The sequence below is a fragment of the Pseudomonas sp. B392_1p genome (genome assembly GCF_052245235.1).
Lineage (GTDB): Bacteria > Pseudomonadota > Gammaproteobacteria > Pseudomonadales > Pseudomonadaceae > Serpens > Serpens gallinarum.
This window is the reverse complement of sequence record NZ_JBQPXM010000002.1, coordinates 168,859-284,201: the sequence shown is the minus strand read 5'-3', so window position 1 is coordinate 284,201 and position 115,343 is coordinate 168,859. Positions and strand designations below refer to the sequence as shown.

Here is a 115,343-nt window from a genome sequence, read left to right as displayed (position 1 = left end):
CGGCATCGCCCATTACCTCATTCATACCTACGACTACGCCAGCCTGGCCGAAAAGGGACTGCCTTTCGCTCGGACTTATGCCCAGATCGCGCCCTCGGTGCCCCATGCCTTGCACATGCCTTCCCACGTGTTCAGCCGTGTCGGCCTGTGGCCGGAGATGGTGGAAAGTAATCACGCCTCCTACCTGGCTGCGCAGGCTGAACTGAGCCAGACCACACTGGACATCGGCACTTACGACGCACTGCATGCCATGGATTACATGGTGTTCGGACACTTGCAGCGGGCCCAGGACAAGGCGGCCAAGCAGTGGGTGGACGAAGCGGCCTCGATTCGCAAGGTGAACGTTGAAAACTTCGTGGCCGCCTATGCCTTCGCGGCGATCCCGGCGCGCTATGCGCTGGAACGTGGTGACTGGCAACAGGCGGCGGCGCTGCAGCTGACTCCACCCGATCTGGCCTGGAATAAATTTCCGCAGGCCGAAGCCATTCTGGTGTTCGCCCGTGGCCTGGGCGCGGCGCGCAGCGGTGACGTGGCAGCAGCGGGCCGCGATGTGCAGCGTTTGCAGGCGCTGCAGGCGGCGATGCAACAGGCCAATATCGACTACTGGGCCGGCCAGGCGGAATTCCAGATCAAGGCCGTAAACGCCTGGATCGCCTATGCCGAGCAGAAACCGGATGAAGCGCTACGTCTGATGCGCGAGGCGGCCGAGCTCGAAGAAGCCAGCGACAAGCACCCAGTCACGCCCGGCAATGTGGTGCCGTGCCGCGAGTTGCTGGGTGAAATGCTCGCCGCACTCGGCCAGCCTGCCGAGGCGCTGGGTGAATTCGAGCGCTCCCTGCAACGTGACCCGAAGCGCTTGCGGGCTTTGCAGGGCGCCGCCCGTTCCGCAAAAGCCGCAGGTAATGCAGAGGCAGCCACGCGCTATGAGGAGAAGGTTCGCGCCCAGACGGCGCAGGCGGACAGCGAGCGAGTCAGCGCTGGCTGAAGGTCGCAGCTTGTAGATACAAGGGTGGACATCGTTTTCCCTTGTCCACCAAGGCGGGGGCCATGGTGGATGTGAAAAGCGACATCCACCCTACGACGCGGGAGGGGCCTGCAAGCCGCAAGGTGAAGCGCTGCCCTGCGCCGCCAGTGCCGCAGCATGTAGGGTGGACATCGTTTTCCCTTGTCCACCAAGGCGGGGCCATGGTGGATGTAAAAGAAGCGACATGCACCCTACGACGCAGTTGGAGGCCTGCAAGCCTCAGGGTGGAGCGCTCAACGCCTTGGAATCAGCAAGCTAGCCCATCGCTAGGCCATCACGCCAGGTAACTGCTCATCAAAAATGGACAGCACCCGCAAAAACTCCGCGTCGGGCGCCGCGCGCAGGTGCAGAGGCTCACCCGTGACCGGGTGGGTAAAGCGCAAGTCTGTGGCGGCCAACATCAGGCGACTCTGACCGAAGCGCTCGGCAAAATACTGGTTGTGACGGGTGCGGCCGTAATTGGTGTCGCCAATGATGGGGTGGCTGATGTGTTGCATATGCCGGCGCAACTGATGCTTACGACCGGTTTCCGGGTACAGCGCCACCAGGCTGTAACGACTGCTCGGATAGCCTTCGATTTCCACCGGAAGCTGCGTGGTCGCCAGCCGTTGATAGCGGGTCAGCGCCTCGCGCACCGGTAGGGGCTCATGCTTCAGGCGGCGGTCCACCGCATGCTCCTTCAGCGCGTGATCGATCACGCCTTCCTCGGGCGTCCAGCCGCGCACCATGGCCAGATAAGTCTTCCGCACCGCGTTCGCCATCATCGCCTGGCCCAATCGGCTCGCGGTCTCTGCGTCGCGGGCGAAGACCAACAGACCCGACGTGGGCCGGTCCAACCGGTGCACCGGATACACATGCGCCCCGCCATTCAGCGCCCGCGCGTACTGCAGGGCGAACTCGGTTTCATGCTTGTCGATGGGGCTGCGATGCACCAGCAAACCGGCCGGTTTGTGCACGGCCAGCAGCCACTTATCCCGGTACAACTCGGTAAGCGGGTTGGCCGGTGAGTCTGGAGTGGTTTCTGCGGGTACGGCGTTTGCGGTCATACCGGTGCGGTCCGGGCAGCTGCGGGGTGGCGATGATAATGCAGCTGTGAGGTGGGTGTGTGACAGAAGCGTTTACCGAAAGGCTAGCGCAGCGGCCTAGGAGCCGTTAGCCTTTGCTCCATACTCCACCTGCCCGTTTGCAATTAGCCGGCAACGTGGCCAGGTCGCTTGCAGAGCGGGCGTAGTAATAGGCGTCTCGCGGGGTGCCCAGAAGACCTTTGCATATCCCTTGCGAGGGCTCAGGGCACTGGGCGAAGTAGTCAATTTTGCCGGGCTTGCCGCCCATTTTGAGCGGATGCATTTGCCAGGGCCTGGCACGACGCCTTGAAGGTAGCCTCATCCTCTTCAGGATCTGAGGTCTGCATGCAATCTTTGGAATAGATGCTTTGGCCCATGAACTCGAACGTGCCCTCGATCAGGCATGCGCGGTCTGCGGCGGCTGAAACCGCCGGCAGCGCGAGGAGCAGTGCAGTGACAAGAGCGGGTACATAAGACATGGAGGGTCTCTTCTGAGAAGCGAGCCTAGGCTGCGGATGCGTCATAGGAAAGTTCGCCCTCTCTGTTCAGGCGATGTTTCAAACGCTCTACTCGATACGGAAACATCACGCTCGGAGTTAAACGCCTCACCTCATTAGCCTCGTGCTCCCAAACGCTTGGAACGAGGGCACTGGATACAGGGTCGCAAACCGGGCGTCGGGTCTCGCTCTATTAAGCCGTTTTGGAGGCGTCGTCATCCCGAATCAGTTGCACGTGCTTGTTGACGGTAATTAAAAAGGTCAGGCCGATGGCCGCCGGCGCCAGCTGCAACAATACACCTAAAACCGTCACGTGCGTGGCGTAAAAAATGGATAGAAGGCCTAGTGAGCTTGTGAGCAGCAGCAGGGTCAACCAGATTTTGATCAGTGCCCTAATGTATCTGTGACTCGTAAATATCATAAATAGGATGACGCCCTGCACTGTCAGGGGAAGCAAGGCAATAAGATGGCCGGTTAGTAATGTAAGCGCGTTCGTGAGGAAGAATACCGCAAGCACGGCAACTAACGACCATTTATATCCGGCGTTTGTGAACGAGACCCGAATCACTCGCCCCATGTATGCTTCGGGGTATTGATATCCGCCTTTGGCGATATATTCGCGGATGACTTTTGCTTCTTCCGGGTTTTTCGCTTCGTCGATCTGATCAAGTTCTTTGTGTAATTCATCTAAATGATAAATTCTGTAATTTTTGTCCATATGTATGATTCGCTAAAGGTAAACGAAGGTTAGTCAGCTTTGTGGCTGGGCTGCGGTCAGTAGGTTGTATCGCAGTGCTAATTAAACTTTAAAGCTGTCGCAGAATGCTGGGTTCAGCAGGATTTTTGTTATTTTCTTTCCGTTCTGGTCCAGATAGAGGTGAGAGTGAGTTATTCCCATGCTCAGCGCGTGCTGTATCTCTTCATTTTTGCATTGTGTGTATATGAAGTTGGCTTTCAGGTAGTTGATGATAGACGTCGGATCGGTTTCAGTTGCTCGAAAGTTCACAAGCGTGTAGGTAAAGATGATTTCATGGGATTTTGAATAGACGCTGTTGAGTCGGGTTTCAGAGTCCAGCATTGTGGGCAGGTTTTTATTGACCTGTTGTACCTGGAGGGCGATCTGCTTTTCTAGATTGGGTTGAGAAGGAATCATCGCGTATAGACTAAACGCCAGCATGGCTGCCCCAGCGATGACATTCATCCGAGCCAGGTGTGCCCAAAAGGGTGTGCCAATATAGCTTGAAGCGCTTCGCCAGATTGCTGTTAGGATAAAAACTGTATAGATGATGTATACGATGAGCAGCGTTATTAATAATGCTGCTATTCCCATGGTTGGGTTGTGGACATTATGTTCGATTAATTTAAATAATAAGGCGAATGCCAGGTTTGCCGTAAAGCCGAATATCCAAAAGGTTACGACAAGGGGGATTTCCCCCCTGAAAAGCCGGGCCAGGAAACAGGTTCTGAGCGTGGATGCTGCGCTTGCTTGGTGCGCGTTCATCTTAGGTATCCGGGTGATCTGACTGGTGAGGCTACTAATTTGCCATCATGGTGTCTATTCCGTGAGTTTCAGTGGGTGCATCCGCCCGGTGTAGACGAGGCGAAGCCGAGAACGTGTGAGCATGCGTAGCAGTCTGCCAGCCTGTTAGCGGAGCTGCCCTGCGCCCATTTTTACCTCGGCTAATTGGGTTAGCCTGTCCACGCAGGAGGGCAGGGCTCGATAAATGTCCCGCGTTCGGCGACCCAAACGTGCGTGAGCAAGCGGGCGACGCGCTAACGTTATCAACGAGCCTGTTAGAATTCGTCGTCTATCACCGGGTCTTCGCCCGGTTTTTCCGTTTCCGAGGCATGCATGCACACATCTTCCGGACGCTGGCTCTACGGTCTGTCGCTCACCCTGGTTACCGCGGTGCTCTGGGGCATTTTGCCCATCAAACTCAAGGTTGTGCTGGAGGGGATGGACCCGATTACCGTTACTTGGTATCGCCTGTTGGTGTCGGGGCTGATTCTGTTTGCCTGGTTGGCATCCCGGCGTGGCCTGCCCGCGTTTCGCCCGCTGGGGCGTAGGGGCGGCGGGCTGGTGGTGCTGGCGGTGCTCGGCCTGGTCAGCAACTACGTGCTCTATCTCTTCGGCCTGCGCATGCTCAGCCCCGGTACCACGCAATTGGTGATTCAGATCGCGCCGATCCTGCTGATGATCAGCAGTGTGTTCGTGTTTCGCGAGCGCTTCAGTCTCGGCCAGACGTTGGGCCTGCTAGTTCTGATTGTCGGTTTCGGGCTGTTCTTCAATCAGCGTCTGGGCGAGCTGTTGACCTCGCTGACCACCTATACCGCTGGCGTGTTGACGGTGGTGCTGGCGGCAGTGGTCTGGGTGGCCTATGGACTGGCGCAAAAGCAGCTGCTCACCCAGTGGAATTCCTTCCAGGTGATGATGGTGATTTACCTGGCCTGCGCGGTGTTGCTCACGCCTTGGGCGCACCCATTGCAGGCTCTGCAGCTGAGCCCCCTGCAGGGCTGGCTGTTGTTCGCGTGTTGCCTGAACACGCTGGTGGCCTATGGCGCGTTTGCCGAGGCGCTGGCGCATTGGGAGGCCTCGCGGGTCAGCGCGGCGTTGTCGATCACGCCGTTGATCACCTTTGCAGCGGTGGCGCTGGCCGCCTTCCTGTGGCCCTTGTACGTGGTGCCTGAAGAGTTGAACTGGATTGCCTACGCTGGCGCGCTGGTGGTGGTCGCCGGCTCGGCGTTGGTCGCGCTTGGCGCGTCGTTATGGGTCGGGCGCAGCACAGTCGCTGCGGCAAAAGAGTAAGCGCAGGCACGATTCTGCCCGTCGCCGAGGTTTACGCCGCTGCCCTTCAAGCGGCGTCTCCTATGACAATTTGCACCCTGTGCGTACCTCCATCCAGGGGCAGGCGCACTTGGCCTTCGCAACACTCCAGGGGGGCGTCGTCGAGGCTGGCCTGGGTAATGCCCCGGCAGCGTTGCGTGGGAGCGTCGACGCGGATCCTGTAGTGGGTTTTTTGCACGGTGAGGGTGATGTCGAAGCCCGGCCAGGCCGCGGGAATGCAAGGGTCGATGATCAGCTGCGTTGCTTCGCGGCGGATGCCGAGGATGCCTTCGAGGCCGGCGCGGTACATCCAGCCGGCTGAGCCGGTGTACCAGGTCCAGCCGCCGCGTCCGGTGTGCGGGGCGACCGAGTAAACGTCGGCGGCGATCACATAGGGCTCCACCTTGTAGCGCTCCGTCGCGTCCGGCGTGAGGGCATGATTGATCGGGTTGAGCAGGGCGAAGAGTTCGCCGGCCTTGTCGCCGTTGCCGAGTTGGGTGAAGGCCAAGAGAGCCCAGAGGGCGGCATGGGTATATTGCCCGCCGTTTTCCCGCAGGCCGGGCGGGTAACCCTTGATATAGCCGGGGTCGTGCAGAGTCTTGTCGAACGGGGGGGTGAACAGCAGGGCCAGGCCGTCGTCTCGGCGAATCAGCTGTTCTTCCAGCGAGGCCATCGCCGTGGCGGCGCGCTGTGGATCGGCGGCGCCAGAAAGTGCCGCCCAGGATTGCGCGATGGAGTCGATGCGGCATTCCTCGCTGTCCCGCGAGCCCAGCCAGGTACCGTCATCGTAGGTGGCCCGGCGGTACCACTGGCCATCCCAGGCCTGCCGCTCCATGGCCTCGCGCAGCGCGGCGGCATGCGAGTCCCAGCGTTGCGCGCGCGGGGCATCGCGGGATTGCGCCAGCGGTATGAACAGCGCCAGGGTACGCAGCAACAGCCAGCCGAGCCACACGCTTTCGCCCTGGCCGCCTTCGCCGACCCGACTCATACCATCGTTCCAGTCGCCGGTGCCGATCAGCGGCAGGCCGAGACGGCCGCTGAGTTCCAGGCACTGGTCGAGGCCCCGGGCGCAATGCTCGAACAGTGAGGCGCTCTGTTCGGCGACCATTGGTTGAAAGAATGCATCGTGCTGGCCGGGGGCAAGCGGCGGGCCTTCCAGGAACGTCAGGGGCTCGTCGAGGATCGCTTCGTCGCCCGTGGCAAGCACATAACTGGCGGTGGCGAAGGCCAGCCACACGCGGTCATCGGAAATCCGGGTGCGCACGCCCTGCCCGGAATGCGGCAGCCACCAGTGCTGCATGTCACCTTCGACGAACTGGCGGCTGGCAGCCCGCAACAGATGATGGCGGGGGATGTCCGGCTGGGTCAGCAGCAGCGCCAGGCTGTCCTGTAACTGATCGCGAAAACCGTAGGCGCCACTGGCTTGGTAGAACGCCGAACGCGCCCACAGTCGGCAGGCGAGGGTTTGATACAGAAGCCAGCCATTGAGCAGGATGTCCATGGCCCGGTCGGGCGTCTGCACCTGGACCGCACCGAGGGCGCCTTGCCAATGCTCGGTCACCGTGGTCAATACGCCATCGAGGTCCTGGGTGCGATAGCGCTCTATCAGCGTGCGCGTCTCGTCGACAGACGCGCCCTGGCCCAGCAGCCAGACCACTTCGACGCGCGCGTCGATGCCCAGTTCTAGGCTGCATTGCAACACAGCGCAAGGGTCGAAGCCGGCGCCGACGGTACCCGCCAGTGGCGTATTACCGAGCAGCGCGGCGGGTGCCGAGGTGCCGCCGTTGCGGCCGAGGAATTCGCTGCGGTCGGCTGTCCACGCGGTTTGCTTGCCGGCCAGGTCGGCGAAGGCGACGCGTCCGGCAAATGCCAGGCTCCAGGGATTGCGCGCCAGCAGTGCGCCGCTGGCATCGCGTTCGGTGATCAGGTAGGGCGCCGAGGCGCTGCGCGAGGTGCCGAGCACCCATTCGGCATAGGCGGTCACCGACAGTCGGCGTGGTTGGCCCGAGCGGTTATGCAGGGTCAGACGGGAAATTTTTACCGGGTCGTCCAGGGGCACGTATTGCAGCAGGTCCAGGGCAATGCCGTGGGCCTCATGTTCGAAACGGCTGTAGCCGAAGCCATGCCGAGCCACATAGCGGCCATTGTCGCGCAGGGGCTGGGCGGTGGGGCCGAACACTGCGCCGCTGGCTTCGTCGCGCACATAGAGCACCTCAACGGCCGGGTCGAGCACCGGGTCGTTGGTCCATGGCGTGAGCTGGTTCTCGCGGCTGTTTTGCGCCCAGGTGTAGCCGCTGCCATGGGCCGAGACCTGGAAGCCGAACGCCGGGTTGGCGATCACGTTGACCCACGGCATCGGGGTGACCTGGCCTGCGTCGAGTACAGTGACGTATTCACGTCCGTTCTGCGCAAAACCGCCCAAACCGTTGAAGAACTCCAGCGCGTCGCTCAGGCGCGATACGGGCGCGGCCGGCTGCGGCGCAGGCGGTGTGAGCGGCGGAGGAACCAAGGCATTTGCCTTCAGTTCCGGCAAGCGGGCGAGTTGATCGGCAATCGGGCCTCGGCGTGCAATCAGTGCAACGCGGGCCACTGATTGCAACAGCGCCCGTGTTTCCTGGCTCATCAGATCGGCGCGCAGGGTGAAGACCGAGCCGAGGTTGCATTCCTCGCCGATGGCCGGGCGCGACTGGCTGCTGCGCACGGTGGCCTCGATGGCACCCTGCAGGTCTTGCACATAGGAGGAGCTGCGCTCGTTGATGATCACCAGATCCACGCACAACCCCTTCATCCGCCAATACTCATGGGCGCGCAGCAGTTGGCGTACGCGGGGCAGGTCTTCCAGCTCGTCGATACGCAGGAGAATGATCGCCAGATCACCGGAAATCGACTGCGACCACAACCCCGACTGCGGACCGGCGCCGCGTATGATCAAAGGCGAGGGGGCGCGAAAGCGCGGGTCCGAATACAGCAACGGCGCCGCCAGGCGCTGGAAGTCAGCTGCTTCGTCAGCCTTCATGTCCAGGTAGCGCAGCTGCACCTGGGCCAAGGTCCAGGACAGGGTTTTTGCCCGCTCGAAGGCGCTGTAGTCGTGGTGGGTGTCGATCAGGTCGAGCAGGGCATCGCGTGTCGGGGCAATCACTGTCCAGAAGGCGATGCGCGCGACCGCGTCGGGCTCGATGCGCACCCGCTGGCGCAGGGCGAAAATCGGGTCGAGCACGGTGCCGATGGTGTTCGACAGGGGGCGGTCCTCGACAATGGCCACGGCCGCACCAATGCGGCGTCCGCGGCCGAGGAAGCGGGCACGGTCGGATTCGTATTGCGGGTCGGCGGCAATCTCGCCTTCGACCACGGCAAAATGTGCGGCCCAAACCTCGGGCTCGTCGGGCGAACGGCGCCGCCGGGTGGCGGCCAGCGCGGCAAACTCGGCCAAGTATTCAGTCTGCACGAACATCTTGGCGAATGCCGGATGGGCATTGTCGGTGGCCGGTGTGGTCAGGACCAGTTCGGCGTAGGAGGTCAGTTCGATCTCGCGGGCGTGCCGGCCGCTATTGGTCAGGGTCACGCGGCGCACTTCGCCATCGTCTTCACCCGAGACCACCACGTCGAGGGTGGTGGTCAGGCGTCCATCGTGGCGGGTGTATTCGGCGTGGTCTTCGCTGAACAGCACTTCCTGCGAGTCGCCGGTGCTGCCGACCGGTTGTGCGGTGGCCGACCAGATGGCGCCGCTGTGGACATCGCGCAGGAAGATGAAAATGCCGCACTCGTCGCGGGTCATGTCCTCGCGCCAGCGGGTGACGGCGATGTTGCGCCAGCGGCTGTACCCCGCGCCTGTGGCGCTGAGCATGACCGTATAACGTCCGTTGGAGAGCAGGTGCGTCGTCGGTGCGCCACCGGTGGCCGGGTTGATGCGCCGCACGGCGGCGACCTCGGCCTGTGTCTCGACGGGGGACACTTTTACTTCCTCGGCGCGCGGGTGAGCGATGGCTACGTCGGGAGGCATGCGCTCCTGCAGCAGCAGCTCGGTGGCCTGGATGATCGGTTCGCTATGGAAGCGTCGTCGCATCACCCCTTCGAGCAAGGCATTGGTAATGGCCACGATGGTCATGCCCTGGTGGTGGGCCATGTAGCTGCGCACGATAGCGACCTTCTGGTCGTCCGGTACGCGACTTCGGGTGTAGTCCAACGCCTCATAAAAACCGTAGCGGCCCAGCGCGCCCAGTTCGGCCAGCGCATCGAAATTGCGCCTAGCGCGGGACGGGTCGATCATCGCCGCCAGCCCGGTAGCATAGGGAGCAATTACTTGGTTTTCGGCCAGACCGCGCTTGAGGCCCAGGCCGGGCACACCGAAATTGGAGTACTGGTAGGTGAATTCCAGGTCGCGGGCGTTATAGGCCGATTCGGAGATGCCCCAGGGAATGCCCAGGGAGTTGCCATAGGCTTCCTGGCGCGCCACCACCAGGCGATTGGTCTGGTCCAGCAAGCTGCCGGCCGGGGCGCGCATCACCAGCGATGGCATCAAGTATTCGAACATCGAGCCGGACCAGGAAATCAGCGCCGAGCCGTTGCCCAGTGGCGTTGCGGTACGGCCGAGGCGGAACCAGTGGCGGGTCGGCAGATCGCCTTTGGCAATCGCAAACAGGCTGGCTAGCCGCGCCTCGGAGGCGAGCAAGTCATAGCAGTTGGCGTCGCGGTGGTTGTCGGCAGCGCTGTAGCCAATCGACAGCAGCTTGCGGTCGTGGTCGAACAGGAAGGCGAAATCCATTGCCATGGCCAACTCCCGCGCCTGCTTGGCAACGGCCTGCAGGCGAGCCGTGAGGTCTTGCGGGCGGGTGCTGCGGTCACGCTCATGATCGGTCAGCGACTGGTTCAGCGCCGCGATCCAGGACAGCAGGTTCAACGCACCACCATCGGCTTCAGGGAGCAGGTCGCGCGTCAGTGAGGCGGCTTTATCGGTCCGACGGCGGAGCATGGGTGTCAGGGTTTCCAGCCGTTGCGCGCTTTTGAGTTGGGCGTCGATTTCATCCAGGAGCGTGGTCAGGCGTCGGCCGGCTTCGCTGGAAGCGACGGGCAGGGCGACCAGTGCTTCGCGGGCCAGGTTGCACGTGTCCTGCAACCCCTGGCGGATTTGACTGGATACCAATGTGGTCTGCCATTTCTCGCAGGCATTGGCGAGCACCAGCAGATGCCCGGCGAGGTTGCCGCTGTCCACTGACGAGACGTAGGGCGGCGCGAGGGTGCGCAGATCATCGGTTGTGTACCAGTTGTAGAAATGCCCATGCAAGCGCGGCAATCGATGCAGCGTTGCGAACGTGGCTTCCAGGCGTTCGAGGGTGTGCAGGGTGCCAGCCCAGCCGAAGTCGCGGGCGGCCACCGCCGAGAGCAGATAGAGGCCGATGTTGGTCGGCGAAGTGCGGTGCGCGGCGGCGGGTAACGGGGTCTCCTGGTAATTATCCGGCGGCAGCCAGTTGTCGGTTTCCGTCACGAAGGTTTCGAAGTAGCGCCAGGTGCGCCGGGCGATCAGGCGCAAGGCATGTCGATCCTCTTCGCTGAACGCCAGCTGCCGAATCGACAGGGTTGACCAACTACTCCACAGCGCCAGTGCCGGCGCGGCCAGCCAAAGCAGGGCAAAGGGCAGCACCAGCGGCCATGAGGCCGGTGCGGCGAGCAGCGCCACAGCGGCAAGTGCCAGGCCGAGTGCGGTGCCACCGGCCATCTGCCGGTAAAAACCGCGCAGATCCAGGGTCGGGCTGCTGCTGGACTGCGCCGCAGTGGTCCATTCCAGCAGTTGGCGGTGGGTCACCCACAGGCGCGTCAGGGTGCGCACAATGGCATCCAGGTTGCGCCAGGCGTGATCGGGCAGGAACACCGCCGCGAAAAAAATTCGCATCGCGGCCAGCTGCAGTTCGCCGCCCAGCATGCGCAGATGACTGCCCACTTGAATGCCGCTGTGCTGCGGCACCACGGCAAACAGCAGAGGCAGCAGGGCGGGAATCGCCAGGCTGGCGAGCACCAGCAGCACGCCGGCCAGCGCTGCGGGCATGGGCAGCAGCCAGCACAGGAACAGCAGGGCCAGGGTAAACGGCTGTAGCAGCGAACGACGCAGGTTGTCGAGCATCTTGCCCAGGCCGATCGGGCTCAGTGCCTGTTTGCCGGTACGCGGGCCAAAGATCCACGGCAGCAGTTGCCAGTCGCCGCGCGTCCAGCGGTGGAAGCGCTTGGCGTCGACGTCGTAGCGGGAGGGATATTCCTCGACCACCTCAAGGTCGGACGCCAGTCCCGAGCGGGCAAATTCACCTTCGAACAGGTCATGGCTGAGCAGGGTGTTGTCCGGCACCCGACCGCGCAGTGCGGCCTCGAAGGCATCGACATCGTAAATGCCCTTGCCGGTGTAGGAGCCTTGGCCGAAAAGGTCCTGATAGACATCGGAAACGGCTGCCACATAAGGGTCCAGTCCGCCTGGCGAGGAGTAGAGGCGTTGATACCAGGAGCCTTCGCGGCCGACCGGCAGGGAGGGGGTGACGCGCGGCTGCAGGATGGCATAGCCGTCTACCACGCGCTGGCGCTCGACGTTGAAACGCGGTCGATTCAACGGATGGGCCATCTTGCCAATCAGCCGCAGCACGGTATCGCGCGGCAGGCGCGTATCCATATCCAGGGTGATGACGAAGCGCACATTGGCGGGCACTTGGGGCGGCTGCCCGTTCAGGCTCATGAACGTGGTGTCGGTGGCGCCGCGCAGCAATCGGTTGAACTCGTGCAATTTGCCGCGCTTGCGTTCCCAGCCCATCCATGTGCCCTGGCTGGGATTGAACAGGCGGCGTCGATGCAACAGGTAAAAGCGTGGTTCGCCATCCGAGCCGGGACCGTGGCGTTGGTTCAGTTGCTCGAAGGCCTGCCCGGCGGTGGCCAGCAGTTGCGCTTCATGGGGGAGGGTTTCTTCATCGGCATCCAGACCGTCACTGAGCAGCGCGAAGCTCAGCGCCCCCTCGGCGCTGGATAGGAAGTGCACTTCCAGTCGCTCGATCTGCTCCAGCAGCTCGGCTTCGGTGCTCAGCAGCGTCGGGACTACCACCATCGTGCGCAGCGATTCGGGAATACCGTCGCGAAGCTCTAAGGCCGGCAGGCAGACCGCGCCGATAAAGCGACTGATGGCGCGGTTGGTCAATGCGGTTGCCACCTCGGTGGCCGGCAACACGCCGACCAGTGCCAGGAGTCCGAGCCAGCCGAGTGTGAGGCCGGAAGCGGCCAGTACCCAGCAAGAAAGCGCCAGCAACATCAGGGCAATCAGTGCGATGGTGCCGACATAGCCGCCCATGCCCAGCGCAACATATTTGCGGCGTAGGCGCTCATAGCGCGACGGGTGAAAATCGACGCTGTTTTCCAATGCACGACGACCTTCGCCGAGCAGGTGATAACCGGGATCACCGGTGCGTTCCGCTTGCGCCTCGACGGACGCGCTGGCCGCCGCCAGCCGCGCTTGTTGCACTACTCGATCAGTCAGTTCCAGTTCAGTGCAGGAGGAATTCCGGGCGATCGTTTCGATGGCCTGGCGGTACAGATTGCGGCTGGGGAAATCCATGTCGGCGAAGTCGCTGGCCGCGCGCAGGCGTGCATCCACCAGGCTGACACTCTCGAACAGCTCGGCCCAGTCGATGTCGGAAATCAGCCGCATGCTGGTGATTACGTTGCGCACGCTGACATTGGACGCGCCCTGGCGTTGATGAGCGTTGTGCACCACGTCTTCGATCGAACTTCCCTGGGCCGGCAATTGCTGTTCCAGCCAGACCAGCGCTGGCGTGGTGTGCGGGTCCTGGTCGCGCAGGCGCTTGGCCAGCTGCGAGGCGAAGAGTTCGGACAACGGTCCCCTGGCGAGCCGGGCCAAGTTGCTGTCCAGCTCAGCCGGGGTACAGCCTTTGGCCAGGCACTGATTGGCCAGCGTGTCGGCATCGGCGCGAGCCTGTTGGGCGGCGATAATCTGTTCGGCCAGGCGGCGCAGGTTTTCGATCAGGACGATGCGCAGGGTGATCGCCACCGCCCATAGCTCACCGATGGTCAGCGGCTGAACCTGCTGATAGGCGACGATGAAGCGGCGCACGATAACCAGGTCGATGTGGCTGTCGGTGTGCGCGATGTAGGCCCAGGCCAGGCCGAAGACGCGCGGATAACCGGCAAACGGACCCTCCGCCAGTTTGGGAAGCTGGCGGTAGTAGCCGACTGGCAGATCGTCGCGAATCTGGAGAATTTGTGCCTCGACCACATGGTAATTGTCGAGCAGCCATTCGGCGGCGGGTACTACGGCGTGCCCGCTTTCCAGCTCCGCGGCGCTCGACCGGTAGGCCTTGAGCAGCAGCGAGGCGTTGTCGTCCAGACGTCTGCGCAGGGAGCTGACCCTGGGCGGACGGTCGCTGATCGTCTGGGCGGCGGCCAGGCTCTGGGCATGTTGTTCGAGGCGTTCAACGCTGAACAGGTCCTGGCGCACCGGGGCTGTGTCGTTCCAGGGCGAGTCCGGCCTGCGTGCTGTGAACCAGCGTTCACGGAGCAGAGTGGCGAGTACTCCGTTCATGAGCGTGGTCTGAAGGTCGCGCCGGTTGAAGGCGGCACGCAGTGGAGAGGTGTCGTCGCCATGTCGACCTCTTTTGGGCTTAACCTGTGGCTCCGCTCGGCCCCACGCTCAGCAGCTACACCATGCTCAAGCCTTCGCGCCCAATTGCTCGGCGCGGCGCAGCCAGTCCTGGCGGCGCTCTTCACTGGAGCCGCGGATCGGGGTGAATTCATGCACGCGGCGGGTGCGGATGCCGCAGAACCGCAACGTGCTGCGGATCATCTGGCGATGCGCCGGGGCGCCTTGCAGCCAGCGAAAGTGCCAGCTCGGGGTGTCCAGGGTGACCAGCAGTTCAGCGCTGCGCCCACTGAGCAATTGCTCCGCGATGCGCGTCTGGCCCCGTAGACGAAACGCAAAGCCGGGCAGGAACACCCGGTCGATAAACCCCTTGAGCAGCGCCGGCAGGCCACCCCACCAGACCGGGTAGACGAATACCAGATGCTCGGCCCAATGGATCTGTCGCTGGGCATCGAGCAGGTCGACTTCCAGGCGCTGGTCGTGTTCGTAGCCGCCGCGCAGCACCGGATCGAAGCGCAGATCTGCAAGGCGCAACTGGCGCACCACGTGCCCTTGGCTGCGTGCGCCGATTACATAAGTTTCGCCCAGGGCACGGCAAAAGCCCTGGCCTTGCGGACTGCCATCAATCACCAGGATGCGTTTGCCCGTGCCGACGACCGGCGTGGCGCCGCTTTTGGCCGGCTCATTCATGTTGCCCGGCCTCAAGCATCTGTTCCGGCCGCACCCAGGCGTCGAATTCTTCGCTGCTCAGATAACCCAGCGCGAGAGCCGCCTCGCGCAGCGTGCTGCCTTCCGCATAGGCTTTTTTGGCAATTTCCGCAGCCTTGTCGTAGCCGATGTGCGGGTTCAGCGCAGTGACCAGCATCAGCCCGCGCTCCAGATGCTGGGCCATTTGCTGGGCGTCCGGCTCCAGGCCAGCAATGCAGTGCAGATTGAAGTTGCGGCAGCCATCGGCGAGCAGGCGGATGGATTGCAGCAGGTTGTGGATGATTACCGGTTTGAACACATTGAGCTGCAGGTGACCTTGGCTCGCGGCGAAGCCGATGGTGACATCGTTGCCCAGTACCTGGCAGGCGAGCATCGACAGTGCTTCGCACTGCGTCGGATTGACCTTGCCGGGCATGATTGAACTGCCCGGTTCGTTGGCCGGCAGGCGCACTTCGGCGAAACCGGCGCGCGGCCCGGAGCCGAGCAGGCGCAAGTCGTTGGCGATCTTCATCAGCGCCACGGCAAGGGTTTTCAGCGTGCCGGCCAGGGTGACCAGCGGTTCGTGGCCGGCCAAGGCGGCGAATTTGTTGGACGCGCTGACGAAGGGCAGGCCGGAGAGGGCTGCCAGCTCGGCGGCGATGGCCTCGGCAAACCCCTGCGGGGCATTCAGGCCGGTGCCCACGGCCGTGCCGCCCTGGGCCAGTTCGCACACTGCAGGCAGGGCGTGGCGAATGGCTTGTTCGGCATAGTCGAGCTGGGCGACAAACGCGGACAGCTCCTGGCCAAAGGTGACCGGCGTGGCATCCATCAGGTGGGTACGGCCGGTTTTCACCAGATCGAAATGGCGGGCGGCCTGTTCGGCCAAGCCGCCAGAAAGCTCGGCCAGCGCCGGTAACAACTCGCGGTGCACGGCGCTCACGGTGGCAAGGTGCATGGCGGTGGGGAAGCAGTCGTTGGAGCTTTGCGCGCGGTTGACGTGATCGTTGGGGTGCACCGGGCTTTTGCCCCCGCGTTGGCCTCCGGCCAATTCGTTGGCGCGTCCGGCGATCACCTCGTTGACGTTCATGTTGCTCTGCGTGCCGCTGCCGGTCTGCCAGACCATTAATGGGAACTGATCGTCGTGCTGGCCGGCCAGCACTTCATCGGCAGCCTGTTCGATCAGTCGGGCCACCTCGGCGGGCAGTTCGCCGATGCGGTCATTGACCCGCGCAGCGGCTTTCTTGATCAGTGCCAGGGCGTGCAGCACCGGTAGCGGCATGCGCTCCTGGCCGATGGCGAAATTGATCAGTGAGCGCTGGGTCTGCGCGCCCCAGTAAGCATCGTCCGGGACTTCCACCTCGCCCAGGCTGTCGGTTTCGATACGGCTCATGGCGTTCCCTCTTGTAGGGTTGCGGGACGTTAGGCCGTGGACCAGGCGCACGGTTCCATAGGCTTGAGTCGGGCCGCGCCCAGCCGTTGGCTTGAGTTGGAGCGTGAGCTGGGAGCAAAATGGCCCGTTCTATGCTCTTTACTCTCCAGTTTCTTTTTCAAGGACAGAATGAATGGTGCGTTTACACGTTTTAATGGCAACAGTTGTACTGACTCTAGCGGCTGCTCCGGTTGTAGCGGATACCGCCAGTCATGCGGCGCAGGTCGAACAGTTTCTCAAGCTGGCGCGGGCCGATCGCATGAGCGTTCCGGTGCATGCCCAGGTACAACAAATGTTTGCTCAGCGTTTCGCACAGGCCAAGGCGCCGGCCGATAAACAGGCCGTGCTGGAGCGTTACCAGGCCAAAGCCGATGCGCTGCTGGAGGGAGCGGTGGGCTGGGAGACGCTCAAGCCGGATATGATCAAGCTCTACGGCCAGCACTTCAGCGAACGCGAACTGAAGGAGCTGAATGCCTTCTATCAGTCGGCGCTGGGTCGCAAAGTGCTGGACACAATGCCGGAGCTGACCGCGCAATCGGCCCAGATGGCGCAGGCCAGGCTGGAAAGCGTGGTGCCGGAAGTCAATAAACTGCTCGAAGAAATGGGCAAGGAATTAAAGTAGGTGATTCATGAGCATGCGTGACCGTATCAACACCGCCTTGTTGGTGCTCGACCCGCAGCATCTGGAGGTTCTCGATGAGAGCCACATGCACAGTCGCGGACAGGAAACTCACTACAAAGTGGTGGTTGTCAGCGAGCAGTTCGCCGGACTGAACAGCGTCAAGCGTCACCAGAAAGTCTATGGCGTGCTGGGCGAGCTGATGAGCCAGTTCCATGCCCTGGCCATGCATGTGTATACCCCTGAAGAATGGGCGGCTCAGGGCGTGGCGCCCGCCTCGCCAACCTGCCGGGGCGGTCACTGACACGCTGCGGACAAGCGGATATTCGAGTGCCTTGGCGTGCTTTGTTATAATCCGCGCCCCCACGCCGGCTTTAGCCGGCGTTTTCTTTATTACAGGCCGTTGAAAAGCTACCTGCGTTGGCAATACTTCGTTAAAAACAGTCTCAGAATGCTCATTTAGAACACCTAAACTGCGCTTCTTCGGCTGTTTTTGCCTCGTCTTGCCCGCCTCGCCTACGCTTTTCAGCGGCCTGATAACCCCGGTCCACCCTTTACGCGGGTGACCACTGAGGATCTGTGATGGCCGCGAACATCGTTGTGGCAGCCTTGTACAAGTTCGTCTCCCTGCCGGACTACGTCGAGCTGCGCGAACCCCTGCTCAACACCCTGTTGGATAACGGCGTGAAGGGCACCCTGCTGCTCGCCGAAGAAGGTATCAACGGCACGGTTGCCGGCTCCCGCGAAGGCATCGATGCCCTGCTGGCCTGGTTCGGCCAGGATGCGCGCCTGGCGGATATCGATCACAAGGAGTCCTTCTGCGACGAGCCGCCGTTCTACCGCACCAAGGTCAAGCTCAAGCAGGAAATCGTTACCCTCGGCGTGCCCGGCGTGGACCCTAATCAGCAGGTAGGCACTTACGTCGAGCCTCAGGACTGGAACGCGTTGATCAGCGATCCCGAAGTGCTGCTGATCGATACCCGCAATGATTACGAAGTGGCAATCGGTACCTTCGAAGGCGCCGTGGATCCGCAAACCCAGTCGTTTCGCGAATTCCCCGATTACATAAAAGCCAATTTCAATCCGGCACGGCACAAGAAAGTGGCCATGTTCTGCACTGGCGGCATCCGTTGCGAGAAGGCCTCCAGTTTTATGCTTGGCGCCGGCTTCGAAGACGTATTTCATCTCAAGGGCGGCATTCTCAAGTACCTTGAGGAGGTGCCTGAGGCGCAGAGCAAATGGCGCGGCGACTGTTTCGTGTTCGACAATCGCGTAACCGTGCGCCATGACTTGTCAGAAGGCGATTACGCTCTTTGTCATGCGTGTCGCATGCCGGTGTCGGTCGAGGAGCGGCAGTCGGAACAGTACGTGGCGGGCATCAGTTGCCCGCACTGCCATGACTCGCTGTCGGAGAAAACCCGCGCCAGTGCCCGCGAGCGTCAGAAGCAGATCGAGTTGGCCCAGGCGCGCAATCTGCCCCATCCGATTGGCCGCGATCCGCGGCAGAACTGAGGAAAGTCCATGGCGGACCGTCTGATTTATGTGATGGACCCGATGTGTTCCTGGTGCTGGGGCTTTGCCCCAGTGGTCGAGGCGTTGGCCGAGCAGGCGCGCCAGGCCCAGGTGCCGACCCATGTGGTGCTCGGTGGGCTACGCAGTGAGCAGGTGGTCATGGATGACGCCGGACGCGCCCGCACCCTGTGTTATTGGCAGGCGGTACACGAGGCCACTGGCCAGGCATTCCATCTGGAGGGCGGCTTGCCCGAAGGGCTTATCTATGACACGGAGCCGGCGTGCCGCGCATTGGTAACCGCCCGCCTGCTGGCGCCGCAGACGGTCAGCGCATTGCTGGGCCTGATTCAACGAGCGTTTTACGTAGAGCGTCGCGATGTGACCCAGGCCTGTGTGCTGGCTGAGCTGGCCGTGGAGGCCGGTCTCGACCGCAAGACGTTCGCCACCGGGTTCGACAGCCTCGAACACCGCCAGGCCACCCGTGAGGATTTCGCCTGGGCACAAGGCCTGGGCATTGCCGGTTTTCCAACTCTGCTGGCCGAGCACAACGGACAGCTGGCGCTGCTAACCAACGGCTATCAACCGCTGGAACGCCTGGCGCCCTTGCTTGATCGCTGGCTGGGGCGCATTGCCTGTGACTGACCGGCTGAGTTGGGCGGAAATCCGCCGCCTGGCCTTGCGTCATCGCAAGGCCTTGGTGGCGGCCAATCTGCTCGCCGTGCTGGCCACCCTGTGCAGCGTGCCGATTCCGCTCCTGCTGCCGTTGCTGGTGGATGAAGTATTGCTTGGCCAGGGCGATGCCGCCCTCAGGTTCATGGACAATTTCCTGCCCGCCGGCTGGCAGACTGCCGCCGGGTATATCGGCCTGATGCTGTTGCTGAGTCTGGCCCTGCGCGCCGCCTCGCTGATTTTCAACGTGCTGCAGGCTCGTCTGTTCGCGCGATTGTCCAAGGACATCATCTACCGTATCCGCACCCGCCTGATCGAACGCCTCAAGCGCATCTCCATGGCCGAATACGAAAGCCTCGGCGGTGGCGCGGTCACCACCAACCTGGTCACGGATCTGGATACGGTCGACAAGTTCGTGGGAGAAACCCTCAGCCGCTTTCTGGTAGCGCTGCTGACCCTGGTGGGCACCTCGGCAATTTTGCTGTGGATGCACTGGCAGTTGGCGCTGCTGATCCTGCTGTTCAATCCGCTGGTGATCTACGCCACCGTGCAGCTGGGTAAGCGGGTCAAACACCTGAAGAAGCTGGAAAACGACAGCACTGCGTATTTCACCCAGGCGTTGACCGAAACCCTGGAAGCGATCCAGGAAATTCGCGCCAGCAACCGTCAGGGTTATTTCTTCGGCCGCCTCGGCTTGCGCGCCCGGGATGTGCGTGACCGCGCCATGGCCACCCAATGGAAGACCGATGCGTCCAACCGCACTAGCGGCCTGCTGTTCCAGTTCGGCATCGATATCTTCCGCGCCGCCGCCATGCTGACGGTGCTGTTGTCCGATCTGTCCATCGGCCAGATGCTCGCGGTGTTCAGCTACCTGTGGTTCATGATCGGTCCGGTGGAGCAGTTGCTGAGCCTGCAATACGCCTTTTATGCGGCCGGCGGTGCGTTGAAACGCATCAATGAACTGCTGGGACGTGACGATGAGCCGCGCCATGCCAGCCTGATCGATCCGTTCAGCGAGCGTCGCACAGTCGGTATCGACGTGCGGGGCGTGCGGTTCGCGTATCAGGATGAGCCAATCCTGGAAAACCTCGACCTGACCATTGCACCGGGCGAAAAGGTGGCCATCGTCGGCGCCTCGGGCGGCGGCAAGAGCACCCTGGTGCAGCTGCTGCTCGGGCTGTATACGCCGCAAGCCGGGCGCATCTGTTTTGGGGGCGCACGTCTGGAAGAGATCGGCCTGGAAACCGTGCGTGAGCATGTCGCCGTGGTGCTGCAGCATCCGGCGCTGTTCAACGATACGGTACGCGCCAACCTGTGCATGGGCCGTTCACGCACGGATGATGAATGCTGGCGCGCGCTGGAAATCGCCCAACTGGCCAGCACGATCAGGCAACTGCCGGCGGGATTGGACAGCGTGGTCGGTCGTTCCGGTGTGCGACTGTCCGGCGGCCAGCGCCAGCGCCTGGCAATCGCCCGCATGGTACTTGCCGACCCCAAGGTGGTGATTCTCGATGAAGCCACTTCGGCGCTGGATGCCGCTACCGAATATGCCCTGCACCAGGCACTGGGCAACTTTCTCAGCGGACGCACCACGCTGATCATCGCCCACCGGCTTTCCGCCGTGAAACAGGCCGACCGCGTGCTGGTGTTCGACGGCGGCAGCATTGCCGAACAAGGCGGCCATCAGCAACTGATTGCCGAAGGCGGGCTATACGCCAAGCTTTACGGGCATTTGCAGCATTAGGGGCGAAATAGTTTCGTCCGCGAGCCTCATCCCTACCGAAACAAACGATGGTGCATCGTCGCAGCCCTCAACCCATCCTACGTATCGTGGCTGGAGGTAATTCCAGTAGGGGCGAATTCATTCGCTTGGCACCGGGCCTGCAGGCTGCGCCGGTGCGGCGACACACACGGTGGTGGGAGTTCAGCCGAGCTCACGGCGGTGGTCGCAGCCCATTCGACGGCGGATGATTCGTACAGCAGCGAACAATTCGCCCTACAGGGTGCGTTTGTCCGGGGAGGGGGAATGAGCCGCAGCTGAGCAAACGACCTAAATGCCATTCGCTTGATTGTGGTCATTAAGAATCAAGGCGTTATGCACTAAAAAGACGGGGCGACACATGCTGCGCATAAAGTCTTGAGAATGAGGGCATTCTTTTCGACTAAAGCAGGACTGTGAGGGCCCATCCTGCATGTCAGTATTGTTTCATCCCTGCTAGTTCATGCTTCACAAGAGCGCCGAACGCCTTAACCATAAAACCAATAATTGAAGTGGGCCGCGCGGACGCGTGGTCCGACTTCTCGACAAGATTCAGGAAGCCTCATGTCCGTCCGCAATATTCTCGTGATCAACTGCGGTAGCTCATCAATCAAGTTTGCTTTGGTTAACGAAAAACAATCGACATTTCCGCTGCAAGGATTGGCTGAATGCCTCGGCAGCCCGGAAGCCGTTATCCAATGGCAGATCGGTGAAGCGAAGGAAACGCTGAGCCTTCCGGGAGCCGATCATGCGGCAGCGCTGGCGAAAATTCTGCCGCTGGCCCAGGAAATGGCCGGTGGCAGGCTTGATGGCATCGGCCATCGCGTGGTGCACGGCGGCGAACATTTCACCGGTTCCAGCCTGATCGATGCGTCGGTGCTTGACGCTATCAACACCAATGCCCAACTGGCCCCACTGCACAACCCGGCCAACTTGATCGGCATCGAAGCCGCCATGTCACTGTTTCCAGGGCTGCCCCAAGTCAGCGTATTCGACACCGCGTTTCACCAGAGCATGCCGGAGTACGCCTACCGCTACGCCGTGCCGGAGTTTCTCTACACGGAGCACGGCGTCCGTCGCTACGGTTTCCATGGCACCAGTCATCGCTTCGTCAGTCAGCGCGCCGCCGAAATGGTCGGGGTGCCGGTGGATGACAGCAGCTGGCTGGTCGCCCACTTGGGCAATGGCTGCTCCACCTGCGCGGTGGTCAATGGCGAAAGCCGCGACACCAGCATGGGCCTGACGCCGCTGGAAGGCGTGGTGATGGGCACGCGCAGCGGCGATGTCGATCCCGCCCTGCACATGTATCTGGCGCGCACCCTGGGCTGGAGCATTGAGCAGATCGACTCCATGCTGACCCGCGACAGTGGCCTGAAGGGCTTGTCCGGCTTGTCCAACGACATGCGTACCCTGCATGAAGCGTATGAAGCCGGCCATTCGGGAGCAACGCTGGCCTTCGAGGTGTTCTGCTATCGCCTGGCCAAGTCCCTGGCCAGCATGGCCTGCGCGCTGCCGCGTGTGAACGGCCTGATCTTCACCGGCGGTATTGGTGAAAACTCTTCGGCGGTGCGCGCCCGGACTGTCGAGCATCTCAAAGTGTTCAACTTCCAGGTAGACGCACAGGCCAATGCCCGCTGCACTCGTGGCACGGCTGGCCAGATCCAGACCGAAGGCAGCCCGCGTATTCTGGTGGTACCGACCAACGAAGAGCGGCAGATCGCCCTGGAAACCTTGGCGTTGCTGGACGCCTGAGAAATCTGCCACACCCGGATGAAACCCGATGACCACGCCGGCGTCGGGTTTTGTCTTGTAGGCTTCTTTCATGCCATGCCTCTTGCAGGCTGATCCCTTTGCTCCCACAAGGAGAACCCATGCATACCCTGTTTCTTGCTCCTACCGGCTTTGGTGGCGGACTCAACTCCGTCAGCCTCGGTCTGATTCGTGCGCTCGAACAGTCCGGCCTGAAGGTCGGCTTCTTTAAACCGATCTCCCAGCCGTTTCCTGTCGATCAGGGCCGTGAGCGCTCCTGCCTGCTGGTCGAGCGCACGCTGAACAAAACCGCGCCCGAGCCGATTGCCCTGGAGCAGCTGGAACGCCAGATGGCCAGCGGCGACTTGGACCTGACCCTGGAAGACGTGGTCAGCCGTTTCGAGCAGGCTGCTGCCGGCATGGATGTGGTGATTGTCGAAGGCATGGTGCCGACCCGCGAAACGGACTACACCGCGCGCATCAATGCGCAGTTGGCCAAGAGCCTGGATGCCGAAGTCATCTTGATTGCCGCCCAAGGCAGCGACAGCCTCAAGCAGATGGCTGAGCGCATCGAGATCCAGGCCCAGCTGTTTGGCGGCGCCAAGGACGCAAAGATGTTGGGCGTCATTCTCAACAAGGTGCACAGCGAGGACGGTCTGCCGGCCTTCATCGAGCGTCTCAAGGCGCAGTTGCCACTCCTTGGCAGTAACGATTTCCAATTGCTGGGTGTCATCCCGCTGGCCGACGAGCTCAATGCCCTGCGCACCAGCGACATTGCCGAGCTGCTCGCAGCCAAGGTGCTTAATGTCGGCGACGCCGAGCAGCGCCGGGTGCACCAGATCATCCTCAGCGCACGTACCGTGCCCAATACCGTGGCGCTGTTGCAGTCCGGCGTGCTGGTGGTGACGCCGGGCGATCGCGACGACATCATCCTGGCCGCCAGCCTGGCCTCGCTGAACGGCGTGAAGCTGGCCGGTCTGCTGCTGACGGGTGACTATGCGCCGGATCCGCGCATTCTTGAGCTGTGCAAAGCGGCGCTGGATAGCGGCTTGCCGGTGCTGAGCGTGGCTACGGGCTCCTACGACACAGCCACCAATCTGTTTGCCCTGAACCGCGAAACCCCGTCGGACGATATCGAACGGGCCACCCGCGTCACCGATTTCATTGCTCGCCACCTGCAGGCCGATGTTCTGCAGGCGCGTTTGAGCCTGCCCCGTGGCGAAATTCGCCTGTCGCCACCCGCGTTCCGTTACCAGTTGGTCAAGCGTGCCCAGGACGCCGACAAGCGTATCGTTTTGCCGGAAGGCAGCGAGCCGCGCACCATTCGTGCCGCAGCGATCTGCCAGGAACGCGGCATTGCCCGTTGCGTGCTGCTGGCCCGGCCCGAAGAAGTCCGCGCGGTCGCCAAGTCGCAGGGCATCAACCTGCCGGCGGGGCTGGAAATTCTCGATCCTGACAGCATTCGCGCCCGGTACGTGCCGGCCATGGTCGAGATGCGCAAGAGCAAGGGCCTGACGCCGGAAATGGCCGACGAGCAGCTGCGCGATACCGTAGTGCTGGGCACCATGATGCTCGCCCTGGATGAGGTGGATGGCCTGGTTTCCGGGGCCATCCACACCACCGCCAATACCATTCGCCCGGCCCTGCAACTGATCAAGACCGCGCCGGGCTATAACCTGGTGTCCTCGGTGTTCTTCATGCTGCTTCCCGAACAGGTGCTGGTCTACGGCGACTGCGCGGTGAACCCCAACCCGAATGCCACGGAGCTGGCGGAAATTGCTCTGCAGAGCGCCGAGTCGGCCGTGGCCCTGGGTGTGCAGCCGCGTGTGGCGATGATCAGTTACTCCACCGGCGACTCCGGCAGCGGCGCGGAAGTGGACAAGGTGCGCGAAGCCACGCGCATCGCCCGTGAGCGTGCGCCAGAACTGCCGATCGACGGCCCGCTGCAGTACGACGCTGCCTCGGTACTCAGCGTCGGCAAGTCCAAGGCGCCGAACAGCCCGGTGGCTGGGCAGGCCACTGTGTTCATCTTCCCTGACCTGAACACCGGCAACACCACGTACAAGGCGGTGCAGCGCAGCGCCTCGGTGATCAGTGTCGGCCCGATGCTGCAAGGCTTGGCCAAGCCGGTGAACGACTTGTCCCGTGGTGCGCTGGTGGACGACATTGTCTTCACCATCGCTCTGACTGCTCTACAGGCCGCCAGCCTGGAAGCGCAGAAGGTCAAGGAAAACGGTGAGCTGATCGAGGCCTGATCTTGCGCTGATGAAAAATCCCCGGTGAAGGCATCCTTTCCGGGGATTTTTTTATGTCAGCAGCCTATGTCTAAGGCGTAATGCGTATAGCGCGTCGTCCGCCTGCCGCTGCGCAACAAAAAAAAACGCCGCACCCCAAAGGGAAACGGCGTTTCTTGGTGCGGTCATGGGTTGGCCGTGACCGTGATGCGGACTTTAGAACGACTTGGAAACCGAGACGGCAAAATTGTCATCCGTGCCGTCCAGGTCGTTAGTGGCGTAGGTCAGCGCGAAATCAAGACTGGCGATGGATTTGCCCAGGCTCAAGCTCCAGTCGGTGTAGTCTTCCCCGTTATTTACTTCATCATCGATGTCAGTGAAACCCACCGATGCGGACAAGGTTACTGCACCCGGCAGGGCATAGGAGTAGCCGAGGTAGGTATAAAGCTGCTTGACGTCTTCGGTACGGTATTTGAGACCGACGGTACCGCCATAGGCGCTGATGCTGCCCAGGTATTCGATATCGCTTTCCGCGTCTTCACCGCCCCAAGTGGTACCTGAATAGATATAGGTAGCCACAGCCAGGTCATAGGTGATTTCTTCAGTGATGGAGCCACCGTAGCCGACGTAATAGTCGAACTCAGAGCCGGCGGTTTTTTCATCGCCCGCCATGCTGCCGCCCCAGATGCCAGCGTAAAAGCCGCTTTCGTGTACAACGTCCAAACTGCCTTGCACGGTGGGATTACCACCGTTCAGCGAAGAACCACGGTTCAGCCAGTCGCTCGCCAGGGTAGCGGTCATGCTGACATCGAGTTTACCAATCGGACTTTCTACGGTTTCCGAGACTGCCATGCTGCTGAAGGCAACCGAAGAGGCTACTGCGATTGCCACAGGGAGTTTCTTAAGCATGCTCATGCTCCATTTCCTTGGTGTCGGTGAGGGGTTTCCCCTCATTTATTAGAACTGTTGGCTATTAACCTTACGCCAACAGCAACTAAGCATATCCCTTGCCAACTTGGCATGACCACCGGAATAGAGCGGTAATCGTATTTTTACTGATAGATATCAAAGGGGGAGTGGCGCCGCGTTGCCTTGATTCGGAGCATTAACTTCAACGTTGCAATAAAACGAGGCGCAGGAATACGTGGCAATTCATTGCCACCCACTGGCAGGATTTATTTACAGGTTTGTGCAGGAATTGGAGCAGCTTGGTGCTTCGTCAACTTATTGTGCCGAGACGCGACGCCGCCGGCTGCCCGGAAGGTGAGTTTCACATTGCGTAAAGGGCGTTCGGCAGCTGTGCTTAGGTCATTCGCATGTAACCGGAGGGCTTAACATGGACGCTGTCATAAGCCGAATCGCCCCGCATAACCCCATCGGAACCGATGGTTTCGAGTTCGTCGAATTCACCGCACCGACCACCGAAGGTCTCGAACAACTACGCCAGTTGTTCATCGCCATGGGTTTTACCGAAACCGCCCGGCATCGCTCCAAACCGGTGTTCCTCTTCCAACAGCACGGCATCAATTTTGTACTCAACGGCAGTCCCAGCGGTGAGGTGCATGCCTTTGCCCAGGCTCATGGGCCGAGCGCCTGTGCCATGGCCTTCCGGGTCAAGAATGCCGCTCAGGCCGCTGCCTATGTGCAAGCGCAGGGCGCCACGTTACTGGGCAGTCACGCCAATTTCGGCGAGTTGAATATCCCCTGCGTGGCCGGTATCGGCGGTTCGGTGCTTTATCTGGTGGACCGCTACGGCGCACACAGCATCTATGACGTTGATTTTGAGTTCCATCCGGGCCGCAGCGCCAATGACCGTGCGGTGGGGTTGCTGGAGATCGATCATCTGACCCATAACGTCAAGCGCGGGCAGATGGATGTCTGGTCCAGCTTTTATGAGCGCATCGCCGGGTTTCGTGAAATCCGCTACTTCGATATCGAGGGCAAGCTCAGCGGGCTGTTGTCCAGGGCGATGACCGCTCCCTGCGGCAAGATCCGCATCCCGATCAACGAATCCGCAGATGCTCATTCACAGATCGAAGAATTCATTCGCGAATATCATGGCGAGGGCATCCAGCACATCGCCCTGTCCACCGACGATATTTACGCCACGGTGCGGCAGCTGCGCGCCAACGGGGTGCGCTTCATGTCAACCCCGGACACCTATTATGAAAAAATCGACAGTCGCGTGCCCGGGCACGGCGAGCCCCTCGCTGAGCTGCGCGAACTGCGCATACTGGTTGACGGCGCGCCCCAGGATGACGGCATCCTGCTGCAGATTTTCACGGACACGCTGATCGGGCCGATTTTCTTTGAAATCATCCAGCGCAAGGGCAACCAGGGCTTTGGCGAGGGCAACTTCAAGGCCCTGTTCGAGTCCATCGAAGAAGATCAGATCCGCCGTGGTGTGCTCAAGGCGGAATAGACCCGGAACGGGCTTGAGTTCGCCAGTCACGTGACCATTTCGGTGGGTCGACGCCCACCTGTGAGGAGCCTTGTCATGAGCCGCAAATGGATCAGCTTCCCCATCCGCGAAGGGGAATGTTCGTTGCAGGCGCACTGCAACATGCCGCCGGGTACGTTCGAGCGGGAGATGGGCCGCGAAGGGTTTTATGGGCCGGCCAGTCACTTGCATCATCGCCATCCGCCGACCGGCTGGGTGGACTGGGAAGGCCCGTTGCGGCCCCATGCGTTCAATTTGGCAAAGCTCGATGTGCAGGGGGGCTGCCCCTGGCAAGCGGCACTGGTGCTGCACAACAACGATGTGCAGCTGCGGGTCTGGAAAACCGCTACGGCCATGCGCCATTTGGTGCGCAACGGTGATGGCGATGAGCTGTTGTTTATCCATGAAGGGGCCGGCGATTTCTACTGCGATTTCGGCCATTTGCCCTACCGTGACGGCGATTACCTGCTGATCCCGCGCGGTACGGCCTGGCGCATCGAGCCCAGTTCGCCGACCTTCATGCTGATGATTGAGAGCACCGACGGCGCCTATCAGTTGCCGGACAAAGGCTTGCTCGGCCCCCATGCAATTTTCGATTCCGCCGTTTTCGCCCGTCCGCACCTGAACGACACCTTCAAGGCCCAGCAGGACGAAAATCGCTGGCAGATTCGCATCAAGCGACGCGGGCAGATCAGCACCGTCACCTATCCCTATAACCCGCTGGATGTGGTCGGCTGGCATGGTGATAACTGTGTGGTGCGTCTTAACTGGCGCGATATTCGTCCGGTGATGAGCCATCGTTACCACTTGCCGCCATCGGCTCACACCACTTTCGTGGCCAATGGCTTTGTGATCTGCACCTTTACGCCGCGCCCGGTGGAGTCTGACCCGGACGTGCTCAAGGTACCGTTCTTCCACAATAACGATGACTTCGACGAAGTGCTGTTCTATCACCGCGGCAATTTCTTCAGCCGCGACAATATCGAGGCCGGCATGCTCACTCTACATCCCTGCGGCTTCCCCCACGGCCCACACCCCAAGGCATTGAAGAAGAGCCAGGAAAACCCGGCGAGCTTTGTCGAGGAAGTGGCAGTGATGATCGACGCTCGCCATGCGCTGGAAATCGATGCGGCAGCCACAAGCGTGGAAGTGGCGGAGTATGTGAACTCCTGGAAATCCCCGGGCGCCTGAGGTCGCCGCGTGTTTTGGCGAGCTCGCCCCGGATGTCACCACGTAGGGTGGATCACGCTTTATCGATCCACCGGGTGGCGCCCCACCGAAGAGATGGTGGATGTGAAAATCGACATCCACCCTACGGGTTAGAGCCTTGAAGCCAGCTTGCTGGCGATTCTGGAAGGAATTGAAAGCTTGCGCCTAGGTAACGCGTCCAGAAAAAGGAGCCTCAATGAAACTCGCTTCACTCAATCAGGGCCGTGACGGCGTGCTGGTGGTGGTGTCCCGTGATTTGTCCCGAGCGGTTAAAGTGCCGGACATCGCGGCGACCTTGCAGGCAGCGCTGGACGACTGGGCAAAGACCCGGCCACTGCTGGACGCTGTTTATCAGCGCCTCAATAAGGGAAACGAGCCCGACGCTTTCGCTTTCAATCAGGCCGCCTGCCACAGTCCCTTGCCGCGCGCGTACCACTGGGCCGATGGCAGTGCCTACGTCAATCACGTCGAGCTGGTGCGCAAGGCGCGCGGCGCCGAGCTGCCAGAATCCTTCTGGCACGACCCCCTTATTTATCAGGGCGGCAGCGATACGTTTCTGCCGCCTCATGCACCGATCCGTCTTGCCGATGAGGCATGGGGCATCGACCTGGAGGCAGAAGTCGCGGTGATCACCGACGATGTGCCGATGGGCATCGCCGGGCAGCAAGCAGCCGAGCACATCCAGTTGCTGATGCTGGTCAACGATGTATCGCTGCGCAATCTGATTCCCGGCGAGCTGGCCAAGGGGTTCGGCTTCTTTCATAGCAAGCCTTCGTCGAGTTTTTCCCCTGTGGCGGTCACCCCGGACGAACTGGGCGCTGCCTGGCGGGACGGCAAGGTGCATCTGCCGCTGGAATCACGCATCAACGGCGAGCTGCTCGGCCGTCCGAATGCAGGCGTGGATATGACCTTCGACTTTCCCACGCTACTGGCCCATGCCGCCAGAACGCGCCCGCTGGGTGCTGGCAGCATTATCGGATCGGGGACGGTGTCCAATCACGACCGCAGCGTCGGCTCGTCCTGCCTTGCCGAGCGGCGCATGTTGGAAATGATCGAGAGCGGAGCACCCAAAACCCCGTTTCTGCATTTCGGTGACCGGGTGCGTATCGAGATGTTCGATGCCGAAGGGCAGTCGATTTTCGGTGCGATTGACCAGGCAGTGGAGCCCTATTCCTCGTAATCGCATGCCGCCGGCAAGAGAGGGCACCATGCTGACGCTCTATTCCTATTGGCGCTCGAGCGCCGCCTATCGAGTGCGCATCGCCTTGAATCTCAAAGGGCTGGCGTATCGGCAGGTGCCGGTGCATTTGCTCAAGAACGGTGGCGAGCAGCATGGCGAGGCGTATCGGGCGCTGAATCCGCAACAGTTGGTGCCGCTGTTGCGCGACGGCGAACGCAGCATTGCCCAGTCCCTGGCGATTCTCGAATACCTGGAAGATACCCATCCGCAGCCGGCCCTACTGCCAAGCGAGCCCGTTGCGCGGGCGCGTATCCGCGCCTTGGCTCTGCATATTGCGTGCGACCTGCATCCACTGAACAACTTGCGCGTGCTGCAGTATCTGGAGCATCAGTTGGGTCTTGATGAAGCTACGCGCCTGCGTTGGCTGCGACACTGGGTCGCGACTGGCCTGGAGGCAGTGGAGCAGGGCCTCGCCGAACTGCCCGATGGTCTGTCGCTGGGCGCAAAGCCCGGCTATCTGGAAGCCTGCCTGGTGCCACAGGTGTACAATGCCCGCCGTTTTGCCTGTGAGCTGCATGCGTACCCACGCATTCTCGCCCTGGTGACTGCCTGCGAACCCCTCGATGCTTTCCGTCAGGCGGTTCCGGAAAAGCAGCCGGACGCGCCGGTCTAAGCCTGGATTTTCCCCAGCGCGCGGCCAGATATTCCAAGGAAATTTATGAGTGAAGTTCTGCACACCGGCCCGCTCAAGCGGGGCCTGAAGAATCGCCATATCCAGTTGATTGCGTTGGGGGGCGCCATCGGCACCGGGTTGTTCCTCGGCTCGGCCGGGGTGATGAAAAGCGCCGGCCCGTCAATGATCCTCGGTTATGCCATTGGTGGCTTCATTGCCTTTCTGATCATGCGCCAACTGGGCGAGATGATTGTCCAGGAACCGGTGGCTGGGTCGTTCAGCCATTTCGCCCACAAATACTGGGGCGGCTACCCGGGTTTCCTGGCCGGCTGGAACTACTGGGTGCTGTATGTCCTGGTGGGCATGGCTGAGCTGACGGCGGTGGGCAAGTACGTGCAGTTCTGGTGGCCGGAAATACCCACCTGGGTCACGGCGGCGGCCTTCTTCGTATTGATCAATCTGATCAACCTGAGCAACGTGAAGGCCTTCGGCGAGACCGAGTTCTGGTTTGCGATCATCAAGGTCGTGGCCATTCTGGGCATGATTGCCCTCGGGCTGTATCTGCTGGTAACCGGCCTGGGGGGGGAGCAGGCGAGCATCACCAATCTGTGGAGCCGTGGCGGCTTTTTCCCCAATGGCCTGGAAGGTCTGGTGATGGTGCTCGCGATTATCATGTTCTCGTTCGGTGGTCTGGAACTGGTGGGTATCACCGCCGCCGAAGCCAGCGAGCCGCAGAACGTGATTCCTAAGGCCATCAACCAGGTGGTCTATCGCATCCTGATTTTTTATATCGGCGCGTTGACGGTGCTGCTGGCGCTGTACCCATGGGACAGCCTGGTGGAAAACCTCAACCATGCCGGCGATCCCTATAGTGCCAGCCCCTTCGTGCAGATCTTCTCGTTGATCGGCAGCGACACGGCCGCGCATATCCTCAACTTCGTGGTGCTGACCGCGGCGCTGTCGGTCTACAACAGTGGTGTGTATTGCAATAGCCGCATGCTCTACGGCCTGGCCGAGCAGGGCGATGCGCCCAAGGCGCTGATGAAGGTCAACCGTCGCGGCGTACCGGTGCTCGCCATTGGTGTTTCGGCGCTGATGACGATGCTGTGCGTGGTGGTCAATTACGTGGTGCCGCAAAATGCCCTGGAGATGCTTATGTCCCTGGTGGTTGCCGCCCTGGTAATCAATTGGGCGATGATCAGCCTGGCGCATCTGAAGTTTCGCAAGGCCATGGGCCAACAGGGTGTAGTTACCCGCTTCAAGGCGTTGTGGTCACCGTTCAGCAATTACCTGTGCCTGGCCTTCGTGGTCTTCATTCTGGGCATTTTGCTGATGATTCCAGGCATCCGCGTGTCGGTGTTCATGATCCCGTTCTGGCTCTTGCTCATGTGGGGCATCTACCGCGTGCGTCTGCGTTTACGGAGCGGCACGGCCGGCCCGCAGCCCAACGAAGCGCCGCTGGGCTGAACCGCATTAGGGCAGTCGCAGTACTGCCCGCTGCGGCGACCTTTTTCAGCGTGTGTTGTCGGCGCTTTAAAACACAGCGCCCTTTCGGTCCGATCATGAGGGGATGGCGTATTTCTGTTGCCGAACAGCGGCTGACGACGAATGTCCGAGCGCTCTAGTAGGATCTTTTTCGTCATTTCCCTAAAGTTGTCGCTCTTTTGGACGAAAGCCCTTACGTAAGTCGAAATCTGGGCGTTGGTATCCTGACGTTCACAGAAAAGGACGTTCATACGAGAGAGATTTTAATGTTCAAGGGCATGTTGGCGTTGGTTCAGAACCAACGAGTAGGCCGCAAGCTGTTGTTGGGCTTCGGACTGGTATTGCTGCTCACGGTGATGATGGCAGGTACCGGTTTCTATGCCGTGCAGAGCCTTTACGTGCGAGCCCAGCAGATGAACCACATGGCTGGGATCCAAGAACATGTTTTGCAGGCGCGCGGCTTGCAGCGTGAATTTGCCTTGAGTCGCGATCCCGACGTCGCTCGGGGTGTGCATGATCAACTGAAGCAGCTGATCGAGCGCGCCGATGCACTGACTCGAACGCTTGTCGAGCCCGGTGCGCTCGAGCGCATTGGACAGGTTCGCTCCGGGGCGCAGGCGTATGGCGAGCAGTTCGAGTCGACCGTGGGACACCTGCGCAACGCGGACGCTCAGCGCGAACACATGGACGAAGCGGCGCTCCTGGCGCGTGAAGCGTTCGAAATGATCGAACTGCACATGTATGACGCCGTTCGCGAGCTGCGTTTGCGAGGGGATCGCCTGAAGGGTAGCGACCCGCTTACCTTGGCCGAGACCGCTTCAGGGCTCAGCAAACGAATGCTGGACTTGCGCCTGGTGGAGAGTCGTTTCACTCAACTCAATGATGCCGAGGCTCGGCAGGAGTGGAATGGCCTCTATGATGAGCAGCGTCGCATCGCCAACAATCTGATGCAGTGGCTTGAGGATGAGCAGAAGGCCTCGCTTCAGGAAAGTCTGGCTGCCCTGGATAACTATCGCGAGGCATTCCTGCAGTTCCAGCGCGCACGCACGATGCGTGAAGAAAGCGATGCTCTGATGGTTGATCTGGCCGGCCAGGCAGAACAGATAGTCGATCAGTCGGTCGAAAGAGCTCAGAACGCCATGACAGCGCAGACAAGCCGAAGCGAGCTGCTGCTGGGCGTCTTCGCTGTGATTGCCATCGCTCTCGGTGTCGCGGCTTCGCTGCTTATCGGGCAATCCATCGTGGGGCCGCTGCGCCAAACCGTGGCCATTGCCCAGCGGGTCGCCGCGGGCGATCTACGTGATAGCGGGCATGGACCGAGTAACCGTAGCGATGAGCTTGGCCAATTGCAGAACGCCATGCAAAGCATGATCGACAGCTTGCGCCAGCTGGTAGGCCGAATCGGCGGTGGGGTCAGTCAGATTGCCAGCGCGGCGGACCAATTGGCGGCGATCACCTCGCAAACCAGCAGTGGCATGGAAATCCAGAAAATCGAAACCGAGCAAGCGGCAACCGCCACCAACCAGATGGCGGCGACGGTGCAGGAAGTGGCACGCAACGCTGCCCAGGCTTCGCAGGCCGCTCGACAGGCCGATGACGAGGCCAGCCAGGGTAATAAGGTGGTACAGCTGGCCGTGGGGCAGATCGGAAGCCTGGCCAGTGAAGTGGAAGAAACCGCTCAGTCGATCCAGGCACTGAATGAGGAAAGCGCGCGCATCGGCAGCGTGCTCGAAGTGATCCGGCTCGTCGCCGAGCAGACCAACTTGCTCGCCCTCAACGCGGCCATCGAGGCGGCCCGAGCGGGTGAGCAAGGGCGTGGTTTTGCGGTAGTCGCCGATGAAGTGCGGGCGCTGGCCTTGCGCACCCATGACTCCACCGAGGAGATCGAGGTGTTGATCGGCAGTCTGCAGGGCATGGCCCAGCGCTCCGTGGAACAGATGAACAGCAGTCGTACGCTGACCCAGCGCACGGTGGAGCTGGCCAGCGAGGCTGGCAGCGCGTTGCAGCGCATCACTCAGTCGGTCTCCACCATCGAGCAGATGAACCAGCAGATCGCCGCAGCTGCCGAAGAGCAAAGCGCAGTGGCCGAAACCATTAGCCAGAACGTGACCCGGGTGCGTGATATCGGCGAGCAGACGGCCACGGCCAGTGCGCAGACCGTGGCGGCCAGTGCTGAGCTGGCGCGACTGGGGCTGGAACTGAAAGAGCTGGTCGGACAGTTCCGTACCTGATTCATGCGTAGCAGCCGCTGGCCGACATCTCGGTCAGCGGCTTTATTGCGGTCAGCCTGCTCTGACTATGTAAGCCGTAGTCCGATAAATGGGACATCCTTCCCACGCGCAATGGGGCTTGTGCGGTTTTCACGTGGTCGCTGGGCTGGAACAATACGCGCTGATCCAAAACTGTTACTAGGAGCCTCTGTGCACATCAACGGCTATTTCGACCTGCAATTCGAGGCAGTCCGGGAGGCTTTTGCCGACCTGTTCAACAACCCGCAGGAACGCGGGGCCGCGCTCTGTGTGCAGGTCGCCGGAGAAACCGTTGTGGACTTATGGGCGGGCCATGCCGACAAGGATGGCAACGAGCCTTGGCACAGCGACACGCTGGCGAATCTGTTTTCCTGTACCAAGACGTTCACGGCCGTCACTGCATTGCAGTTGGTGGGAGAGGGCAAGCTCGACCTGGACGTGCCAGTGGCACGCTATTGGCCCGAGTTTGCCGCAGCAGGGAAAGAGCGCATCACCCTGCGACAGTTGCTCAGCCACCAGGCCGGGTTGCCGGCGATCCACGCCAGTCTGCCTGGCGAGGCGCTGTACGACTGGCAGGCCATGACGGCCGCTTTGGCTGCTGAAGAGCCTTGGTGGACGCCAGGGCAGGGGCATGGCTATGCACCTATCACGTACGGCTGGCTGGTGGGCGAGCTGCTGCGCCGCGTCGATGGACGGGGGGCAGGAGAGTCCATCGTGGCGCGGACTGCACGGCCCCTCGGGCTGGATTTCCATGTCGGCCTGGCTGACGAGGAATTCCACCGGGTCGCGCACATTGCCCGAGGCAAGGGCAGCATGGGCGATGCGGCAGCGCAGCGTTTGCTGCGTTGCATGATGAGCGAACCGAATGCCCTGAGCACCCGCGCGTTCACCAATCCTCCCTCGGTGATGACCAGCACCAACAAGCCGGAATGGCGACGGATGCAACAGCCAGCGGCCAATGGCCACGGCACGGCTCGTTCGCTGGCCGGTTTTTATTCGGGCCTGCTCGATGGACGACTGCTGGAGCCAGACTTGCTGGCCGAACTGACCCGCGAACATTGTCGCGGCGAAGACCGCACCTTGTTGACCAGTACGCGCTTCGGATTGGGTTGCATGCTCGACCAACCGGGGGTGGCCAATGCCACCTATGGGCTGGGTGAAAAGGCATTCGGGCATCCGGGGGCGGGCGGTTCGATCGGCTTTGCCGGCCCGGAGCGGGAACTCGGCTTCGGTTTTGTGACCAACACACTGGGACCTTATGTCTTGATGGACCCCCGTGCGCAGGGATTAGCGCAGGTCGTCGGATCCTGCCTTTGAGGTCTGTTGAAAACCGGCTGCTGGCCGATACAGGACAGGTAAAGCGTAATGCCCGTTCTAGAGCGGAATGATGTTTTTACCGGCACGTTAACGCGTGTCGTGCAGGGTCCGGCGGAATGCCGTCCGTCAGACGACGTCCATGATTCCTTGCGAAACGAATGGATAGTGTCAAAATGCCACCTGCAACCTGAACCGACTTTCAGTCAATTTCTTGACCCTTTTTTGGCGAGCTGAATATGAAACTTTTCCACTCTTCGATTCTGATGTTTTGCCTGGCCGTGGTCGGCTGCAGCAGCACGGGCACCCAGCAGGCTCCGCAAATTTCCAAAACCTGGCTGGATGGCTATGAGGCCAACCTGCGTGACGCGTTGGCAGGCAGCACCTTCGAAGTTGACCGCACCGACAATGCCGTCGTGGTGACCGCTCCGGTGGACAGCTCGTTCAATCCGAAGCGTCCTGAAATGCTCCTACCTTCCTCCCTAGCACCGATCACCAAAGTCGCCAAGCTGGTGGAGAAAGACACCTCGGCCGGCGTGCTGATCGTCGGTCACGGCGACAACAGTCTCAGCCAGGAAGCCGCCATCAAGCAGAGCCAGGGACGTGCCCGCGCAGTGGGTTCGATCTTCCGTCTCAGTGGCCTGAAGCATGACCGTCTGCAAACTCAAGGCATGGGCGCCGCCATGCCGCTGGCCAGTAATGGTAGCGAAGCCGGCCGAGCGCAGAATCGCCGCGTGCTGATTCTGGTCACCCAGCAGGCTGCCCTGAGTACCGTCAGCGCCGAGTATGCCAAGCAAGCGGCGACTAAGCTTGCTGCCAACTAAGTAAGGCGCCAGACAAAAAGCGCACGCTCCTGGCGTGCGCTTTCTCGTTATTTCTCCTGGGTCTGCAGGCATTTTAAACAGCCTGGCAGGCCTTGTTCGGTTAAGCTGTAGCTCCATCCACCGGGGAGCGAAATCATGTCTCACAGCTTGGCCGATATGCGACGAGAGTACACGCGTGACGGGCTTACCGAAGAGCAGGCACCGGCTGAGCCGCTGACTCTTTTTCGTCAATGGTTCTCCGATGCGCTGGCAACCGAGCGCTTGCCGGTCGAGCCCAACGCCATGACCTTGGCCACCGTGGATGCGCAAGGTCGACCCCATTGCCGAGTGCTGTTGCTCAAGGGATTGGATGAACGAGGTTTCACCTTCTTCACCAATTACGAGAGTGCCAAGAGTGAGCAACTCAAGGCCCGCCCTTATGCCGCGATGACCTTTTTCTGGCCCGCACTGGAGCGTCAGGTGCGTATCGAAGGCCGCATCGAGCGAGTAAGTGCTGCCGAGTCAGATGCTTACTATCAGGTCCGCCCGTTGGGCAGCCGGATTGGTGCGTGGGCCTCGCCACAAAGCCGGCAGATCAGTGGTCGCGAAGAGCTGTTCGATCGGTTGGCGCAGGCCGAACAACGTTTCAAGGACCAGGCGCCGCCCTGTCCCGAGCATTGGGGGGGCTTTCGCCTGCTGCCCGAGCGCATCGAGTTCTGGCAGGGGCGTCCGAGCCGTCTCCATGACCGGCTGAATTATTGCCTGCAGGATGATGGTCAATGGCTGCGCGAGCGTCTGGCCCCCTGATGCCAGTGCGTTGTGTCTGTGAACTCAGGCGCGTTGGTCACTCTGCATAGGTGGCAGCTGCACGTTGTAACCAGCTTTCCAGGTCAGTGCGCTTAATTCGCTCGGCGCGTGCTTGCTCGAATTTCTGCAGCATGAAGGCGCGCTTGCGCGGATCGCCATCGGCCATCGACAAGGCCAGGTCGCGATCGGCCCAGCGCTTGATGCGCACATACAGCCACCAGTGGAAATACAACCCGCTCGCCGTGGCAATGAAGATGATGAAGTAGTCCATAGCTGCTCTTTTGGCCCGAAAAGTGGCTACCCTAACGGAAGCGGTGGACCCTTGGAAGCGTATCGATTTCGCACCTCCGGGAGTCGATGGCGCGCGCCAAGGGTCCTAAGCGAAACATCAACCGGGAGTTTCCATCATGCGTACATCTGTAGTACTGATTGCATCCCTTTCCCTTGCGGGTGCGCTGGGCGGCTGTGCTTCGAACCTGTCTGGGGATACGTACTCGCGCGCTGAAGCGCGCACCGTGCAAACCGTGCGCATGGGCACCATCGAGGCGTTGCGGCCGGTGCAAATCGAAGGCACCAAGACGCCGATCGGTTCAGGTGCGGGCGCCATTGTGGGTGGTATCGCGGGCAGTGGTGTCGGCGGCGGACGTGGCAGCGCAGTCGCGGCGGTGATTGGGGCTGTGGCGGGTGGCATGCTCGGTGGGGCGGCAGAGGAAGGCATTACTCGTACACAGGGCGTTGAAATCACCGTGCGTGAAGACGACGGCAGCGTACGTGCCTACGTTCAGGCCGTTGAGCCGAACCAGGTGTTTCGTGTGGGTCAACGCGTGCGCATCCTGACCGTCAGCGGCACCAGCCGTGTCTCTCCCTGATGGTCACTGCAACGCTGGAGTGAAGCGCGCTCTTTTTCTCTGCAGGCTTGATGCCGGCTGGCCCGAACACAAATGTCGGGCTTGTGTGTGATTTTTTGGCGTCAGCGTCCTTCTCATATGAATCTGTTTCTTGTAATACAGATTTGCATGACTTTTAGTAATAATTAAAAACATGACAGCCGCCCCCGCGCTGTGCATAAATTCTTGGCCGAAAAAGCCGTCTGGACAAAGGCTTACGCCGGCGATCAATTCTGGATGAGCATTTGCTGTCCTGCGCAACGTTTGATGAGAGGTTTTTGATTCATGGTACTAGCGCTGATCATTGCCCTGCCGTTTATCGGGGTCATTCTCCCGATTTTTACGGAGCGGTTGGGGCGTTTGACCTGCGCGTTGACTACGGCATTAGGGCCCTTGTTGGCATTGGTGCTGCTGTTGGGAGAGCGGGGACGCGTATTCGCTGGCGAAACCCTGGTGTTCAACCAGCCCTGGTTGAGTGAGTTGGGCTTCAACCTGAGCCTGCGCCTCGATGGCCTCGGGTTTCTGTTTGCGCTGCTGATTCTGGGCATAGGCCTGTTGGTCATCCTGTATGCCCACTATTACCTGAGTACGCGGGAGGCAGCTGGGCGTTTCTATGCGTTCTTGCTGCTGTTCATGGGCGCGATGCTTGGCGTGGTGCTGGCGGAAAACCTGTTGTTAATGATGGTTTTCTGGGAGCTCACCAGCCTGTCTTCATTCCTGCTGATCGGTTTCTGGAGTCACCGCAGCGATGCTCGCAAGGGCGCGCGCATGTCCCTGGTGATCACGGGTGGCGGTGGCCTGGCATTACTGGCCGGCATTCTTCTGATTGGACATATAGTCGGCAGCTTCGAACTCACCGATGTACTGGCCAGCGGTGAGCTGATCCGTGCACATGCGTTGTATCCGCTGGCATTGATTCTGGTGCTGCTGGGCGTGTTCACCAAGTCGGCACAGTTTCCGTTCCATTTCTGGTTGCCCCAGGCGATGGCTGCCCCAACGCCCGTGTCGGCCTATTTGCACTCGGCGACCATGGTCAAGGCCGGTGTGTTTCTGTTGGCCCGCCTGTATCCGGCGCTGGCCGATTCGGATTGGTGGTTCTATCTGGTCAGCCTGACCGGGCTGACCACCTTGCTGGTGGGTGCCATATTGGCGCTGTTCCAGAATGACCTGAAGGGCCTGCTGGCCTATTCAACCATCAGCCATCTGGGTTTGATCACGCTGCTGTTCGGCCTTGACTCGCCGCTGTCCAACGTCGCGGCGGTGTTCCACATCATCAACCATGCGACCTTCAAGGCGTCGCTGTTCATGGCCGCCGGCATTATTGACCATGAGACCGGTACACGGGATATGCGGCGCATAAACGGCCTGTGGAGGTACATGCCGCACACCGCCGTGCTGGCCATGGTGGCTTCCCTGGCGATGGCCGGCGTGCCGCTGCTCAATGGTTTCCTGAGCAAGGAAATGTTCTTCGGCGAAACCTTGCAGCAAAGCCTGTATGGCAGCTTCAACTGGATGGTGCCGGCCTTGGCGGTGCTGGCCAGTGTGTTCTCGGTGGCGTATTCATTGCGCTTCGTTCACGACGTTTTTTTCAATGGCGCACCCATCGATGTGCCTAAATATCCGCCCCATGAACCACCGCGCTACATGAAAATCCCGGTGGAGATTCTGGTGCTGCTGTGCTTGCTGGTAGGCATGCTGCCGGCTTATACCGTGGCGCCGCTGCTGGCGAGTGCGGCGTCAGCGAGTCTCAATGGCGTGCTGCCCGCTTACAGCCTGGCTATCTGGCATGGCTTCAACGTGCCCTTGGGGATGAGTTTCATAGCGCTGCTCGGCGGTATCCTGGTGTATGTGTTTCGCAAGCCCTTGTTTGCCTGGTATGCGGACATGCCGGAGCTGGATGCCAAGTTGATTTTCGATCGGGCCATGGTGCGCCTGGTCGAAGGCGCCAAATGGCTCACCGGCCACTTGGAAAATGGCTCGCTGCAACGCTACCTGACCTGGATGCTGAGTATGGCATTGCTGATGGCTGTGATCGCCTTGCATCCGCTGGTTGCGCTGCGCGGCACGTTGGCATTGACGCCGCTAGATGGGTTCACCGTGCTGGGTCTGGTGATCCTGGGCTTTTCTGCAGTGATGACTGCGGCGTTCCATCGTCGCCGTCTGGTGGCGCTGATGATCCTCGGTGTGGTTGGCTTAATGGTCGCGCTGGCCTTCGCCCGTTACTCCGCCCCGGATCTGGCGCTGACTCAGCTGTCGGTGGAAGTAGTCAGCATCATCCTGCTGATTCTGGGATTGTTCTTCATGCCCGATGTCACTCCGTCCGAGTCCGGCAGTTTGCGTCGCCTGCGCGACCTGCTGTTGGCCGGCGGCGTCGGTATTCTGGTGGCCATGCTCGCCTTCGCAGTAATGACCCGTCCGTATGACACCATTGCCGGCTTCTTCCTTGAGAACAGCCTCTCAGGAGGTGGCGGAACTAACGTGGTCAATGTCATTCTGGTGGATTTCCGTGGCTTCGATACCTTGGGCGAAATCACTGTGCTGGCGATTGCCGCAGTGGGCATTTATGGCTTGTTGCAAGGCCTGTATCTGCCCCATCAAGAGCGGGACTACGCAGGCCGGCTGTGGTCCACCGACAGCCACCCGATGATTCTCGACAACCTGTCGCGAGCCATCCTGCCGTTGGCCTTACTGGTTTCGGTGTTCATCTTTTTGCGCGGCCACAACTTGCCGGGCGGCGGGTTCATCGCCGGGTTGGTGACCGCCGTGGCGTTGGCGTTGCAATACATTTCCCATGGGGTGATATGGACTCAGGCTCGTCAGCCGATCAGTTATCACCTCCTGGCCGGTCTCGGGATCCTGACTGCTGGATTGACCGGGTTGGGCAGTTGGTTCTTTGGCTACCCGTTCCTGACGTCGGCGTTTGGCCATCCACAGATTCCATTGATCGGCGAGGTGGAGCTGGCAACGGCCTTGCTGTTCGATCTGGGGGTGTATCTGACGGTGGTCGGTTCGACCTTGTTGATCCTGTCCAATATCGGCCATGTCAGTCAGGCCGATTGTGAGGAAGTGCTCTGATGGAAGCGGTTTTCGCTATCACGCTTGGTTTTTTAACGGCCAGCGGGGTTTATCTCTTGCTGCGTGCTCGAGTATTTCCCGTGGTCATGGGCCTGACGCTTATTTCCTATGCGGTCAACCTGTTCCTATTTGGCATGGGCCGCCTGGGCACGGGTGTGCCGGCGGTGTTGGGCGCCGCAACCAAGGATTATGCCGATCCGCTGCCCCAGGCCCTGGTGTTGACCGCCATTGTCATCGGCTTCGCGATGACCGCATTCGTGCTGGTGCTGGCCCTGCGCGGCATGGGTGAATTGCGCACCGATCATGTCGACGGCGAGGAGCCGCGTCCATGACTCATGCGCTAATCCTGCCGCTAATCCTGCCTTTGCTGTTCGGTAGCCTGCTGCTGGTCACCCATGGTATCAACCGCTCATTCAAGCGCTGCGTATCAATGCTGGCCACTTGGGCACAGATTCCGCTGGCGATATGGCTTGTGTATATGGCGGGCGATGGCCAGTTGCGTATTTATGCCCTGGGCAACTGGGAGCCGCCATTTGGCATCATTCTGCTGCTGGATCGGTTAAGTGCATTGATGCTACTGCTGTCTGCCGTGCTGGCCAGCTTCGCGCTGCTGTACGCCTGTCGGGGTGATGACCAGCGCGGGCCGAATTTCCACGCGTTGTTCCAGTTTCAGCTGCTGGGCATCAATGGCGCCTTCATGACAGGCGATCTGTTCAACCTGTTCGTATTTTTTGAGATCCTGTTGATCGCCTCGTATGCGTTGCTGATGCATGGCAATGGGGCGGCGCGCGTGCGTGCCGGTATGCATTATGTGGTGCTCAACCTGGTGGGCTCGTCGTTTTTCCTGATCGGCGTGGGCACTTTGTACGGCCTGCTGGGCACACTGAATATGGCGGATCTGGCCCAGCGCGTCGCCAACGCCGATGCCGAGTTGGCACCGCTGCTCTCGGTGGCGGGGCTGTTGCTGCTGGTCGTGTTCGGCCTTAAGGCCGCCATTTTGCCGCTGTACTTCTGGTTGCCGCGAGCGTACGCCGCAGCCACCGCGCCGGTGGCGGCACTGTTTGCGATCATGACCAAGGTAGGTATCTACGTGATCCTGCGCGTTTATACCTTGATCTTTGGCAATGAGGCCGGTGCGGTCGCCGGCCTGGCCAACGATTGGTTGTGGCCGCTGGCGCTGCTGACTCTGGCTGCTGGAGCCTGTGGTGCTCTGGCGGCCCGTTCGTTGCAGGGCGTGGTGGCGTACCTGGTGGTTGTCTCGGTGGGCACCCTGCTGGCCGTCATCACCTTGGGGACGCCTGAAAGCTACGCTGCCGCGCTGTATTACCTGCTGCACAGCACCCTGATATGCGGCGGGCTGTTTTTGCTGGCCGATCTGGTGGCGCGCCAGCGCGGCGAATTTGCCGGTGCGTTGCAGCAAGGGCCCACCCTATACAACGCTGCTGTGCTGGGGGGACTGTTTTTTGCCGGCGCGATTTCCGTGGCTGGGTTGCCGCCATTTGCAGGCTTCTTGGGCAAGGTCATGCTGCTGCGCTCGGCTGGCACCGGTATGGCGGCGCTCCAGTTGTGGTCAGTGGTGCTGGTTGGCAGCCTCGTGACCATCATTGCCCTGAGCCGTGCGGGCAGTACGGTGTTCTGGCGCGGCAGCGGTGAGCCCGCCAGTACCACGCGCTACGATGCGGGGCGCCTGGTGGCCACCCTGGGCTTGATGTTGGCCAGCGTGGCACTGGTGCTAGCGGCCGGGCCACTGCAGCACTATCTGAATGCCACGGCTGCGCAATTGCTGGACTTGGCGCCCTATATGCAGTTGATCGGCGGAGGTACGCCATGACTCGTCACCGCTGGTTGCCCCGTCCGGGGCTGGTGATTTTTCTTGCCCTGATCTGGCTGATGCTGGTCAATTCCGTATCCCTGGGCCAGGTCGTACTCGGCCTGTTTCTGGGCTGGGCGATCGCAGTCCTGTGCAAGGATTTCCTGATTCACATCCCACGGGTGCGCAAACCGCTGAAGTTGTGTTGGTTCACACTGTTTGTGCTGTGGGAAATCGTTGTCGCCAATCTGAATGTGGCTCGGCTGGTGCTTGGCCCGCAGCGTAAGTTGAATCCCGCTTTCGTCGAAGTGCCCATGGCCATCGAAGACGAGTTCCTGCTCTCGGTACTGGCCAGCATCATCTCCTTGACGCCTGGCACGGTGTCGGCTGGCCTGACGCCGGACCACAAAATCATCCTGCTGCACGGCATCGATGTTCGCGACAGTCAGACGCTGATTGCCGAAATCAAGGAGCGCTATGAGGCCCCGTTGATGGAGATTTTCGAATGCTCGCCTACATAATTCCGTTGTGTCTGGCGCTGATCGGCGTGGCACTGGTACTCAACTTGCTGCGCCTGATCATCGGGCCGGACATGCCCGATCGCGTGTTGGCGCTGGATACGTTGTATATCAACGGTTTGGCGCTGCTGGTGCTATTCGGCATCTGGCTGAAGTCGGACGTGTTCTTCGAGGCTGCGCTCTTGATAGCAGTGGTCGGGTTTGTCAGTACCGTGGCGGTAGGCAAGCATTTATTGCACGGCGACATCATCGACTGAGGCTAATGACATGTCCTTCTGGTTGGAACTTATCGTCTGTTTTTTTCTGATTCTCGGCAGCCTATTCGCTCTGGTAGGCGCGATCGGTCTGTATCGCCTACCGGATTTCTTCACCCGCCTGCACGCGCCCACCAAGGCCACTACGCTGGGCGTGGGTGGCATCATCATCGCCTCGGCGATCTTCTTCAGTGGCCAGCGTGAAGGCTTGAGCCTGCATGAGCTGCTGATTGCCTTGTTCTTGTTTATCACCGCGCCGGTCAGCGCGCACATGCTGTCCAAGGCGGCCTTGCAGCAGAAGCTGCTGGTGATTCAACGGACCCGCGGCAAGCGTTGGGAAGATGACGGATACTGATTTCCGTTGAAGCGCGCTTCAGCGACAACGACGCTGCATTCAGCAGACCAGCGTCAGTCCTCGTATGCGCCGCCATGGTAGGCACAGCCGGTAAAGCGTTGCTCTCCCAAGCGTAACTCAGCGCTCAAATGGCGAACGGCGCCGCTCATGTCGTCAACGCAGCGCTGTGGCGTGAGCCACAGGGAAAGCCGCAGGTCATTGGCCTCGCTGGACAGGTGCAAGCGTCCTTCCGGCAGTCGCTCTTCCAGGTAGGGCAGGGCCAGCGGGGCATGATCGGGCCATGTCAGCACAAGGCCGTGCGGGCTGACATCCAGGCTCCAGAACGGCTCGTTGCCACTGGCGCGCACGCTCAGCATTGGGAAGTTCACGTCATTGCAGCCGTGCCCCTCTATCTGCAACCGATAGATCTGGCTGGCCAGGAATTGGCCTGCGCCACCTTGAGGGTCAGCGCCGAGTTGCCCTTTCAGGTCGGCAAATACTGGGCTGCCACTGGCACCGCCCAGCTGGTCAACTTCCTGGGCCAGATCGCCCGCGCCCGCATCGATCAAGCGAAAGCGTCGCTGTTCGTCGCAGGGCTTGAGGAATAGCTGACCCTGTTCGACACTGAGTTCACCCTGCAAGCGCACATCTACGGGCGGGTTGGCCGGTTGGCCGGTGTAAACCTGGCAGCCAACCAAGAGTAGAAGCAGCAGGGCGGCTGAACACGTGCGAAGGAAGGGCATGGCGGCGGGCTCGGGGGCAAGGACTCGCGCCACGGTACTCAGCCGACAGGTCTCATACAAGGGGATAGCCCATGATTCAGTGCAAGCGAGTCTACGCAGCGGCGGCCGAAACCGATGGATATCGAGTACTGGTCGATCGCCTGTGGCCACGGGGCATCAAAAAAGAAGCGCTGCGGTTAGATGCCTGGCTTAAGGACGTAGCGCCAAGCACCTCGCTGCGCCAGGGGTTCGACCACGACCCGGCACAGTTTCCCGAGTTCGAGCGCCGATACCGGGCAGAGCTTGCTGCCCACCCGGAACACTGGTGGACGTTGTTGGAGCAAGCCCGTTCAGGGCACCTGACACTGCTCTTCGCAGCCAAGGACGAGGCGCACAACAATGCGCAGGTATTAGCCGGGTTTCTCGAAGATGAACTGGAGCGCCAGGGGCCGAGCAGCTCGCCACCCTGCTATGCCCACGAAGAAACACGCTGATCACGACGTTGTGGTTCGCAACGACGCTAATCGGCAATCAGTCCGCAGTGTGCGGCAGACTGTGCAGGAACTCACCCAGATCGGGCGCGCCGGCCAATCGCAAACCTTCGCCCAGGGCATTGGACAGGGCATTGTCGCGGGGCAGCAACAGGGTTTCGGGAGCAGTGGCCGTGCGTTGCAACGACAGCCGCGAGTAAGGAAGTCGGCTGTTCAGTAGTAAGCCCATGAAGGCGGGATCGCTCCAGCTCTGCACGGGCATCACCACCATGTGGAACCTAGCCTGCAAATCGGCAAGAGCTGCGCCATTCAAGCGGTAACGGGCCACCTCGGCGGGCAGAGTAATCTGTAAACCGCGCAGGCGGGCATAGGCGACGGCGCTGGCAAACGCTTCGCTGTGCAGCTCACCCGCCCAGAACAGGCGCGGACCCAGCCAGTCGGCCTGGCGCAGGGCCAACGGTTTGCCGCGCTCGAAGTCAGGAAGGGCCAGGCCGATGACCTTGAGGAAATCCTTGTAGCTGATGATGCGCAGGCTGCGGCAATCCGGTGTGTTGGCCAGATCATCCAGATGCAGATGCGCAGTCTGCTCGCCGGGGGCGCTGATCAAGCCGTCAACTTGACGCAGATCGAGTGCGTCGAGCTGATCGAGTTCAATCTCCACCAGGCGTGCCAAGACCGCATGTGCCGCAGCTTTATCTTCCTGGACCGGACCGGAAAGCGCGCTGCGCGGCAAGTCCACCAGGCGATCCAGGGGTGGCCCGAGTTGCCACCAGATGCTGGCAGACGGCGGCTGCAAGGGCTGAAAAGGCAGCCTGAGATGGCTGGCGTGCTCGCGCAACTGCCGGGCTTCTCGCCTGCCCAGCCCCCATTGCCCCGCCAGAGTAGTCAGGCGAGTGGCGAGGCTGGAGGGTGGCAGGGAGGAAGACATGAACAACAGGCTCCAGGGCAATCAGGGCAGAGTCGTAAAATGTGACATTGGACAGGATCATCTGTCGACTGCAACAAAAGATATCGACGCGTCTGTCGGCCGTCACTGACGAAGGCCGTAACGCGGAGACCGATCGGCAAGGTGCTGGCTGCACGGCGGATTATGGCAAACTTGCTTGCTTTTATTGCCAAGGAGCGCTCCATGCCCAGTCTGGTGCTCGATATCCGTTTAACGGCCGAACAGTTTCTGGCGTACTACCAAGGGCACGTCAAACGGGTTCTCGCCACCAGCCGCGACGGCCGCAAGGTAAGCCTGCCGGCCCATCATTTGCGACCTTTTCTGACTCACAGCGGGGTGGAAGGTTCCTTTGTGCTGGAGTTCAGCGTCAAGGGCGAATTGTTAAGCCTGCGCCGTCTGGCTTGACCGGGTTATACTCGCCGTCCCATTTTTCATCGAAGTTCCCCCCATGTACACCCTGGCCCGCGATCTTTTATTCAAGCTGTCTCCGGAAACCTCCCATGAGTTATCCCTTGACCTGATCGGTGCTGGCGGACGCCTGGGCCTCAATCGCCTGGTGTGCAAGCAGCCCAGCGCGTTGCCAGTGAAGATCATGGGGCTGGAATTTGCCAATCCAGTTGGCCTGGCTGCAGGCCTGGACAAAAATGGCGACGCCATTGATGGCTTGAGCCAGTTGGGCTTTGGCTTTATCGAGATCGGCACCGTGACGCCGCGTCCCCAACCTGGCAATCCCAAGCCGCGCCTGTTCCGCTTGCCGGAAGCCGAAGCAATCATCAATCGCATGGGTTTCAACAACCATGGCGTTGATCATTTGCTGGCGCGGGTCGAAGCAATGCGTTACCGGGGCGTGCTGGGCATCAACATCGGCAAGAATTTCGATACTCCGGTGGAACGCGCCGTGGATGATTACCTGATCTGTCTGGCCAAGGTCTACCCACACGCCAGCTATGTCACGGTCAACGTCAGTTCGCCGAATACGCCCGGCCTGCGCAGCCTGCAGTTCGGCGATTCGCTCAAGCAACTGCTCGAGGCCCTGCGCTTGCGTCAGGAAGACCTTGCGCAGCTGTATGGCAAGCGTGTGCCGCTGGCCATCAAGATCGCTCCAGATATGAGCGATGAAGAAACCGTGCAAGTAGCGCACGCGTTGGTCGACGCGGGTATGGATGCGGTTATTGCCACCAACACCACCCTTGGCCGCGCTGGAGTGGAAGGGTTGCAGTTTGGCGATGAAGCGGGCGGCCTGTCCGGTGCACCCGTGCGCGACAAGAGCACGCACACCGTCAAGGTGTTGGCGAGCGAACTGGCTGGTCGTCTGCCGATCATTGCCGTGGGGGGCATCACCGAGGGGCGCGATGCAGCGGAAAAAATCGCTGCCGGGGCAAGCCTTGTGCAACTTTATTCAGGCTTCATCTACAAGGGGCCGGCGCTTATCCGCGAGGCGGTGGATGCCATCGCGGCATTGCCCAAGGGCGCCCGCTAACAGCGGATCAGGATGGGAAGGGGCTCCCGAAGGAGCCCCAGGGCTTGCGCCCAGCGCCCGGGTGGGGCGCTCTGGAAAAATCAATTGGGCTGGGGTGTCAGCCGACCGCGTTAAGTTGATTCAAGCGGTGAATACCGGCGGTGCCGGTGAATCCGTCCCATTGGTCGCCACGACCTTCGCGCCAGCCATTGATCCAGGCTTGACGTGTGGAGGGAAGGGTAAAAGGACACAGGTCGCGGGATTTGCCATGTATGCCATGCTGATAACCGCGCAGAAAGGCTCGTTCCATCGGATCACGTTTAAGTCGTCTCATCGGGTATTGCCCTCACTCGTTGACTGTGATGTCCATACGCCTCATGGCGAGGCTGTGCAGCTTTTTAGCTGCGTCGAGGTCCGTTGCCGGCGTAACCGACCTCAAGGCAAGCGACATTGCATCGTTGCCTTGGTTGATGTTTTAACCAAAGCCTTGAGGCCTGTGAATGATCGATTAGGCATAACGACCCATTGATTTGCTGGATGCGCACATAAGCCGGGTTCGCTTGCGGCCGATCCTTTCAGGCAAAGCTGCGTGGCTGACGGCCAAGGAGCGGCACGGCTCATGACAATGTAGCTCTCAGGCCCCGACACGTTTTCCGACGTAGGGAGGGCTGAATAATTGTTTCAATTTCTTACAGCCTCGAAAGCGAGGCTTTTCGCGCCTTAAGGCCTTGGATAGTCGACATGTCGGACCGCTACGAACTATATCTCACCTGCCCAAAGAGCCTCGAAGGCTTGCTCCTGGATGAAGCGCGCGGGCTTGGCCTGGAGGAGGCGCGTGAGCACACCGCCGCTGTGCACGGGGTGGCGGAGCTGGAAACCGCTTACCGCCTGTGCTTGTGGTCGCGCCTGGCCAACCGCGTTTTGCTGGTACTGGCGCGTTTTCCCGTGCAGAACGCCGAGGAAATGTACCAAGGCGTGCATGCCGTGGACTGGAGTGAGCATTTATCGCCTACCGGCAGCCTGGCCGTTGAATTCAGCGGCCGTGGCGCCGGCATCGACAACACCCATTTCGGTGCCCTGAAGGTCAAGGATGCGATTGTCGACCGTCTGCGCACCGCCACTGGCGAGCGTCCCTCGGTGGACAAGTTCAGCCCTGACATTCGAGTGCACCTGCGGCTGGACAAGGGCGAGGCGATCCTCTCCTTGGACCTGTCCGGGCACAGCCTGCATCAGCGCGGCTACCGCCTGCAGCAGGGTGCCGCGCCGCTCAAGGAAAACCTTGCCGCCGCGATTCTGATCCGTGCCGGCTGGCCGCGCATCGCCGCCGCCGGCGGGGCACTGGCCGACCCGATGTGCGGGGTTGGTACGTTCCTGGTCGAGGCCGGCATGATGGCCGCCGATCTTGCGCCGAACCTCAAGCGCGAACACTGGGGCTTCTCCAATTGGCTGGGCCATGTGCCGGCGCTGTGGAACCGCTTGCACGCCGAGGCCGAGGAGCGTGCACGCATCGGCCTGAGCAAGCCGCCGTTGTGGATTCGTGGCTATGAAGCCGATCCGCGGCTGATCCAGCCGGGGCGCAACAACATCGAGCGCGCGGGGCTGGGTAACTGGATTCGTATTTACCAGGGCGAACTCGCCACTTTCGAGCCGCGCCCGGACCAGAACCAGACCGGCCTGGTGGTGTGCAACCCGCCCTATGGCGAGCGCCTGGGCGACGAAGCGAGCCTGTTGTACCTCTACCAGAATCTTGGCGAGCGCCTGCGTCAGGCGTGCCTGAACTGGGACGCGGCGATTTTCACCGGCGCGCCCGAGCTGGGCAAGCGCATGGGCATTCGCAGCCACAAACAGTACGCCTTCTGGAACGGTGCGCTGCCCTGCAAGCTATTGCTGATCAACGTCAAGCCGGACCAGTTCGTCACGGGCGAGCGACGCAGCCGTGCCGAGCGGGCTGAACGAGCAGAGCGCATCGAAGCGGGCGAAGCAGCCCCTGTGACCCATGAAGCGGCGCGCCTCTCCGAAGGCGGGCAGATGTTCGCCAACCGCTTGCAGAAAAACCTCAAACAGCTCGGCAAATGGGCCAAGAAAGCCGGCGTCGAGTGCTATCGCTTGTACGACGCTGACATGCCGGAATATGCCCTGGCCGTGGACCTGTATGGCGACTGGGTGCATGTGCAGGAATACGCCCCGCCCCGCTCCATTGACCCGGACAAGGCGCAGGCCCGCCTGCTCGACGCCCTGGCCGCAATTCCGGTAGCGCTAGGCATTGCCGCCGACAAGGTGATGATCAAGCGCCGCGAGCGGCAGACCGGCACGCGTCAGTACGAGCGGCACGCGACCCAGGGCGAGTTTTTGCAGGTCAACGAGGGCGGCGTCAAGCTGCTGGTCAACCTCACGGATTATTTGGACACGGGGTTGTTTCTCGATCATCGCCCGCTGCGCCTGCGTCTGCAGAAGGAGGCCGCCGGCAAGCGTTTCCTCAACCTGTTCTGCTACACCGCCACGGCCACCGTGCACGCCGCCAAGGGCGGTGCGCGCAGCACCACCAGCGTGGACCTGTCCAAAACCTACCTGGATTGGGCACGGCGCAACCTGTCGCTGAACGGTTATTCGGACAAGCACCGCCTGGAGCAGGGCGATGTGATGGCCTGGCTGGCCGAGGATCGCGGCGAGTACGAACTGATTTTCATCGACCCGCCGACCTTCTCCAACTCCAAGCGCATGGAAGGCGTGTTCGATGTACAGCGCGACCACGTGCAATTGATCGACCTGGCCATGGCCCGTCTGGCGCCTGGCGGCGTGCTGTATTTCTCCAATAACTTCCGCAAGTTTCAGCTCGACGAAAGCCTGCCGGCGCGGTATCAGGTGGAGGACATCAGCACCGACACAATCGATCCGGACTTCGCCCGCAATCCACGAATCCACAAGGCATGGCGGATTACGTTGCGCTGATTCCGACTCAGGCGTAAGCCGCCTTTGCGGTGGCTTGGCCGGAGCACGCGGTTGTGTCTGCAAACACAACTTCGGCTCAAGCTCGGCCCCCACGCGGGGATGGACTTCGGGCCGGTTTCTGTATGGGAACCGTACCTCATAGCCAATGTAGGGTTCTGTGATTCGATGGCGCAATGCCATCTTGATCGCTATCAAGGGCAAAGCCAGGCCCGGCGCGTACCTTGCCTCGCAATTCTGAATATTGTTAGCGTGCTTGCTTTCCCTTGGCCGGCAGTTGGCAATTCATTGTGAGCCTGCGCTATGAAAAGACTGTTTTGGCCTGCCGAAGCATTAATGAATCGTTTGAACTATCCACTCAAGTTCGGGGTGGTTGGCTTGCTGGTGCTGATGGCCTTCGCAGCCCTGATGCTGACCATCACCGAGCAGTTCACGGCCACCATCAATCGTTCGCAGAGCGAATTGATCGCCTTGGATTTGTCTCGACCACTGTCCACTGTGGTGGAACTGACACAACAACATCGTGGGCTTTCCGCTCGGGTGCTGGGCGGCGACGATGGGGTAGTGCAACAGCGCCGCACGCGTGAAAAAGAAGTGGACGCCGCGCTGGAAACACTCACTGCCGCGCTGGATGACTATCTGCTTGGACAGCATCAGTGGCAGAGCCTCAAAACGGCTTGGCTGACAATCAAGCGCGAAGGGTCAGGCTGGAGCAGAGAGCGAAATTACGAAGCCCATACCACGCTGATCGACAACCTGCTGCGCTTTCAAACGCTATTTGCCGATGCGTACGGATTGACCTTCGATCCCGAGCCGGAAACCTACTACCTGATGACGGTGGCGGTGAATCGCCTACCGTATCTTTTGGAGCGCCTGGGGCGGTTGCGCGCCCTTGGTTCGGGAGTCCTGGCGCAGAGGCAGATAGAGGATCGCGAGCGCAGCGCACTGATTGTTCTGTCCGAAGAAATCAAGGCGGCCATGCGCAGCATGGAAGACAGCATTGCCAAGGTGGTTAGCCTGCATCCAGAGCTGAAAGAGCAGCTGGAGCGGGCCATGGCGATCCTGCAGGCAAGAAATGATGCTATCGGGGCTGTGGTCGAGGAGGTGGTGTACGAGGGGGATTTTGAAGGTGCCTCGGCTGATCGCTTCTTTGCAATGACCACCGAGGCAATCGGCATCGGCTATGAGCAGATGTACAGCGTGTTCTTGCCCGAACTCGACGCGCTGCTCAAGCAGCGTATCGCCGACGCCGAGCTTGAGTATTACCTGAACCTGACGATATTCCTCTTACTCCTGTCGATTGTTGGTTACCTGTCGGTGGGTGCCTGGTTGGCGGTGCTGGGCAGTATCCACGCGCTGCGACTGGGCAGTACGCAGTTGGCCTCTGGGGATCTCACGGCGCGCATCGACCTGAAGGCGCGGGATGAGTTGCGTGTTGTGGCCGGCAGTTTCAACGAAATGGCCGAGACCATGGGTAACCTGATCGCTCGCATCAAGGGTAACTCCGACCAGGTGGCGGATTCCGCCCACACGCTGGCCGCTGCCACCGGGCAGATCCGCGTTGCCTCGCAGAACCAGAGTGATGCCGCCTCGAGCATGGCGGCGGCGGTCGAGCAGATGACCGTGGGCATTGAACAGATTGCCCACAATGCCGGAAAAGCCGATTCGTTGGCCAATCGCTCCGGTGAGCTGTCGCGCGAAGGGGGCAGGCTGGTCGGCGCGGTGGTCGAGGACATCAGCGAGATCGCCCAGTCGGTGGCCAACTCGGCGCGCAGTGTCGAAGAGCTGGGTGAGCGTTCGGAACAGATTGGCACCATCGTGGCGGTGATCAGCGGTATTGCGGCGCAGACCAATCTGCTCGCTTTGAACGCTGCCATCGAGGCCGCGCGGGCTGGTGAGCAGGGGCGTGGGTTTGCCGTGGTGGCGGATGAGGTGCGCAAGCTGGCCGAGCGCACGGCCAACTCCACCGAGGAGATCGGTGCCATGGTCAAGGCTATTCAGGAAGGCACTCAAGTGGCTGTGAAAGGTATGGAGCAAGGCGTGCTGCGGGTCAATGAAGGTGTGATGCGGGCACGGCAAACCGGCGAGGCGATGGATGAGATCTACACCGCCGCCAATCAGGTGATGTCCACGGTCGTGGAGATTTCCAGCGCTTTGCGCGAACAAAGCGCCGCTTCGGCCGAAATTGCCGAGCAGGTCAGCATGATTGCGCGCATGGCCGAGGAGAACGATGAGGCGGTTGGCAGCAATCACCAGACCGCCAGTCGATTGGGCGAACTGGCCGATACGCTGCGGCAGAATGTCAGCCGCTTCAAGGCAAGCTAACAGGCGAAGGGGAGTCGACGTCGTGGCTCAGGCCACGTCGACCAGGATCACCTCGCTGTCTTCCAGAGCGCGCACGTCGATCAGCGCTTCGTCCTTGATCGCCACGCCGTCACCGGCTGCGGCGGCTATGCCGTTGATCTGCAAGGCGCCATGGGCGGCGACCAGATAGCCCTTGCGACCTTCGGCGAAACGGTACTCGGCGCTCTGCCCGGCATTCAGCGTGGCCGCGACCAGACGAGCCGACGTGCGGATCGGCAAGGCATCGTCATCGCCGGGCAAACCGCTGGCCAGCGTGACGAAAGTCCCGGCGCGCTCGCCCTTGGGAAACGGCTTGGTGCCCCAGCCCGGTTCGGCGCCACGGCTCTCGGGCATAATCCATATCTGGAAAATCTTGGTGGCGACATCTTCAAGGTTGTACTCGCTGTGGGCGATTCCGGTGCCGGCGCTCATTACCTGCACATCGCCCGCTACGGTACGGCCTTGGTTGCCAAGGTTGTCCTGGTGGGTAATGGCCCCTTCGCGCACATAGGTGATGATTTCCATGTCGCGGTGCGGGTGCGCCGGGAAGCCACTGTGAGGCGCGATGGTGTCGTCGTTCCACACCCTCAGCAGACCCCAGTGCATGCGTGCGGGGTCGTAATAGTCCGCGAAGGAAAAGTGATGCTTGGTATCCAGCCAGCCGTGGTGTGCGCCGCCGAGTTGCTGGAAGGGACGTACTTCGATCATGGGAGAGTCCTCATTGGGTTTGCCACGGCATGGTGCCGGGAATGAGGCCATGATCTATCGGAATCGAACTGATGATAAGCTCAAAATACGCCCTGATTTAATCAGGAAAGTTGATCTGTTTCGTTGCGAATAGCAGAGCTGGAACCATGCCGCTTCCCATTCAGGAAAGCGGCACCCAGGTGGGATCAACCAATGCTGATGGGCGGCAACTGAGGCAGCGTGACGGTTTGCTGACTGCGCGGCGCGAGGATTTCCGCTTCGCCGTCGACCACGATGTCATCGTTCTGATTCACTACCTGAGTTGCGATACGCACGCGAAACTTCGGCAGCTTTTCGAGAATTTCCAGGCGTACGGTCAGGGTGTCGCCGAACTTCACTGGGCGGGTGAATTTCATCGTCTGGCCGAGGTAGATGGTGCCCGGGCCGGGCAGGGTGCAGGCCACGGCGGCGCTGATCAGCGCTCCGCTGAACATGCCATGGGCGATACGCTCCTTGAAGATCGTGCCGGCAGCGAACTCGGCGTCCAGGTGCACGGGATTGTGGTCTCCGGACATGGCGGCGAACAGCTGGATGTCGCGTTCGCCCACTGTCTTGCTATAGGTGGCCTTTTGACCAACTTCGAGAGATTCATAAGGCGTATTGGTGAGTTGGGTCATGCGGTCTCCTTGGTTGGGTGGGAACGGCTGGCGGCCAGGGTCTGGTTCAGCCAGTCGATCAAAAAGAACGTGACGTTCGCGCGATTGGCTTCATGGAGCAACTCGTGGCGGGCGTCTGGATACAAATTCAGCTGTACGTGCCGCAGGCCGGCATGGCGCAATGCACAGGCAAGATCCTTCTGACGCTTGCCGGCACTGACCGGATCACATTCACCGCCGATGACCAGGATGGGTAGCCGGGCATCGATGCGGGCCAGCTGTGAAATGGGCGTGATTTCTTGCAGACCGCCGAGCAGGTCAATCCACAGCTGATTGGTGCAGCGGAAGCCGCACAGCGGGTCGGCAATATAAGCGTCCACCTGCGCTGCGTCACGGCTCAGCCAGTCGAAGGGTGTGCGGTTGGGTTTGAATGCCTTGTTGAACGAGCCGAACGACAGCCACTCGATCAAGGCGCTGCGCCCGAGCGGCCCCTGGCGCCAGCCTTCGAAGCGCGCAATGAGTCGGGCTGCGCGGTACAGCGATACGGGCTGATAATTGGAACCGGACAGGACGACCCCGTGCAGGCCGGCACTGTGGGTAAGCAAGTAGGCCTGAGCGATATAGCTGCCCATGCTGTGCCCGAACAGGAAAAGTGGGGTGTGGTGATGCTGGTGGTGTATCAGCTGTCGCAGTTGGTGCAAGTCATCTTGTACCCGCTGCCAGCCGCCATGGTGGGCGAAGTGGCCGACGATGCCGTGTTGGGCTGTCAGCCCATGGCCGCGTTGATCGAGGGCGTAAAGATCGATGCCATTCTCAGCCAATGCTTGGCCAAAGTCGGTATAGCGTCCACTGTGTTCGCCCATGCCGTGGGCCAGCATGACCACGGCGCGGGGCGTTGCGCCACTGCTCCAGTGATTCACATGCACCGGGACGTTGTCATGGGTGGTCAACGTGAAGGTCTGATGGTGCATGACGAATCCTTTGAAATAATGGCTGCATTGTAGAGCTGCCCAAGGGATGTTCCCAGCCGAGGTGCCGAATGCGAACCAACGCAGTTCTCTCTCTGCGGGTTTGCATGCCGGCAGGCAGTATGCCGAACGGCTGGCGCCAGGTTAGACGATAGATTAGTGTTAACACTCTAAACGTGACCGTAGGTCAATTTTTCGTCTTGTAGGTGACTGGAATTGCCATATTTGCTGTGGATGGCGCTTGGCAAAACTGCTAATCTCGGCCCGCTTTGTGGCCCTTGAAGGGCTCTGGACATATACAACAAGACCAACCGACAACCGTCATCAAGACGGTGAAGATAAGCTGAGCTTAGGAGTGGGCTTCCATGACCGAAAATTTCTGGAAGGACAAATATCCAGTAGGTATTCCTGCTGATATCAATGCCGATGAATACCCGAATATTCAGGCGGTATTGCAACAGTCCTGCCAACGCTTTGCCGACAAGCCCGCTTTCAGCAACCTGGGCAAGACCCTTACTTATGGCGAGTTGTATGAGCTCTCCGGTCACTTCGCCGCCTGGCTGCAGCAGCATACCGACCTGCAGCCGGGTGATCGTATCGCCGTGCAATTGCCCAACGTCCTGCAGTACCCGGTGGTGGTGTTCGGCGCCATGCGCGCCGGGCTGATCGTTGTGAATACCAACCCGCTGTACACCGCCCGCGAGATGGAGCATCAGTTCAACGATTCGGGTGCCAAGGCGCTGGTCTGCCTGGCCAACATGGCCCACCTGGCGGAGGTCGTGCTGCCCAAAACCGGCGTCAAGCACGTCATCGTCACCGAGGTGGGTGACATGCTGCCGCCGCTCAAGCGCCTCTTGGTCAACAGCGTGGTCAAGTACGTCAAGAAGATGGTGCCGGCCTACAGCCTCCCCCAGGCCATCAAACTGAACGATGCCCTGGCCAAGGGACGCGGCAAGTCGGTCAACGAAGCCTCGCCGGCCGCCAACGATGTTGCCGTATTGCAGTACACCGGCGGCACCACGGGCGTGGCCAAGGGCGCAATGCTGACCCATCGCAACCTGATCGCCAACATGCTCCAGTGCAAGGCGCTGATGGGGGCCACGCTCAATGAAGGCAGTGAAATTCTCATCGCCCCGTTGCCGCTCTACCATATCTACGCCTTTACCGTGCACTGCATGATGATGATGCTGACCGGTAACCATAACGTGCTGATCACCAACCCGCGCGACTTGCCGGCGATGATCAAGGACTTGGGCAACTTCAAGTTCACCGCCTTTGTGGGTCTCAATACCCTGTTTGTCGCCCTGTGCAACAACGAGGCATTCCGCCGACTGGATTTTTCCGGTTTGAAGCTGACCCTTTCCGGTGGCATGGCCCTGCAATTGGCAGCGGCTGAGCGGTGGAAGGAGGTTACTGGCTGCGCCATCTGTGAAGGTTACGGCATGACCGAAACCAGCCCAGTAGTCACGGTTAATCCGATTCAAAATATCCAGGTCGGCACCATCGGCATCCCGGTTCCCTCCACCAGCTGCAAGGTGATCGACGAAGAAGGCAACGACCTGCCGTTTGGCGAGCGGGGCGAGCTCTGTGCCAAAGGCCCGCAGGTAATGAAAGGCTACTGGCAGCGCCAGGAAGCCACCGATGAAGTGCTCAGCGCCGATGGCTGGCTGCAGACCGGTGATATAGCTGTCATCCAGCCGGACGGTTTCATCCGCATCGTCGACCGCAAGAAGGACATGATCCTGGTGTCCGGCTTCAACGTGTATCCGAACGAACTGGAAGATGTGCTGGCCACCTTGCCGGGTGTGCTGCAGTGCGCCGCGATTGGCGTGCCGGATGAGCGTACCGGCGAGGCGATCAAGGTCTTCGTGGTGGTCAAGCCGGGTGCCAGCCTGACCAAGGAGCAAGTCATGCAGCACATGCACGACAACCTCACCGGTTACAAGCGGCCCAAACAGGTCGAGTTCCGCGACAGCCTGCCGATGACCAACGTCGGTAAGATCCTGCGCCGCGAGCTGCGTGATGAAGAGCTGAAAAAAGTCGCCATGGCGTAACTCCCGGCGAAGACAACAAAACCCCGCTCCGGCGGGGTTTTGCCGTTTAGGCGGGTCCAGATTTCACGCGGTTACAGCCTGAAGGTGCGCGAGCAAATTTTGGTCGAGTTTTAGCAAATCTGACCGATAACCAAGAGAGGCTTAAATTCGCCGCGGAGCGGCGAGAAAACAACATTGCACTCCTAGGAATGAAACATGCTGTCAATGCTGCGATTGAGATCAAAACTACTGCTTCTGGCCCTGGGGCCGATTTTACTGTTGGCCATTATGTTGAGCGCTGTTTCCGTCGTGATGCTGCAGCAACTGGCAGACCAGCAGGAAGCCCAAACCCGCGAAAACCTGCAAAAAGACCGCCGTGTTGAACTCCAGCATTACGTGGAGATGGCCTATGTGATGATCGAACCGATCTATCAGGCCTCCGCAGCCAACGACATGGATGCTCGGGCCGAAGCGGTCAACCAGCTGAAGAAGCTGAACTACGGCAAGGAGGGGTATTTCTGGGGCTACGATAGCAAGACCCTTCGCCTGTTCCAGGGCAGCACCGAAGACAAGATTGGCGAGAGTTTCTACAACTTTCAGGATGCCACGGGTGGCTATCCGATCCGCGAACTGGTCAGGGCAGGGATGGATGGCAGCCACTATGTGAATTACTCCTTCGTGCTGGGTGCCGAGCGGGTGCTGGTCCCCAAGATCGGTTACTCGATGTATTTGCCGAAGTGGGACATGGTGTTCGGTACCGCATTGAACCTCGACGGCCTTGAGCTGGATGTCGCCAATGCCCGCGCCGTGTTCGAGCAGCGTATCGATCACCTGCTGCTGGTCATGATGGCCTCGGCCATTGGATTGCTGGTGTTGATTGCAGCCATCACGGTTCCGCTGACCCGTTCGATCCTGCGGCCGCTGATGCTGATCAAGCAGAATCTCGACGACATGGCCGCAGGCGATGGCGATCTCACCCATCGGCTACCTGTTTCCGGTCAGGACGAACTGGGTGAGCTGGCGCGTTCATTCAACGCGTTCGTCGAGAAAATCCACACCCTGGTGAAGCAGGTAATGACGACCACTGGCCAACTGACGGGGTTGGTGGGCGAGGTGGCGAATCAGGCGCAGCGTTCCGAGCAAGCAATGACCGGTCAACGTCATGAGACCGATCAGGTGGCCACTGCCATCAACGAAATGTCAGCCGCCGCACAGGAAGTTGCCCAGAGTGCCCAGCGTGCCGCCGAAGCCGCACGGCAAACAGACGAGCAAGGCCAGTCGGCTCAGAAGGTCGTTAGCCTGAGCATTTCCCATATCCATGACCTGGTCACCGAAGTGAGCAGTAGCAGCGAATCCCTGGAAAGCTTGCGCGTGGATGTGCAGGGCATTGTCGGTGTGCTGGAGGTCATTCGTGCCATTGCCGAGCAGACCAACTTGCTGGCGCTCAACGCCGCCATCGAGGCAGCGCGGGCCGGTGAAGCGGGGCGTGGTTTTGCGGTGGTGGCCGACGAAGTACGTGCGCTGGCCAGTCGTACTCAGCAAAGCACCGGTGAGATCCAAAGCATGATCGACCGCCTGCAAAACACCACGGCCCAGTCCGTCAGCACCATGCAGCGGGTGACCTCGCGAGGCGAAAGCACCCGCGAGCAATCCAACCTGGCCGGCGAAGCGCTCAATACCATCTCGACGCTGATCGGCACCATCAACTCGATGAACGCGCAGATCGCCAGCGCTGCCGAAGAGCAGACCGCGGTAGCCGAGGAGATCAACCGCAGCGTCCACCAGATTGCCGGGATCGTGGACGGTGTGGCGGATGACGCCGTTCAAGGCGCCCAGACGGCACGGGAACTGAACACCCTGGCTGAGCGCCTCAAGCGCCTGGTCGGACAATTCCGCGTCTGAGGCAGCGATGCGGGAGCCAGGACGGACTCCCGCAGCAGTAATTGAAGCCGTTCCAAACGGCTTCGATCACTCCAGATACAGATCCGGCATCAGCGATCCGCCGTTGCGGTCGTAGCGGTAGGGCTCGAAATCCTCGACGCCTCGTTCACGCAGGATATCTTCATCGATCAGCAATCGGCCCGTCAGGCTGCGCCCCTGGCTGCTCAGGATGGCATGAGCAGCATCGGCCATGATGGCTGGCGTACGAGCCTGCTTGAAGACCTGCTGGCCGCCCAGTTCATATTCGATGGCTGCGGTGGCGATCACCGTGCGTGGCCACAGCGCGTTGACGCTGATGCCGTACTTCTTGAATTCCTCGCTCATGCCCAGAGTCAGCATGCTCATGCCGTACTTGGTGGTGGTGTACGGGCCGTATTGGGCAAACCACTTGGGGTCGAGGTTGAGCGGCGGGGACAGGCTGAGAATGTGCCCGTTCGCGCTCTGCTTCAAGTAGGGCAGGGCAGCCTGGCTGCAGACCATCACCGCGCGGGTGTTGATCTGGAACATCAGGTCGTAGCGCTTGGGTTCCAGCTGCTCGACGCCTTGCAGGCGAATGGCCCCGGCGTTATTGACTAGCGCGTCGATGCCACCGAAACGTTCAGCCGCTTGGGCCATGGCGACCTTGACGGCGTTTTCGTCGCGTACATCCAGTTGCAGGGCCAACGCTTGACCACCGGCCGCTTCGACCTCCGCGGCCACGGAATGGATGGTCCCGGCCAGCTTGGGGTGGGGCTGGTCGCTCTTGGCGCCGATCACGATATTGGCGCCGTCTCGCGCGGCACGCAGGGCAATCTCGCGGCCAATGCCACGGCTGGCGCCAGTGATGAACAGGGTCTTGTCATGCAGGGTCATGGGATAGTCCTTTTTGACGGGCCATGAAAAAGGGAAGATCGCCGTGCGGTCCTCCCTTCGTTCTTTCACCAGCCTAGATCAGGCTCCAGGTCGTATTTCGGCAATCGTAGGGTGGATCGCGCTTCACCGATCCACCAGCGCGCCGTGCGCGCGATGGTGGACAAGGAAAGCGTTGTCCACCCTACGGTTCGCAAGCTCAGGCTTCGTCGGCTTCGATCTCCACCAGAATCTGGCGGTTCTTCACCTGGTCGCCCTTGCTGGCCTGCACCTTGCGCACGATGCCGTCGACGCCGGCTTTGAGCGGGTGCTCCATCTTCATGGCTTCCAGCACTACCAGCAATTGCCCCTTGCTGACCTTGGCGCCTTCTTCCACCAACACGTCGACAATCGCGCCATCCATGGGCGCCTTGACCGTACCGGAGCTGGCGGCGCTCAGGCCACCGGCCGGTTCATGGGTGACGTCGACCAGTTCCAGGTTGCCGTACTGACCGTACAGGTGCAGCGTATCGCCGTCCTGATGGTAGGCGACGCGGCGGCGAATGCCATCCTGTTCCAGGGTCAGCCAGCGGCCATCACTGGCCAGCAGCTTGAGTTCCACGCGGCCTTCGCCAACGGTGGCCCGCAGGCGCGGCTGACTGCCGGCTTCGAGGACGTCCAGCGCCACGCTGTAGCGGTTTTCGCCCTGCTTGAGCAGGAAGCGCCAGGGCGCACTGCCGGCACTGCGCCAGCCAGCCAGTTCGCCCTGGTGGGCGCGGCTGTTGGCCGAAGCCTGGTAGAGCAGGGCGGCGGCGGTGGCCAGTTCGGCCGCGGACGGCGCTTGCGGGCTCAGGCTGGGGTCTTCGTTGAAATGCTCGGCGATGAACGCGGTGGTCGCGTTGCCGGCGGCGAATTCGGCGTTGCTCAGCAGGTTGGCAAGGAAGCGCTGGTTGCCGTTGACGCCCAGCAGCACGCAGTTCTCTACCGCGCGCAACAGCTTGCGCCGTGCTTCTTCGCGGGTGGCGCCATAGGCGATCACCTTGGCCAGCATCGGGTCGTAGAACGGCGAGACGAGCTGGCCTTCCACCAGGCCGTGGTCGATGCGTACGCCGTCGCGCAGTTCCGGCTCCCAGCGCAGCACGGTACCGGTCTGCGGCAGGAAGTTCTTCGCCGCGTCCTCGGCGTACAGGCGCACTTCCATGGCGTGGCCGGTCAGGGTGATCTCGTCCTGCTTGAGGGGCAGCGGGTGGCCGGCAGCCGCCTGGATCTGCCAGGCGACCAGGTCCTGGCCGGTGATCAGTTCGGTCACCGGGTGCTCCACCTGCAGGCGGGTGTTCATTTCCAGGAAGAAGAACTCGCCGCTGGCATCCAGCAGGAATTCCACGGTGCCCGCGCCGACATAGTTCACCGAGGCGGCAGCCTTCACGGCGGCTTCACCCATGGCCTTGCGCAGGTCCGGGGTCATCACCGGGCAAGGGGCTTCCTCGACCACTTTCTGGTGACGGCGCTGCACGGAGCAGTCGCGTTCGCCCAGGTACACGATATTGCCGTGCTGGTCGCCAAACACCTGGATTTCAACGTGGCGCGGCCGAACCACGGCGCGCTCGATGATCAGCTCACCGGAGCCGAAGGCGTTTTGCGCTTCGGAGCGAGCGGTGCGGATCTGTGCGCTCAGTTCGCTGGCGTCGTGCACCAGGCGCATGCCGCGACCGCCGCCGCCGGCGCTGGCCTTGATCATCAGCGGGTAGCCGACGCGCTCGGCTTCGCGGATCAGGGTCTCGTCGTCCTGCGCGGCGCCTTCGTAACCCGGAATGCAGGGTACGCCGGCTTCGAGCATGGCGATCTTCGACAGGCGCTTGCTGCCCATCAGGTGGATGGCGTCCACGGTGGGGCCGATGAACACGATGCCGGCGGCTTCACAGGCGCGGGCGAAATCGGCGTTTTCGGAGAGGAAGCCGTAACCGGGGTGGATCGCATCGGCACCGGTTTTCTTCGCCGCGGCGATGATGTTGTCGATCACCAGGTAGGACTGGTTGACCTGCGCCGGGCCGATGCACACGGCTTCGTCAGCGACCTGGACGTGGCGTGCGCCGGCGTCGGCTTCGGAAAACACCGCGACGGTGCGGTAGCCGAGGTCCTGGGCGGTGCGCATCACCCGGCAGGCGATTTCGCCACGGTTGGCGATGAGGATCTTGTGGAATGCGGGCATGTTGTTTTTCTACTCCTGCCGTTAACTGTTGAGGTTGCCGTAACGCTGGGCCCGCTCGGCGGATCGCGCTTCATTGACCGCGCCGAGCGGTGTTCTGGTGGATGTGGAAAGCGACATCCACCCTACAAATGCATAGCCCGAGCGCCAGATAGGCAAGGTCGGTATTGCCAATGTGTTCGATCCGTTACAGCGCCCACTTCGGCGCGCGTTTCTGCACGAACGCCATGGTGCCTTCGATGCCCTCGGCACCGGTCACTGCGGCGGCGAACTGCTCGGCGGCGCTGTCCAGCAGCGAGCTCAGCGCCTGGGTTTCGGTTGCCAGCAGCAGTGCCTTGGTCTGGGCGTTGGCGCCGGGGGCGCATTTGCGTACCTGATCGAGGACTTCGGCCAGCCGTACATCCAGGTTTTCGCTGGACTCGCAGTAATGCACCAGGCCCAGATGCAAGGCTTCCAGACCATCGAAACGCGCAGCGGTCAAGGCCAGGCGACGGGCCTGGGTGAGGCCCACGCGCTTGACCACGAAGGGCGCGATCTGCGCCGGCAGAATGCCCAGGGTGGTTTCCGGCAGGCCGAATTTGCAGCTTTCGGCGGCGATGGCGATGTCGGAAATGCAGGCCAGGCCAAAACCGCCACCCAGCACGGCGCCTTCCAGCACGGCAATAACCACCTGGGGCGCAGTCTGGAATTCCTCCAGCATGGCGCCGAAGGCGCGGTTCAGTTCGCGGTAGGCGTTCGGGCCTTTGGCGCGGGCGCCGGCCATGTCCTTGATGTCGCCGCCGGCGCAGAAATGGCCGGCCGCGCCGCGCAGCACCAGCGCACGCACGTTGGCGTCATGGCGTACGCCTTCCAGCACCGCACGCAGTTCATGCACCATGGCCAGGCTCATGGCGTTGCGGCTGTCCGGGCGATTGAGGGTGACGTTCAGTACGCCAGCCTCCAGATTCAGTAGCAGCGTTTCGCAGTTGGGTAGATCGGCCATCACAGGCTCCTTGATGTATTCGCAAGGGGAGGGCAATCGTAGGGTGGATCACGCTTCATCGATCCACCAAGCGGGGCCGTGGTGGATGTAAAAACGACATCCACCCTACGGTGCTTCCGCTCTTAACCTTTCTTCTTGCCAGGCAGGGTGCCCATCATTTTGCAGATGATGCCGAGCATGATTTCGTCGGCACCGCCGCCGATGGACACCAGGCGCACGTCGCGGTAAGCGCGCGAGACCGGGTTGTCCCAGGTGAAGCCCATGCCGCCCCAGAACTGCAGGCAGCTGTCGGTGACTTCACGGCCCAGGCGGCCAGCTTTGAGCTTGGCCATGGAGGCCAGCTTGGTCACGTCGCGCCCCTTGATGTACTGCTCGGTGGCCTGGTAGACGAGGGCGCGCAGGGCTTCGATTTCGGTTTGCAGCTCAGCCAGGCGGAAGTGCACCGCCTGGTTGTTGATGACCGGCTGGCCGAAGGTGTGGCGCTGGCGGGTGTATTCGATGGTCTGGTCAACGCACAGCTCGAGACCCTTGATGATGTTGGCCGCGCCGAACAGGCGCTCTTCCTGGAACTGCAGCATCTGCATCATGAAGCCGGCGCCTTCGTGGCCAATGCGGTAGCGCTGCGGCACGCGCACGTCATCGAAGAACACCTGGGCAGTTTCCGAGGAACGCATGCCGAGCTTCTCGATGTGCGGGCTCAGGGTGATGCCGGGGGTGTTCATCGGCACCACAATCAGCGACTTGTTGACGTGGGGCTTGTCGTCGCTGGTGTTGGCCAGCAGGCAGATGAAGTCGGCTTGCGGGCTGTTGGTGATCCACATCTTGGCGCCGTTGATGACGTAGTCATCACCATCCTTGCGCGCGGTGGTCTTCAGCCCGGCCACGTCGGAACCGGCGCCGACCTCGGACACGCCGATGCAGCCGATCATGTCGCCGGCAATGGCCGGGGTCAGGAACTCTTCGCGCAGGGCATCGGAGCCGAAGCGCGCCAGTGCCGGGGTGCACATGTCGGTCTGCACGCCGATGGCCAGCGGTACGCCGCCGCAATGGGCGGTACCGAACTCTTCCGCGGCGACCACGGAGTAGCTGTAATCGAGGCCCATGCCTCCGAATTTCTCCGGCTTGGAGATGCCCAGCAGGCCCAGATCACCGGCCTTCTTGAACAGCTCGCGCATCGGGAAGCGCCCGTCTTTTTCCCACTCCTCGACGTGCGGGTTGATTTCCTTGTCGACGAAATTCTTGACTGTGCGGCGCAGTTCTTCGTGCTCTTGGGTGAAGTTCATTGTTGTTGTCCTTCTTGCGGAGTTCTGGGAGGAAGGGCGCGCTTACAGGCGCGCCACTCCGAATGTGTTGGATTTGAGCGGACGGACTTCGGCTTCGGCGCAAATATCCAGCAGGAAGCCCAGCAGCTTGCGGGTATCGCGCGGGTCGATCAGGCCGTCATCCCACAGGCTGGCGGTGCCGTACAGCGCGGTGGACTGGCTGTCCAGTTTCTGCGCGGTGACGGTTTCCAGCATGTCGAGCATCTTCGGGTCCGCGGTCATGCCCTGTTTGGTGTGCTTGTCCTCGGTGACGATGCGCAGCACCTTGCCGGCCTGGGCGCCGCCCATCACGGCGGTCTTGCTGTTGGGCCAGGCGAAGATGAAGCGCGGGTCCAGACCACGGCCGCACATGGCGTAGTTGCCGGCGCCGTAGGAGCCGCCGACCACGATGGTCAGCTTGGGCACGCGGGCGTTGGCCACGGCTTGCAGCATCTTCGAGCCGTGCTTGATCACGCCATTCTGCTCGGACTCGGTGCCGACCATGAAGCCGGTGGTGTTGTGGAAGAACAGGATCGGGGTGTTGCTCTGGTCGCACAGCTGGATGAACTGTGCAGCCTTGGCGGCGCCGCGCGGGGTGATAGGGCCGTTGTTGCCGATGAAGCCGCAGGGTTGGCCTTCGATGCTCAGGTGACCGCACACGGTTTGGCTGTCGAACTCGTTCTTGAAGTCGAGGAATTCGGAGCCGTCGGCGATGCGGGCGATGATCTCGCGCACGTCGTAGGGCTTCTTGGCGTCGTTGGGCACGATGCCCAGCAATTCTTCGGCCGGGTACAGCGGCTCGCGGTAGGCCTTTTTGGCGCGTACCGGCAACTGCTGGTTCCACGGCAGCATCTGCATGATGTTGCGCGCCAGGCGCACGCCGTCGGCGTCGTTCTCGGCCAGGTACTCGGCGGTGCCGGCGATCTGTGCGTGCATCTCGGCGCCACCCAGTTGTTCGTCGGTGGCGATCTCGCCGGTGGCGGCCTTGAGCAGCGGCGGGCCGGCCAGGAACATCTTGGCCTTGCCGCGCACCACCACCACGTAATCGGACAGGCCGGGCTGATAGGCGCCGCCGGCGGTGGAGGAGCCGTGCACCACGGTCACCTGGGGAATGCCCATGGCCGAGATGCGCGCCTGGTTGGCGAAGCCGCGTGCGCCCTCGACGAAGATATCGGCGGCGTAGTTCAGGTTGGCACCGCCGGATTCTGCCAGGGTCACGATCGGCAGCTTGTTCTCCACCGCTACCTGCTGCATGCGCAGGGATTTCTTCAGGCCGGTGGGAGAGATGGTGCCGCCCTTGATGGCGCTGTTGTTGGCCAGCACCATACAGCGTACGCCCTCGATGTAGCCGATGCCGGCGATGATACCGCCACCGGCCTGGGTGCCGTCTTTGTCGTCGTGCAGCTTGTAGCCGGCTAGCGACGACAGTTCAAGGAAGGGCGCGCCCGGGTCGAGCAGCAGGTTGATGCGTTCGCGGGGCAGCAACTGGCCGCGTTTTTCGAATTTCGGTTTGGCCTCATTGGCCTTGTCGAGCACTTTCTGCTCAACGTCACGGAAGCTGGCCACGGCTGCGAGCATGGCGTCGCGGTTGGCAGCGAAGGCTGCGTCGTGGACGTCGATCTCTGACTGGATCACGGGCATGTTGTTATTCTCCGTCCTTCAGTACATCGGGTTGGTAGGCACGGTGAAAACCGTTGTAGGACTCGCTGTTCTTCGCCTTGCCCAGGGTCCAGGCACGGGTGCCCTGGCTGGCGGCGCCGTCGATGCGGATGGTGTTGCCGCTGATGAAGCTGGCGCCGGGGGACAGCAGGAAGACGATGGCCGAGGCGATTTCCGCTTCGGTGGCGATGCGCTGCAGCGGCACGTGATCCTTGAGGGAGCGGATCATGTTCTTCATGGCGTCGGGGTAGGTGTCCATGCCGCTGGAGGCCACCCAGCCGGGCGCCACGGCGTTCACGCGCACGCCGGCGTGGCCCCATTCGTAGGCGGCGGTCTTGGTGAAGTTTTCCATGCCGGCACGGGCCGCGCCGGAGTGCCCCATGCCCGGCATGCCGCCCCACATGTCGGCCAGCATGTTGACGATGCTGCCGCCGTGCTTGGACAGGCTCTGCAGGAACACTTCCTTAGCGATCAGGAAGCCACCGACCAGGTTGGTGCGCACCACGGTCTCGAAGCCTTTCTGGTTGATGCCGATCAGCGGCGCCGGGAACTGGCCGCCGGCATTGTTGACCAGGTGGTGGATGCGACCGCGCTCGGCGATCACGGCCTTGACCATGGTCTTGACGGCTTCTTCATCACGGATGTCGCAGGTCTGGAAGCTGACGCTGCCGCCGTCCTCCACGATCTCGGCGGCGGTTTTTTCCAGCTTCTCCAGCTTGCGTCCCACCAACACCACATGGGCGCCCAGGGCGGCCAGTTCGTGGGCGGTACAGCGGCCGATACCGCTGCCGCCGCCGGTGACCATGATGGTCTGGTCGGCGAACAGGCCGGGTTTAAAGACCGAGTCATAGCTCATTGTTTTAATCGTCCTCGTCGTATTCGTAGGGTGGAAAACCGCAAAGCGTTTTCCACCAAAAGCAACAGCGGTGAATGGATGAAGCGCCAGCTACGCGCCCCGATCCACCCTACAACGTCTCCGCCAATGCGCTGGGCACCGGCACCGGGAATTCCAGTAATTGCTGAGCGAAGGCCTTGCCCTGCGGGTCGATGCGCAGGCTGGCGACACCGCCGCCGCCCAGGGCGTTTTCCAGCAGGAAGTTCAGGCTGTGGGTGCCTGGCAGGTACCAGCGGCTGACGCGCCCGGTGATCGGGTCGAGCAGATGCTGCATCCAGTCCACCACGGCCTCGTTGCTCAGCGCCTCGGCAATCCACGGCAGATATTCGGCCTTGCGGGCCATAACGCCAATATTGCTGTGGTTGCCCTTGTCGCCGGAGCGCGCCACGGCCAGCTTGATCAGCGGCACGCTGACGGTGGCCTCGCCTTGGGCCAGCGGCGGGGCGATATCGTCGGCCAACTGCGCCGGGTCGAAGGTTTGCAACGTCGGAAGGGCCACGGGGGAACGTTCGCCGTTGAGTTCCACTTCCAGGGTGCACGCGCTCTTGTCGACCAAGAACGAAAACAGGCGGATCACCGGATACACGGTGGGGCGACCGCCGACGATGCCGGTCAGGCCTGGCGCCATGCCGGTGGAGGCTTGGGCGATCTCACGGGAGAACAGCACCAGGGCCTCTTTCTTGGGGTGGCGTACGGCCAGTTTGATCACCACTTCACGGGTGTCCTGGCGTTGTCCGCGCGGGCCGTAGGTGGCTTCGGTGCCCAGCAGTTCGATGTTCACTTCGCGGTACGGACCCCAGCCGCGTTCGATGAACATTTCCTCGGTCTTCTTGACGATGGCCTGGCTGACGCGCTCGGCCTTGGCCACGGCGTCGATGCCGGCAATCAGGCAGCTGGCGGTGCAGCGGAAGCCGTCGGGGTGAGTGGCGCTGACCTTGTACTGCTCGGTCGGCGGCAGGCCCTTGGCGCCGCTGACACGCACGCGGTGTTCGCCGTCCTGCTCCAGATTGACCTGGGTAAAGTCGCAAATCACATCCGGTAGCAGGTAGGCGCGCGGGTCGCCGATTTCATAGAGCATCTGCTCGCCGGCGGTGAAGGGCGTAACCAGGCCGCCGGTGTTTTCCGCTTTGGTCAGCACAAAGCTGCCATCGGCCTCGACTTCCAGAATCGGGAAGCCGATGTGCTCGTAGTCCGGGACGTCGCGCCAGTCGGTGAAGTTGCCGCCGGTGCTTTGCGCGCCGCATTCCACCAAGTGACCGGCCAGGGCGGACTGGGCCAGCTTGTCATACTCGTTCCAGCTCCAGCCGAATTCGTGCACCAACGCGCCGGTAACTACAGCGCTGTCCACCACGCGGCCGGTGATCACGATGTCGGCACCTTGATCCAGTGCAGCGGCAATGCCCGGTGCGCCCAGGTAGGCGTTGACCGACACGCAGAACGGCGGCAGCGGCGAGCCGTTGAACATTTCGGTGGTGCCGGCCTTGCTCAACTCGCCGAGCTTGGGCTGCAGGTTGTCACCGTGCAGCACGGCAATCTTCAGGTTGACGCCGGCCTTTTCGCAGGCCGCCGCCATGGCCGCGGCGCAAGCGCTGGGGTTAACGCCGCCGGCGTTGCTGACGATGCGGATTTTCTTGGCGGCGATTTCGCCGAGCAGCGGGGCCAATACCTCGACGAAATCTTTGGCGTAGCCCTCATCGGGCTTCTTCATCCGGGCGCCGGCCATGATCGACATGGTGATCTCGGCCAGGTAGTCGAAAACCAGGTAATCAAGAGTTGCGCCTCGCACCAACTGGGCTGCGGCAGTAGAGGTGTCGCCCCAAAAAGCGGAGGCGCAGCCGATGCGTACGGTTTTAGTCATTGTGATAGTCCGCTCACGCTGGATAAGGTGAAGCGAACACTACCAAGCAAGCGCTTGGTTGAAAAGCCCCTTGCTGATACTTTTAGCCAAGCGCTTGCTCGGCTGGCGGCTAACACCCAGAATTCGCCCCTAAATAAATGGCATTAGGACTTGGGTCTGTATGTGGCGGCTTGTCGCCGCCAAGGTGAGCCCATTAATGCTTGGTGAGAGAGGTAGTACACGTGGATGATCAAAAGGCCCAGGCCGTAATGCAGGAGCTTGTTGCCAGCGGCCAAGTTACCGACCCCGAAAGCCCCCGCGGCAAACTGCTGCAGGAGGCCGCACGGTTGTTTCGCCGCAAGGGCTACGAGCGCACCACGGTGCGCGACCTGGCCAACGCGGTGGGCATTCAATCCGGCAGCATCTTCCATCACTTCAAGAGCAAGGAAGAAATCCTGCGTTCGGTGATGGAGGAAACCGTCATTTACAACACCGCCCTGCTGCGCGCCGCGTTGAGCGAGGCCAGTGATTTGCGCGAGCGAGTGCTGGCGCTGATCCGTGGTGAGCTGCAGTCGATCATGGGCGGGACCGGCGAAGCCATGGCGGTGCTGGTATACGAATGGCGCTCGTTGTCCGAAGACGGCAAGGCCCAGGTGCTCGCCCTGCGCGATCAATATGAACAGGTATGGCTGGGGGTACTGGAGGAAGCGCGTGCGGCCGGATATGTGCAAAACGATCCGTTTATCCTGCGTCGTTTCCTCACCGGGGCGCTGAGCTGGACCACCACCTGGTATCGTCCCGACGGGCCAATGACCCTGGATAGCCTGGCTGAAGAAGCGCTGGCTATGGTGATTCGAGCGCCGTGAATGAGCAGTAATGCCTGAGTTTGGGTTGGCAATGGTTAGCTTGCTAGGCTTTCATCCATTGCTCAGGTAGGCTTCGAATGGTGTTTTTCAAGAGATTTCCAGGATGCGTTGGCTGCTCCTGTCCCTATTGTTACTGGCGGGCCACGGGCTTGCGGGTCCGATACAGGCCGAGCGGCTGGTAAAGGTCGCCGGGACTTATTTCCCTCCCTACGTGCAAGATGCGGGCGCTCGAGAGGGCTTGCTGATTGAGTTGCTGGGTGCGCTCAACCAGATCCAGTCCGACTATCGCTTCGTGGTGGTGCCCACGGCTATTCCTCGGCGTTTCGTCGACCTGCAGACGGGGCGGATCGACATGGTCATGTTCGACAACCCCCAGTGGGGCTGGAAAAATATCGATCATGACGTGATTGACCTGGGCTTGCAGGACGCGGCGATGTTCGTCGCACTGGCGCCCCGAGAGGAGCACTACTTCGACACCCTGCAGGACAAGCGCCTGGCGCTTTATCGCGACTACAGTTACCGCTTCGCCGACTTTGTCACCGATCCGGAACGCTTGCGTGAACGATTTGCAGTTGCCCTAACCTACTCCCACGAAGGCAATCTGCTGATGGTGCTGAACAAGCGTGCCGAGATTGCCGTGGTAACGCGCTCCTTTCTGGAGGCTTTCCTGCAACGCAATCCGCATTACCGAAACCGACTGCACGTCGCCCAGAAGGTCGATCAGTATTACGATCACCGTGCATTGCTGCGGCCCGATGGCCCAATCAGTGCTCAACATCTTGAAACGCTGCTGGAAAGCCTGCACGCGACAGGAAGACTGCAATCGATCTTCCTGCCGTTGGGCATTCTGGTCCGACCTCGGGCGACGAGCCGGTTACCCTGCAAGTCGCAAATCGGTACTCTTCAAGCTGAATTTTGAGCGTCGAAACTCAATCTTTTTCGCGTCTCTCTTCGGCATCCAGCCGCGCATTACGCGCCTTGATGTCCTTCAATTGTTCCTCCGTCAGAGGGATTTTCTTCGCGCCATCACGCAGCATCAGCAGGCTGCCGATGACCGAACCGAACACCACCAGCAGGATCAACCAGACATACCAAGGCATGGCCATGCACCTCAATAAAACGTGGAGCTGTCACCATACGACCTTGTCGTGTGCTTGTCAGTTTGCTTGCCCGGCCTGTTGAACCCACACCACGCGCAGGGTGTGTACGGCGGGATGCACGGAGTGCACGGGGCAGCCCAGCATGGGGCGTGTTTCCAGCGGTGGGCTGCTCGCTGTGGCCCGCGAGGCCGCCCTACGACATGTGATGAGGCGCGATCCGTCCTGCATGCGGCAGCTTTCCGCTCGCCCCAGCTGCGCCTTCGGCTACAATGCGCGGCGTTTTTTACCGAGAGATTTCGCCATGGCCTGCCCGTCCCCAATCATCGTTGCCCTCGACTTTCCTTCCCGCGACGCCGCACTGGCCTTGGCGGCCCGCCTCGATCCCACAAAATGCCGAGTCAAGGTGGGTAAGGAGTTGTTCACGCGTTGTGGCCCTGGCATTGTCGAGACGCTGCAGGCCCAGGGTTTCGATGTCTTCCTCGACATGAAATTTCATGATATTCCCAACACCACGGCGATGGCGGTCAAGGCGGCAGCCGAGATGGGTGTGTGGATGGTCAACGTGCACTGCTCCGGTGGCCTGCGCATGATGGCAGCGTGCCGCGAAACGCTGAATTCTCTTAGTGGCCCAAAACCGCTCTTGATCGGCGTGACCGTGTTGACCAGCATGGAGCGCGGAGATTTGCGTGGCCTCGGCCTGGATATCGAACCTCAGGAGCAGGTACTGCGCTTGGCCGGCCTGGCCGCACAAGCCGGGCTGGATGGTCTGGTTTGCTCCGCCCAGGAAGCGCCGGCCTTGAAAACCGCGCAACCGCACCTGCAACTGGTTACCCCTGGCATTCGCCCGGCCGGCAGCGCCCAGGACGACCAACGCCGCATCCTCACCCCCCGCCAGGCACTGGACGCCGGTTCCGATTACCTGGTGATCGGTCGCCCCATCAGTCAGGCTGCCGACCCGGCCCAGGCATTGGATGCAGTGTTGGCCGAATTGGCCTGAGCCAAGGCAGTCTGCAATCCAACTGTGTGGGGGCGAATAGTTCGCCCCCACACAGTTGGGTTTGCATGCACACTGAACCGCTTTGGTAGGGGCGAATTCATTCGCCTGGCTCCGTGCGTTTTAACTACGCCGATGAGGCGACGAACATCGAAGGTGCGGGCCCAGCCTAACCCCCACAGTCCATCGCACCTCATTAGCTGCCGGTTGGCCCGTGCAACGGCGAATAAATTCGCCTGGCACCGTGTTTTAAGCCCACGCCGATGCGGCGACGAACATCGAAGGTGGGGCATCAGTCAGCCAAACCTCTACGGTTCGTCGCGTCGCATCAGCTACCGGCTGGCCCGTGCAACGGCGAATAAATTCGCCCCCACAGTTGGGTTTGCCTGCGCTGAGTCGCTTTGGTAGGGGCGAATTCATTCGCCTGGCACCGTGTTTTAAGCCCACGCTGATGCGGCGACGAACGTCGAAGGTGCGGGCCCAGCCAAACCCCCTAAGTCCGTCGCATCTCATCAGCTACCGGCTGGCCCGTGCAACGGCGAATAAATTCGCCCCTACTGTCAAGCCATAACCTCTACGCAGCATTCACAGCCAAATCGCATCCCAATGCGGATAGAGTCCGATACGTTCGACGAGACCTGCCCGAAGCGGGTTGGCAACGATATAGCGGGCAATCTGTGGCACGCTTTCGTCGCAGCGCAAAGCATGATCGTGGTAACCACGTTGCCAAACGGGGGCTGTTTGGCCTGACTGCAAACGAATTTGTCGGGATGAGCGGCCTTTGAGTTTTTTTATTACTTGAGACAAATCGCTGTCTTCCCGCAGCTGTAACAGCCAATGCACATGGTCAGGCATCACGACCCATGCAAGTGAGACAACTCGTTGTTCTTCCTGCAAACGACGCATTTCAGTAATCACAATGCGCGCGATTCGAAAGTTCACGAACCACGGGTGACGAGCTTCGGTGCAGGTTGTGACATGGTAGATTTGATTCGTCTGTGAGGTGCGCCCCTTCAGCAAGAACTTGCGAGGCATATCCATTGCCTTCCGTCTATTTGACGGCCCAACTGTAGTGGTCGATTTACATTGTGGCCATTCCAGCCGAACCCAGACATCCGTCGCATCTCATCAGTTACCGGATGGCCCGTGCAACGGCGAATGAATTCGCCCCTACAGTTGGTTTGCATGCGCGCTGAACCGCTTTGGTAGGGGCGAATTCATTCGCCTGGCTCCGTGCTTTCACGCCGATGCGGCGACGAACTCCGAAAGCGCAGGCGTCAAAAAGCCACAACGGATCATTGCGCCCGATTTCCGTTTCCTTTTGTCGAAACTCGATACCATCCCGCTCGCTTGGCAATTCATCGTTATAAGGAATGAACATGAACTATCCCGAGATTCTCCATCACGGCGCGAGAGATGGCGTGACTGGCTCCTGCCATCAATTGAACATGAACGCGCAAAACAGTCTGCTAATCGACTGCGGCCTGTTTCAAGGTGCGGAAATTTCTGCCTAGGGTCAATCCGGCGCAGACCGACTGAATATTGAATTTCCCCTCGATGGCATTCGTGCGCTGGTCGCCACTCATGTCCACATCGACCATGTCGGGCGCATCCCCTATTTGCTGGCCGCCGGCTTCAAAGGTCCTATCCTGTGCAGCGAGCCTTCGGCCAAGCTGCTGCCCATCGTCCTAGAGGATGCCTTCAAGCTCGGCTTCAGCCGTGACCAGAAACTGGTCGAGCGCTATATAAAGGTGATCGAGCAACGCATCATCGCCTTGCCCTACAAAACCTGGTTCAGCCTGATTGATCAGCCGGACCTGAGCTGTCGCATCCGCCTGCAGCGTGCTGGGCACATACTCGGCTCCGCCTATGTGGAAATCGACCTGCGTTATCCGCAAACCGGGGCAAAACAGCGCATCGTCTTCTCGGGTGATCTCGGCGCTCCCCACGCGCCGCTGCTGCCAGCGCCCAAGTCGCCGTATCGCGCCGATACGCTGGTGATTGAAAGCACTTACGGCGACCGCCTCCATGAAGACCGGCGCAGCCGCCGTCAGCGCCTCGAAGCCGTCATCGAGCAGGCACTGGAAGATGAAGGCAGCGTGCTGATTCCCGCGTTCAGCATTGGGCGCACCCAGGAATTGCTCTACGAATTGGAAGACATCATCCACCGCAAAACCGCTGGCCGAAGCTGCGCGTCGAGCGAGGAACTTCAAGGCCTGGCCGGTGCTCCAACAGATTGGCCGCAACTGCCGATCATCCTTGATTCACCGCTGGCCTCGCGGTTCACCGCAGCCTATCGGCAGCTGCAACCGTTTTGGAATCAGGAAGCCCTACGCCGGGTACAGGCCGGTCGACGTCCACTGGAGTTCCAGCAATTGATCACGGTAGACAGCCATCACGATCACCTGCGCATGGTCCAACACCTGGCCCGTACCGCACGTCCCGCCATCGTCATTGCTGGCAACGGCATGTGCTCCAGCGGACGCATCGTCAACTACCTCAAGGCCATGCTCGGCGACTCTCGCCACAATGTTCTGTTTGTGGGCTACCAGGCCAAAGGAACGCCGGGCAATGCGATCCAGCGATACGGTCCGCAAGGCGGCTACATCGACCTCGAGGGCGAACGCCACAGCATTCGCGCTGGCGTCAGTAGCCTGGGTGGTTACTCGGCTCATGCGGACCAGCGTGGCCTGATCAATTTCATTACCCGAATGCGCGAATGGCCGAGCCAAATTCGGCTGGTGCATGGGGAAGCGGAGGCCAAGCGGCAGCTGGCAGATGCTCTGCATCAACGTTATGCGCTTAACAACCGGCCAGTGGCCATTTTTTCAGAATAGAGGCTCGTCTTTTATAGAACTTGGGCTAGACTGTGCGCCTTTTCACAATCAGCGCTGACAGGGAAGACAGGGCCGCAGCACTCAGGCGGGCAATTGAAAAATGGACATGAACGCGTGTGCCCTCGAAGCCACAGCCATCGACCAAGACATTGCTTGGTACCTTGTGCAGTGCAAACCTCGGCAGGACGAGCGGGCAGAAGAGCACCTGCTACGCCAAGGCTACACCTGCTACCGCCCGCGATGCCGACGCGAGCGCCTGGTGCGTGGCCAGCGGCTGATCCAAGAAGAATCCCTATTTCCCGGCTACCTGTTCATACAGCTGAGTGACAGCAGCAACTGGGCGCCGCTGCGTTCAACCCGTGGCGTCAACCGCCTGGTCGCCTTTGGCGGCTACCCCCTGCAAGTGGCCGACTCGCTTATCGACAACCTGCGCCAGCGCGTGGAACCCAAGCCACAGCCTTTGCTTCAGGCTGGAGACAAGGTCCGTATTATCGACGGCAGCTTTGCCGAACTCGACGCCATCTTCCTGTCCATGGACGGCGAGGAGCGCGTTGTGCTGCTCATGAAACTGCTTAACCGCGAACAGCACCTGCACATGCCCTTGGCGAGCGTGCGCAAACAGTAAACCACCAGCATCGCCCGGCCGGCCTAGAGCTGATCCGGTGAAGCACCCTTGCAACACCCGTCCTCAGGAAGTAGACGCAAAATCCTGGGGCGGTAGCGTGCCTGAACAAGAATCCAAAGCTAGGCAATGACGCTACATTCGCTGGAAGCAGCGCCTGAACAACTTCCGCAAGGCACTGGCCCAGCTCAGTGAAGCCATGCTTCTGGTGCAGCAGCGCGAACTGACGAGGTTGGAGAAGCAGGGCGTTATCCAAGCGTTCGAATACACCTATGAGCTGGGCTGGAATACCTTCAAGGATTTCCTGGTCTGGCAAGGCATTGAAGGCATCATGGGCTCGCGGGGCACCATTCGTGAAGCCTTTGCCAAGGGACTCGTCGATGATGGCGAGGGCTGGATGGCCATGCTGGTGGATCGCAACCGCACCTCCCGCACCTACAACGGAGGAAACCGCCGAAGCCATCCTGACGAACATCCGCAACCATCATTACCGCTGCTAACTGCCCTTGAGCACGTTATGTTGAAGCGTCTGGAATAAGCATGAATAGCTTGGGCGAAACCGGTCTTCCACAGCATGCGCTCAATGCGATCCAGGGCGTACTCGAGCGATATCCTGGCGTCGAACGGGCCATCTTGTACGGCTCGCGTGCCAAAGGCAGCTACCGCACGGGCTCAGATATAGATCTGACACTGAAAGGTAATCTCGATTACCCCGGCTTGCTTAGGCTCGAATGCGAACTAGATGACCTTCTGCTGCCGTGGAAGATGGATCTGTCACTCTATGAGCACTTGGACAATCCCGCGCTCATCGAGCATATCGACCGCGTTGGCAAACTGCTCTACCAGCGAGGGGATCCGGCCGTGGGCCCAGCATCGCAGCGCTCTTCGTAGGAGCGGACTTGTCCGCGATCCAGGCAACGCGGTGCTGCGGTTCAATCGCGGTCAAGACCGCTCCTACAGCCGATGAAATCCGAGAAAGTAACGCTGCAACGCGTATCACACATGATCAATAGATAAGGTCGACCATGCCCCAGCTCACCTGCTTCAAAGCCTATGACATCCGCGGCCAGCTCGGTGCCGAGCTCAACGAAGACATCGCCTACCGCATCGGCCGCGCCTACGCGCAATTTCTGAACGCCAAGCGCATCGTAATCGGCGGCGACATGCGCCTGTCCACCGAGGGCCTGAAGCAGGCCCTGGCCAATGGTCTGCTGGATGCCGGCTGCGACGTCATCGACCTGGGCATGACCGGCACCGAAGAAGTCTACTTCGCCGCCTTCCACCTCGATGTCGATGGCGGCATCGAAGTCACCGCCAGCCACAACCCCATCGACTTCAACGGTATGAAACTGGTGCGCCGCGGCGCTCAGCCAATCAGCGGCGACACCGGTCTCAAGGACATCCAGCGCCTGGCCGAAGACAACGCTTTCGCCGCTGTCGAAACGCGCGGCACGCTGACCCAACAATCCTGCCAGGAAGCTTATGTCGACCACCTGCTTGGCTACCTCGATGCCGCGACGCTCAAGCCCCTGAAGCTGGTGGTCAATGCCGGCAACGGTGCAGCCGGCCACGTGATCGACGCATTGGAGCAGCGCTTCCGGGCCCTGAGTGCCAAGGTTGAATTTATCAAGGTGCATCACAATCCGGACGGTACCTTTCCCAACGGCATTCCCAACCCGATCCTGCCGGAAAACCGCGCCGCCACCGCCGATGTGGTGAAGGCACACAAGGCCGACATGGGCATCGCCTGGGACGGCGACTTCGACCGCTGCTTTCTGTTCGACGAAAACGGCGACTTCATCGAGGGCTACTACATCGTTGGCCTGCTGGCCGAAGCCTTCCTCAAGAAAGAGCAGGGTGCCAAGATCATCCACGACCCGCGCCTGACCTGGAACACCATCGACATTTGCCAGCAAAACGGCGGCCAGGCCATCCAGAGCAAAACCGGCCATGCCTTCATCAAGGAGCGCATGCGCAAGGAAAACGCCATCTACGGCGGCGAAATGAGTGCCCACCACTATTTCCGCGACTTCGCTTATTGCGACAGCGGCATGATCCCCTGGCTGCTGGTTGCTGAACTGATGAGCACCCAAGGTAAGAAACTTTCCGAGCTGGTCGGTGCGCGCATGGCCGCCTACCCGTGCAGTGGTGAGATCAACTACACCGTGAGTGATGCCAGGGCCGTGCTACAGGCAGTCAAGGCCCACTATGCCAGCGAGAACCCCACGGAAGACACCACCGACGGCCTCAGCCTGGAATTCGCCGAGTGGCGCATGAACGTGCGTTCGTCCAACACCGAGCCCTTACTGCGCCTGAACATCGAATCCCGCGCCAACCCCGCACTGGTGGCCGAGCAGGTCAAAACCATCGAAAGCATCATCGGCGCTTAATGTGAGGCACGCTCACATGCCGACTTTTGTAGGGACGAATTCATTCGCCTGGCACATTGCCTTCCGATGACTGCGGGGGGGGCGACAAACGTCAATAGCTTCCTTCCGCGTGGAAACCTGGCCCGCGCCGCACTGCGTCGTTACGCGGTTTCCACGGTGTAGACGCCGAAGCGTCGAAGGCTGCATTCCCACCCGGAGCGCACACTTACGTATCGGCTTTTGCAGGGGCGAATTCATTCGCCTGGCACATTGCCTTCCGATTACTGCGGGGTTGCGACAAACTTCATTAGATTCAATAGCTCCCACCTTCCGCGTGGAAGCCTGGCCCGCGCTGCACTGCGTCGCTACGCGGGTTCCACGGTAGACGCTGAAGCGTCGAAGGCTGCATTCCCACCCGGAGCGTAGGACGATCAATAAAGACATCGGCGTAGGGTAGGCACACTTACGTATCGGCTCTTGTAGGGGCGAATTCATTCGCCTGGCACACTGCCTTCCGATGACGGCGGGGTTGCGACAAACTTCATTAGATTCAATAGCTCCCACCTTCCGCGTGGAAGCCTGGCCCGCGCTGCACTGCGTCGCTACGCGGATTCCACGGTAGACGCTGAAGCGTCGAAGGCTGCATTTCCACACGGAGCGTGGGACGATCAATAAGGACATCGGCGTAGGGTAAGCACACTTACGTATCGGCGTTTGTAGGGGCGAATTCATTCGCCTGGCACATCGCCTTCCGATTACTGCGGGGTTGCGACAAACTAAATAGATCCCACGCTCCGGCGTAAATGCCTGGCCCTATGCTCTGGCGTAGACGCTAGAGCACCCGGTGCACATTGCTACACAGCGTGGGAACGATCAGCCTTTGCTACTTAAACAAACTCTGGACAGTACAAAAACACATGAAAATTCTCGTCACTGGCGGCGCCGGCTTCATCGGTTCGGCGGTCATCCGTCACATCATTCGCAACACCGCCGACAGCGTGGTCAACCTCGACAAACTCACCTACGCCGGCAACCTCGAATCCCTGGCTGAAATCAGCGACAGCGAGCGCTACGCCTTCGAACACGTCGACATCTGCAACCGTGCGGAACTCGACCGCGTCTTCCGTGAGCACCAGCCTGACGCCGTGATGCACCTGGCCGCAGAGTCGCACGTTGACCGCTCCATCGACGGCCCGGCCGCCTTTATCGAAACCAACATCGTCGGCACTTACTGCCTACTGGAAGCCTCCCGCCAGTACTGGCTAGGCCTGGACGAGACGCGCAAGGCCGCCTTCCGCTTCCACCACATTTCCACCGACGAAGTGTATGGCGACCTGGAAGGCCCCGAAGACCTGTTTACCGAAACAACATCCTACGCGCCCAGCTCCCCTTACTCGGCGAGCAAAGCCAGCTCCGACCACCTGGTCCGTGCCTGGCGCCGTACCTACGGCATGCCGACCCTGATCACCAACTGCTCGAACAACTACGGCCCGTACCACTTCCCTGAAAAGCTCATCCCGTTGATTATCCTGAACGCCCTGGAAGGCAAACCGCTGCCGATTTACGGCAAGGGCGATCAAGTGCGTGACTGGCTGTACGTCGAAGACCACGCTCGCGCCCTGTACAAAGTGGTAACCGAAGGCGAAGTGGGCGAGACCTACAACATCGGCGGCCACAACGAAAAACAGAACATCGAAGTCGTCCATACCCTCTGCGAACTGCTCGACGAACTCCGCCCTGTATCCAGCAATGCCAAAATTTGTGGGAGCGACGCCCCCGTCGCGAATCAGGCCGCAGGCCTGGCAATGAGCTCCTACAAAGATCTCATTACCCACGTCCAAGACCGCCCCGGCCACGACCTGCGCTACGCCATCGATGCTAGCAAGATCCAGCGCGAACTCGGCTGGACCCCCGAAGAAACCTTCGAATCGGGCATCCGCAAAACTGTCGAGTGGTACCTGAACAACCCCGACTGGGTCGCCCATGTAAAAAGCGGCGCCTACCAGCAATGGCTGGACAAAAACTACAGCGCTCGAACCACCGCGTGAAAACAACTCGCCGGCAGGCGTTAGATGTAGGGGCGAATTTATTCGCCTGGCATCAAGCCTTCCGGCACTACGCAGCTGCGACAAACAACATTGGCTCAAAATCTATAGGAGCGGACTCGTCCGCGATCAAAGCCACTCGGAGCTGCAGCTTCACGGTTGACAAAGAAAGCTAAAAAAACCGCTGCCCTGGACGTTAACCTCGTAGGGGCGAATTTATTCGCCTGGCTGCGCACCTTCTGTCAGCTGCGGAGGTACGACAAACCCCAAGCCTGATGCGCTCAATGTTTGTCGCAACCACCCAGAGTAGCTAGCCAATAAAAACCTGTGGGAGCGAGAGTTCCGAACAGCGCCAAGGAAATCCACACAACATGAAAATCCTCCTCCTCGGCAAAAACGGCCAGGTCGGCTGGGAGCTACAACGCGCCCTCCAACCCCTGGGCCAGGTCATCGCCCTGGACAGGGCAGGGGAATGCGGCCTGGTCGGCAACCTTGGCGATCTACCTGGCTTACGTCGCACCCTCTGCGACCTGAAGCCCGACATAGTGGTAAACGCCGCTGCCTACACCGCCGTAGACAAAGCCGAAAGCGAACCCGCCCTCGCCCGACGCATCAATGCCGAGGCCCCGGCAATACTCGCCGAATGCATGCAAAAACTGGGCGGCTGGCTGGTGCATTACTCCACCGACTACGTGTTTGACGGCAGCGGCCAACAACCCTGGCGCGAAGACCAACCCACCGCACCGCTTAACGTTTACGGACAAACCAAACGTGAAGGCGAACAGGCCATCCAGGCCAGCGACTGCAAACACCTGATCTTTCGCACCAGCTGGGTCTACGCCGCGCGCGGTAACAACTTTGCCAAGACCATGCTGCGCCTGGCTGCCGAACGTGAACAGCTCAAGATCATCGACGATCAGGTAGGCGCACCCACCAGCGCGGAACTGATTGCCGACATCACCGCTCACTGCTTGCGCACGGCCCGTAATAAACCGGTCAGTGGTATCTATCACCTGGCCGCCGCTGGCGAAGTCTCCTGGCACGGCTATGCAAACTTCGTGATTGAGCAGGCGCGCCAAGCCGGACAAGAGCTCGCGGTGCGAAAAATCGCTGCGATTACCACAGCCGATTACCCAACCCCGGCCCAACGCCCGCTGAATTCACGGCTCGACTGTAGTAAATTGCGCGACACTTTTGGCCTGCATCTGCCTGATTGGCAAAACGGTGTAGTACGTCTGCTATTGGAAACTCAAGGATTTTCAAGTTGAATCGCAAAGGCATAATTCTCGCGGGTGGCTCCGGCACCCGTTTGCACCCCATCACCCTTGGGGTTTCCAAGCAACTGCTACCCATCTATGACAAACCAATGATCTATTACCCGCTGTCGGTGCTAATGCTGGCGGGTATTCGCGAGATCTTGGTTATCAGCACACCGGAAGATTTGCCGGCCTATCGCAAATTGTTAGGCGATGGTAGCCAGTTCGGTATTCAGCTGAGCTTCGCTGAGCAACCCTCACCGGATGGCCTGGCCCAAGCCTTTATCATTGGCGAGGAATTTGTTGGCAACGATAATTGTTGCCTGATCCTCGGCGACAACATTTTTTACGGCCAGCACTTCACCGAAAAACTGCAGGCCGCCGCTTCACGTACGCAGGGCGCAACTGTTTTTGGCTATCACGTGTCCGACCCCGAGCGCTTTGGCGTAGTGGAATTCGATAAGCAGGGACGCGCCATCAGCATCGAAGAAAAACCGCAAAAGCCGAAATCCAGCTACGCGGTGACCGGCCTGTATTTCTACGATAATCGGGTCGTTGATATCGCCAAATCCATCCAGCCATCCCCGCGCGGTGAGCTTGAAATCACCGACATCAACCGTGCCTACTTGGAAGAGCAGAGCCTGAATGTGGAAATGCTTGGTCGCGGGTTCGCCTGGCTGGACACCGGCACCCACGAGTCGCTGCTCGATGCCGGTCAGTTCGTACACACCATCGAAAAGCGCCAGGGCTTCAAAGTTGCCTGTCTGGAAGAGATTGCTTTTCATAACGGCTGGATTAGTGCTGAACAGCTCAAGGCACAGGGCGAGTACTTGCAGAAGACTGGCTATGGCCAATACCTATTGGCGTTGCTGAAAGAATCCCACCCATGAAACTGATTCAAACCGCTATTCCTGACGTCGTGCTGATCGAACCCACCGTCTATGAAGACGAGCGTGGCTGGTTCATGGAAAGCTTTAACGAACAGCGCTTCCACGCCGAATTGCAAAAGCTCGGCCTGCCCATCCCGCGCCCCTTTGTTCAGGACAACCATTCCTGCTCTGCGAAAGGCGTACTGCGTGGCCTGCATTTCCAGCGTGATCCCCATGCCCAGGGCAAATTGGTCCGCGTTGTGAACGGCGCAGCATTCGATGTGGCGGTAGACATTCGTCCAGACTCGCCAACGTTTGGTAAGTGGGTTGGGGTAGAACTCAGTGCGGTCAACAAGCTCATGCTGTGGATTCCGGAAGGCTTCGCCCATGGCTTTCTAGCCTTGGAAGACGGTACCGAGTTTTTGTACAAGACGACGGACTACTACGCGAAAGAGTGCGAGGGAGCGATTCACTGGGATGATTTAAGTCTGAGCATTGATTGGCCGAAAGATATTCAAATCCTCACGTCTGAAAAAGACCAGCAGGCGGATTTACTGAATACGGTCACGTTTGGACGTCTGTAAGTTTTTATTTGGAGTTTTCGTGAAGACATTGTGTGTGTTTGGCACTCGCCCAGAGGCGATCAAAATGGCGCCACTAGTTCTGGCGTTGGCCGCTGACAAGCGTTTCGAAGCGAAGGTCTGCGTTACCGGCCAGCACCGTGAGATGTTGGATCAGGTTCTGGGTCTTTTTGGTATCGAACCGGATTTCGATTTGAACGTTATGAAGCCCGGCCAAGACTTAACTGATGTGACCACATCAATCCTGCAGGGCATGAAATGCGTCTTTGAAGAGTTTAAGCCGGATATAGTGCTGGTTCATGGCGATACTGCCACAACCTTTGCGGCCAGTTTGGCGGCCTACTACCAGCAAATCCCTGTTGCCCACGTGGAAGCGGGCTTGCGCACTGGGAACATTTACTCCCCTTGGCCAGAAGAGGCCAACCGCAAGTTGACTGGTGCCCTAGCCAATCTGCATTTGGCTCCAACAGAAATGTCCCAAGCTAACTTGCTACGTGAAGGTATTGACCCAAAGAGCATCGTCGTGACCGGCAATACAGTGATTGATGCACTGCTAGATGTCGTCAAACGGCTTGATCAAGACGAGGATCTCAAAGCCAAGGCCGCCGCACCCTCCGACTTCCTAGACCCAAACCGAAAATTAATTCTGGTGACCGGTCACCGCCGAGAAAGCTTCGGCGGGGGCTTCGAGCGTATCTGCCAGGCTCTAATGGAAGTTGCCAAGCAACATCCTGCGGTGGATATTGTCTATCCCGTTCACCTCAACCCTAATGTCCGTGAGCCTGTAAATCGTCTTTTGGCAGGCATTGAAAACATACATTTGATTGAGCCGCTTGATTATTTGCCTTTCGTTTATCTAATGAGCCGCTCGCATATTATCCTTACAGACTCAGGTGGGATTCAGGAAGAAGCGCCCTCGCTAGGCAAACCGGTACTGGTGATGCGAGATACCACCGAGCGACCGGAAGCCGTTGCCGCAGGCACGGTAAAACTGGTTGGCACTGAAGCTGCCAGTATCGTTCGAGAGTTAAACCGTCTATTGGTTGATCCGATGGCCTACCAGAACATGAGCTATGCCCATAACCCGTACGGAGATGGGGAAGCTTGCAAGCACATCCTGGCGGCATTGCTAGCCATACAGTAAAGATTAAGTATCAAGGTGCCATTGGCCCTATAGAGATCTGGTATAGGCAAGCGTGTCCTAAGTGCACATCTACTTCAGTATTTCAGTTTCGAGTAAAGATCATCATGTCGTTTCAAACTATCTCCGTCATAGGTCTCGGTTACATTGGGCTTCCTACCGCAGCAGTATTTGCCTCGCGTAAGAAAAAAGTTATTGGCGTTGACGTAAATCCCAAGGCCGTAGCGACCATAAATCAGGGGAAAATACATATTGTTGAGCCGGACCTGGATATCGTGGTACATGCTGCCGTAACTGAGGGCTACCTGCGAGCAACGACGACACCTGAGCCTGCCGATGCATTTTTAGTGGCAGTACCGACCCCTTTCAAGAGCGACCATGAACCAGATCTTGGTTATATTGAATCGGCCAGTAAGGCTATTGCCCCAGTATTGAAGAAAGGTGACTTAGTCATTTTGGAGTCCACCTCCCCTGTCGGTGCAACCGAACAAATGTCTGCCTGGATGGCTGAAGTTCGACCTGACCTGACTTTTCCACAGACACATGGCGAAGAGTCAGATATTCGAGTTGCACACTGCCCGGAGCGGGTGTTGCCGGGACATGTGCTGCGCGAGCTTGTTCAAAATGATCGAGTAATAGGCGGCATGACCCCGAGGTGCTCGGCGGCGGCTGCAAGTTTGTATAAGGTTTTTGTTGAAGGCGATTGCGTGGTCACAAACGCCCGTACGGCAGAAATGTGCAAGCTAACAGAAAATAGTTTCCGAGATACCAACATTGCTTTCGCCAATGAGCTGTCAATTATCTGTGACAAGTTAGACATCAACGTCTGGGAATTGATTCGCTTAGCCAATCGACACCCGCGCGTCAATATCCTTCAGCCTGGCCCAGGCGTCGGTGGTCACTGCATTGCTGTGGATCCGTGGTTCATTGTGAGCAAGGCGCCGGCTGAAGCCCGATTGATTCGAGCTGCACGTGAGGTTAACGACAGCAAGCCGGAGTGGGTATTGGAAAAAACCAAATTGGCGGTTGGCGAGTTTCTCTTGGCCAATCCGCTCAAGACTGCCCGCGATGTGACCATCGCCTGTCTGGGGCTGGCATTCAAGCCGGATATCGATGATTTGCGTGAGAGCCCGGCGGTTGCCATTACTCAGAAAATTCTCGCGACTCATCCAGGCCCTGTACTCGCAGTGGAGCCGAATATTGACGCATTATCAGGGCAATTGGCCGGGAGGCTCAGGCTTGAGGTCATCGATGCAGCTCTTGCCGTAGCCGACGTGATTGTGTTGCTGGTAGATCATAAGTCGTTCAAGACAATTCCGAGGAGTATTCTGACCACTCACAAAGTCGTCGACACCCGGGGTATTTGGTCAGCCTGCTAATTTTTTATCAGTGGCGCCAATATTGGCTAACCGGTAAAACTTTGATGGCTGTCGGACCCTAGGTCAAGAAACTACTTTAATTTTAGCAAAGCGTTGTGTGAGTGATGACGGCAGTCAACCCTGTGGTGATAGCAATAACCTTGGCCTTAGCCCTGCTAGTAGCCTCGAAGTTGTTTAGATATGGCGGTGGGAAACTTCAACCCGCAGGCAGCGGACGTTACTTAGCCTTAGATGGACTGCGTGGCTATTTAGCCTTTTTTGTTTTTCTTCACCATTCATGTATCTGGTACTTCTATCTGAAAACTGGCCGCTGGGAGCTGCCACCCTCTAATCTATTAGTAATGCTGGGCCAGGGAAGTGTTGCGCTATTCTTCATGGTGACCAGCTTTCTGTTTACTACCAAAGTGCTGAACAGCAAGGTGCATCGGATCGACTGGTTTCAGTTGTACCTTTCGCGTGTCGCAAGATTATTCCCCTTGTACATGCTAACCGTGGGTATGCTTCTTTTATTTGTGGCCATTCGCTCGAACTGGACACTTTCGGTGTCACTGGAAAGTCTGATTGATTCGGTATTCAAATGGCTCGCTTTCACGATCAACGGCAAACCGGATATAAATGGCATACAGAACACCTCGATTATGGTAGCCAGTGTCACGTGGTCGCTGCCCTTCGAATGGTTTTTCTATCTGTGCTTGCCTCTACTTGCGGTGTGCTTAAGCGGGCACGTTTCACTGCGAGGCGTAGTATTTTCTTGTTTTGCTCTATATTTGATGTTCGGGGTATGGACACCTAAGATGATCGTGTTGAGCAGCTTCTTGGGGGGGATGCTGGCAGCAGTTATCTGCCGCTATGAACCGTTGAAAAAATTGCTTGCTGATAGGTGGTTCTCCTTCGTTGCATTGGCCCTATTGCTCGTTGTTATTCAGTTACCCTCGGCCTATGATTCGCTCGCATTAGTGCTGCTTTCTCTTGTTTTTATAATCGTCGCCGCTGGGAACCGGCTGTTTGGTGTACTGGATAATTCCGCTGCCCGCTGGATGGGCGAGCTGTCCTACGGAATTTATCTTTTGCATGGCCTGGTTCTTTTTTTCATTATCCATTTTGTCCTGGGTCTTGACGTGGTCAGTGAGCTCGCGCCGCTGGCGTTCTGGTCAGTGATTTGCTTGATCACGCCTTTAGTGTTAATAGCTGCGCACCTTGCACATCTAGGAGTTGAACGACCGGCGATGAGCTGGATAAAGCGGCGCTCCAGAGGGCGGGCAGGGGCGTCGGGCAAGTTCAATCAGGCGCTGTGAAAGTGTAGGAGAAGAACGGCGCAGTAGCTGAGTTAAATGGGAATGATGTGAAGGATACTGATGAGGTTTAACGCGAGTGTAATCAATGGTTTATCCCTGATGGCAATACAGGGGGCAAATGCCTTGTTCCCCTTGTTGGTTTTTCCTTTTTTACTGGGCATGTTAGGCAAGGAATCATTCGCCGAGCTGGTGGTGGCAGAAGCCCTTGCATTCTATGTTTTGACAGTGTGCTTGTACAGTTTCGATACAAGTGGCGTGCAGTTGATAATCGAGGCCCGAAAACAGGCGGGGAGTTTGGCGGAAGCAACATGTTTATTTAATATTCTCGGTGCGCGAATCGCGCTTTTTTTGGTTTCGGCCCTACCATTGGCTGGCATTTACCACTTGTTTGCCGATGGCAGCGTGGCGGTTCTACTCGTATGGTTGTGTTTCGTATTAGGGATGATTTTTCAGTGTAACTACTATTTTCAAGCGATCGAAAGTAACTGGCTGTTAGCCGTTTTTGTTCTGTTTTCACGCTGTTGTGCGGTCTTGGCTGTCTATTTGCTAGTTGATGGCAAAGCGGACCTTATGCTGGCGTCGATGATCTTGGCCGGTAGTTACTTGTTCTCTGGCATCGCCGCATTAACCACGCTGTTGAGCCGCTTCGGCCTGCGTGGTGTACGGTCGGCCACTGCAAAGGCAATGTTTTCTATGCTCAGCGAAGGGCGGCACCTGTTTCTGGGTAACGTCTCAGTTACGCTCTTCCGAGGAGCAAATATTCTAATACTGGCAGGAGTCTCAAGCAGCGCTGCGGTTTCCGCCTATGCTCTAGCTGAGAAGGTGATAAAAAGTATTCAGGCATTAGCGCGCCCTTTGAGCCAACTTTTTATGCCGAAAGCTTTGAAAGCGTGGTCATTGTTAAGTATAGAGCGAAAAACCAAATTGCAAGCGTTTAATCTAATCTGGAAAAATACACGCATACAAGTTTATCTGATGCTGGTGGTATTGCCGGTTGGGGTACTATTAATTTATCTCGGCCAAAACTTCGGCTTGATGCCGGGCTTTAACGGCGACGTAACTATGCTTATTGCATTGATGGCGCCAGCCGTAATCTTTGGTGTTGCAAACTCCATGTTTGGGGTTGTCGGGTTAAGTATGATAGGTGAGCAGTCTTATTATGCCTCTGCAGTTTTAATGGTGGGGGTGTTGATTTTTTGCTTCTCGCTAGTAGTATCACATTTTTTTGCAGCCTTTGGGGCAGCAACTTCTTACGTTTTGGCGGAAATGTTGCTGTTAATGTCATTTATTTCGAGATATCAGTGGAAATTCGTGCGTGGATGATTTCTGGTTAATCAAGATAGTCAATTTTTTGCTATCTTCCCTTTTGTTATTAGGTGCTTGGTGTGCGAGGAAGGTAGTTGGGGTATGGTTGAATCCAGCTTCAATTTTTTTCCTCTTCTGGTTTTTTTATACGTCATTTCCTCTTTTAGTAGCCTTTGAGGCACCAGTTAGTCCCTGGGCAATTGCATATATATTGTCATTTTCTTTTGCTTTTTCTATATCTTGTTTTTTGTTTCGTTGGCCTGTGGCATTTTCTATAAATGAAAGTAAGCCGGCAGCGGAATATTATTTTGATAGGCCACTTATTGTCACTGCCTTTTATGCAGTGGCGGGCTTTGCGATGCTAATGGTTTTTTTGGGGGTGCTACAGCAGGGAATTTCGATCACCCAGATACTTACGAATCCAATCGGTGTAGGTGGGGCTTATGCTAGTAAGCGATACTCAGGCGAAATTGTTGCAAGCATATATTCACAGCTTGGGTTGCAGTGCTGTTATTACACTGCAGTGCTAGGGGGGCTAGTGTATGGTTCACGTGGGAAGAAAAAATTTAGCATCCTCATGCTTTCCTTTCTTCCGGCTTTACTTGTAATGTTCATGCAAAGCGCAAAAGGTTTATTTTTCTTTTCGGTATTTCTTTTTCTTGGCGGGGTTTTGGTTACCAGGATTTATAATAAAAACTTTACACTAATTGACCGTGCTGGGATTCGTGCTTTGTTTTTTTATGGGGTTTTAGCATTGCCTTTGATTATTGCATCTTTTTTATCAAGAGGTATTTATCAGCTGGATGACGCTTCTCTTATATTTGATCGCTTGAGATATTATTTGGTGACTTATTCTTCGGTTCATCTGCCAGCATTTTCGGACTGGTTTTCAGAGCGTTATTTTCATGATTCGTTGGTGAGCTACAGCCAAGATGCGTTTACTATAGGCTTTTATACCTTTATGTCATTCTTTCAACTCTTAGGAGATGATCGTTTTGTCCCGATGGGTGTCTATAGTGAAAGTTATGAGTATGGTGCTTTTATTAGGGGTAATCTTTATACGATATTCCGAGGGGTTATAACTGATTTTACCCTGCCTGGAAGTTTGCTGTTTGCATTTGTGTTAGGGGGTGTTTGTAATCTTGGGTATTGGCGCCTTTTATGTCGCCGCAATAGCGCTTTCGCTGTCGTTTTTTTTATTTATTTTATTGCTATGGTTTATCAAACTTACATAATTAGTTCGCTTACATGGCTGACGATTCCTTTCGTTTTTTTAGTTCAATGGGTTTTCATGTTTTTCTTAATGAAGGTCAGAACTTGATTGAGGTTTAAATGAAGATTTGCCTGGTTCCGGTTTGTTATAATGCCTACAATGATGCCTTGCGCTTTCTTCAATCTGTCGATCGTGCATATAGGGCGTGTCCAAACTTAATTCTTGATGTGGTTTTGGCTGATAATTCCACAATTCTGCCTGAGCAAGATGTCTCTTCATGGCAGTTTGGGTACTCATTCCAATGCCTAAAGAACGGAAACGTCGGCTATTATCCTGCGTTCAATAAGGCTCTCGCAAGTTTGCATAATGGAGTCGAAGATTATGATTTTGTTGTGGTGTGTAACGTAGATTTGATCGTGGCTGATGATTTTTTTTCAGCTTTAATGGCTTATCCTGTTGCTAGTGAAACAGGATTAATTGCGCCTAGTATCATTTCCGATAAAGATGGGCGTGATCTTAACCCTAAAATTATACGCCGCCCCAGTGTGCGTAAAATAAAGTTTATGCGATATATATGCTCTAGTGTTACTTTCTTCCGCTGGTACCAAAAGCTGGCACGTATGCGGGAGTATGCACGCTCCCGAGTTCAGCGGCGTGCTCGTGTGTCTTCTAACAAGCTTGAGCGCTCACATAAAAAACTAATGTATGGGGCTCATGGTTCGTTCATGATTTTCAGTAGGAATTATTTTGCAAATGGTGGGAGTGTTGCTTATCCGCGTTTTTTATTTGGTGAAGAGGTTTTTGTTGCGGAGCAGTTGCGCATGCATGGTTTGAATATTGAGCATGTTCCGAGTGTGCGTATTTTTGATAAAGAGCATGCATCAACATCGCAGGCAAATTTTGCTTTCATTTGTGCCGAGAACAAAAAGTCATACGATTACTTGTATTCTAATTTCTATAATAAAAAGATTATTTAATGGCATGCTTTTCTTGTCGCTCCGCTCCGATGCGGCTGCGTAGTTGTTTGAATAATATGCGGGCTGGCTGCGACTTAACTTAATTGAATTGATGAGCTAACAATTTTTTGATTGTTTACATAGAGGTTGTAATGAAGCAGATTCTTCAAGATATGGCTAAAGGTGGCACCAGTCTGGTAGTTTCTCCTGCGCCGCAGGTATCTCGTGGGCATATAGTTGTGAATAGTTCTGTTTCGCTGATTTCAGCAGGTACAGAGCGCATGCTGGTCAGCTTTGGCAAGGCATCCTATCTGGACAAAGCGCGCCAACAGCCTGAAAAAGTCAAAATGGTGTTAGAGAAAGTTAAGACCGATGGCTTGGTAACTACTATAGAAGCTGTTAAGTCTAAACTTAACCAACCGCTCCCCTTGGGCTATTGCAACGTCGGCGTAGTTGCGGAGATTGGGTCGTGTGTAGAGGGTTTCAAAGTTGGTGATCGGGTGGTCTCCAATGGCCCTCACGCCGATGTGGTGAAGGTTCCCAAAAACCTCTGTGCACGAATTCCCGATAACGTTAACGATGAATCTGCTGCCTTTGTCGTGGTGGCAAGTATTGGCCTGCAGGGTGTTCGGTTGGCTCAGCCGACACTTGGCGAAGCCTTTGTTGTCACAGGTGTTGGACTCATTGGTTTGCTTACCGTGCAGTTATTGCGAGCGCACGGTTGCCGGGTACTAGCGATTGACTTTGATGATACAAAACTTGAGCTCGCCCGCCAGTATGGCGCGCAGATCTGCAACCCAGGCAAGGGAGAAGACCCTGTCGCTGCTGGTATGGCATTCAGTCGTGGTCATGGCGTCGATGGCGTGATCATTACAGCTTCTACCCAATCCAGTGATCCGGTAACCCAAGCTGCACGGATGAGTCGCAAGCGTGGCAGGATCATTTTGGTTGGTGTAACTGGTCTGGAACTCAACCGAGCCGATTTCTATGAAAAAGAACTAACTTTTCAAGTGTCTTGCTCCTATGGGCCTGGGCGTTACGACCCTAAATACGAAGAACAGGGTCAGGACTATCCGCTGGGCTATGTGCGTTGGACGGAACAAAGAAATTTCGAAGCTGTGCTGGACATGCTCGAAAGTGGCCAGTTGGATGTTAAGCCACTTATTACTCATCGTTTTGCATTTGAAAATGCTCCTCAGGCTTATGACACATTGACTGAAGGAAATTCCGGTCTTGGGATGCTGCTGTTATACAAGTCAGATATTGCTGAGCGAGGAGTTCGTCAGGTCTCGCTATCTACACAAGCGACTTTCAATGCTCAGCGTCCAGTCATGGGATTTGTTGGGGCCGGAAACTATGCTTCGCGGATACTTATTCCAGCCTTTAAGACCGCTGGCGCTCAGTGCCACACGATTGTCACTTCGGGGGGGATCAACGGTGTAATCCACGGTGAAAAGGCTGGGTTTTCTCTAGCATCCACCGACATAGATAGAATGCTGGCTGAGCCGGCAATAAATACCGTCGCAATTGTGACCCGTCACGACAGCCATGCACGCTTCGTTTCTAAAGGGTTGCAAGCTGGCAAGAACATCTTTGTCGAAAAGCCATTGGCAATTACTCAGGCCGAATTGGATGAGGTTCAGGCTGCCTACCAAGCTGTCCACCAAAATGGTAGCGGGCCACAATTGATGGTCGGCTTCAATCGTCGCTTTGCACCGCAGATACAGAAGATGAAGAGCCTGCTGGCAGCGGTTAAAGAACCCAAATCTTTCATCATGACCATGAACGCCGGTGCGATTTCAGCTAGCCATTGGACCCAAGATCCGGCTATTGGAGGCGGTAGGATCATTGGTGAGGCATGCCACTTTATTGATCTGATGCGATATCTGGCCGATTGCCGGATTGTTTCTGTCCAGGCAAGACGCATGGGGAATACCCCAGCTGTGGAGGTTTCAGAGGACAAGGCGTCCATCACTCTGGGTTTTGAAGACGGCTCATTTGGCACGATCTTCTATTTGGCAAACGGCGCCGGCAGCTTCCCTAAAGAGCGAGTCGAGGTATTCACTGCAGGTCGGGTATTGCAACTGGACAATTTCCGAAAACTTAAAGGTTATGGTTGGCCTGGTTTCAGCAAGCTGAACTTGTGGAGGCAGGACAAGGGCCAAAAAGCGTGCGCTGCCGCGTTTCTCGGGTCGATCGAGAAGGGGGGGGGATCACCTATTCCGTACGAGGAGATCATTGAGGTTGCGCGGGTTTCGATAGAAGTAGCCGATATTCTGCGTAACCAGGAAGGTTGATCTGTAATATGGGCGTTCGCAACATAAGCTTGCTATTCCATACGGTGCGGAACCTTAAGGTTAAACAGATTTATTTCCGTTTATATTATCGTTTAACAAAAGTTCAATTAAGATCGGATCGAGATATAGGTCTACGACCTTGGCCAAATATATGGTCTTCACCACGGTGGTGTAAACGATCCACCTCTGACGCTGTAGCGTTCAATTTTTTGGGCGTTACAGGTACGGTGCACTGCCAAAAAGACTGGCAATCTGATCGGCACAGCAAGCTATGGCTTTATAATCTGCACTATCTTAACGATTTAGATGCGGAGGATATTGAAGGCTTTCCTGGCCTAGCAGATAGGCTAATCACGAGTTGGATAGAGGCTAACCCACCTTTGTCTGGCAATGGGTGGGAGCCTTATCCGATATCATTGCGTATAGTTAATCTAGTTAAGTGGTTCGCACGAGGCAATAAATGTTGCTTTCAAGTTCAAAGCAGTTTGGCAGCACAAACAGATGCTTTATCGCAGCAAATTGAGTATCACATTCTTGGAAACCATCTGTTCGCCAACGGTAAGGCTTTGGTTTTCGCTGGTGCATTTCTCTCCGGCTCTGCGAGCAATGAGTGGCTTTCCAAAGGGCTGCGGATCCTGGATAAGGAGATTCCAGAGCAGTTTCTAGCCGATGGTGCGCATTTTGAGTTATCCCCGATGTACCACGCGACTTTACTTTGGGATATGTGTGATCTTATAAATCTCGCTCAGCGCTCTGATTTGCCTCCCCTAAAACTGCGTTTGACCCAATGGCAGGATGTTGTATCGCGCGGCTTGAATTGGTTGCTCAGTATGCTGCACCCAGATGGCCGTATTCCTTTTTTTAATGATGCTGCTTTTGGAATCGCGCCCACATATGAGCAACTAAAAGCTTACGCAGGACTGCTTGGTGTTTTTGGTGCTGTGGACGATTTGCCCATGGCGCAACTGAACGCATCTAGTGGTTATGCTGTTGTCGTTCCGGATGAACTTTCTAAAGCAATACTTGACCTTGCTGAAGTGGGGCCCAAATATCAGCCAGGACATGCACACGCTGATACTCTGAGTTTTGAATTGAGTTTGTTTGGCCAACGCTTTTTAGTTAATTCAGGCACTTCGCAATATGGCGAGGATAACGAGAGACAACGTCAGCGCAGCACTTCAGCACATAATACAGTTGAAGTGGCTGGGGTGAATTCGTCGGAGGTCTGGGGTGGTTTTCGTGTGGCGCGTAGGGCGCGGGCTAATATTGAGTCGTTCGATGAGCAGTCAGGCGTTGTCATAATAAGAGCTAGTCATAATGGTTATCAGAGGCTCAAAGGTAAGCATTTACACAGGCGCACTTGGAAGTTTTCAGTCTTATCTATGGAAATAACGGATGAAGTGACCGGCAGTGAAGTTTTGGCCGTGTCACGCCTGTATGTCCATCCTGATGTAAAGCTTTCTTTATATGACTCATGTGTTCTAGCAGAGTTAGTGGGCGGTCATAGAGTTGCAATAGAGATTGCTGGTTCAGACGAAATTCGATTGGCTTCCTCAACTTGGCATCCAGAGTTTGGTCTCTCTTTGCCAAACCAGTGCATTGAGGCTTTTTTCACTGGTAAGTTGATAACGCGTGTTAGTTGGACTGTTTGATAAGGCTTTCTCTAGAAGTGCAAGCTCAGTGTGTTTGGCTTTTCCAAAGCTAGTGCTCTCGTGCTAATGCTTAGGTGATAGTAAGATGCATATGTTTTTCGGTAGAAAAAAAATAGTTATCGTCAGTAGTTGGCCTGTAACCGAGCCGGTATTACGTAATCGTATCACGCCTTTTTTCAAGTTATTGCTGACGGCCGGCTATGACGTGTGTTTGGTTTGTCCAAAAAATGATGGAAACAAAAGACAGTTGCATCCGGATGTTCAGCTGCATGAAGTGCCAGTAAAGCTTGGTAAGTCTAAAGGTTTTTTCTGTCGAGCTATCCGTGAAATGCGAGATGCACTTTTGCTGCTGAAACATGCTAAAAGCTTGCAGGCGGATATATGGCTGCTGACTATACCGTCCATGTTTATCGCCTTCCTGGCCCCATCTTCTTTGAAAGGGCGTAAGGTTGTTTTAGATATTCGCGATCTCACTTGGGAATACCTTTCGGATGATAAGGTGCTTCAAAAAGCAAGTAAAAAGTTTTTTCGGTTAGCTTTTGGTTATAGCTTAAATTTCTTTCGGGTGGTTTCAGTTACTAATACCACTGAGCTCAATTATGTGCGCGAAATGTCGCGTGCAAATGTTGCCCCTGTACTAGTTAGCAATGGTATAACGCATGGGCAATTTGAAAGTTTGGCTGGACTGGAAGCCAATCAGACGAATTCGGTGACCGTAGCCTACATTGGTAACGTTGGCTTAGCTCAGCGCATGGATACATTGGTTAAGGCAGCTAAGCAGTTACCTGATGTTGACTTTAAAATAATTGGTGATGGCACCGATTTTGATCGGATTAGTAAGCTCGTAGCTGGCCAAAAAGCAGAAAATGTTCTGATGACAGGGCGAGTATCTTGGGAAGAAGTACGAGAGCAGTACAATAGAGTAGATATTCTGTACGCGCAACTTGCACCAGAGTACTCCGGCGCTATGCCCTCCAAATTATACGAATACCTCGCTACGGGTAAATATGTCATCTACGGGGGGCAAGGCCAGGCTGCAGAGATACTGGAAGGCTTCGATCATCATCAGTTGATCCCCCCCTGTGATGTACAGGCACTTGTTTCGGCAATCAAGGCTTATGTCAGTGGCTCCAGTAAGCAAGGGCTTAGCCAGAAAAACAGAGAAAAAATAAGAGCGCAATACATTCGCGAAGATGCAGCTGAAAAACTGGTTGAGCGGATTAACAAGGTTGCACTTGCGGATTAAGAAGAAAATAAAGTGATTCGAATGAATTTTCGGTATAGTTATTTCTTTTGATATTAGAGCTATGCCTCGTCTTGTTTCCTAAGCACTCATATAGCGGAATGTCAAATAGGCCATAAAATTCAATGACCAAAATTATACTGACCGGAGCCAACGGTTTCGTCGGCTCACGTTTATTCTCGCAGCTTGAGCATCATCCTAAATTTCAGGTGGTCGGGTTGTGCCGACGAGTGCCACAGGGCGTAAGCGGCTCGACGTTGCATGCAGTTGGGGATCTGCAACAGGCTGATCTCTCTACCTTTTTAACGGGAGTAGATGTTTTTATCCACTCTGCCGCCCGCGCCCATATCATGCGGGACGAGGTGGCTGATCCCTTGGCTGAGTACCACCGCGTCAATGTCGAAGGCACGCTGAGTCTGGCACGCCAGGCTGTTGCCGCCGGGGTAAAGCGCTTCATCTTCATTAGCTCCATCGGTGTCAACGGCAATATCAATACTCGTCCATTTATTGCAGATGACCAGCCCAATCCTGCTGAACCTTATGCTCAGTCCAAATGGGAGGCGGAGCAGTGCTTGACGCAGTTGGCTGCCGAGACGGGCATGGAGCTGGTGATCATCCGTCCGCCGCTGGTTTACGGGCCTTTCGCGCCCGGCAACTTCGGCAGCTTGGTTCGCTGGATCGAGAAGGGTGTCCCTCTTCCACTCGGAGCTATCCACAACAAGCGCACCCTCGTAGGTATCGACAATCTGACCGATCTGATCATCCGCTGCATTGATCATCCAGCCGCAGCGAACCAGGTCTTTCTCGCGGGTGATGGTGAAGATCTTTCTACTACCCAGTTGCTTCGTAGTGTCGCCAAGGCCATGGGGCGCCCTTCGCGGCTAATCCCTGTGCCGGCAGTTGTATTGCAGCTTGGGGCCACGGTGCTGGGCAAAAAGGCCGTGGCGCAACGATTGCTGGGCTCGCTGCAGGTGGATATTTCCAAAACGCGACATCTACTCGACTGGACACCGCCTGTCTCGGTGGATGAAGGCCTCAAACGTTGTTTTTCTATAAGCAAGGACTAATCCGTGATCCGCTTTTTTGACTTTTGTTTCTCTTTACTAGGATTGGTGTGTGGCTTCCCAGTCTTGTTGGTGATCTATCTGATTGGTCTGTTCGATACGGGCTCTCCATTGTTCCGACAAGAGCGTGTCGGGCGACATCAGAAGCCTTTTACCTTGGTCAAGTTTCGTACCATGAAAGTGGACACCGCATCGGTGGCTAGCCACTTGGCTTCAGCTTCTTCCATTACCAAGCTAGGTAGTTTTCTGCGCAAAACCAAGTTGGATGAATTGCCCCAGTTGTGGAATGTGCTCAAGGGAGAAATGAGCTTGGTGGGGCCGCGTCCGGGGCTGTTCAATCAGCATGAGCTGACGGCGGAGCGGGCTAAGCGTGGCATTTATGCGGCCCGACCCGGCATTACCGGCTTGGCGCAGGTGAATGAAATCGATATGTCGACCCCGGCTCTCTTAGCTGAAACGGATCAGCAGATGCTGAACAATCTGACGTTGGGGAGCTATTTCAAATACATATTGATGACGGTGGCAGGGAAGGGCACGGGCGACCGCGTTCGGATGGAGTGAGCGTTCTTGACCGCGGTTGGATTGAATTCCAAACACGGTAATGTTGAGTTAGCTAATCCTTCCTCGTTTGTCGCAACCAATTTGGCGCCGGATGGAGTGTGCAACGGCGAATGAATTCGCCCCTACCGGAATTGCGTTCTTCTGGGCTTCGTCGCACGTATAATCACGGACTAGTCCGCTGCTGCGCGACGGTTTGTGCGAGACGCAAGGCCCGACTGGGCGAGACGAACTTGAGGGTTCGTTTCTGTGTCAGATCCAATGTAGTGCCTAGATGCCTTTAGCCCGAGCGGGAGCATTAGGCGCTAGATCGGCGTAGAATTCGCGCCTGGATAAATGGGCGGTCAGGCCCATAGCCAACCTTCGGGTTGGCTTTTGTATTTATGTGGTGGGTGAAAAGGACGGCGTTATGCTTCGAACCAAGTTGTTGGGCCTGCGGCGCCAGCACAAGCGCATTTTGCAGGTGGTCACGGATGTGCTGCTGATCTGGCTGGCGTTGTGGCTGGCCTTTGTGGTGCGCCTAGGCGTGGACAACCTGATTAATCCCTTGGGCGCGCATTGGTGGCTGTTTATGGCTGCGCCGTTGCTGTCGATTCCATTGTTCATCCGCTTTGGCATGTATCGCGCGGTGATGCGCTATTTGGGTAACGATGCGCTCTGGGCGATTGCCAAGGCGGTTTCCCTGGCGGCTTTGTTCTTGGCTCTGGCCGTGTATTGGTATCGCGACTCCCCCGCGTTGGTGCCGCGTTCGCTGGTGTTCAACTACTGGTGGCTGAGCCTGGTGATGATTGGTGGGCTGCGCTTGGTGATGCGTCAGTACTTTATGGGTGACTGGTACGGCATTGGCCTTGGCATTCCCTTTGTGGGGCAGGATAGAGGCCTGCCACGGGTGGCCATTTATGGTGCTGGAGCGGCGGGTAATCAATTGCTGAATGCGCTGCGCATGGGGCGCTTGTATCGCCCGGTAGCCTTTATCGACGATGACCCCAATCTGGCCCGGCGGGTGATCGCCGGATTGAAGGTGTACAAGCCCAAGCATATCCAGCAGATGATCGATGAAACCGGGGCCAGTGAAGTGCTGCTGGCCATCCCGTCGGCCAGCCGTGCGCGGCGCCGGGATGTGTTGGCGGAGCTGGAGGGTTATCCGCTGCATGTGCGCTCGGTGCCGGGGATCATGGATCTGGTCAGCGGCCATGTGAAGGTTGAGGATATCCAAGAGGTGGATATCGCCGACTTGCTGGGTCGTGATGCCGTCAAGCCGCAGGAGGAGCTGTTTCAGCGCTGCATTCAGGGGCAGGTGGTGATGGTCACCGGTGCGGGCGGTTCCATTGGTTCGGAGCTGTGCCGACAGATTCTTACGCAAAAGCCGACCACGCTAATTTTGTTTGAGCACAGTGAGTTTAATCTTTACAGCATCCATCGTGAGCTTGAGCAGCGCATTCAGCGGGAGGGTTCGAGTGTTGCGCTGTTGCCGATTTTAGGTTCGATCCGTAACCCAGCTCGTTTGCTCGATGTGCTGCGCGGCTGGAAGGTGGATACCGTATATCACGCGGCCGCCTATAAGCATGTGCCGATGGTCGAGCACAACACCGCCGAAGGTTTGCTGAACAACGTCATGGGCACGCTGCACACGGCCCAGGCGGCAATCCAGGCGGGGGTTAAAAACTTCGTGCTGATTTCCACCGACAAGGCGGTGCGCCCCACCAATGTGATGGGCAGCACCAAGCGCTTGGCCGAGATGGTGCTGCAAGCGTTGAGCGCAGAGCCGGCGCCGAAGTTGTTTGAAGACGCGAGCGGTATACATCAGGTCAACAAGACCCGTTTTACCATGGTGCGCTTTGGCAATGTGCTGGGTTCATCGGGCTCGGTGATTCCGCTGTTCCGCGAGCAGATCAAGCGCGGCGGCCCGGTGACAGTGACCCATCCCAACATCACTCGTTATTTCATGACCATTCCCGAGGCGGCGCAACTGGTGATCCAGGCCGGTTCCATGGGGCAGGGCGGGGATGTGTTCGTGTTGGACATGGGCGAGCCGGTGCGCATTGTTGACCTGGCGGAGAAGATGATCCTTCTTTCTGGCCTCACGGTGCGTAACGAGAAGAATCCCAAGGGAGACATTGCACTGCAATTCAGCGGTTTGCGTCCAGGCGAGAAACTTTACGAAGAGTTGTTGATCGGCGACAACGTGACCCCCACCGAGCACCCGATGATCATGCGCGCCAACGAGGAGAACCTGCCTTGGAATGAACTGTGCCAGGTGCTGGAGGAATTGATGGTGGCGGTACGCGAAGCTGACTTCCAGCGCGTACGTACCTTGCTGCGGGCCACTGTGGATGGTTATGTGCCCGGTGAGATTGTCGATTGGTTGCACCAGCGCCGGGTTGATGACGAAGCGGTTCACGCGTTGGGCAAGCCGGGTGGCGAGGGTACGAGCGCTGGCTGAATGCATATGGTTGGGGTTGGTTTTTAGGGGCATACAGCCGAGGCCTCGGAATTTGTCGCAGCCTATTCGGCGTCGGATGGATTGTGCACTGGCGAATGAATTCGTCCCTACAGGGCTGCGGCTGGGCCAGGCCTTGTGCTGACCGGATTGCTGATACGTAGGAGCGGAATTGTCGGCGATGCAAGCCGGTAGGATGAGCGCAATTCCGGTAGGGGCGAATTCATTCGCCTGGCGCTGTGGCTGCCGGCCACGCCGGTGCGGCGACAAACACGGTGCGCATTCAGCCGATTCCCCGCATTCGTCGCGGCGTATTCGGTGTCGGATGGGCCGTGCAATGGCGAATGAATTCGCCCCTACAGGGCAGCGGCTGGACCAGGCCTTTCGGGCTGACCGGATGGCTGATTTGTGGAGCGGACTTGTCTGCATGATGACTGTAGTGCCGTAGGGGCGAATTCATTTGCCTGGCGCTGTGGCTGCAGGTTACGCCGGTGCGGCGACAAACACGGCGGTATGAGTTCAGCCGAACCCCCCGGCCTCTGTCGCAGCCTATTCGGCGTCGGATGGATTGTGCGCTGGCGAATGAATTCGCCCCTACAGGGCTGCGGCTGGGGGCAGCGGCTGGGCCAGGCCTTGCGGGCTGACCAGATTGTTGATTCGTAGGAGCGGACTTGCCGGCGATGCAAGCCGGTAGGATGAGCGCAATTCCGGTAGGGGCGAATTCATTCGCCTGGCGCTGTGGCTGCAGGCTACGCCGGTGCGGCGACAAACACGTGGTGCGCAGTTAGCCGAATCCCCGCATTCGTCGCGGCGTATTCGGTGTCGGATGGGCCGTGCAATGGCGAATGAATTCGCCCCTACAGGGCTGCGGCGGGCCACGCCTTGCGGGCTGACCGGATTGTTGATTCGTAGGAGCGGACTTGTCGGCGATGGAAGCCGGTAGGATGAGCGCAATTCCGGTAGGGGCGAATTCATTCGCCTGGCGCTGTGGCTGCTGGCCACGCCGGTGCGGCGACAGGCACGGTGGTGCGCATTCAGCCGAACCCTCGGCCTTTGTCGCAGCCTATTCGGCGTCGGATGTATTGTGCGCTGGCGAATGAATTCGCCCCTACAGGGCTGCGGCGGACCAGGGCTTGGGGCTGACCAGATGGCTGATTCGTGAGCGGACTTGTCGGCGATGCAGGCCTGCAGGATGACTGTAAGGCCGTAGGGGCGAATTCATTCGCGTGGCGCTGTGGCTGCAGGCTACGCCGGTGCGGCGACAGGCACGGTGGTGCGCATTTAGCCGAACCCCCGGCATTCGTCGCGGCGTATGCGCTGTCGGATGGCCCGTGCAATGGCGAATGAATTCGCCCCTACAAAAAACCAGCTTCCACGTTAGTTTGTACGGCGGGCTTCACCAGCAAACAACTTGATCGGCTGGCCTTCTTGCGGCCATAGGCGCAGTTCGCCGTGTTCGCCCAGATCCCAGCGTTGTACCGCGTCGAGGGCCTGGAAGAAGCGGTTTTCTTGTTCCATCAGCGCCGGGGCGCAAGCCATGCGGGTGGCGCCGGCGTGGCTGAAACTCAGGTTCTGACCTTCGAGCTGGTAACTGGCGAACCAGCGGTTGCAGCCGCCGTGGCCGTGGGCGCGGCCGTCTTTGTCAAAGGTGACGGTCAAGTGGCTGCGGTCAATCAATGGACGTTCGCCGATCCACTCGACCTGGTAGGTTTTGCTGGTATCCAGTGGCGCGCTCGGGCTGGCGCAGCCGCCGATCAGCAGGGCCAGGGCAATGGGGAAGAATAGGTTTTTCATGGGTTCGCCTTGACATGGCAAGCGGGGCACAGGTGCTGTTGCTGCTGTGTGTGCCAGCCGAGTTCACTGAGGCGTGCTTCGGCGGCGGTTTTGTCCGCGCCTTTGCCTTGGCTGGCATCGACGGCAAATTCGAAGTCGAGCTGCTTGCCGCAGCCGTCACAGTTCACCTGCCAGTTGTGAATTGCCAGCTCGCGGAACGCGGGGCCGCTGGCGGTGGCGACCCATTGGCCAGGCGGGTTGATCAGGTGGCGGACTTTATCGACGCTCAGGCGCATGGACAGGTCGCGGCTGCCCTTGAGAGTGACCAGCAGCACGTCGCCAGACTGGATCGAACCGCCATTGCCGGTGACTTGATAGCGGCCCGGTGCGAGGGCACGGCATTCCGTCAGGGTGTGGGCGGGGTTGAGCAGGTTGTAGCGAAAGTCGTGTTCGGCCATGGTGTCGGTCATCGGTGAAGAGACCGCGATTCTAGCAGGTTGCGTGTTGATAGCCTGCTACAGAACGGTTGGTGCCTATGTGCATTGGCAGTTATGTAGGGGCGAATTCATTCGCCTGGCGCTGTGCCAGCAGGCTACGCCGATGCGGCGACAAGCTCGGTGGTGTGAGTTCAACCGAACCCCAGGCTTCTGTCGCAGCCTATTCGGCGTCGGATCGACCGTGCAATGGCGAATGAATTCGCCCCTACAGGGTGTGTTTGGTAGGCAGGTGCGCCCAGCTACAAACGTGCCTGGCGCGGTAGTTATGCGGGCATTCAATTACGGATAGCCTAATCGCGGGTTCAGCAAGGCGCCGTTTCGCTGAGGGGTCGCAGCTCCCACAGAAAACCGTGCCCGGCAAGTCAATTGTGGGAGGCCTGACCTCGGGCCGAAGCTTTAAGGCCAGACTTCGTCACACGCCGATCCGGGTTTCCTGGGCCAGGCGCTCAATGGCCTGATCGAGTTGTGCCAGGGCGTTGCGGGCTTCGGGGTCGTCTTGTTTGAGCAGGGTTTCCGCGCGTTGGCAGGCGGCGCGCAGTTGGGGCACGCCGCAGTAGCGAGTGGCGCCGTGCAGGCGGTGGACGCGTTCGATCAGTGCGCGGCGGTCCCAATTTTCCTGCGCCTGGCGAATGGTCTGGCGGTCGGCCTGCAGTGAGGCGAGCAGCATGGCAAGCATGTCGGCGGCCAAATCGGCCTTGCCGGCGGCCAGGCGCAAGCCTTCTTCGGGATCGAGAATTGGCAGGGTGCTGCTAGGCAACGGAGTAGCGCTGGGGCGTATGTTCTGCTGGTTCTGCAGGCTGAAGCCGGTCCATTTCAGCACCACTTGGGCCAGTTGATGCTCGCTGATCGGCTTGGTCAGGTAATCGTCCATGCCGCCCTGTAGCAATCCGCGTTTTTCGTTGGCCAGTGCATGGGCGGTCAGGGCGATGATGGGCAACTGGCTGCTTTGTTGTTCCGCTTCCCAGGCGCGGATCGCTTCAGTGGTTTGCAGGCCGTTCATGCCAGGCATTTGCACATCCATGAACACCAGGTCGAAATGTTCGCTCTTGACCCGCTCAAGCGCGGCGTATCCGCTCTCTACCGCGACCACGTCGGCGCCCATGTCGTTGAGCAGGGTCTGCACCAGAAGCAGATTGGCGGGGTTGTCATCGACGCACAGCAAACGCACCGCGCGGCCGTTGGCTACGGGTTGCGAGGGCTCGCTGTGACGTTTCGGGTGTGAGCCGAGCAGCTGGCAGAGCAACTGCTGCAACTGACGGGTGCAGACCGGTTTGGCATGCAACTGGCCGAGCACGTCGGGCAATGATTCGTGGTACTGGGCCTGCTCGATGGTTGGGCATAGCGCGAGGGTTTTGCAGCCGTGCGCTTCCAGCTCGCGGACATGCTGGCGTAGGCGTTCCGGCGGGAGCTGCTTGAGGTTGACGCCAAACACCGCAAGGGCAATGGGTTGGCCGTCAGGCGCGTTGGCAACGGCTTGCAGGAGATCGTCCAGCCGGGTGAACTCAAGCACTTCCAGGCCGCAGTCTTCGAGTTGGTGGTGCAGCGCCTGGCGCGCCAGTTCATGGGGCTCCAGCATTGCCACACGGCGACCTTCGAGTGGGCTGTCGGGCAGGCTGTGGAGATCGGCGCGGGATTTGGGCAGGTTGAGACTGATCCAGAATTCCGAGCCTTCGCCAGGAGTGCTGTCGACGCCGATTTCGCCGCCCATTTGCTCGATCAGGCGCTTGGAAATCACCAGGCCCAGGCCCGTACCGCCGGCTTGGCGGCTCAGCGAATTGTCGGCCTGGCTGAACGCCTGGAACAGCAGGCGCAAGTCTTCATCGGACAGGCCAATACCCGTATCGCGCACGCTGATGCGCAGTTGTGCACGTTCCTCGTCTTCATCCTCCAGCATGGTGCGCACCGCAATGGTGCCCTGGTGGGTGAACTTGATCGCGTTACTGACCAGGTTGGTGAGGATCTGTTTGAGGCGTAGCGGGTCGCCCACCAGGGACTTTGGCGTGTCGCGGTAGATCAGGCTGAGCAGTTCCAGCTGTTTGCTGTGGGCTTCGGGAGCCAGAATGGTCAGGGTGTCCTGGATCAGGTCGCGCAGGTTGAAGGGCACGCTTTCCAGGATCAGTTTGCCGGCTTCGATCTTCGAGAAGTCGAGGATCTCGTTGATGATGCCCAGCAGGTTGTCGGCGGATTTCTCGATGGTGTGCAGGTAATCCTGCTGACGCGGGTTCAAGTCGCTTTTCAGTAGCAGCTTGGTGAAGCCGAGGATACCGTTGAGTGGGGTGCGGATTTCGTGGCTCATGTTGGCCAGAAACTCGGACTTGATGCGGCTGGCTTCCAGGGCTTCCTTGCGCGCCAAATCCAGTTCGATGTTCTGGATTTCGATGGTTTCCAGGTTCTGGCGCACATCCTCGGTGGCCTGATCGACGCTGTGCTGCAGTTCTTCCTGGGCATCTTGCAAGGCCTCGGCCATGCGGTTGATGCCGGAGGCCAATTCGTCCATTTCATGGCTGCCCAAGGCCGGTAGTCGGGTTTCCAGACGGCCTTCCTTGAGTTGCGCAACGCCTTGTTTGATGCGCGACAGGGGCCGGTTGATGGTGCGGCTCATGCGCACCGCAAGCAGGGCGGTCACCAGCAGACCGGCAAGAATCAGGACCAGGCTGGCCAACAGGCTGCGGTAGCCGCGCAGCAGGGTGCCCTGGTGGGAGATTTCCAGCTCCACCCAGCCGAGTGGTACATCTTCCTGTTCCATCGCTTCGCCAGACAGGCTCAGGTCGGCCTGATAGACCGGCAGGCTGAAGTGCGTGCTGTCGTCGCCGCTCTGAGTCACCAGATGCACGTCATGTATGGTATGGCGGCGGCTCATGGTAGGGCCTGCATGGGCCAGTGGCTTGCCCAGGGCATTGCGGAAGGTAACGGCACGCACATCCGGTTGATCGAGAATGTCCGTGGCGATGCGTTGCAGCAGGGCCGTGTTTTGGCGCAGAAGTGCCGGAGCCGAAAGGGGGGCCAGGTGCTCGGTCAGCATCTGACCACGCTGCAGCAACTGGGTATGCAAGTCGGCCAGTTGCATGGCGGTAAAGTAACCGCCCAGTACCAATGCCAGCAGGCTGGTGGGCAGTAGAGTGAGCAGCAGGACGCGGCCCTTGATGCCGAGGTCTTTGAACACAGTCATACCCTTGAAATGGTTGCCAGCAGTGTAGCGACCAACGGTCGACTGTTCATAGTCTAGAGGTGTGAAGGCCGGCCTGAAGCAGGTTTTTCCAAGAGACCTGCCAACCTCATCGCGTTGTGATCAGTGAATGTTGCTGCCCCTGAAACGGGGTCAGCTCAGTCAAGCCCACGGATGCCTTCGGTATTGAAGTTCGGCAGTCGCCAGCTGAACACGATGGCGAGCATGCGCAAGGTGAAGCCGGCGCACAGGGCAATCACCGATGCTTGCAGGTTATCCAGGCCCAGCCACAGCAGGCTGATATAAAGCACGCCGGTGAACAGGGCGACGGTGGCGTACAGCTCGCGCTGCAATACCATGGGCACCTGGGTGCACAGGATGTCACGCAGCAAACCGCCGAAAATCCCGGTGATCACCCCGGCCAGGACCACGATAGTTGGGTGCGCATCCATGCTCATGCCGACATCGCAGCCAATCACGGTGAAAGCCACCAGGCCAAGGCCGTCCACCACCAGAAACAGTCCGCGCAAATGATGCAGTTGACGGGCAATAAACGCCGTGACGATCGCCGCGCCGATGGTAAACGTCAGGTATTCGGGGTGGGCGATCCAGCCTACCGGGTAATGGCCGAGCAAAAGGTCGCGAGCCGTGCCGCCGCCAAGGGCCGTCACCGTGCCCAGCAGGCAAATGCCGAACAGGTCCATACCCCGCCGCATGCCCATGATGGCACCCGACATGGCTTCGGCAGTGATTGCAATCAAATAGATGACATACAACAAGGGGGTCATGACAACTCCAGTTGCGCAGAATGCAGAAGCCATGCGCAAGAAAGGGCGCGATTATCAAGGATGCAGCGGAAAAATGAGCATGGCTAAGGTTTTTTAGGGTATACAAACATTTTTTTAATGTAGATATGGCCGGCAGATAGCGCAAATGTGATTTCGTAGGAGCGAACCTGTCCGCGATGCAGGCCTGCAAAAGATGAATTCGCCCCTACAGGGTGCGTTTGGCCGGAATGGTTGCGGTGCGGGTTTGCGGGTGCGGATTTGTAGGAGCGGACTTGTCCGCGATCCAGGCGGCACTGGTGGTTGGCTCAATCGCGGTCAAGACCGCTCCTACGGGTGAACCTGCGGCGGGCTGTACCGGTAGGGGCGAATTCATTCGCCTGGCGCAGTGGCTGCAGGCGACGCCGGTGCGGCGACAGGCTTGGTGATGCGGATTCCGCCGAACCCGCCATGTTCGTCGCAGCCTATTCGGCGCTGGAAGGATTGTGCATTGGCGAATAAATTCGCCCCTACAGGGTGCGTCAGACCGGGGTGTTTGCGGTGGGGTTTGCGGGTTGTGAATGGAGGAGCGAAGTTGCCCGCGGCTCAAGGCGGCAGGATGACGGCTTCCGGTAGGGGCGAATTCATTCGCCTGGCGCTGTGGCTGCAGGCGACGCCGGTGCCGCGACAAGCGCGGTGGTGCGGAATCCATCGAGCCCCTGGCATCTGTTGCAGCCTCTTCGGCGTCGGATGGATTGTGCACTGGCGAATGGATTCGCCTCTACGGGTGAAGCTGGATGGGGTGGATTTGTGGAGCGTGCTCGTTCGCGATGTAGGCGGCTCTGGTGGTGTGGCTCAATTGCAGTCAAGACCGCTGCACGAGACAGCGTGCGGCTAAAACATATTCAGCCATAGGACCGATATGAATCTGGATCCAAAACAGACTGAAGCTTTTCGCAGCGTGATCGAAACCGGGAGTTTCGAGCAGGCGGCGTTGCGTCTGCATTTGACGCCGCCGGCGATTTCACAGCGGGTACGGGCGTTGGAAAGTGCTCTGGGCAATGCCTTGGTGGTACGCAGTCGGCCTTGTCGGCCTACGGAGGTGGGGCAGCGGCTGTTGCAATACCTGCGCAGGGCGACCCTGCTTGAGGCCGACCTGCTTGCCGATCTGGCGGAGCAAAGCGATGCACCGTTGATCGTGGTCGCCGCGCTGAATGCCGACAGCCTGGGCACCTGGTTTTTTCCGGCGCTGGCCGAGGTGTTGATACGCGAGCGGGTGCTGCTCGATCTCACGGTTGAAGATCAGGACCACACCTACAGTTTGTTGGAATCCGGCCTGGCCATCGGTTGCATCAGCACCGAGCCAAAGCCGATGCGCGGCTGCACCGCCGAGGCGCTGGGCAGCATGCGCTATCGGCTGGTTGCCAGCGACGCGTTTCGCCAACGCTTTTTCCCCCAAGGCTTGACCCGCGCAGCCGCGCGTCGCGCGCCGGTGGTGGCTTACACGCGCAAGGATCGCTTGCAGTCAGCGTTCCTGGTGCAGCGCTTCGGTCTGCCGGAGGGTTCCTATCCAACCCATTTCGTGCCCGGTGCCGAGCCTCACTATTACGCGATCCGCTACGGCCTCGGCTACGGCATGGTGCCGGAATTGCTGCTGAAGGATGACCTGGCCAGCGGTGACATCATCGACCTGGCACCCGACGCGCCACGGGATGTGGCCTTGTATTGGCACACCTGGAAGGTCCAGTCGCCGCGTATGGAAAATCTTTCTCGCCAGATCGTCGAGGCCGCGCCGAAAATTCTTGCTCGGCCAGAATGAAATGATTGGCTTGCCTGCTCACTGTGCCGAGCCAGGGAAACGCTTGGGCCCGAGGTCGGGTCTCCCGCATTGCACCGAGCGGGCGTAGGCTAATTGTGGGAGCCGCAATGGCGAGGCTGCCCTACTGCCCGTGCATGGGCAGTACCCGTCGCGCTTATACCGCCAAGCTATAACCTCTGAGCGTTCTGCAATATAACTCGCCCCGATTTGCCGGGTATCATAGGCGCCTTTTTTCCGGGTCTGGATTGCGAGTGCCTAAATGACTCAGTTGTACCCCACCATCGCCGAATGCATCGGCAATACTCCGCTGGTTCGCCTGCAACGCCTGCCCGGCGAGACGTCCAATACGATCCTGGTCAAACTGGAAGGCAATAACCCGGCGGGCTCCGTAAAAGACCGCCCGGCGTTGTCGATGATCACCCGCGCCGAGTTGCGTGGTGATATCCAGCCTGGCGATACGCTGATCGAGGCGACCTCCGGCAATACCGGCATCGCCCTGGCCATGGCGGCGGCGATCAAAGGCTACAAAATGATCCTGATCATGCCGGATAACTCCACGGCCGAGCGCAAGTCGGCAATGTCCGCCTATGGTGCCCAGTTGATCCTGGTCACCAAGGAAGAAGGCATGGAAGGCGCGCGCGATCTCGCGTTGTCGATGCAGGCAGCCGGCAAGGGCAAAGTGCTCGACCAGTTCGCCAATGGCGATAATCCAGAGGCCCATTACCTCAGCACCGGCCCGGAAATCTGGCAGCAGACCCAAGGGAACATCACGCACTTCATCAGCTCCATGGGTACCACCGGCACCATCATGGGCGTGTCGCGCTACCTCAAGGAGCAGAACCCGGCGGTGCAGATCGTCGGTCTGCAGCCGATGGAAGGCTCGGCGATTCCTGGCATCCGCCGCTGGCCAGAGGAATACCTGCCCAAGGTGTTCGAGCCCAGCCGCGTTGACCGCGTTGTCGACATGGCGCAAAGCGAGGCTGAGGACGTGATGCGTCGCCTGGCCCGCGAGGAAGGTATCTTCTGCGGGGTCTCCTCCGGCGGCGCGGTAGCCGCTGCGCTGCGTTTGTCCTGTGAAGTGGAAAACGCGGTGATCGTGGCGATCATTTGTGACCGGGGTGACCGCTACCTGTCGACCGGGATTTACGACGAGCCGAAGTAAGGCCGAGCGGGGCGGTGGTGGATGTAAACAACGACATCCACCCTACGGATCACGGAACGTCTGCGCCCTCTGTAGGAGCCAGCTTGCTGGCGATGCTCGGGTTCAGGACCTTGAAAAGGTTGCAGTCAAAACGAATGTAGGGTGGATCACGCTTTATCGATCCACCGGGTGGCAGACCACCGAGCGGCGGGCTGTGGTGGATGTAAACAACGACATCCACCCTACGGATTACGGAGCGCATGCGCCCTCGGACCAGCTTGTTGGCGATGCTCGGGTTCAGGTCTTGGAAAATGTCGCAGCCAAAAAGTCTCGAACAGTGAGCTTTCCCTCTTAATGAATTTCAACGGATTTAGATAATGCCCAAGCGCACCTCCAGCCTGCGTTTCCAGCCCAGCGGCGGCGCACGAACGGCGCAGGTTCCCGTGGGCAAGAAGCAACTCTTGCAGATCGAGCGCCTGGCCCACGATGGTCGCGGCATCGGTTTTGTCGACGGGCGCACCTGGTTTGTGTCCGGCGCCTTGCCCGGCGAGCAGGTGGCAGCCCGTGTGCTGAGTGCCCACGGCCAGGTGGTGGAGGCACGCGCTGAACGTATTCAAACCGCCGCGCCCCAGCGTCGTGAAACGCCGTGTCCCCATGTCGGACGCTGTGGTGGTTGCACGCTGCAACACCTGCCCCACGGCGAGCAGATTTCCCTCAAACAGCGCACGCTTGCCGAGCAGTTGGAGAAGTTCGCCCATCTGCAGCCTGAGGAGTGGGCGGCGCCGCTGGTTGGCCCGGAGTTTGGTTATCGCCGCCGCGCACGAATAGCCGTGCGCTGGGACGCCAAGGCTCGGCAATTGACGGTGGGCTTTCGCGCCGCCGCCAGTCAGGACATTGTGGCCATCGGCGACTGCCCTGTGCTGGTACAGGCCTTGCAACCGATTGTGCGTGAGCTGCCGGAGGTCTTGCAGGGGTTGAGCAAGCCGCAGCAGATTGGCCATGTGGAGCTGTTCAGCGGCACCCGAGAAGCCGTACTGGTGCGCCATACCGCGCCGTTGGGCAACGAAGATTTACAGCGACTGCGGGACTTTTGCGCTCGCCATGCCGCGCAACTCTGGCTGCACGGCACGGGCGAACCGCAGCCGGTCGATTGTGCCGAAAGCCTGGGCTATCGTCTTGCCGAATGGGATGTGGAGCTTGCGTATCGGCCTGGCGATTTCGTTCAAGTCAATGCGCCGGTGAACGAGGCGATGATTGCTCAGGCGTTGGCGTGGCTGGCCCCGCAGCCTGGGGAGAGGGTGCTTGATCTATTCAGCGGGCTGGGTAACTTTTCCTTGCCCCTGGCCCGCCTGGGTTGCGATGTGGTGGGCGTGGAAGGGGTGCAGGGCATGGTTGATCGCGCGGCTGCGAATGCCCGCGACAACGGCCTGGAAAGCGTGCATGTTTACCAGGCCGATTTATCGAGCCCGCTTGCCGAGGCGCCGTGGGCGAAGGGCGGTTTTCCTGCCGTGCTGCTCGATCCGCCGCGCGACGGTGCGGGCGAATTGGTGCGGCACATAAGAGCGTTGGGCGCCGAACGGGTGCTGTATGTGTCCTGTAATCCGGCCACGCTGGCGCGTGACGCTGTAGAGCTGGTTACGCAAGGTTATCGCTTGAAGCGGGCCGGAATTCTCGACATGTTTCCGCAGACCGCCCATGTCGAGGCCATGGCATTGTTCGAGAGGAAATGAGTCACCCACTCCGTCAATCAAGCGCGGCGAAGACCGCTCTAACGGAGAGACAGCAGAAGCCGGCATTTTATTTTGGTGTGTCCGCATGCCGTAGGGGAAGGTAAAAATGGTACAGGTCAGAGCGCATCAGCCCATCAATACCGACGGCAGCGTCAATCTGGAAGCCTGGCTCGATCAGGTACTCCAGCTTGATCCGGCTCTGGACCGAGCTGGACTGCAGCGTGCCTGCGAGTTCGCCCATGCGGCCGAGCAGCAGGCCAACGCGGCGAAAAATCTGTGGGCCGAGGGCACGTCCAGCTTTCGCACTGGTCTGGAAATCGCCGAGATTCTCGCCGACCTGCGCATCGACCAGGATTCGCTGGAGGCGGCGATCATTTATCGGGGCGTGCGCGAAGGCAAGATCAGCCTCGAGGACGTGACCAAGCACTTCGGGCCGGTGGTCGCCAAGCTGATCGAAGGCGTGCTGCGCATGGCGGCGATCAGCGCCAGTGTGAACCCGCGCGATTCGCTGGTGCTCGGCACCCAGGCCCAGGTGGAAAACCTGCGCAAGATGCTGGTGGCCATGGTCGATGATGTGCGCGTGGCGCTGATCAAGCTGGCCGAGCGCACCTGCGCGATCCGGGCGGTCAAGAATGCCGACGATGAAAAACGTCACCGCGTGGCCCGCGAAGTGTTCGATATTTACGCGCCGCTGGCACACCGCCTGGGGATTGGCCATATCAAGTGGGAGCTGGAAGACCTCTCCTTCCGCTACCTGGAGCCGGAGCAGTACAAGAAGATCGCCACGTTGCTGCATGAGCGGCGTCTGGACCGCGAACAGTACATCACCAGCGTGATGGACCAACTGCGCGAAAAACTGGCCGCCACCGGCATCAAGGCCGATCTCAGTGGGCGCGCCAAGCATATTTATTCCATCTGGCGAAAGATGCAAAAAAAAGGCTTGCAGTTCAGCCAGATCTACGACGTACGCGCGGTGCGCGTGCTGGTCCCGGAAATCCACGACTGCTATACCGCGCTGGGCATCGTGCACACCTTGTGGCGGCACATACCCAAGGAGTTCGACGATTACATCGCCAACCCCAAGGAAAATGGCTACCGCTCGCTGCACACAGCGGTCATCGGCCCGGACGGCAAGGTCCTGGAGGTGCAGATCCGCAGCCACGCCATGCACGAAGAGGCCGAGCTGGGTGTCTGCGCCCACTGGCGTTACAAGGGTACCGACACTAAGGCCAGCTCCAGCCACTACGAAGAGAAGATCGCCTGGCTGCGTCAGGTGCTCGAGTGGCACGAGGAGTTGGGCGATATCGGCGGCCTGGCCGAGCAGTTGCGCGTGGATATCGAGCCGGACCGGGTGTATGTGTTCACTCCCGACGGTCACGCCATCGACTTGCCCAAGGGCGCCACGCCGCTGGACTTCGCCTACCGCGTACACACCGAGATCGGCCATAACTGCCGAGGCGCCAAGGTCAATGGCCGGATCGTGCCGCTTACCTACACTCTGCAGACTGGCGAGCAGGTCGAGATCATTGCCAGCAAGCAGGGCGGTGCGCCAAGCCGGGACTGGCTCAACCCCAACCTGGGGTATGTGACCACCTCGCGCTCGCGGGCCAAGATCATCCATTGGTTCAAGCTGCAGGCCCGTGATCAGAACGTCGCGGCCGGCAAGGCCATGCTCGAGCGAGAGTTGGCGCGGCTGGCGCTGGGACAAGTGGATTACCAGCGATTGGCGGAGAAGGCCAACCTGAAAACCGCCGAAGACATGTATGCCGCCCTGGGTGCTGGCGATCTGCGCCTGGCGCATCTGGCCAATCTGGCGCAGCAACTGGTCGAGCCGGACCGCGACTACGGCCAGCTGGAACTGATTCCTCGCCGGGTTACCGGTACGCCAAAACCGGGCAAGCGCGGCGATATCCAGATCCAGGGCGTGGGCAACCTGTTGACCCAGATGGCCGGCTGCTGCCAGCCGCTGCCAGGCGACCCGATTGTCGGCTACATCACCGTGGGGCGCGGGGTGAGCATTCACCGCCAGGATTGCGCGGCGGTGCTGCAATTGGCCAGCCGCGAGCCCGAGCGCATCATCCAGGTCAGCTGGGGCCCGGTGCCGGTGCAGACCTATCCGGTGGATATCATCATCCGTGCCTATGATCGCTCCGGGTTGCTGCGCGATGTGTCGCAGATGCTGCTCAATGAGAAGATCAACGTGCTGGCGGTGAACACCCATTCCAACAAGGAAGACAATACCGCGCTGATGTCCTTGACCATCGAAATCCCCGGTCTGGACTCGCTGGGCCGGCTGCTGGGGCGTATTGCCCAGCTGCCCAACATCATTGAGGCCAAGCGGCAGCGGGCGTCGTAGATAAAGACGATGAAGCGCTGGAGGCTTGAAAGCTGGACGATAAAGCGGGACGCTTTCCAGCCTCCAGCCTCCAGCCTCCAGCCTCCAGCCTCCAGCCTCCAGCCAGGACCAGCCCATGTATGAACTTCCCGACCTCCTGCACCTGATGGCCCGCCTGCGTGATCCGCAACACGGTTGCCCGTGGGATCTGCAACAGGATTTTCGCAGCATCGTGCCGCACACCTTGGAAGAAGCCTATGAAGTTGCCGACGCCATCGAGCGCGGTGATTTCGAGCACCTGCCCGGCGAGCTGGGTGACCTGTTGTTTCAGGTGGTCTATTACAGCCAGCTGGCCCGCGAAGAAGGACGTTTCGATTTCGCCCAGGTCGTCGATGCCATCACCCGCAAGCTTGTGCGCCGCCATCCCCATGTATTTCCCGATGGCGACCTGTACGGCGCGCTGGACACGCCGCGTCTGGACGAAGCGGCGATCAAGGAGCGTTGGGAGGAAATCAAGGCCGAGGAGCGTGCCGAAAAAGCCGCCGCGCCCGAGCAGTTGTCGCTGCTTGACGACGTACCTTCCACCCTGCCGGCGCTGAGCCGCGCGGCCAAGCTGCAAAAGCGCGCCGCCCAGGTGGGGTTCGACTGGCCCGAGGCCTTGCCGGTGCTCGACAAGGTCCGCGAAGAGCTAGACGAAGTGCTGGAAGCGATGAGCGAAAACGATGCGCCGGCCATTGAAGAGGAGCTGGGGGACCTGCTGTTTGTGGTGGTCAACCTGGCCCGTCACTTGAAAACTGACCCGGAAACGGCCTTGCGCGCAGCCAACGCCAAGTTCGAGCGACGCTTCCGATTCATCGAACAGGCCTTGCGGGATGCCGGCCGACCCATCGAGAATTGCGGTCTGGAAGAACTGGACGCCCTGTGGGGCGAAGCCAAGAAGGCCGAGCGGTCGCTTTCCTGCGGGTAATGCGTGTAGGGTGGATGTCGTTTTCCACATCCACCAAGCGGGGTGGGGATGCTAAATACAGCCCTCATGCCACGTCTTATTTGAATCAACGACGAGTCGAACCATGAGTCTTTCCCTTCGTGATCAGCTGCTCAAAGCTGGCCTGGTCAATGAGAAGCAGGCCAAGCAGGCCGCCAAGCAGAAGCAGAAACAGCAGCGTCTGGTGCATAAAGGCCAGGCCGAACTGGACGATTCGCAGCGCCAGGCCGCCTTGCAGGCCCAGGCCGAAAAGCTCGCGCGCGATCAGGAATTGAATCGTCAGCAGCAGGAAAAGGCCGACCAGAAGGCGCGTGCCGCACAGGTCAAACAGCTGATCGAAAGCAGCCGCCTGCCCAAGCTGACCACCGAGGATTACTACAACTTCGTTGACGACAAGAAGGTCAAGCGCCTGTCGGTGAACAACCTGATGCGCGACAAGTTGTCCCGCGGCTCGCTGGCCATCGTGCGCCACGGTCCAGGCTACGAAGTCATTCCCCGCGACGCCGCCCTGAAAATCCAGGAACGCGACCCGCGCCGCATCATCCTGCTCAACACTCCCACCGAAGAAGCCGACGCCGACGATCCCTACGCCGCGTACAAAGTACCGGACGATCTGATGTGGTGAGGGGCGTGTGCGTGCCCAGCACTGTCTTCGGGAGTCGCGACCTCGCGGCGAAGGCGATGCTACGTGCTTTGTAGGGGCGAATCATTCGCCTGGCACTGTGGCTGCAGGCCACCCCGATGCGGCGACAGGCACGACGGTGAGAATGCCGCTGAACCGCAGGCATTCGTCGCAGCGTGTGCGCTGTCGGATGGGCCGTGCAATGGCGAATGAATTCGCCCCTACAGGGTGCGTCTGGCCGGGCTTGCGGTTGCGATTTTGTAGGATCGGTCTTGTCCGCGATTCGCGGCCGGCAGGATGAACGCCATTGGGTAGGGGCGAATTCATTCGCCTGGCACTGTGGCTGCAGGCCACCCCGGTGTGGCGACAGGCACGGTGGTGCGAATTCCGCGGAACCGCAGGCGATCGTCGAAGCGTATTTGCTGTCGGATGGGCCGTGCAATGGCGATGAATTCGCCCCTACAGGGTACGTCTGGCTGGGCTTTGCAGGGTTTGCGATGTTGTAGAAGCGGACAAGTCCGCGATTCGCGGCCGGCAGGATGAACGCCACTCGGGTAGGGGCGAATTCATTCGCCTGGCTCTGTGGCTGCAGGCCACCCCGAAGCGGCGACAGGCACGGTGGTGCGAGTTCCGCTGAACCGCAGGCATTCGTCGCAGCGTGTGCGCTGTCGGATGGGCCGTGCAATGGCGAATGAATTCGCCCCTACAGGGTACGTCTTCCCGGGCTTTGCGGTTGCGATTTTGTAGGATCGGTCTTGTCCGCGATTCGCGGCCGATAGGATGAACGCCCATTCGCCCCTACAAAAAAGCCACCCATTAGGCAATCTCCCGTATCGCTTCCTCTCCGATCTCCAGGCCGATGCGCTGGCCGCTGGCATGCAGGTCGGCGGCGGAGCGGTTCAACACATCCACCAGCAGTTCCACGCCACGGGCTTCGACGCGATAGCGTATGACGTTGCCGAGCAGGCTGTGGCTGCGTATCTGCGCGTCGATGCGGCCGTGCGGCGCGAGCACGATGGCTTCGGGGCGGATGGCTACGCGGTGGGCCACGGCTCGGCCGAGCAGGCGGCTGGCGGCGTTGGCATCCAGCAGGTTGTAGTTGCCGATAAAGCCGGCGGCGAAGGCGGTGGCCGGCTGGGTGTACAGCGCTTCGGCGCTGCCGTTTTGTACGATGCGCCCGGCATCCATCAGCAGGATGCGGTCGGACAGTGTCAGCGCCTCTTCCTGATCATGGGTAACGAACAAGGTGGTCAGGCCCAGCTCGCGCTGAATGCGGCGGATCTGTTCGCGCAGGTGCTTGCGAATGCGCGCATCCAATGCCGACAGCGGTTCGTCGAGCAGTAATAAGCGTGGACGGGTGACCAGTGAGCGGGCGAGGGCAACGCGCTGGCTTTGCCCACCGGAAAGCTGGTGCGGATAACGGTTGGCCAGCTCGCTGAGTTCCACCAGCTCAAGCCCCTCCGCCACGCGCCGGGCGTTTTCCGCCTTGGGTACCTTCTGCATGCGCAGGCCGAAGGCGACGTTCTGCGCCACGGTCATGTTGGGGAACAGCGCGTAGCTCTGGAACACCATGCCGATGCCGCGTTTCTGCGGTGGCAGCGGCAGCAGGTTCTGGCCTTCCAGTTCGATGCGTCCGCCATTCACCTCGGTGAGTCCGGCCACGCAACGCAGCAAGGTGGATTTGCCGCAGCCGGACGGGCCAAGCAGGGTGACGAATTCGCCGCGTTCGACCGTGCAGTCAATGTCGCTGAACACGAGGGTCGCGCCATACCGCTTGTGCAGGTTCTGGATGACGAGGTAGCTC

At 59.3% G+C, this 115,343-nt stretch carries 92 protein-coding genes and 4 pseudogenes (3 of these 96 cut by a window edge); 65 read left to right on the top strand and 31 right to left on the bottom strand.

What is annotated here, in order from left to right; all coding sequences use genetic code 11:
* Positions 1-985, top strand: the 3' portion of a protein-coding gene (locus tag ACTV8E_RS03560) for a hypothetical protein (protein ID WP_443198504.1). Its footprint begins 629 nt before the window's first position; the window shows 985 of its 1,614 coding nt (coding positions 630-1,614); its start codon lies beyond the left edge, outside the window; the stop codon is at positions 983-985.
* Between the two features lie 305 nt (positions 986-1,290).
* Here the strand turns inward: ACTV8E_RS03560 and ACTV8E_RS03555 are convergent, their stop codons facing one another.
* From ACTV8E_RS03555 to ACTV8E_RS03540, 4 genes are all read right to left on the bottom strand, one after another.
* A complete protein-coding gene (locus ACTV8E_RS03555) occupies positions 1,291-2,070 on the bottom strand; it encodes a pseudouridine synthase (protein ID WP_443198503.1) in 780 nt (259 codons plus the stop codon).
* 260 nt (positions 2,071-2,330) lie between these two features.
* The gene (locus ACTV8E_RS03550) at positions 2,331-2,567 is read right to left on the bottom strand and encodes a hypothetical protein (RefSeq protein ID WP_443198502.1); all 237 of its coding nucleotides are present in this window, start codon (positions 2,565-2,567) and stop codon (positions 2,331-2,333) included.
* A 211-nt stretch (positions 2,568-2,778) separates the two neighbouring features.
* A complete protein-coding gene (locus tag ACTV8E_RS03545) occupies positions 2,779-3,303 on the bottom strand; it encodes a hypothetical protein (RefSeq protein WP_443198501.1) in 525 nt (174 codons plus the stop codon).
* Positions 3,304-3,384: 81 nt separating this feature from the next.
* A complete protein-coding gene (locus ACTV8E_RS03540) occupies positions 3,385-4,086 on the bottom strand; it encodes a hypothetical protein (RefSeq protein WP_443198500.1) in 702 nt (233 codons plus the stop codon).
* Positions 4,087-4,437: 351 nt separating this feature from the next.
* Here ACTV8E_RS03540 and ACTV8E_RS03535 point away from each other — a divergent pair, with 351 nt between their 5' ends.
* Positions 4,438-5,391: a DMT family transporter gene (locus tag ACTV8E_RS03535; protein ID WP_251836671.1), complete on the top strand. Its 954-nt coding sequence runs from the start codon at positions 4,438-4,440 to the stop codon at positions 5,389-5,391.
* 46 nt (positions 5,392-5,437) lie between these two features.
* On the opposite strand, the gene ACTV8E_RS03530 is transcribed toward ACTV8E_RS03535, so the two are convergent.
* From ACTV8E_RS03530 to ACTV8E_RS03520, 3 genes are all read right to left on the bottom strand, one after another.
* Positions 5,438-13,972, bottom strand: a complete 8,535-nt coding sequence (locus ACTV8E_RS03530; protein ID WP_443198499.1) for a GH36-type glycosyl hydrolase domain-containing protein — start codon at positions 13,970-13,972, stop codon at positions 5,438-5,440.
* A gap of 126 nt (positions 13,973-14,098) precedes the next feature.
* Complete coding sequence (locus tag ACTV8E_RS03525) at positions 14,099-14,719, bottom strand: NAD(P)H-dependent oxidoreductase (RefSeq protein WP_251836669.1); 621 nt, start codon at positions 14,717-14,719, stop codon at positions 14,099-14,101.
* Entirely contained in the window at positions 14,712-16,106 is a 1,395-nt protein-coding gene (locus ACTV8E_RS03520; RefSeq protein ID WP_251836668.1) for a class II fumarate hydratase, read from the bottom strand. The genes ACTV8E_RS03525 and ACTV8E_RS03520 overlap by 8 nt, the downstream gene beginning before the upstream one ends.
* 172 nt (positions 16,107-16,278) lie before the next feature.
* Between ACTV8E_RS03520 and ACTV8E_RS03515 the strand changes: the two genes are divergently transcribed.
* From ACTV8E_RS03515 to pta, 7 genes are all read left to right on the top strand, one after another.
* Positions 16,279-16,767, top strand: a complete 489-nt coding sequence (locus tag ACTV8E_RS03515) for a DUF2059 domain-containing protein (protein ID WP_443198498.1) — start codon at positions 16,279-16,281, stop codon at positions 16,765-16,767.
* A 7-nt stretch (positions 16,768-16,774) separates the two neighbouring features.
* A complete protein-coding gene (locus ACTV8E_RS03510; protein WP_251836666.1) occupies positions 16,775-17,068 on the top strand; it encodes a BolA family protein in 294 nt (97 codons plus the stop codon).
* Between the two features lie 278 nt (positions 17,069-17,346).
* Positions 17,347-18,276, top strand: coding sequence for an oxygen-dependent tRNA uridine(34) hydroxylase TrhO (trhO, locus tag ACTV8E_RS03505; RefSeq protein WP_443198497.1), 930 nt, complete (start codon positions 17,347-17,349; stop codon positions 18,274-18,276).
* Between the two features lie 9 nt (positions 18,277-18,285).
* Positions 18,286-18,918: a DsbA family protein gene (locus ACTV8E_RS03500; protein WP_443198496.1), complete on the top strand. Its 633-nt coding sequence runs from the start codon at positions 18,286-18,288 to the stop codon at positions 18,916-18,918.
* Complete coding sequence (locus ACTV8E_RS03495) at positions 18,911-20,689, top strand: ABC transporter ATP-binding protein (protein ID WP_443198495.1); 1,779 nt, start codon at positions 18,911-18,913, stop codon at positions 20,687-20,689. Before ACTV8E_RS03500 ends, ACTV8E_RS03495 begins: the two co-directional genes overlap by 8 nt.
* Positions 20,690-21,268: 579 nt before the next feature.
* Positions 21,269-22,456, top strand: a complete 1,188-nt coding sequence (locus tag ACTV8E_RS03490) for an acetate kinase (RefSeq protein ID WP_251836662.1) — start codon at positions 21,269-21,271, stop codon at positions 22,454-22,456.
* A gap of 119 nt (positions 22,457-22,575) precedes the next feature.
* Positions 22,576-24,708, top strand: coding sequence for a phosphate acetyltransferase (pta, locus tag ACTV8E_RS03485; RefSeq protein ID WP_273537559.1), 2,133 nt, complete (start codon positions 22,576-22,578; stop codon positions 24,706-24,708).
* 195 nt (positions 24,709-24,903) lie between these two features.
* Here pta and ACTV8E_RS03480 read toward each other — a convergent pair whose 3' ends face one another.
* Positions 24,904-25,596, bottom strand: a complete 693-nt coding sequence (locus ACTV8E_RS03480) for a TorF family putative porin (protein ID WP_443198494.1) — start codon at positions 25,594-25,596, stop codon at positions 24,904-24,906.
* A 427-nt stretch (positions 25,597-26,023) separates the two neighbouring features.
* Between ACTV8E_RS03480 and hppD the strand changes: the two genes are divergently transcribed.
* From hppD to pdxH, 10 genes and pseudogenes are all read left to right on the top strand, one after another.
* The gene (gene hppD, locus ACTV8E_RS03475; protein ID WP_443198493.1) at positions 26,024-27,109 is read left to right on the top strand and encodes a 4-hydroxyphenylpyruvate dioxygenase; all 1,086 of its coding nucleotides are present in this window, start codon (positions 26,024-26,026) and stop codon (positions 27,107-27,109) included.
* Positions 27,110-27,184: 75 nt separating this feature from the next.
* The gene (locus ACTV8E_RS03470) at positions 27,185-28,318 is read left to right on the top strand and encodes a homogentisate 1,2-dioxygenase (protein ID WP_443198492.1); all 1,134 of its coding nucleotides are present in this window, start codon (positions 27,185-27,187) and stop codon (positions 28,316-28,318) included.
* A gap of 214 nt (positions 28,319-28,532) precedes the next feature.
* Positions 28,533-29,516 carry a fumarylacetoacetate hydrolase family protein gene (locus ACTV8E_RS03465; RefSeq protein WP_443198491.1) on the top strand — a complete coding sequence of 328 codons (984 nt, stop codon included), beginning with the start codon at positions 28,533-28,535 and terminating at the stop codon, positions 29,514-29,516.
* A 28-nt stretch (positions 29,517-29,544) separates the two neighbouring features.
* A complete protein-coding gene (gene maiA / locus ACTV8E_RS03460; RefSeq protein WP_443198490.1) occupies positions 29,545-30,189 on the top strand; it encodes a maleylacetoacetate isomerase in 645 nt (214 codons plus the stop codon).
* Positions 30,190-30,234: 45 nt separating this feature from the next.
* The gene (locus ACTV8E_RS03455; protein ID WP_443198489.1) at positions 30,235-31,656 is read left to right on the top strand and encodes an amino acid permease; all 1,422 of its coding nucleotides are present in this window, start codon (positions 30,235-30,237) and stop codon (positions 31,654-31,656) included.
* Between the two features lie 284 nt (positions 31,657-31,940).
* Positions 31,941-33,050 (top strand): annotated as a pseudogene (locus ACTV8E_RS03450) (methyl-accepting chemotaxis protein); the annotation flags it as partial.
* Positions 33,033-33,905, top strand: coding sequence for a methyl-accepting chemotaxis protein (locus ACTV8E_RS03445; protein ID WP_443198664.1), 873 nt, complete (start codon positions 33,033-33,035; stop codon positions 33,903-33,905). The pseudogene ACTV8E_RS03450 and the gene ACTV8E_RS03445, both read left to right, overlap by 18 nt.
* A 189-nt stretch (positions 33,906-34,094) precedes the next feature.
* Positions 34,095-35,240, top strand: a complete 1,146-nt coding sequence (locus tag ACTV8E_RS03440; protein ID WP_443198488.1) for a serine hydrolase domain-containing protein — start codon at positions 34,095-34,097, stop codon at positions 35,238-35,240.
* 236 nt (positions 35,241-35,476) lie between these two features.
* Positions 35,477-36,061 carry an OmpA family protein gene (locus ACTV8E_RS03435; RefSeq protein WP_251836652.1) on the top strand — a complete coding sequence of 195 codons (585 nt, stop codon included), beginning with the start codon at positions 35,477-35,479 and terminating at the stop codon, positions 36,059-36,061.
* A gap of 135 nt (positions 36,062-36,196) precedes the next feature.
* Complete coding sequence (gene pdxH / locus ACTV8E_RS03430; RefSeq protein WP_443198487.1) at positions 36,197-36,847, top strand: pyridoxamine 5'-phosphate oxidase; 651 nt, start codon at positions 36,197-36,199, stop codon at positions 36,845-36,847.
* 37 nt (positions 36,848-36,884) lie between these two features.
* Here pdxH and ACTV8E_RS03425 read toward each other — a convergent pair whose 3' ends face one another.
* Positions 36,885-37,118 carry a hypothetical protein gene (locus tag ACTV8E_RS03425; protein WP_443198486.1) on the bottom strand — a complete coding sequence of 78 codons (234 nt, stop codon included), beginning with the start codon at positions 37,116-37,118 and terminating at the stop codon, positions 36,885-36,887.
* A 136-nt stretch (positions 37,119-37,254) separates the two neighbouring features.
* Between ACTV8E_RS03425 and ACTV8E_RS03420 the strand changes: the two genes are divergently transcribed.
* The 7 genes from ACTV8E_RS03420 to ACTV8E_RS03390 all read left to right on the top strand — a co-directional run bounded on the left by ACTV8E_RS03420 (position 37,255) and on the right by ACTV8E_RS03390 (position 43,746).
* A complete protein-coding gene (locus ACTV8E_RS03420; protein ID WP_251837399.1) occupies positions 37,255-37,716 on the top strand; it encodes an outer membrane lipoprotein in 462 nt (153 codons plus the stop codon).
* A 303-nt stretch (positions 37,717-38,019) separates the two neighbouring features.
* Positions 38,020-40,809 (top strand): monovalent cation/H+ antiporter subunit A, encoded by a 2,790-nt coding sequence (locus ACTV8E_RS03415; RefSeq protein WP_251837398.1) that lies wholly within the window; start codon positions 38,020-38,022, stop codon positions 40,807-40,809.
* Positions 40,809-41,141 (top strand): Na+/H+ antiporter subunit C, encoded by a 333-nt coding sequence (locus ACTV8E_RS03410; protein ID WP_443198485.1) that lies wholly within the window; start codon positions 40,809-40,811, stop codon positions 41,139-41,141. The genes ACTV8E_RS03415 and ACTV8E_RS03410 overlap by 1 nt, the downstream gene beginning before the upstream one ends.
* Positions 41,138-42,640, top strand: coding sequence for a monovalent cation/H+ antiporter subunit D (locus ACTV8E_RS03405; RefSeq protein WP_251837396.1), 1,503 nt, complete (start codon positions 41,138-41,140; stop codon positions 42,638-42,640). Before ACTV8E_RS03410 ends, ACTV8E_RS03405 begins: the two co-directional genes overlap by 4 nt.
* On the top strand, positions 42,637-43,140 hold the full coding sequence (locus ACTV8E_RS03400) for a Na+/H+ antiporter subunit E (protein ID WP_443198484.1): 504 nt from the start codon (positions 42,637-42,639) through the stop codon (positions 43,138-43,140). The genes ACTV8E_RS03405 and ACTV8E_RS03400 overlap by 4 nt, the downstream gene beginning before the upstream one ends.
* Positions 43,125-43,394, top strand: coding sequence for a K+/H+ antiporter subunit F (locus tag ACTV8E_RS03395; protein ID WP_251837394.1), 270 nt, complete (start codon positions 43,125-43,127; stop codon positions 43,392-43,394). The genes ACTV8E_RS03400 and ACTV8E_RS03395 overlap by 16 nt, the downstream gene beginning before the upstream one ends.
* A gap of 10 nt (positions 43,395-43,404) precedes the next feature.
* Positions 43,405-43,746, top strand: coding sequence for a Na+/H+ antiporter subunit G (locus ACTV8E_RS03390; RefSeq protein WP_443198483.1), 342 nt, complete (start codon positions 43,405-43,407; stop codon positions 43,744-43,746).
* 53 nt (positions 43,747-43,799) lie between these two features.
* On the opposite strand, the gene ACTV8E_RS03385 is transcribed toward ACTV8E_RS03390, so the two are convergent.
* Positions 43,800-44,468 carry a COG3650 family protein gene (locus ACTV8E_RS03385; RefSeq protein ID WP_443198482.1) on the bottom strand — a complete coding sequence of 223 codons (669 nt, stop codon included), beginning with the start codon at positions 44,466-44,468 and terminating at the stop codon, positions 43,800-43,802.
* Between the two features lie 71 nt (positions 44,469-44,539).
* Between ACTV8E_RS03385 and ACTV8E_RS03380 the strand changes: the two genes are divergently transcribed.
* A complete protein-coding gene (locus ACTV8E_RS03380) occupies positions 44,540-44,941 on the top strand; it encodes a DUF488 domain-containing protein (RefSeq protein ID WP_443198481.1) in 402 nt (133 codons plus the stop codon).
* Between the two features lie 37 nt (positions 44,942-44,978).
* Here the strand turns inward: ACTV8E_RS03380 and ACTV8E_RS03375 are convergent, their stop codons facing one another.
* Positions 44,979-45,866, bottom strand: coding sequence for a DUF6685 family protein (locus ACTV8E_RS03375; protein ID WP_443198480.1), 888 nt, complete (start codon positions 45,864-45,866; stop codon positions 44,979-44,981).
* A gap of 201 nt (positions 45,867-46,067) precedes the next feature.
* Between ACTV8E_RS03375 and ACTV8E_RS03370 the strand changes: the two genes are divergently transcribed.
* Together ACTV8E_RS03370 and ACTV8E_RS03365 are read left to right on the top strand one after the other, a co-directional pair.
* The gene (locus ACTV8E_RS03370) at positions 46,068-46,289 is read left to right on the top strand and encodes a DUF2835 domain-containing protein (RefSeq protein WP_251837389.1); all 222 of its coding nucleotides are present in this window, start codon (positions 46,068-46,070) and stop codon (positions 46,287-46,289) included.
* A 43-nt stretch (positions 46,290-46,332) separates the two neighbouring features.
* A complete protein-coding gene (locus ACTV8E_RS03365) occupies positions 46,333-47,364 on the top strand; it encodes a quinone-dependent dihydroorotate dehydrogenase (protein ID WP_443198479.1) in 1,032 nt (343 codons plus the stop codon).
* Positions 47,365-47,461: 97 nt separating this feature from the next.
* Here ACTV8E_RS03365 and rmf read toward each other — a convergent pair whose 3' ends face one another.
* Positions 47,462-47,677: a ribosome modulation factor gene (gene rmf, locus ACTV8E_RS03360; protein WP_251837387.1), complete on the bottom strand. Its 216-nt coding sequence runs from the start codon at positions 47,675-47,677 to the stop codon at positions 47,462-47,464.
* Between the two features lie 407 nt (positions 47,678-48,084).
* On the opposite strand from rmf, the gene rlmKL reads away from it, so the two are divergent.
* The 3 genes and pseudogenes from rlmKL (at position 48,085) to ACTV8E_RS03345 (ending at position 52,614) form a co-directional block, all read left to right on the top strand.
* Positions 48,085-50,292 (top strand): bifunctional 23S rRNA (guanine(2069)-N(7))-methyltransferase RlmK/23S rRNA (guanine(2445)-N(2))-methyltransferase RlmL, encoded by a 2,208-nt coding sequence (rlmKL, locus tag ACTV8E_RS03355; RefSeq protein WP_443198478.1) that lies wholly within the window; start codon positions 48,085-48,087, stop codon positions 50,290-50,292.
* A gap of 300 nt (positions 50,293-50,592) precedes the next feature.
* A pseudogene (locus tag ACTV8E_RS03350) lies at positions 50,593-51,747 on the top strand (nitrate- and nitrite sensing domain-containing protein); the annotation flags it as partial.
* On the top strand, positions 51,748-52,614 hold the full coding sequence (locus tag ACTV8E_RS03345) for a methyl-accepting chemotaxis protein (RefSeq protein ID WP_443198663.1): 867 nt from the start codon (positions 51,748-51,750) through the stop codon (positions 52,612-52,614).
* A gap of 27 nt (positions 52,615-52,641) precedes the next feature.
* Here the strand turns inward: ACTV8E_RS03345 and ACTV8E_RS03340 are convergent, their stop codons facing one another.
* From ACTV8E_RS03340 to ACTV8E_RS03330, 3 genes are all read right to left on the bottom strand, one after another.
* Positions 52,642-53,340 carry a pirin family protein gene (locus ACTV8E_RS03340; protein WP_443198477.1) on the bottom strand — a complete coding sequence of 233 codons (699 nt, stop codon included), beginning with the start codon at positions 53,338-53,340 and terminating at the stop codon, positions 52,642-52,644.
* Positions 53,341-53,525: 185 nt separating this feature from the next.
* A complete protein-coding gene (locus ACTV8E_RS03335; protein ID WP_443198476.1) occupies positions 53,526-53,996 on the bottom strand; it encodes a MaoC family dehydratase in 471 nt (156 codons plus the stop codon).
* On the bottom strand, positions 53,993-54,946 hold the full coding sequence (locus tag ACTV8E_RS03330) for a lysophospholipase (protein WP_443198475.1): 954 nt from the start codon (positions 54,944-54,946) through the stop codon (positions 53,993-53,995). Before ACTV8E_RS03330 ends, ACTV8E_RS03335 begins: the two co-directional genes overlap by 4 nt.
* A gap of 362 nt (positions 54,947-55,308) precedes the next feature.
* Between ACTV8E_RS03330 and fadD1 the strand changes: the two genes are divergently transcribed.
* The 3 genes and pseudogenes from fadD1 (at position 55,309) to ACTV8E_RS03315 (ending at position 58,878) form a co-directional block, all read left to right on the top strand.
* Positions 55,309-56,997 carry a long-chain-fatty-acid--CoA ligase FadD1 gene (gene fadD1 / locus ACTV8E_RS03325; RefSeq protein WP_251837381.1) on the top strand — a complete coding sequence of 563 codons (1,689 nt, stop codon included), beginning with the start codon at positions 55,309-55,311 and terminating at the stop codon, positions 56,995-56,997.
* Positions 56,998-57,192: 195 nt separating this feature from the next.
* Positions 57,193-57,972, top strand: a pseudogene (locus ACTV8E_RS03320) (cache domain-containing protein); the annotation flags it as partial.
* A gap of 78 nt (positions 57,973-58,050) precedes the next feature.
* Positions 58,051-58,878, top strand: coding sequence for a methyl-accepting chemotaxis protein (locus ACTV8E_RS03315; RefSeq protein ID WP_433962716.1), 828 nt, complete (start codon positions 58,051-58,053; stop codon positions 58,876-58,878).
* Positions 58,879-58,944: 66 nt separating this feature from the next.
* On the opposite strand, the gene ACTV8E_RS03310 is transcribed toward ACTV8E_RS03315, so the two are convergent.
* The 7 genes from ACTV8E_RS03310 to ACTV8E_RS03280 form a co-directional block, all read right to left on the bottom strand.
* A complete protein-coding gene (locus tag ACTV8E_RS03310) occupies positions 58,945-59,769 on the bottom strand; it encodes an SDR family oxidoreductase (protein WP_443198474.1) in 825 nt (274 codons plus the stop codon).
* A gap of 196 nt (positions 59,770-59,965) precedes the next feature.
* Entirely contained in the window at positions 59,966-61,954 is a 1,989-nt protein-coding gene (locus tag ACTV8E_RS03305) for an acetyl/propionyl/methylcrotonyl-CoA carboxylase subunit alpha (RefSeq protein WP_443198473.1), read from the bottom strand.
* Positions 61,955-62,138: 184 nt separating this feature from the next.
* Positions 62,139-62,933, bottom strand: a complete 795-nt coding sequence (locus tag ACTV8E_RS03300) for an enoyl-CoA hydratase/isomerase family protein (protein ID WP_443198472.1) — start codon at positions 62,931-62,933, stop codon at positions 62,139-62,141.
* A 122-nt stretch (positions 62,934-63,055) separates the two neighbouring features.
* On the bottom strand, positions 63,056-64,216 hold the full coding sequence (atuD, locus tag ACTV8E_RS03295; protein WP_443198471.1) for a citronellyl-CoA dehydrogenase: 1,161 nt from the start codon (positions 64,214-64,216) through the stop codon (positions 63,056-63,058).
* A 42-nt stretch (positions 64,217-64,258) separates the two neighbouring features.
* Positions 64,259-65,875, bottom strand: a complete 1,617-nt coding sequence (gene atuC, locus ACTV8E_RS03290; RefSeq protein ID WP_443198470.1) for a geranyl-CoA carboxylase subunit beta — start codon at positions 65,873-65,875, stop codon at positions 64,259-64,261.
* 4 nt (positions 65,876-65,879) lie between these two features.
* The gene (locus tag ACTV8E_RS03285; RefSeq protein WP_443198469.1) at positions 65,880-66,749 is read right to left on the bottom strand and encodes an SDR family oxidoreductase; all 870 of its coding nucleotides are present in this window, start codon (positions 66,747-66,749) and stop codon (positions 65,880-65,882) included.
* Positions 66,750-66,858: 109 nt separating this feature from the next.
* Positions 66,859-68,646, bottom strand: coding sequence for an acyclic terpene utilization AtuA family protein (locus ACTV8E_RS03280; RefSeq protein WP_443198468.1), 1,788 nt, complete (start codon positions 68,644-68,646; stop codon positions 66,859-66,861).
* Between the two features lie 221 nt (positions 68,647-68,867).
* On the opposite strand from ACTV8E_RS03280, the gene ACTV8E_RS03275 reads away from it, so the two are divergent.
* Both ACTV8E_RS03275 and ACTV8E_RS03270 read left to right on the top strand, forming a co-directional pair.
* A complete protein-coding gene (locus ACTV8E_RS03275) occupies positions 68,868-69,491 on the top strand; it encodes a TetR/AcrR family transcriptional regulator (RefSeq protein ID WP_443198467.1) in 624 nt (207 codons plus the stop codon).
* A 103-nt stretch (positions 69,492-69,594) separates the two neighbouring features.
* Positions 69,595-70,410 (top strand): substrate-binding periplasmic protein, encoded by an 816-nt coding sequence (locus ACTV8E_RS03270; RefSeq protein ID WP_443198466.1) that lies wholly within the window; start codon positions 69,595-69,597, stop codon positions 70,408-70,410.
* 10 nt (positions 70,411-70,420) lie between these two features.
* On the opposite strand, the gene ACTV8E_RS03265 is transcribed toward ACTV8E_RS03270, so the two are convergent.
* Entirely contained in the window at positions 70,421-70,591 is a 171-nt protein-coding gene (locus ACTV8E_RS03265) for a DUF2897 family protein (protein ID WP_273537514.1), read from the bottom strand.
* 301 nt (positions 70,592-70,892) lie between these two features.
* On the opposite strand from ACTV8E_RS03265, the gene pyrF reads away from it, so the two are divergent.
* Complete coding sequence (pyrF, locus tag ACTV8E_RS03260; protein ID WP_251837369.1) at positions 70,893-71,588, top strand: orotidine-5'-phosphate decarboxylase; 696 nt, start codon at positions 70,893-70,895, stop codon at positions 71,586-71,588.
* Between the two features lie 582 nt (positions 71,589-72,170).
* Here pyrF and ACTV8E_RS03255 read toward each other — a convergent pair.
* A complete protein-coding gene (locus ACTV8E_RS03255; RefSeq protein WP_251837368.1) occupies positions 72,171-72,620 on the bottom strand; it encodes an REP-associated tyrosine transposase in 450 nt (149 codons plus the stop codon).
* A 97-nt stretch (positions 72,621-72,717) separates the two neighbouring features.
* Positions 72,718-72,966: a hypothetical protein gene (locus tag ACTV8E_RS03250; protein ID WP_443198465.1), complete on the bottom strand. Its 249-nt coding sequence runs from the start codon at positions 72,964-72,966 to the stop codon at positions 72,718-72,720.
* On the opposite strand from ACTV8E_RS03250, the pseudogene ACTV8E_RS03245 reads away from it, so the two are divergent.
* The 21 genes and pseudogenes from ACTV8E_RS03245 to ACTV8E_RS03145 all read left to right on the top strand — a co-directional run bounded on the left by ACTV8E_RS03245 (position 72,965) and on the right by ACTV8E_RS03145 (position 98,710).
* Positions 72,965-74,422: pseudogene (locus tag ACTV8E_RS03245) on the top strand (MBL fold metallo-hydrolase RNA specificity domain-containing protein). The gene ACTV8E_RS03250 and the pseudogene ACTV8E_RS03245 overlap by 2 nt on opposite strands.
* A 106-nt stretch (positions 74,423-74,528) precedes the next feature.
* A complete protein-coding gene (rfaH, locus tag ACTV8E_RS03240; protein ID WP_443198464.1) occupies positions 74,529-75,047 on the top strand; it encodes a transcription/translation regulatory transformer protein RfaH in 519 nt (172 codons plus the stop codon).
* A gap of 196 nt (positions 75,048-75,243) precedes the next feature.
* Positions 75,244-75,582 carry an HI0074 family nucleotidyltransferase substrate-binding subunit gene (locus tag ACTV8E_RS03235; protein WP_273537509.1) on the top strand — a complete coding sequence of 113 codons (339 nt, stop codon included), beginning with the start codon at positions 75,244-75,246 and terminating at the stop codon, positions 75,580-75,582.
* 2 nt (positions 75,583-75,584) lie between these two features.
* Positions 75,585-75,935, top strand: coding sequence for a nucleotidyltransferase domain-containing protein (locus ACTV8E_RS03230; RefSeq protein ID WP_273537508.1), 351 nt, complete (start codon positions 75,585-75,587; stop codon positions 75,933-75,935).
* 134 nt (positions 75,936-76,069) lie between these two features.
* Positions 76,070-77,434: a phosphomannomutase gene (locus ACTV8E_RS03225; RefSeq protein ID WP_443198463.1), complete on the top strand. Its 1,365-nt coding sequence runs from the start codon at positions 76,070-76,072 to the stop codon at positions 77,432-77,434.
* 896 nt (positions 77,435-78,330) lie between these two features.
* Positions 78,331-79,461, top strand: coding sequence for a dTDP-glucose 4,6-dehydratase (gene rfbB, locus ACTV8E_RS03220; protein ID WP_443198462.1), 1,131 nt, complete (start codon positions 78,331-78,333; stop codon positions 79,459-79,461).
* Between the two features lie 368 nt (positions 79,462-79,829).
* On the top strand, positions 79,830-80,726 hold the full coding sequence (gene rfbD / locus ACTV8E_RS03215; RefSeq protein ID WP_443198461.1) for a dTDP-4-dehydrorhamnose reductase: 897 nt from the start codon (positions 79,830-79,832) through the stop codon (positions 80,724-80,726).
* Positions 80,714-81,604 (top strand): glucose-1-phosphate thymidylyltransferase RfbA, encoded by an 891-nt coding sequence (gene rfbA / locus ACTV8E_RS03210; protein ID WP_443198662.1) that lies wholly within the window; start codon positions 80,714-80,716, stop codon positions 81,602-81,604. The genes rfbD and rfbA overlap by 13 nt, the downstream gene beginning before the upstream one ends.
* Positions 81,601-82,167, top strand: coding sequence for a dTDP-4-dehydrorhamnose 3,5-epimerase (rfbC, locus tag ACTV8E_RS03205; protein ID WP_443198460.1), 567 nt, complete (start codon positions 81,601-81,603; stop codon positions 82,165-82,167). The genes rfbA and rfbC overlap by 4 nt, the downstream gene beginning before the upstream one ends.
* A 64-nt stretch (positions 82,168-82,231) precedes the next feature.
* Positions 82,232-83,308, top strand: coding sequence for a non-hydrolyzing UDP-N-acetylglucosamine 2-epimerase (wecB, locus tag ACTV8E_RS03200; RefSeq protein ID WP_443198661.1), 1,077 nt, complete (start codon positions 82,232-82,234; stop codon positions 83,306-83,308).
* A gap of 104 nt (positions 83,309-83,412) precedes the next feature.
* Positions 83,413-84,684, top strand: a complete 1,272-nt coding sequence (gene wecC / locus ACTV8E_RS03195; protein WP_443198459.1) for a UDP-N-acetyl-D-mannosamine dehydrogenase — start codon at positions 83,413-83,415, stop codon at positions 84,682-84,684.
* A gap of 104 nt (positions 84,685-84,788) precedes the next feature.
* Positions 84,789-85,979, top strand: coding sequence for an acyltransferase family protein (locus ACTV8E_RS03190; RefSeq protein ID WP_443198458.1), 1,191 nt, complete (start codon positions 84,789-84,791; stop codon positions 85,977-85,979).
* A gap of 60 nt (positions 85,980-86,039) precedes the next feature.
* Positions 86,040-87,302: an oligosaccharide flippase family protein gene (locus ACTV8E_RS03185; protein WP_443198457.1), complete on the top strand. Its 1,263-nt coding sequence runs from the start codon at positions 86,040-86,042 to the stop codon at positions 87,300-87,302.
* On the top strand, positions 87,295-88,605 hold the full coding sequence (locus ACTV8E_RS03180; protein ID WP_443198456.1) for an O-antigen polymerase: 1,311 nt from the start codon (positions 87,295-87,297) through the stop codon (positions 88,603-88,605). Before ACTV8E_RS03185 ends, ACTV8E_RS03180 begins: the two co-directional genes overlap by 8 nt.
* An 11-nt stretch (positions 88,606-88,616) precedes the next feature.
* Positions 88,617-89,474, top strand: a complete 858-nt coding sequence (locus ACTV8E_RS03175) for a glycosyltransferase family 2 protein (RefSeq protein WP_443198455.1) — start codon at positions 88,617-88,619, stop codon at positions 89,472-89,474.
* 131 nt (positions 89,475-89,605) lie between these two features.
* The gene (locus ACTV8E_RS03170) at positions 89,606-91,750 is read left to right on the top strand and encodes a bi-domain-containing oxidoreductase (protein WP_443198454.1); all 2,145 of its coding nucleotides are present in this window, start codon (positions 89,606-89,608) and stop codon (positions 91,748-91,750) included.
* An 8-nt stretch (positions 91,751-91,758) separates the two neighbouring features.
* Positions 91,759-93,402, top strand: a complete 1,644-nt coding sequence (locus ACTV8E_RS03165; RefSeq protein ID WP_443198453.1) for a heparinase II/III family protein — start codon at positions 91,759-91,761, stop codon at positions 93,400-93,402.
* 85 nt (positions 93,403-93,487) lie between these two features.
* The gene (locus ACTV8E_RS03160) at positions 93,488-94,648 is read left to right on the top strand and encodes a glycosyltransferase (protein WP_443198452.1); all 1,161 of its coding nucleotides are present in this window, start codon (positions 93,488-93,490) and stop codon (positions 94,646-94,648) included.
* A 122-nt stretch (positions 94,649-94,770) separates the two neighbouring features.
* Entirely contained in the window at positions 94,771-95,712 is a 942-nt protein-coding gene (locus ACTV8E_RS03155) for a UDP-glucose 4-epimerase family protein (RefSeq protein WP_443198451.1), read from the top strand.
* Between the two features lie 3 nt (positions 95,713-95,715).
* The gene (locus ACTV8E_RS03150; RefSeq protein WP_443198450.1) at positions 95,716-96,270 is read left to right on the top strand and encodes a sugar transferase; all 555 of its coding nucleotides are present in this window, start codon (positions 95,716-95,718) and stop codon (positions 96,268-96,270) included.
* A 406-nt stretch (positions 96,271-96,676) separates the two neighbouring features.
* Positions 96,677-98,710 (top strand): polysaccharide biosynthesis protein, encoded by a 2,034-nt coding sequence (locus ACTV8E_RS03145; protein WP_443198449.1) that lies wholly within the window; start codon positions 96,677-96,679, stop codon positions 98,708-98,710.
* 1,374 nt (positions 98,711-100,084) lie between these two features.
* Here ACTV8E_RS03145 and ACTV8E_RS03140 read toward each other — a convergent pair.
* From ACTV8E_RS03140 to ACTV8E_RS03125, 4 genes are all read right to left on the bottom strand, one after another.
* Positions 100,085-100,501: an META domain-containing protein gene (locus ACTV8E_RS03140; RefSeq protein WP_251837350.1), complete on the bottom strand. Its 417-nt coding sequence runs from the start codon at positions 100,499-100,501 to the stop codon at positions 100,085-100,087.
* Positions 100,498-100,938 carry a hypothetical protein gene (locus ACTV8E_RS03135; RefSeq protein WP_273537481.1) on the bottom strand — a complete coding sequence of 147 codons (441 nt, stop codon included), beginning with the start codon at positions 100,936-100,938 and terminating at the stop codon, positions 100,498-100,500. The genes ACTV8E_RS03140 and ACTV8E_RS03135 overlap by 4 nt, the downstream gene beginning before the upstream one ends.
* A gap of 451 nt (positions 100,939-101,389) precedes the next feature.
* Positions 101,390-104,140 carry a response regulator gene (locus ACTV8E_RS03130; protein ID WP_443198660.1) on the bottom strand — a complete coding sequence of 917 codons (2,751 nt, stop codon included), beginning with the start codon at positions 104,138-104,140 and terminating at the stop codon, positions 101,390-101,392.
* A gap of 161 nt (positions 104,141-104,301) precedes the next feature.
* Positions 104,302-104,931, bottom strand: a complete 630-nt coding sequence (locus tag ACTV8E_RS03125) for a trimeric intracellular cation channel family protein (RefSeq protein WP_251837348.1) — start codon at positions 104,929-104,931, stop codon at positions 104,302-104,304.
* A gap of 898 nt (positions 104,932-105,829) precedes the next feature.
* On the opposite strand from ACTV8E_RS03125, the gene ACTV8E_RS03120 reads away from it, so the two are divergent.
* From ACTV8E_RS03120 to ACTV8E_RS03095, 6 genes are all read left to right on the top strand, one after another.
* Positions 105,830-106,726: an HTH-type transcriptional regulator ArgP gene (locus ACTV8E_RS03120; RefSeq protein ID WP_443198448.1), complete on the top strand. Its 897-nt coding sequence runs from the start codon at positions 105,830-105,832 to the stop codon at positions 106,724-106,726.
* Positions 106,727-106,985: 259 nt separating this feature from the next.
* Positions 106,986-107,888, top strand: coding sequence for a cysteine synthase CysM (gene cysM / locus ACTV8E_RS03115; protein WP_443198447.1), 903 nt, complete (start codon positions 106,986-106,988; stop codon positions 107,886-107,888).
* 356 nt (positions 107,889-108,244) lie between these two features.
* Entirely contained in the window at positions 108,245-109,597 is a 1,353-nt protein-coding gene (gene rlmD / locus ACTV8E_RS03110) for a 23S rRNA (uracil(1939)-C(5))-methyltransferase RlmD (RefSeq protein ID WP_443198446.1), read from the top strand.
* A gap of 106 nt (positions 109,598-109,703) precedes the next feature.
* Entirely contained in the window at positions 109,704-111,953 is a 2,250-nt protein-coding gene (gene relA, locus ACTV8E_RS03105) for a GTP diphosphokinase (RefSeq protein ID WP_251837344.1), read from the top strand.
* Positions 111,954-112,068: 115 nt separating this feature from the next.
* Positions 112,069-112,899, top strand: coding sequence for a nucleoside triphosphate pyrophosphohydrolase (gene mazG, locus ACTV8E_RS03100; protein WP_251837343.1), 831 nt, complete (start codon positions 112,069-112,071; stop codon positions 112,897-112,899).
* A 103-nt stretch (positions 112,900-113,002) separates the two neighbouring features.
* Complete coding sequence (locus ACTV8E_RS03095; protein ID WP_251837342.1) at positions 113,003-113,542, top strand: DUF2058 domain-containing protein; 540 nt, start codon at positions 113,003-113,005, stop codon at positions 113,540-113,542.
* A gap of 813 nt (positions 113,543-114,355) precedes the next feature.
* Here ACTV8E_RS03095 and ACTV8E_RS03090 read toward each other — a convergent pair.
* Positions 114,356-115,343, bottom strand: the 3' portion of a protein-coding gene (locus ACTV8E_RS03090) for an ABC transporter ATP-binding protein (RefSeq protein WP_443198445.1). 2 nt of this gene lie beyond the right edge of the window; the window shows 988 of its 990 coding nt (coding positions 3-990); the start codon is cut by the window's right edge — 1 of its three bases falls inside, at position 115,343; the stop codon is at positions 114,356-114,358.
* Positions 115,342-115,343 carry a 2-nt sliver of an ABC transporter permease gene (locus tag ACTV8E_RS03085; protein WP_443198444.1) on the bottom strand. Its footprint extends 796 nt past the window's final position, so just 2 of its 798 coding nucleotides fall inside the window; its start codon lies off the right edge, out of view; the stop codon is cut by the window's right edge — 2 of its three bases fall inside, at positions 115,342-115,343. Before ACTV8E_RS03085 ends, ACTV8E_RS03090 begins: the two co-directional genes overlap by 4 nt.

Bases quoted from the DNA above. Each gene is read 5' to 3' on its own strand.
- ACTV8E_RS03555 (WP_443198503.1), bottom strand. From the start codon at position 2,070: ATGACCGCAAACGCCGTACCCGCAGAAACCACTCCAGACTCACCGGCC.
- ACTV8E_RS03550 (WP_443198502.1), bottom strand. From the start codon at position 2,567: ATGTCTTATGTACCCGCTCTTGTCACTGCACTGCTCCTCGCGCTGCCG.
- ACTV8E_RS03545 (WP_443198501.1), bottom strand. From the start codon at position 3,303: ATGGACAAAAATTACAGAATTTATCATTTAGATGAATTACACAAAGAA.
- ACTV8E_RS03540 (WP_443198500.1), bottom strand. From the start codon at position 4,086: ATGAACGCGCACCAAGCAAGCGCAGCATCCACGCTCAGAACCTGTTTC.
- ACTV8E_RS03535 (WP_251836671.1), top strand. From the start codon at position 4,438: ATGCACACATCTTCCGGACGCTGGCTCTACGGTCTGTCGCTCACCCTG.
- ACTV8E_RS03530 (WP_443198499.1), bottom strand. From the start codon at position 13,972: ATGAACGGAGTACTCGCCACTCTGCTCCGTGAACGCTGGTTCACAGCA.
- ACTV8E_RS03525 (WP_251836669.1), bottom strand. From the start codon at position 14,719: ATGAATGAGCCGGCCAAAAGCGGCGCCACGCCGGTCGTCGGCACGGGC.
- ACTV8E_RS03520 (WP_251836668.1), bottom strand. From the start codon at position 16,106: ATGAGCCGTATCGAAACCGACAGCCTGGGCGAGGTGGAAGTCCCGGAC.
- ACTV8E_RS03515 (WP_443198498.1), top strand. From the start codon at position 16,279: ATGGTGCGTTTACACGTTTTAATGGCAACAGTTGTACTGACTCTAGCG.
- ACTV8E_RS03510 (WP_251836666.1), top strand. From the start codon at position 16,775: ATGAGCATGCGTGACCGTATCAACACCGCCTTGTTGGTGCTCGACCCG.
- trhO (WP_443198497.1), top strand. From the start codon at position 17,347: ATGGCCGCGAACATCGTTGTGGCAGCCTTGTACAAGTTCGTCTCCCTG.
- ACTV8E_RS03500 (WP_443198496.1), top strand. From the start codon at position 18,286: ATGGCGGACCGTCTGATTTATGTGATGGACCCGATGTGTTCCTGGTGC.
- ACTV8E_RS03490 (WP_251836662.1), top strand. From the start codon at position 21,269: ATGTCCGTCCGCAATATTCTCGTGATCAACTGCGGTAGCTCATCAATC.
- pta (WP_273537559.1), top strand. From the start codon at position 22,576: ATGCATACCCTGTTTCTTGCTCCTACCGGCTTTGGTGGCGGACTCAAC.
- ACTV8E_RS03480 (WP_443198494.1), bottom strand. From the start codon at position 25,596: ATGCTTAAGAAACTCCCTGTGGCAATCGCAGTAGCCTCTTCGGTTGCC.
- hppD (WP_443198493.1), top strand. From the start codon at position 26,024: ATGGACGCTGTCATAAGCCGAATCGCCCCGCATAACCCCATCGGAACC.
- ACTV8E_RS03470 (WP_443198492.1), top strand. From the start codon at position 27,185: ATGAGCCGCAAATGGATCAGCTTCCCCATCCGCGAAGGGGAATGTTCG.
- ACTV8E_RS03465 (WP_443198491.1), top strand. From the start codon at position 28,533: ATGAAACTCGCTTCACTCAATCAGGGCCGTGACGGCGTGCTGGTGGTG.
- maiA (WP_443198490.1), top strand. From the start codon at position 29,545: ATGCTGACGCTCTATTCCTATTGGCGCTCGAGCGCCGCCTATCGAGTG.
- ACTV8E_RS03455 (WP_443198489.1), top strand. From the start codon at position 30,235: ATGAGTGAAGTTCTGCACACCGGCCCGCTCAAGCGGGGCCTGAAGAAT.
- ACTV8E_RS03445 (WP_443198664.1), top strand. From the start codon at position 33,033: ATGCAAAGCATGATCGACAGCTTGCGCCAGCTGGTAGGCCGAATCGGC.
- ACTV8E_RS03435 (WP_251836652.1), top strand. From the start codon at position 35,477: ATGAAACTTTTCCACTCTTCGATTCTGATGTTTTGCCTGGCCGTGGTC.
- pdxH (WP_443198487.1), top strand. From the start codon at position 36,197: ATGTCTCACAGCTTGGCCGATATGCGACGAGAGTACACGCGTGACGGG.
- ACTV8E_RS03425 (WP_443198486.1), bottom strand. From the start codon at position 37,118: ATGGACTACTTCATCATCTTCATTGCCACGGCGAGCGGGTTGTATTTC.
- ACTV8E_RS03420 (WP_251837399.1), top strand. From the start codon at position 37,255: ATGCGTACATCTGTAGTACTGATTGCATCCCTTTCCCTTGCGGGTGCG.
- ACTV8E_RS03415 (WP_251837398.1), top strand. From the start codon at position 38,020: ATGGTACTAGCGCTGATCATTGCCCTGCCGTTTATCGGGGTCATTCTC.
- ACTV8E_RS03410 (WP_443198485.1), top strand. From the start codon at position 40,809: ATGGAAGCGGTTTTCGCTATCACGCTTGGTTTTTTAACGGCCAGCGGG.
- ACTV8E_RS03405 (WP_251837396.1), top strand. From the start codon at position 41,138: ATGACTCATGCGCTAATCCTGCCGCTAATCCTGCCTTTGCTGTTCGGT.
- ACTV8E_RS03400 (WP_443198484.1), top strand. From the start codon at position 42,637: ATGACTCGTCACCGCTGGTTGCCCCGTCCGGGGCTGGTGATTTTTCTT.
- ACTV8E_RS03395 (WP_251837394.1), top strand. From the start codon at position 43,125: ATGCTCGCCTACATAATTCCGTTGTGTCTGGCGCTGATCGGCGTGGCA.
- ACTV8E_RS03390 (WP_443198483.1), top strand. From the start codon at position 43,405: ATGTCCTTCTGGTTGGAACTTATCGTCTGTTTTTTTCTGATTCTCGGC.
- ACTV8E_RS03385 (WP_443198482.1), bottom strand. From the start codon at position 44,468: ATGCCCTTCCTTCGCACGTGTTCAGCCGCCCTGCTGCTTCTACTCTTG.
- ACTV8E_RS03380 (WP_443198481.1), top strand. From the start codon at position 44,540: ATGATTCAGTGCAAGCGAGTCTACGCAGCGGCGGCCGAAACCGATGGA.
- ACTV8E_RS03375 (WP_443198480.1), bottom strand. From the start codon at position 45,866: ATGTCTTCCTCCCTGCCACCCTCCAGCCTCGCCACTCGCCTGACTACT.
- ACTV8E_RS03370 (WP_251837389.1), top strand. From the start codon at position 46,068: ATGCCCAGTCTGGTGCTCGATATCCGTTTAACGGCCGAACAGTTTCTG.
- ACTV8E_RS03365 (WP_443198479.1), top strand. From the start codon at position 46,333: ATGTACACCCTGGCCCGCGATCTTTTATTCAAGCTGTCTCCGGAAACC.
- rmf (WP_251837387.1), bottom strand. From the start codon at position 47,677: ATGAGACGACTTAAACGTGATCCGATGGAACGAGCCTTTCTGCGCGGT.
- rlmKL (WP_443198478.1), top strand. From the start codon at position 48,085: ATGTCGGACCGCTACGAACTATATCTCACCTGCCCAAAGAGCCTCGAA.
- ACTV8E_RS03345 (WP_443198663.1), top strand. From the start codon at position 51,748: ATGGCCGAGACCATGGGTAACCTGATCGCTCGCATCAAGGGTAACTCC.
- ACTV8E_RS03340 (WP_443198477.1), bottom strand. From the start codon at position 53,340: ATGATCGAAGTACGTCCCTTCCAGCAACTCGGCGGCGCACACCACGGC.
- ACTV8E_RS03335 (WP_443198476.1), bottom strand. From the start codon at position 53,996: ATGACCCAACTCACCAATACGCCTTATGAATCTCTCGAAGTTGGTCAA.
- ACTV8E_RS03330 (WP_443198475.1), bottom strand. From the start codon at position 54,946: ATGCACCATCAGACCTTCACGTTGACCACCCATGACAACGTCCCGGTG.
- fadD1 (WP_251837381.1), top strand. From the start codon at position 55,309: ATGACCGAAAATTTCTGGAAGGACAAATATCCAGTAGGTATTCCTGCT.
- ACTV8E_RS03315 (WP_433962716.1), top strand. From the start codon at position 58,051: ATGACGACCACTGGCCAACTGACGGGGTTGGTGGGCGAGGTGGCGAAT.
- ACTV8E_RS03310 (WP_443198474.1), bottom strand. From the start codon at position 59,769: ATGACCCTGCATGACAAGACCCTGTTCATCACTGGCGCCAGCCGTGGC.
- ACTV8E_RS03305 (WP_443198473.1), bottom strand. From the start codon at position 61,954: ATGCCCGCATTCCACAAGATCCTCATCGCCAACCGTGGCGAAATCGCC.
- ACTV8E_RS03300 (WP_443198472.1), bottom strand. From the start codon at position 62,933: ATGGCCGATCTACCCAACTGCGAAACGCTGCTACTGAATCTGGAGGCT.
- atuD (WP_443198471.1), bottom strand. From the start codon at position 64,216: ATGAACTTCACCCAAGAGCACGAAGAACTGCGCCGCACAGTCAAGAAT.
- atuC (WP_443198470.1), bottom strand. From the start codon at position 65,875: ATGCCCGTGATCCAGTCAGAGATCGACGTCCACGACGCAGCCTTCGCT.
- ACTV8E_RS03285 (WP_443198469.1), bottom strand. From the start codon at position 66,749: ATGAGCTATGACTCGGTCTTTAAACCCGGCCTGTTCGCCGACCAGACC.
- ACTV8E_RS03280 (WP_443198468.1), bottom strand. From the start codon at position 68,646: ATGACTAAAACCGTACGCATCGGCTGCGCCTCCGCTTTTTGGGGCGAC.
- ACTV8E_RS03270 (WP_443198466.1), top strand. From the start codon at position 69,595: ATGCGTTGGCTGCTCCTGTCCCTATTGTTACTGGCGGGCCACGGGCTT.
- ACTV8E_RS03265 (WP_273537514.1), bottom strand. From the start codon at position 70,591: ATGCCTTGGTATGTCTGGTTGATCCTGCTGGTGGTGTTCGGTTCGGTC.
- pyrF (WP_251837369.1), top strand. From the start codon at position 70,893: ATGGCCTGCCCGTCCCCAATCATCGTTGCCCTCGACTTTCCTTCCCGC.
- ACTV8E_RS03255 (WP_251837368.1), bottom strand. From the start codon at position 72,620: ATGCCTCGCAAGTTCTTGCTGAAGGGGCGCACCTCACAGACGAATCAA.
- ACTV8E_RS03250 (WP_443198465.1), bottom strand. From the start codon at position 72,966: ATGTTCATTCCTTATAACGATGAATTGCCAAGCGAGCGGGATGGTATC.
- rfaH (WP_443198464.1), top strand. From the start codon at position 74,529: ATGAACGCGTGTGCCCTCGAAGCCACAGCCATCGACCAAGACATTGCT.
- ACTV8E_RS03235 (WP_273537509.1), top strand. From the start codon at position 75,244: ATGCTTCTGGTGCAGCAGCGCGAACTGACGAGGTTGGAGAAGCAGGGC.
- ACTV8E_RS03230 (WP_273537508.1), top strand. From the start codon at position 75,585: ATGAATAGCTTGGGCGAAACCGGTCTTCCACAGCATGCGCTCAATGCG.
- ACTV8E_RS03225 (WP_443198463.1), top strand. From the start codon at position 76,070: ATGCCCCAGCTCACCTGCTTCAAAGCCTATGACATCCGCGGCCAGCTC.
- rfbB (WP_443198462.1), top strand. From the start codon at position 78,331: ATGAAAATTCTCGTCACTGGCGGCGCCGGCTTCATCGGTTCGGCGGTC.
- rfbD (WP_443198461.1), top strand. From the start codon at position 79,830: ATGAAAATCCTCCTCCTCGGCAAAAACGGCCAGGTCGGCTGGGAGCTA.
- rfbC (WP_443198460.1), top strand. From the start codon at position 81,601: ATGAAACTGATTCAAACCGCTATTCCTGACGTCGTGCTGATCGAACCC.
- wecB (WP_443198661.1), top strand. From the start codon at position 82,232: ATGGCGCCACTAGTTCTGGCGTTGGCCGCTGACAAGCGTTTCGAAGCG.
- wecC (WP_443198459.1), top strand. From the start codon at position 83,413: ATGTCGTTTCAAACTATCTCCGTCATAGGTCTCGGTTACATTGGGCTT.
- ACTV8E_RS03190 (WP_443198458.1), top strand. From the start codon at position 84,789: ATGACGGCAGTCAACCCTGTGGTGATAGCAATAACCTTGGCCTTAGCC.
- ACTV8E_RS03185 (WP_443198457.1), top strand. From the start codon at position 86,040: ATGAGGTTTAACGCGAGTGTAATCAATGGTTTATCCCTGATGGCAATA.
- ACTV8E_RS03175 (WP_443198455.1), top strand. From the start codon at position 88,617: ATGAAGATTTGCCTGGTTCCGGTTTGTTATAATGCCTACAATGATGCC.
- ACTV8E_RS03170 (WP_443198454.1), top strand. From the start codon at position 89,606: ATGAAGCAGATTCTTCAAGATATGGCTAAAGGTGGCACCAGTCTGGTA.
- ACTV8E_RS03165 (WP_443198453.1), top strand. From the start codon at position 91,759: ATGGGCGTTCGCAACATAAGCTTGCTATTCCATACGGTGCGGAACCTT.
- ACTV8E_RS03160 (WP_443198452.1), top strand. From the start codon at position 93,488: ATGCATATGTTTTTCGGTAGAAAAAAAATAGTTATCGTCAGTAGTTGG.
- ACTV8E_RS03155 (WP_443198451.1), top strand. From the start codon at position 94,771: ATGACCAAAATTATACTGACCGGAGCCAACGGTTTCGTCGGCTCACGT.
- ACTV8E_RS03145 (WP_443198449.1), top strand. From the start codon at position 96,677: ATGCTTCGAACCAAGTTGTTGGGCCTGCGGCGCCAGCACAAGCGCATT.
- ACTV8E_RS03140 (WP_251837350.1), bottom strand. From the start codon at position 100,501: ATGAAAAACCTATTCTTCCCCATTGCCCTGGCCCTGCTGATCGGCGGC.
- ACTV8E_RS03135 (WP_273537481.1), bottom strand. From the start codon at position 100,938: ATGGCCGAACACGACTTTCGCTACAACCTGCTCAACCCCGCCCACACC.
- ACTV8E_RS03125 (WP_251837348.1), bottom strand. From the start codon at position 104,931: ATGACCCCCTTGTTGTATGTCATCTATTTGATTGCAATCACTGCCGAA.
- ACTV8E_RS03120 (WP_443198448.1), top strand. From the start codon at position 105,830: ATGAATCTGGATCCAAAACAGACTGAAGCTTTTCGCAGCGTGATCGAA.
- cysM (WP_443198447.1), top strand. From the start codon at position 106,986: ATGACTCAGTTGTACCCCACCATCGCCGAATGCATCGGCAATACTCCG.
- rlmD (WP_443198446.1), top strand. From the start codon at position 108,245: ATGCCCAAGCGCACCTCCAGCCTGCGTTTCCAGCCCAGCGGCGGCGCA.
- relA (WP_251837344.1), top strand. From the start codon at position 109,704: ATGGTACAGGTCAGAGCGCATCAGCCCATCAATACCGACGGCAGCGTC.
- mazG (WP_251837343.1), top strand. From the start codon at position 112,069: ATGTATGAACTTCCCGACCTCCTGCACCTGATGGCCCGCCTGCGTGAT.
- ACTV8E_RS03095 (WP_251837342.1), top strand. From the start codon at position 113,003: ATGAGTCTTTCCCTTCGTGATCAGCTGCTCAAAGCTGGCCTGGTCAAT.